90 protein-coding genes, 3 tRNA genes and 1 pseudogene (2 of these 94 running past the window's edge) are annotated in these 115,343 nt (G+C 35.9%); 71 read left to right on the forward strand and 23 right to left on the reverse strand.

The features are described from left to right. The 3 genes from NG809_RS15265 to NG809_RS15275 all read left to right on the forward strand — a co-directional run. Positions 1-1,940: the 3' portion of a gliding motility-associated C-terminal domain-containing protein gene (locus tag NG809_RS15265; protein ID WP_262152080.1), read on the forward strand. It extends 403 nt beyond the left edge of the window; 1,940 of the gene's 2,343 nt are visible here — the last part of the coding sequence; its start codon lies off the left edge, out of view; the stop codon is at positions 1,938-1,940. Between the two features lie 157 nt (positions 1,941-2,097). Beyond that, complete coding sequence (locus tag NG809_RS15270; protein WP_262152083.1) at positions 2,098-5,682, forward strand: choice-of-anchor L domain-containing protein; 3,585 nt, start codon at positions 2,098-2,100, stop codon at positions 5,680-5,682. A gap of 106 nt (positions 5,683-5,788) precedes the next feature. Beyond that, entirely contained in the window at positions 5,789-8,146 is a 2,358-nt protein-coding gene (locus tag NG809_RS15275) for a choice-of-anchor L domain-containing protein (protein WP_262152085.1), read from the forward strand. A 68-nt stretch (positions 8,147-8,214) separates the two neighbouring features. On the opposite strand, the gene rsmA is transcribed toward NG809_RS15275, so the two are convergent. After that, positions 8,215-8,985 carry a 16S rRNA (adenine(1518)-N(6)/adenine(1519)-N(6))-dimethyltransferase RsmA gene (gene rsmA, locus NG809_RS15280; protein WP_262152087.1) on the reverse strand — a complete coding sequence of 257 codons (771 nt, stop codon included), beginning with the start codon at positions 8,983-8,985 and terminating at the stop codon, positions 8,215-8,217. 90 nt (positions 8,986-9,075) lie between these two features. On the opposite strand from rsmA, the gene NG809_RS15285 reads away from it, so the two are divergent. From NG809_RS15285 to NG809_RS15345, 13 genes are all read left to right on the forward strand, one after another. Continuing rightward, positions 9,076-9,975: a cell division protein FtsX gene (locus NG809_RS15285; RefSeq protein ID WP_262152089.1), complete on the forward strand. Its 900-nt coding sequence runs from the start codon at positions 9,076-9,078 to the stop codon at positions 9,973-9,975. Between the two features lie 4 nt (positions 9,976-9,979). Then, the gene (locus NG809_RS15290; protein ID WP_262152091.1) at positions 9,980-10,279 is read left to right on the forward strand and encodes a DUF3098 domain-containing protein; all 300 of its coding nucleotides are present in this window, start codon (positions 9,980-9,982) and stop codon (positions 10,277-10,279) included. A 144-nt stretch (positions 10,280-10,423) separates the two neighbouring features. Next, the gene (locus NG809_RS15295) at positions 10,424-11,242 is read left to right on the forward strand and encodes an undecaprenyl-diphosphate phosphatase (RefSeq protein WP_262152093.1); all 819 of its coding nucleotides are present in this window, start codon (positions 10,424-10,426) and stop codon (positions 11,240-11,242) included. A gap of 261 nt (positions 11,243-11,503) precedes the next feature. Then, positions 11,504-12,205, forward strand: a complete 702-nt coding sequence (gene truB / locus NG809_RS15300) for a tRNA pseudouridine(55) synthase TruB (protein WP_262152095.1) — start codon at positions 11,504-11,506, stop codon at positions 12,203-12,205. Further along, entirely contained in the window at positions 12,198-12,758 is a 561-nt protein-coding gene (locus tag NG809_RS15305; protein ID WP_262152097.1) for a hypothetical protein, read from the forward strand. The genes truB and NG809_RS15305 overlap by 8 nt, the downstream gene beginning before the upstream one ends. Positions 12,759-12,762: 4 nt before the next feature. Beyond that, positions 12,763-13,485 carry a 23S rRNA pseudouridine(2604) synthase RluF gene (gene rluF, locus NG809_RS15310; protein WP_262152098.1) on the forward strand — a complete coding sequence of 241 codons (723 nt, stop codon included), beginning with the start codon at positions 12,763-12,765 and terminating at the stop codon, positions 13,483-13,485. A gap of 151 nt (positions 13,486-13,636) precedes the next feature. Further along, the gene (locus NG809_RS15315; protein ID WP_262152100.1) at positions 13,637-14,446 is read left to right on the forward strand and encodes a hypothetical protein; all 810 of its coding nucleotides are present in this window, start codon (positions 13,637-13,639) and stop codon (positions 14,444-14,446) included. A 10-nt stretch (positions 14,447-14,456) separates the two neighbouring features. After that, positions 14,457-15,287: a hypothetical protein gene (locus NG809_RS15320; protein ID WP_262152102.1), complete on the forward strand. Its 831-nt coding sequence runs from the start codon at positions 14,457-14,459 to the stop codon at positions 15,285-15,287. Positions 15,288-15,293: 6 nt separating this feature from the next. Next, positions 15,294-16,130 (forward strand): hypothetical protein, encoded by an 837-nt coding sequence (locus NG809_RS15325; protein ID WP_262152104.1) that lies wholly within the window; start codon positions 15,294-15,296, stop codon positions 16,128-16,130. A 262-nt stretch (positions 16,131-16,392) separates the two neighbouring features. Next, positions 16,393-18,198, forward strand: a complete 1,806-nt coding sequence (rpsA, locus tag NG809_RS15330) for a 30S ribosomal protein S1 (RefSeq protein ID WP_262152106.1) — start codon at positions 16,393-16,395, stop codon at positions 18,196-18,198. A 202-nt stretch (positions 18,199-18,400) separates the two neighbouring features. Continuing rightward, the gene (locus NG809_RS15335) at positions 18,401-20,998 is read left to right on the forward strand and encodes a T9SS-dependent M36 family metallopeptidase (RefSeq protein WP_262152108.1); all 2,598 of its coding nucleotides are present in this window, start codon (positions 18,401-18,403) and stop codon (positions 20,996-20,998) included. Between the two features lie 119 nt (positions 20,999-21,117). Beyond that, positions 21,118-22,101, forward strand: a complete 984-nt coding sequence (locus NG809_RS15340; protein WP_262152110.1) for an EamA family transporter — start codon at positions 21,118-21,120, stop codon at positions 22,099-22,101. A gap of 226 nt (positions 22,102-22,327) precedes the next feature. Next, positions 22,328-23,323 (forward strand): alpha/beta fold hydrolase, encoded by a 996-nt coding sequence (locus NG809_RS15345; RefSeq protein WP_262152111.1) that lies wholly within the window; start codon positions 22,328-22,330, stop codon positions 23,321-23,323. Between the two features lie 302 nt (positions 23,324-23,625). Here the strand turns inward: NG809_RS15345 and rplS are convergent, their stop codons facing one another. After that, positions 23,626-23,982, reverse strand: coding sequence for a 50S ribosomal protein L19 (rplS, locus tag NG809_RS15350; protein ID WP_191736700.1), 357 nt, complete (start codon positions 23,980-23,982; stop codon positions 23,626-23,628). 813 nt (positions 23,983-24,795) lie between these two features. On the opposite strand from rplS, the gene NG809_RS15355 reads away from it, so the two are divergent. Then, complete coding sequence (locus NG809_RS15355) at positions 24,796-25,497, forward strand: CoA transferase subunit A (protein ID WP_056032999.1); 702 nt, start codon at positions 24,796-24,798, stop codon at positions 25,495-25,497. A 72-nt stretch (positions 25,498-25,569) separates the two neighbouring features. Here NG809_RS15355 and NG809_RS15360 read toward each other — a convergent pair whose 3' ends face one another. From NG809_RS15360 to NG809_RS15375, 4 genes are all read right to left on the reverse strand, one after another. Next, on the reverse strand, positions 25,570-25,983 hold the full coding sequence (locus tag NG809_RS15360) for a hypothetical protein (protein WP_262152118.1): 414 nt from the start codon (positions 25,981-25,983) through the stop codon (positions 25,570-25,572). Between the two features lie 97 nt (positions 25,984-26,080). After that, positions 26,081-26,287 carry a hypothetical protein gene (locus NG809_RS15365; protein ID WP_262152119.1) on the reverse strand — a complete coding sequence of 69 codons (207 nt, stop codon included), beginning with the start codon at positions 26,285-26,287 and terminating at the stop codon, positions 26,081-26,083. A gap of 37 nt (positions 26,288-26,324) precedes the next feature. Next, a complete protein-coding gene (locus NG809_RS15370; protein WP_262152121.1) occupies positions 26,325-27,005 on the reverse strand; it encodes a DUF3575 domain-containing protein in 681 nt (226 codons plus the stop codon). A 199-nt stretch (positions 27,006-27,204) separates the two neighbouring features. Further along, entirely contained in the window at positions 27,205-29,004 is a 1,800-nt protein-coding gene (locus NG809_RS15375; RefSeq protein ID WP_262152123.1) for an ABC transporter ATP-binding protein, read from the reverse strand. A gap of 121 nt (positions 29,005-29,125) precedes the next feature. On the opposite strand from NG809_RS15375, the gene NG809_RS15380 reads away from it, so the two are divergent. Further along, positions 29,126-29,779, forward strand: a complete 654-nt coding sequence (locus tag NG809_RS15380) for a CoA transferase subunit B (protein WP_262152125.1) — start codon at positions 29,126-29,128, stop codon at positions 29,777-29,779. A 187-nt stretch (positions 29,780-29,966) separates the two neighbouring features. On the opposite strand, the gene NG809_RS15385 is transcribed toward NG809_RS15380, so the two are convergent. Next, a complete protein-coding gene (locus NG809_RS15385; protein ID WP_262152127.1) occupies positions 29,967-30,794 on the reverse strand; it encodes a DUF4197 domain-containing protein in 828 nt (275 codons plus the stop codon). A 106-nt stretch (positions 30,795-30,900) separates the two neighbouring features. On the opposite strand from NG809_RS15385, the gene NG809_RS15390 reads away from it, so the two are divergent. The 29 genes and pseudogenes from NG809_RS15390 to NG809_RS15530 all read left to right on the forward strand — a co-directional run bounded on the left by NG809_RS15390 (position 30,901) and on the right by NG809_RS15530 (position 62,347). Continuing rightward, positions 30,901-33,141 carry a glycoside hydrolase family 20 protein gene (locus NG809_RS15390; protein ID WP_262152129.1) on the forward strand — a complete coding sequence of 747 codons (2,241 nt, stop codon included), beginning with the start codon at positions 30,901-30,903 and terminating at the stop codon, positions 33,139-33,141. Between the two features lie 120 nt (positions 33,142-33,261). Continuing rightward, positions 33,262-34,257 (forward strand): isoaspartyl peptidase/L-asparaginase family protein, encoded by a 996-nt coding sequence (locus NG809_RS15395; RefSeq protein WP_262152131.1) that lies wholly within the window; start codon positions 33,262-33,264, stop codon positions 34,255-34,257. A gap of 174 nt (positions 34,258-34,431) precedes the next feature. Further along, positions 34,432-35,094: a copper homeostasis protein CutC gene (locus NG809_RS15400; protein WP_262152133.1), complete on the forward strand. Its 663-nt coding sequence runs from the start codon at positions 34,432-34,434 to the stop codon at positions 35,092-35,094. Between the two features lie 274 nt (positions 35,095-35,368). Then, positions 35,369-35,746, forward strand: a complete 378-nt coding sequence (locus NG809_RS15405; RefSeq protein WP_262152135.1) for a GxxExxY protein — start codon at positions 35,369-35,371, stop codon at positions 35,744-35,746. Next, a complete protein-coding gene (locus NG809_RS15410; protein ID WP_262152137.1) occupies positions 35,747-38,230 on the forward strand; it encodes a beta-mannosidase in 2,484 nt (827 codons plus the stop codon). A 215-nt stretch (positions 38,231-38,445) separates the two neighbouring features. After that, positions 38,446-40,893, forward strand: a complete 2,448-nt coding sequence (priA, locus tag NG809_RS15415; protein ID WP_262152138.1) for a replication restart helicase PriA — start codon at positions 38,446-38,448, stop codon at positions 40,891-40,893. A 161-nt stretch (positions 40,894-41,054) separates the two neighbouring features. After that, a complete protein-coding gene (dacB, locus tag NG809_RS15420) occupies positions 41,055-42,521 on the forward strand; it encodes a D-alanyl-D-alanine carboxypeptidase/D-alanyl-D-alanine endopeptidase (protein ID WP_262152140.1) in 1,467 nt (488 codons plus the stop codon). An 87-nt stretch (positions 42,522-42,608) separates the two neighbouring features. Then, positions 42,609-44,531 (forward strand): M1 family aminopeptidase, encoded by a 1,923-nt coding sequence (locus NG809_RS15425; RefSeq protein ID WP_262152142.1) that lies wholly within the window; start codon positions 42,609-42,611, stop codon positions 44,529-44,531. 93 nt (positions 44,532-44,624) lie between these two features. Then, positions 44,625-46,191 (forward strand): annotated as a pseudogene (locus tag NG809_RS15430) (IS1182 family transposase). 273 nt (positions 46,192-46,464) lie between these two features. After that, complete coding sequence (locus NG809_RS15435) at positions 46,465-47,310, forward strand: energy transducer TonB (RefSeq protein WP_262152144.1); 846 nt, start codon at positions 46,465-46,467, stop codon at positions 47,308-47,310. Between the two features lie 165 nt (positions 47,311-47,475). Continuing rightward, the gene (locus NG809_RS15440; protein WP_262152146.1) at positions 47,476-48,249 is read left to right on the forward strand and encodes a ParA family protein; all 774 of its coding nucleotides are present in this window, start codon (positions 47,476-47,478) and stop codon (positions 48,247-48,249) included. 58 nt (positions 48,250-48,307) lie between these two features. Continuing rightward, positions 48,308-49,198: a ParB/RepB/Spo0J family partition protein gene (locus NG809_RS15445; protein WP_262152148.1), complete on the forward strand. Its 891-nt coding sequence runs from the start codon at positions 48,308-48,310 to the stop codon at positions 49,196-49,198. Continuing rightward, positions 49,199-49,840 (forward strand): DUF5683 domain-containing protein, encoded by a 642-nt coding sequence (locus NG809_RS15450; protein ID WP_262152150.1) that lies wholly within the window; start codon positions 49,199-49,201, stop codon positions 49,838-49,840. 60 nt (positions 49,841-49,900) lie between these two features. Then, a complete protein-coding gene (gene dapB, locus NG809_RS15455; protein ID WP_262152152.1) occupies positions 49,901-50,602 on the forward strand; it encodes a 4-hydroxy-tetrahydrodipicolinate reductase in 702 nt (233 codons plus the stop codon). Between the two features lie 109 nt (positions 50,603-50,711). Beyond that, positions 50,712-52,370, forward strand: a complete 1,659-nt coding sequence (gene lepB / locus NG809_RS15460; RefSeq protein ID WP_262152154.1) for a signal peptidase I — start codon at positions 50,712-50,714, stop codon at positions 52,368-52,370. A 63-nt stretch (positions 52,371-52,433) separates the two neighbouring features. Continuing rightward, positions 52,434-53,045, forward strand: coding sequence for a WbqC family protein (locus NG809_RS15465; RefSeq protein ID WP_262152155.1), 612 nt, complete (start codon positions 52,434-52,436; stop codon positions 53,043-53,045). Positions 53,046-53,134: 89 nt separating this feature from the next. Further along, on the forward strand, positions 53,135-54,814 hold the full coding sequence (locus tag NG809_RS15470) for a S8 family serine peptidase (RefSeq protein WP_262152157.1): 1,680 nt from the start codon (positions 53,135-53,137) through the stop codon (positions 54,812-54,814). A gap of 119 nt (positions 54,815-54,933) precedes the next feature. Next, positions 54,934-55,428 (forward strand): hypothetical protein, encoded by a 495-nt coding sequence (locus tag NG809_RS15475; RefSeq protein WP_262152159.1) that lies wholly within the window; start codon positions 54,934-54,936, stop codon positions 55,426-55,428. Positions 55,429-55,452: 24 nt separating this feature from the next. Beyond that, positions 55,453-56,142, forward strand: a complete 690-nt coding sequence (locus tag NG809_RS15480; protein WP_056077246.1) for an OmpA family protein — start codon at positions 55,453-55,455, stop codon at positions 56,140-56,142. A gap of 88 nt (positions 56,143-56,230) precedes the next feature. After that, complete coding sequence (locus NG809_RS15485; protein ID WP_262152163.1) at positions 56,231-57,118, forward strand: decaprenyl-phosphate phosphoribosyltransferase; 888 nt, start codon at positions 56,231-56,233, stop codon at positions 57,116-57,118. Beyond that, the gene (locus NG809_RS15490; protein WP_262152165.1) at positions 57,115-58,437 is read left to right on the forward strand and encodes an FAD-binding oxidoreductase; all 1,323 of its coding nucleotides are present in this window, start codon (positions 57,115-57,117) and stop codon (positions 58,435-58,437) included. The genes NG809_RS15485 and NG809_RS15490 overlap by 4 nt, the downstream gene beginning before the upstream one ends. Next, complete coding sequence (locus NG809_RS15495; RefSeq protein WP_262152167.1) at positions 58,434-59,159, forward strand: SDR family NAD(P)-dependent oxidoreductase; 726 nt, start codon at positions 58,434-58,436, stop codon at positions 59,157-59,159. Before NG809_RS15490 ends, NG809_RS15495 begins: the two co-directional genes overlap by 4 nt. A gap of 125 nt (positions 59,160-59,284) precedes the next feature. Beyond that, a complete protein-coding gene (locus NG809_RS15500) occupies positions 59,285-59,872 on the forward strand; it encodes an HAD family hydrolase (protein WP_262152168.1) in 588 nt (195 codons plus the stop codon). Between the two features lie 24 nt (positions 59,873-59,896). Beyond that, entirely contained in the window at positions 59,897-60,352 is a 456-nt protein-coding gene (locus NG809_RS15505) for a hypothetical protein (protein WP_262152170.1), read from the forward strand. After that, the gene (locus tag NG809_RS15510; protein WP_262152172.1) at positions 60,352-61,530 is read left to right on the forward strand and encodes a cysteine desulfurase family protein; all 1,179 of its coding nucleotides are present in this window, start codon (positions 60,352-60,354) and stop codon (positions 61,528-61,530) included. Before NG809_RS15505 ends, NG809_RS15510 begins: the two co-directional genes overlap by 1 nt. A 75-nt stretch (positions 61,531-61,605) precedes the next feature. Beyond that, a complete protein-coding gene (trxA, locus tag NG809_RS15515; RefSeq protein WP_262152174.1) occupies positions 61,606-61,920 on the forward strand; it encodes a thioredoxin in 315 nt (104 codons plus the stop codon). Positions 61,921-62,052: 132 nt separating this feature from the next. Further along, positions 62,053-62,126 (forward strand) — tRNA-Asp (locus NG809_RS15520). 36 nt (positions 62,127-62,162) lie between these two features. Next, positions 62,163-62,236 (forward strand) — tRNA-Asp (locus NG809_RS15525). 37 nt (positions 62,237-62,273) lie between these two features. Next, positions 62,274-62,347 (forward strand) — tRNA-Asp (locus NG809_RS15530). A 208-nt stretch (positions 62,348-62,555) separates the two neighbouring features. Here NG809_RS15530 and NG809_RS15535 read toward each other — a convergent pair. Then, the gene (locus tag NG809_RS15535) at positions 62,556-63,257 is read right to left on the reverse strand and encodes a hypothetical protein (protein WP_262152176.1); all 702 of its coding nucleotides are present in this window, start codon (positions 63,255-63,257) and stop codon (positions 62,556-62,558) included. Positions 63,258-63,309: 52 nt separating this feature from the next. Then, the gene (locus NG809_RS15540; RefSeq protein WP_262152179.1) at positions 63,310-64,071 is read right to left on the reverse strand and encodes a DUF4272 domain-containing protein; all 762 of its coding nucleotides are present in this window, start codon (positions 64,069-64,071) and stop codon (positions 63,310-63,312) included. 287 nt (positions 64,072-64,358) lie between these two features. Here NG809_RS15540 and NG809_RS15545 point away from each other — a divergent pair, with 287 nt between their 5' ends. Next, positions 64,359-65,390, forward strand: a complete 1,032-nt coding sequence (locus NG809_RS15545) for a L,D-transpeptidase (RefSeq protein ID WP_262152181.1) — start codon at positions 64,359-64,361, stop codon at positions 65,388-65,390. On the opposite strand, the gene NG809_RS15550 is transcribed toward NG809_RS15545, so the two are convergent. The 3 genes from NG809_RS15550 to NG809_RS15560 form a co-directional block, all read right to left on the reverse strand. Next, positions 65,363-65,911 carry a hypothetical protein gene (locus NG809_RS15550; RefSeq protein WP_262152183.1) on the reverse strand — a complete coding sequence of 183 codons (549 nt, stop codon included), beginning with the start codon at positions 65,909-65,911 and terminating at the stop codon, positions 65,363-65,365. The two genes, NG809_RS15545 and NG809_RS15550, sit on opposite strands and share 28 nt — an antisense overlap. Before the next feature lies 1 nt (position 65,912). Continuing rightward, on the reverse strand, positions 65,913-67,166 hold the full coding sequence (locus tag NG809_RS15555) for a PDZ domain-containing protein (protein WP_262152185.1): 1,254 nt from the start codon (positions 67,164-67,166) through the stop codon (positions 65,913-65,915). A 164-nt stretch (positions 67,167-67,330) separates the two neighbouring features. After that, positions 67,331-67,969 (reverse strand): alpha/beta hydrolase, encoded by a 639-nt coding sequence (locus tag NG809_RS15560; protein ID WP_262152187.1) that lies wholly within the window; start codon positions 67,967-67,969, stop codon positions 67,331-67,333. Between the two features lie 186 nt (positions 67,970-68,155). Here NG809_RS15560 and NG809_RS15565 point away from each other — a divergent pair, with 186 nt between their 5' ends. Then, on the forward strand, positions 68,156-68,611 hold the full coding sequence (locus tag NG809_RS15565) for a hypothetical protein (RefSeq protein ID WP_262152189.1): 456 nt from the start codon (positions 68,156-68,158) through the stop codon (positions 68,609-68,611). 65 nt (positions 68,612-68,676) lie between these two features. Here the strand turns inward: NG809_RS15565 and tyrS are convergent, their stop codons facing one another. Then, a complete protein-coding gene (gene tyrS, locus NG809_RS15570; protein ID WP_262152190.1) occupies positions 68,677-69,972 on the reverse strand; it encodes a tyrosine--tRNA ligase in 1,296 nt (431 codons plus the stop codon). A gap of 113 nt (positions 69,973-70,085) precedes the next feature. Here tyrS and NG809_RS15575 point away from each other — a divergent pair, with 113 nt between their 5' ends. Genes NG809_RS15575 through NG809_RS15585 form a run of 3 tightly spaced genes read left to right on the forward strand, consistent with a single transcriptional unit; the run spans position 70,086 to position 71,965 of the window. Further along, the gene (locus tag NG809_RS15575) at positions 70,086-70,643 is read left to right on the forward strand and encodes an RNA polymerase sigma factor (RefSeq protein WP_262152191.1); all 558 of its coding nucleotides are present in this window, start codon (positions 70,086-70,088) and stop codon (positions 70,641-70,643) included. A 9-nt stretch (positions 70,644-70,652) separates the two neighbouring features. Beyond that, entirely contained in the window at positions 70,653-71,366 is a 714-nt protein-coding gene (locus NG809_RS15580) for a phytanoyl-CoA dioxygenase family protein (protein ID WP_262152192.1), read from the forward strand. An 11-nt stretch (positions 71,367-71,377) separates the two neighbouring features. Next, positions 71,378-71,965: a hypothetical protein gene (locus NG809_RS15585; protein ID WP_262152193.1), complete on the forward strand. Its 588-nt coding sequence runs from the start codon at positions 71,378-71,380 to the stop codon at positions 71,963-71,965. Positions 71,966-71,995: 30 nt separating this feature from the next. Here NG809_RS15585 and NG809_RS15590 read toward each other — a convergent pair whose 3' ends face one another. Both NG809_RS15590 and NG809_RS15595 read right to left on the reverse strand, forming a co-directional pair. Next, complete coding sequence (locus NG809_RS15590) at positions 71,996-72,901, reverse strand: IS1595 family transposase (protein WP_262147160.1); 906 nt, start codon at positions 72,899-72,901, stop codon at positions 71,996-71,998. A gap of 197 nt (positions 72,902-73,098) precedes the next feature. Continuing rightward, positions 73,099-75,900 (reverse strand): GH92 family glycosyl hydrolase, encoded by a 2,802-nt coding sequence (locus NG809_RS15595; protein WP_262152194.1) that lies wholly within the window; start codon positions 75,898-75,900, stop codon positions 73,099-73,101. A gap of 125 nt (positions 75,901-76,025) precedes the next feature. Between NG809_RS15595 and NG809_RS15600 the strand changes: the two genes are divergently transcribed. Together NG809_RS15600 and NG809_RS15605 are read left to right on the forward strand one after the other, a co-directional pair. Next, entirely contained in the window at positions 76,026-77,129 is a 1,104-nt protein-coding gene (locus NG809_RS15600) for an Mrp/NBP35 family ATP-binding protein (protein WP_262152195.1), read from the forward strand. Positions 77,130-77,170: 41 nt separating this feature from the next. Further along, complete coding sequence (locus NG809_RS15605) at positions 77,171-77,419, forward strand: NifU family protein (RefSeq protein WP_052188000.1); 249 nt, start codon at positions 77,171-77,173, stop codon at positions 77,417-77,419. 211 nt (positions 77,420-77,630) lie between these two features. On the opposite strand, the gene NG809_RS15610 is transcribed toward NG809_RS15605, so the two are convergent. From NG809_RS15610 to ppk1, 5 genes are all read right to left on the reverse strand, one after another. Continuing rightward, complete coding sequence (locus NG809_RS15610; RefSeq protein ID WP_262152196.1) at positions 77,631-78,164, reverse strand: YqiA/YcfP family alpha/beta fold hydrolase; 534 nt, start codon at positions 78,162-78,164, stop codon at positions 77,631-77,633. 620 nt (positions 78,165-78,784) lie between these two features. Further along, on the reverse strand, positions 78,785-81,853 hold the full coding sequence (locus tag NG809_RS15615) for a choice-of-anchor I family protein (protein WP_262152197.1): 3,069 nt from the start codon (positions 81,851-81,853) through the stop codon (positions 78,785-78,787). Positions 81,854-82,143: 290 nt separating this feature from the next. Next, entirely contained in the window at positions 82,144-82,956 is an 813-nt protein-coding gene (locus NG809_RS15620; protein ID WP_262152198.1) for a hypothetical protein, read from the reverse strand. Positions 82,957-83,101: 145 nt separating this feature from the next. Next, complete coding sequence (locus tag NG809_RS15625) at positions 83,102-83,986, reverse strand: Ppx/GppA phosphatase family protein (protein WP_262152199.1); 885 nt, start codon at positions 83,984-83,986, stop codon at positions 83,102-83,104. A 329-nt stretch (positions 83,987-84,315) separates the two neighbouring features. Next, complete coding sequence (gene ppk1 / locus NG809_RS15630) at positions 84,316-86,388, reverse strand: polyphosphate kinase 1 (protein ID WP_262152200.1); 2,073 nt, start codon at positions 86,386-86,388, stop codon at positions 84,316-84,318. 268 nt (positions 86,389-86,656) lie between these two features. Here ppk1 and NG809_RS15635 point away from each other — a divergent pair, with 268 nt between their 5' ends. From NG809_RS15635 to NG809_RS15675, 9 genes are all read left to right on the forward strand, one after another. Beyond that, on the forward strand, positions 86,657-87,562 hold the full coding sequence (locus NG809_RS15635) for an IS1595 family transposase (protein ID WP_262147160.1): 906 nt from the start codon (positions 86,657-86,659) through the stop codon (positions 87,560-87,562). An 872-nt stretch (positions 87,563-88,434) separates the two neighbouring features. Continuing rightward, a complete protein-coding gene (gene dnaK, locus NG809_RS15640) occupies positions 88,435-90,324 on the forward strand; it encodes a molecular chaperone DnaK (RefSeq protein ID WP_262152201.1) in 1,890 nt (629 codons plus the stop codon). A gap of 238 nt (positions 90,325-90,562) precedes the next feature. Then, positions 90,563-91,132 (forward strand): helix-turn-helix domain-containing protein, encoded by a 570-nt coding sequence (locus NG809_RS15645; protein ID WP_262152202.1) that lies wholly within the window; start codon positions 90,563-90,565, stop codon positions 91,130-91,132. Then, positions 91,129-92,370 (forward strand): site-specific integrase, encoded by a 1,242-nt coding sequence (locus NG809_RS15650; RefSeq protein ID WP_262152203.1) that lies wholly within the window; start codon positions 91,129-91,131, stop codon positions 92,368-92,370. The genes NG809_RS15645 and NG809_RS15650 overlap by 4 nt, the downstream gene beginning before the upstream one ends. A gap of 1 nt (position 92,371) precedes the next feature. Further along, complete coding sequence (locus NG809_RS15655; RefSeq protein ID WP_262152204.1) at positions 92,372-93,163, forward strand: DUF2214 family protein; 792 nt, start codon at positions 92,372-92,374, stop codon at positions 93,161-93,163. A 112-nt stretch (positions 93,164-93,275) separates the two neighbouring features. Beyond that, complete coding sequence (locus tag NG809_RS15660; RefSeq protein WP_262152205.1) at positions 93,276-93,653, forward strand: helix-turn-helix domain-containing protein; 378 nt, start codon at positions 93,276-93,278, stop codon at positions 93,651-93,653. Continuing rightward, entirely contained in the window at positions 93,650-94,879 is a 1,230-nt protein-coding gene (locus NG809_RS15665) for a primase-helicase family protein (protein ID WP_262152206.1), read from the forward strand. Before NG809_RS15660 ends, NG809_RS15665 begins: the two co-directional genes overlap by 4 nt. A gap of 161 nt (positions 94,880-95,040) precedes the next feature. Further along, positions 95,041-96,084, forward strand: a complete 1,044-nt coding sequence (locus NG809_RS15670) for a toprim domain-containing protein (protein WP_262152207.1) — start codon at positions 95,041-95,043, stop codon at positions 96,082-96,084. A gap of 286 nt (positions 96,085-96,370) precedes the next feature. Further along, positions 96,371-97,531 (forward strand): hypothetical protein, encoded by a 1,161-nt coding sequence (locus NG809_RS15675; RefSeq protein ID WP_262152208.1) that lies wholly within the window; start codon positions 96,371-96,373, stop codon positions 97,529-97,531. Positions 97,532-97,831: 300 nt separating this feature from the next. Here the strand turns inward: NG809_RS15675 and NG809_RS15680 are convergent, their stop codons facing one another. Together NG809_RS15680 and NG809_RS15685 are read right to left on the reverse strand one after the other, a co-directional pair. Beyond that, positions 97,832-98,926, reverse strand: a complete 1,095-nt coding sequence (locus tag NG809_RS15680; RefSeq protein ID WP_262152209.1) for a hypothetical protein — start codon at positions 98,924-98,926, stop codon at positions 97,832-97,834. Between the two features lies 1 nt (position 98,927). After that, a complete protein-coding gene (locus NG809_RS15685; protein ID WP_262152210.1) occupies positions 98,928-99,743 on the reverse strand; it encodes an RNA polymerase sigma factor in 816 nt (271 codons plus the stop codon). Positions 99,744-100,137: 394 nt separating this feature from the next. Here NG809_RS15685 and NG809_RS15690 point away from each other — a divergent pair, with 394 nt between their 5' ends. The 8 genes from NG809_RS15690 (at position 100,138) to NG809_RS15725 (ending at position 113,819) form a co-directional block, all read left to right on the forward strand. After that, complete coding sequence (locus NG809_RS15690; RefSeq protein WP_262152211.1) at positions 100,138-100,362, forward strand: helix-turn-helix domain-containing protein; 225 nt, start codon at positions 100,138-100,140, stop codon at positions 100,360-100,362. 537 nt (positions 100,363-100,899) lie between these two features. After that, positions 100,900-101,220 carry a DUF3892 domain-containing protein gene (locus NG809_RS15695; RefSeq protein WP_262152212.1) on the forward strand — a complete coding sequence of 107 codons (321 nt, stop codon included), beginning with the start codon at positions 100,900-100,902 and terminating at the stop codon, positions 101,218-101,220. Between the two features lie 260 nt (positions 101,221-101,480). Next, entirely contained in the window at positions 101,481-103,088 is a 1,608-nt protein-coding gene (locus NG809_RS15700; protein ID WP_262152213.1) for an SIR2 family NAD-dependent protein deacylase, read from the forward strand. A gap of 277 nt (positions 103,089-103,365) precedes the next feature. Next, positions 103,366-104,964 carry a type I restriction-modification system subunit M gene (locus NG809_RS15705; protein WP_262152214.1) on the forward strand — a complete coding sequence of 533 codons (1,599 nt, stop codon included), beginning with the start codon at positions 103,366-103,368 and terminating at the stop codon, positions 104,962-104,964. Further along, complete coding sequence (locus NG809_RS15710; protein ID WP_262152215.1) at positions 104,961-106,835, forward strand: restriction endonuclease subunit S; 1,875 nt, start codon at positions 104,961-104,963, stop codon at positions 106,833-106,835. Before NG809_RS15705 ends, NG809_RS15710 begins: the two co-directional genes overlap by 4 nt. Then, on the forward strand, positions 106,816-108,579 hold the full coding sequence (locus NG809_RS15715) for a DUF262 domain-containing protein (protein ID WP_262152216.1): 1,764 nt from the start codon (positions 106,816-106,818) through the stop codon (positions 108,577-108,579). The genes NG809_RS15710 and NG809_RS15715 overlap by 20 nt, the downstream gene beginning before the upstream one ends. Beyond that, positions 108,566-110,641, forward strand: a complete 2,076-nt coding sequence (locus NG809_RS15720; protein ID WP_262152217.1) for a DUF262 domain-containing protein — start codon at positions 108,566-108,568, stop codon at positions 110,639-110,641. The genes NG809_RS15715 and NG809_RS15720 overlap by 14 nt, the downstream gene beginning before the upstream one ends. A gap of 1 nt (position 110,642) precedes the next feature. Then, positions 110,643-113,819 (forward strand): type I restriction endonuclease subunit R, encoded by a 3,177-nt coding sequence (locus tag NG809_RS15725; RefSeq protein ID WP_262152218.1) that lies wholly within the window; start codon positions 110,643-110,645, stop codon positions 113,817-113,819. 853 nt (positions 113,820-114,672) lie between these two features. Here the strand turns inward: NG809_RS15725 and NG809_RS15730 are convergent. After that, a protein-coding gene (locus NG809_RS15730; RefSeq protein ID WP_262152219.1) for a hypothetical protein crosses the window boundary here: on the reverse strand, positions 114,673-115,343 show its 3' portion. 190 nt of this gene lie beyond the right edge of the window; the window shows 671 of its 861 coding nt (coding positions 191-861); its start codon lies off the right edge, out of view; it ends in the stop codon at positions 114,673-114,675.

Raw genomic sequence — 115,343 nt, forward strand, 5'->3', positions numbered from 1 at the left:
ACAACCAGGGAGGTGGTGATGCTGATTTAAGTGCTGCCATCGGCGTTGCAGGTCTTAATAATGCTTCGGTTCTGGAGTTTGATTTTGTACCTACAAGCAGTCAGATGAAGTTTAATTATATCTTCGCGTCTCATGAATATGACTCAGATTATCCTTGCCCGCCATTTCAGTTTGACGATGCATTTGCATTGTTGCTGAAACCTAATACACCGGGATCTACCTATACAAATTTAGCAGTTCTCCCAGGTGGAGCAGGTTTGGTCGCTGTAACCAATATTGTTCCTGACAGTTTTTCCTGTGGACCTTTAAATGCTCAGTTTTTTGGCTCTATGCTGCCAAACGGAACCAATTATAACGGACGAACAATCCCTCTTACAGCGGAAGCCACAGTAATCCCTGGTCAGTCTTATCATATTAAAATGGTAATTGCCGATGCACGTGATACGATCTATGATTCGGCCGTATTTTTGGAAGCGGGATCATTTAATATTGGGGTAAGTATTGTGGATCCGGCCGGAAATCCTGTGCCTGAAACACTTTATGTGTGTGATAATACACCACAGATTCTGAAGGCGTTGGTAACCACAACTCCTGGGATGACCTTTCAGTGGTTTAAAGATGGTGTAGCTATTCCGGGTGCCACAAACGTGACGTACACAGCTGTTGGGCCAGGTGTTTATACTGTAAAAATTATTATACAGGGGCAAAACTGTCCTGCTGAAGCGAAAGTTACAATCGTTGGCGGTACAAGCCCAATCATACAGAATGCAACTTTAAAACTTTGTGCAACGCCAAGTAATTCTACATTTAATTTAGATTCTGCAAAACCATCAATCAGTACAACGCCAGGAGCTGTATTTAAATTTTATCTTCAGCAGGCAGATGCAGTTTTAGGAAATAACAGTAATATTACTGGCACAACAGCTTTCAACGGAACAGACGGACAGGTGATTTATGTGAATGTTTCCAACGGTGCTTTCTGTTCGAGAGTGGCCATGCTTACATTAAGAAGAGAAGAAACTCCTGTTGCGACATTAACTGCACCAAAAATAAAAATCTGTAATGGCGAGTCTGTAGTATTAACAGCAGCAGGTGGTGTAACATATCAATGGGGAGACAATTCTGCTTCAGGAGCAATACGTACTGTAAGTCCCACTGCAACAACTACTTACACTGTCTATGCGATCGGAGCACAAGGTTGTAAATCTCTTACTCCGGCGAGCATCACCATTGAAGTTGTTCCTGCAATCACTTCAACCTTAACTGGAGGATGGATTTGTAATGGAGACACCATTACGCTTGATGCAGGTGCAGGCCCTAATTACGCTTATCAGTGGAGTAACGGTGCTACTACACAGACAATCACTGTTGGTGTAGGCGGTACTTATGGAGTTACAATCTCAAATGGTGTATGTACGAAACTTTTCACTACTGAAGTGAAAATAGCTGTACCCCCAACCATTACCAACATTAATTATGCTAACGATAATATCACCATTTCAGTGAGCAATCCAAGCAATGGTGCTTTGGAGTACTCGTTAGACAATGGACTGACATGGCAGAATTCAAATGTCTTTACCAATGTTCCTAAAAACAAATTGGTTTTCATTCAGGTAAGGGTAAAAACTACAAGTTGTGTGGGTTATCTTGAGTATTACACTTTCAACATGCAGAATGTGATTACGCCAAACGGTGACAATGTAAATGACATTATTGATTTCAGAGGTGTAGCTGGTAATAAAAACTTTACAGCTCAGGTTTCAGACCGATATGGAAGAGTAGTTTACAGATATGAGAAAATAAGACCTTATTGGGACGGTTTCTTCCAGGGCAAGAAATTGTCTACTTCATCTTATTGGTATCAGATCACTTTTGAAGATCCTGCAAGTAAACAGACAACGGTAAAAACAGGTTGGATTTTACTGAAAAATATAGAATAAAATTTAATTTAGATAAGATTAAAGCCGGCAGAATTGCTGGCTTTTTTGTTTTATGACAGTAAAAGTTTAGTTTTCAATATTTTGTAAAATAAAACTTATAGCAATAATCATTAAATGACTTGAAAAAAAATGCTATTTTTGTTGAAAATAATGTAAAATGAACATTAGAAGTACAAGAAATTTATTTTTGACTTTGCTTGCGATATTATCTTCAACTGTATTGTTTTCACAAGATAGGAGTAAACAGGTTCTGAAACAGCCTACGTCTCAGACGATGAAGGCAGGAGCTTTTATTGATATTAATACACCAAATTATCCACAGTCATCTTTTAATATAACCCAGTTAGTTACCAATGTTCTAATTGCTGGTAATACTAATTGCACTACACCAAATGTTAGTAATGTAATTGTATCGCCCAACTTGATTGAGAGTGATCCTACAAGAAGTTGGGGTTATTTTAATAGAGGTACAACTAATTTTCCTTTCAGTAATGGAATTATTCTGACTACTGGTCATGCTGCGAGAGCTGGAAATACTTTTCAATCTGGTCAGTTGAGTAATACACTTCCTTCACAGGGAGATGCTGATCTTGCTGCAGCATTGGGTTTACCTGCAGCAGCTTTAAAAGACGCGTCTTACATTGAATTCGATTTTGTTCCTACAGCGAATCAGGTTTCTTTCAGATATTTATTTGCCTCAGAAGAATACGAAGGAAATTTCCCATGTACAATTACAGATGGTTTTGCACTTTTGCTAAGACCTGTTTCAGGCGGAGCTTATACAAATCTTGCGGTGTTACCAGGAGGAGCAGGTCCCGTAAGTGTGACCAATATTATACCTTCTACCTACAGTTGCGGTCCTAAAAATGCACAGTATTTTGGAGGTCAGAATACTGCTAATATAGAAACAAATTTCAGTGGAAGAACTGTTCCCTTGACGGCAACTGCAACAGTAATACCTGGTCAGGCTTATCATTTTAAAATGGTTTTGGCGGATTATCAGGATTCTGCCTACGATTCAGGCGTGTTTTTGGAGGCAGGATCTTTCGATATTGGTGTGCAGATTTTGGGCTCAAATGGAGTTCAGTTACCGGCATCCATAAATGTTTGTGATAATGCACCGCAGACTTTCACAGCTTCTGTACAGAATCCTAATGCAACTTACCAGTGGTTTTTAAACAATGTTGCAATTCCAGGTGCTGTGAACGCAACTTTTACAGCTTCACAGCCAGGTGTTTACAAGGTTGAAGTTTTATTTCCAGGTAGTACTTGCCCAGGCACAGCTACAGTAACGATAGTTGGCGGAACTTCACCAACAACGCAGAATACAACACTCACGGCCTGCTATGCTCAGGGAAATGCAGTATTTAATTTGACAAATGCAAATTCTGCTATCAGTACTACTTCTGGAGCTACGTTTTCATACTATCTAAATCAAAATGACGCTAATGCTGGAAATGCAAATACAATTCAGACTCCGACAGCATTTCCGAGCCCCGGTAATCAGACTGTTTATGTTTTAGTTAAAAATGGTTTCTGTTCAAAAGTTGCGCAGCTACAGCTGGTAAAAGCACCGGAAATAACAGCAAATATCGCACAGCCTTCTGTGCTTACCTGCACAAATTCACAGATTACATTAAATGGCTCAAATTCCGTCTATCCAACAGGTTCAACATTTGCATGGACAACTACCGGAGGTAATATCGTTTCGGGAGCAAATACTTTAAATCCTGTTATAAATGCTGCAGGAACTTATACTTTAACGATTTCAAATACTTACCAACCAGGAAATCTTACATGTACGGCTGTTTCAAACGTAACAGTTACAGGTGACAGTGCTCCGCCATCACCTACCTTAACAGCATCTAAAATTCAGATCTGCTCTGGTGAGTCTGTAATTCTTACTGCTGGTGGAGGAGTTACCTATACCTGGAACGCACTCCCGGGAACTGGAAATACGCAGACTGTAAGCCCTACAACAACTACTACCTATTCAGTGACTGCAGTGGGAGCGAACGGCTGTCCTTCTGCAAATCCTGCAACAATTACAATTGAAGTTTCTCAGCCAATAACTGTTCAGAATGCCTCTTTATTAAAATGTTATTCTCCGAATGGAATTGTGTATGATTTAACGGAAGCTCAGCCACAGATTACTTCTGCCGGAAGTGCAACATTTGCATATTACCTTCTTCAGTCAGACGCAAATCAGGGAAATAACAATACCATAAATGCACCTACAAATTTCACAAGTCCGGGAAATCAGACGATTTATGTTTTGGTTAAAAACGGAGCCTGCTCATACGTGGTAACGCTTCAGTTACAGACCACAGCCGTCACTACAGTTACTATTGCCGCGCCTGCAACGATTACATGTACAACACCTCAGATCACTTTAAATGCTTCCGGTTCAACAATTCCTGCGGGCTCAACGATAGTATGGACGGCTACTGGTGGTGGAAATATTGTTTCAGGAGGAACAACTTTAAATCCTGTTGTAAACGCAGGAGGAACATATACTTTAACAGTTTCAAATACAACTCAACCAGGAAATCTTACCTGTACATTTACTTCAAATGTTAATGTAGTGCAGGATACAGTGGCACCAAATACTCTTGTTACAGCCACTGCACCTCAGATATGTCCGGGAGAATCTGTTACACTTACAGCATCGGGCGGTTCAACTTATATTTGGACGGGTTTGACTGGAACCGGAAATACTCAGACAGTTTCACCTGCCGTTACAACTTCTTACACTGTAACTGCAGTAGGAGCGAATGGATGCTTGTCAGCACAACCTGCGACGATAACAATAATAGTTGGTCCGCCAACGCCATTCTTAACTGCATCTAAAACTAAAATCTGTGCAGGAGAATCTGTTACGCTTACGGCAACCGGAGGAGTTACCTACAATTGGGGAACTTTACCAGGAAACGGAAGTACTCAGGTGGTGAGTCCTGCAACTACAACTACCTATCAGGTGATTGCTTTGGGAGGAAACGGATGTACTACAAATATTCCTGCCACTATTACTATTGAAGTGGTACCGGCAATTGTATCTAATCTTCAGGACGTATTTGTCTGCGCAGGTGATAACGGAACTCTGGACGCAGGTGCCGGCCCTAACTATACTTATATCTGGAGCAATGGTGCAACAACACAGACTATTTCTACAAATGTTCCGGGAACGTATTCGGTTACAATCAGTAATGGAACATGTTCAAAAGTTTTCACTGCACAGCTTCTTAATCCTCAGTTGCCACAGTTTACCAACATCACTTATGCTGATCATATTTTAACTGTTACGGCCACAAATCCTAATAATGCTGTTTTAGAGTATTCGATAGACAATGGTGTGACATGGCAAACCTCAAATATTTTCTACAATGTAGATAATAATATGAGTTATAATGTAAGAATCCGAAATAAGGATGCAGACTGTAGCAATTTTATCGAGTTCTATACTTTTGTAGTGATCAATGCTATTACACCAAACCGTGACGGTATTAATGAAGGTGTTGACTTCAGCGGTATCAGTAAGTATAATAATTTTGCAGCTTCTGTATTTGACCGTTATGGTGCTGAGATTTACAAAGCCTCAAAATCCGGACTTACATGGGATGGTACTTTAAGAGGTATGAACATCCCTACGGGAACTTATTGGTACAAAGTACAGTGGGAAAATCCGGCAAGTAAGAAAATGGAGATGAGAAACGGATGGATCTTAGTAAAAAACAGAAACTAAATAATTAATAACCTTTCACCCGAAAGGTTATTTTTTTTGATAAAATAGTTAAATATTAATGTGTTTTAGATAAAAAGTAATTAAATTTGTTGAAATGAAAAAATGTATGAAGCGATATCTACTACTCGTATTTTTTAGTTTAATAGGTGTGAATCTTACTGCACAGAAAGTTTCACCAAGAAAACCTCCAAAAAAAGAATTTTCTGAAACTTCCAAAAAAGCAGGTGCATTCATAGATGTTAATGTACCTACATATCCGGAATCCGCGTACACACCTTTACAGTTAATAAGAGATGTTCTTATATCATCAGGACCTGGATCTTGTTTTGTTCCAAATATCTCAAATGTTACCGTAACTCCTAATACTACAGCTACCCAAGCAGACAGAGCCTGGGGTTATTTTCACAAAGGAACTACAAATTTTCCTTTTAAAGACGGAATTGTTTTGTCTACAGGATTTGCAAGAAGAGCAGGTAATCAGTTTGAAGATTACCTAGGTGATAATAATCAGGGAGGTAGTGATCCTGATTTAGCAACAGCGCTTGGTGTAGCAGGTACGCTCACCAATGCAGCAATTTTAGAATTTGATTTTGTTCCTACAACTTCCCAGATTAAATTTAATTATTTATTGGCCTCGGAAGAATATAATGGAACTTTTCCCTGTAATTATGCTGATGCCTTTGCATTACTATTAAGACCTGTAGGTAGTACTGCACCTTATCAGAATATGGCAATTTTGCCTGGTGGAGCAGGTCCTGTGAGCGTAACTAATATTCGTCCAAATATACCAAACGGTTGTGGAGCTGTTAATCCTACTTATTTTGCAGGATACAATACTGCAGGTATCGAGACCAATTTTTACGGAAGAACAATTCCTCTAGAGGCTACAGCCAATGTAACCGCTGGAATTCCATATCATTTTAAAATGGTGATTGCAGATTTTGGCCCATTTGGAGCAGATACCGGTTATGATTCTGCAGTATTCTTGGAAGGAGGCTCTTTCAATATTGGGGTAGAACTTCAGGATCCGAGTGGTGCTGTAATTCCTAATGAGATCAACGTCTGTGACTTGGTTCCAACAGTAATTAATGCTTCTGTAAACAGCCCTAATTTAACGTATCAATGGTTCTACAACGGAAATGCAATCCCAGGTGCAACTTCTACATCGATTACAGCAATTAATCCGGGAACTTATACTATTGAAGTTACGCTTCCTGGAAATCCATGTCCCGGAACGGCGTCAGTTAAAATTAATGGCGGATCTACGCCACTCGCTCAGGACGCTACATTATTACTTTGTACAACACCTGATATTACAACCTTTGATTTAACGAATTCGAAAGCGCTGATCAGTCCTACTGCAGGAGCTAACTTCAGGTGGTACGTAAACCAGAATGATGCATTAGCATTTAATAATAATTTCATTCAGACTCCATTAAATTATAATGGAAATGATGGTCAGGTTCTGTATGCTGTGGTTTACGGAGCAGAATACTGCAGAAAAATGGTAGAGCTTACATTAGCTAAAGAAACAAGACCGATAGGGCAGATTACAACGCCAAAAATAAGAGTCTGTGCAGGTGAAACTGTTACGCTTACTGCATCAGGTGGTACTTCTTACAATTGGGTAAACTTCCCTGGAAACGGCAACACTCAGTCAGCAACCATCTTCCAGACTACCACTTTCGAAGTGTATGCAGTGGGAGCATTAGGATGTCAGTCATCACTACCAGCAAAAGTGACCGTGGAAGTGGTTCCTCAGCCTACAACACCTCTTCTTGATGTTGAAATGTGTATTGGCGATACGATAGAGTTGGATGCGGGTGCAGGATCTGGATACAGTTACCTTTGGAATACAGGCGCAGAAACTCAAAAAATTACTGTTGATCAATTGGGAATTTATACCGTAACCATCAATAATGGAATCTGTGCAAAAACTTTCGAAGTAAAAGTGATTGCGGCTGCAACTCCTTTCTTCTCACAGTTAAGCTACGAAAATAATACAATTACTGCGATAGCCACAATTCCGAATATCAACAATATTCCGAGAGCGGCAGAATATTCTTTAGACGGAATTTCGTGGCAGGATTCTAATGTATTTCCTAATCTTTTAGACAATACAAATTACACACTTTATGTAAGAACAAAAGGAACCACTTGCGTTGGTACTGTAGAATTCTTTACTCTCCATATCAATAACGTGATTACACCAAACGAGGATGGAGTAAATGATGTAATTGATCTTTCATCTTTGGGTAATTTCAAAAACTTTAAAGGTTCTATCTACGATAGATACGGAAGTGAAATGTTCAGATTCACTAAAGAAAATCCTATCTGGAACGGAACGATTGGCGGAAAAAGATTGCCTACCGGAACGTATTGGTATAAATTCAATTTTGAATACAATAAAACCAAAACTCAGATGAACACCTCAGGTTGGATCATGCTGAAAAACAGAGAATAAGTCTCTGATCAATCATACAAAAAATGCCTTCAGATTTTTCTGAAGGCATTTTTATTTTAATAAAAAAATTATTGATTATCTTTCCATAGTTTGGTGAACGAAATAAAATCTGCAACACTCAGTTCTTCTGCTCTTTTATCCATAAACTCATGCGTTTTCAAAACCTCCGGAATCTCAAGAATTTTCAGGGCATTTGAAAGCTTTTTTCTTCTTTGATTAAACCCAGCTTTTACAATCTGTTTAAATAGAATTTCATTTCCTGCCAGACCTTCTTTCGGATTTCTCGTCAATTTTATTACACCGGATTTTACCTTTGGTGGAGGATTAAAAACATTCTCATGCACCGTAAACAGATAGCTCACATCATAATAAGCCTGTATCAAAACAGATAGAATTCCATAGTCTTTGGTACGCGGAACAGCTGCAGTTCTTTCTGCAACTTCTTTCTGAAACATTCCCACCATCTCGGGAATTATTTCATAATAATCAATAATCTTAAAAAGAATCTGAGAAGAAATATTATACGGGAAATTTCCTATGATTGCGATTTCTTCCTTGTTCAGGAAAGCAAAATCCTGCTTCAGAAAGTCACCAACAAAAGTTTCCTCATTCGTTTTGTCATAGTTTTTCTTCAGATATTCTATAGATTCCTGATCTATTTCAGCGAGATAGATATTTTGATTTTTTTCAAAAAGATATTTCGTCAAAACGCCCATTCCGGGGCCCACTTCCATGATGTTATTATAGTTTTCGAAACTTAATCCTTCAACTATATTTTTTGCGATGTTCTCGTCGGTCAGGAAATGTTGGCCGAGATGTTTTTTTGCTCTTACACTCAAAGTATTTATGATTTTGTTAACAATGAAAATATGTTTTTCGGGTCAAATTTCGGTAGAATTTTTCTATTTTAGCCAAAAATTTTATTCTTAATGGCAAGATCTGTAGACGAATTTAATAAAAAGAGGCTTAGGTCTAGTAATATCACCGTGGTAATCAGCATCGCATTGGTATTATTTTTAATGGGATTGATGGGATTAATACTTATTAACGCCCAAAAATATTCTGACTATATCAAAGAACAGTTGGTAGTTAATGCTTACTACGATCAGAATTATGATGCTAAAGATTCTCTGAAAATTGCAAAATCAGAAGAAGAAGCCTTTAAAAAAATTCAGGCTTTGGCTCCTGTAAAAAAAGCAGTCTACATTACAAGAGAGAAAGCGGCTGAGGAAGCTAAAAAAAGTATGGGAATAGACAGCGATGCACTTTTTGAAGAGAATATTTTTCCATCATCAGTAGAAATCTCGTTGAAACCGGAATACGTAGATCCCTTAAAAATTGAAGAAGCCATTAAAATCATCAAAACAGTTCCCGGAGTTTCAGAAGTAAAAAACGACAGCACCTTGATGGTAGATGTTTACAATAACCTTAGCCGAATTTTAAAGTGGATCTTAGGATTTTCGGTGTTGTTTTTAATTTTGGCAATTGTTTTAATTAACAATTCAATCAGACTTAAAATTTTCTCCAAAAGATTTATCATTAAAACCATGCAGTTGGTGGGGGCAAAAAGACGATTTATCTTAAAGCCATTCGTTATCGAAGCTTTAATTTTAGGAGCAATTGGTTCAGTACTTGGTTTGCTTGCACTATTCGGGGTTTGGTATTATTTTACAGACACGATCGGGCAGTCATTCACTCAGGATACAAGTCATTATTTCTCTTTGGTGCTGCTTGTCTTGGGAATTGGTATTTTTATTACCGTTATCAGCACAATCATTGCCACCTGGAGATTCTTAAGATCAAACGTAGACGATTTATATTATTCATAAGATAATGAGCAAAAAAACAACAAAGTTTTCCGCTTCCGATTTTGGAAAAGAAAACAAGACAGCCGAAGAAAACACCTTTTATTTCGGTAAAGAAAATTACAAATGGATGCTCATCGGGCTTGCGTTCATCGTCGTTGGATTTCTTCTGATGATGGGTGCAGATGCCAACACCGTAGACGGAAAACTTGATCCTAATGCATGGAATGACGATATTTTTTCCATCCGCAGAATCAGAATTGCTCCATTATTTATTGTTATTGGTTTCGCTATAGAAGTCTATGCAATTCTTAAGAGGAAAAATTAATCGATCAGGTTAAAAGATAAAGAATCAACATCTTGATTCAAACAAATAAAAGTCGGTTGCCCAGCAATTGACTTTTTGTATAATAAACTTTTGGCAAAAAGTCACTCAAATTACACATTACTTATTACCCATTACTCATAAAACATGGATTTACTCAAAGCAATCATCATTGCCATCATCGAAGGACTTACAGAATATCTACCCATCTCATCCACCGCACACATGGGATTTACCGCCAGTTTAATGGGTATGGAAGAGTCAGAATTTCTAAAAATGTTTCAGGTTTCCATCCAGTTTGGAGCGATTTTATCGGTTGTCGTAGCATATTGGAAAAAGTTTTTTGATCTGAAAAACCTACAGCTTTACTATAAACTTGCATTTGCAGTTATCCCTGCCTTGGTTTTAGGCTACATTTTCGACGATATGATAGAGTCTGTTCTTGGAAATCAGATTGCTATCTCAGCCGTATTGGTCTTAGGCGGAATTGTTTTGCTTTTTGCTGATCAGTGGTTCAAAAATCCGGTCATTCACGACGAAAAAGAAATTTCAATTAAAAAAGCAGTAACCATCGGCTTCTGGCAATGTTTAGCCATGATGCCGGGAACGAGTAGAAGTGCCGCTTCCATCATCGGAGGAATGACGCAGGGCTTATCCCGAAAAGCAGCAGCAGAATTTTCATTCTTTCTGGCAGTTCCTACCATGTTGGCGGTGACAGTATATTCAGTCTTTGTGAAAACATGGGGTAAAGGAACGCCAACAGCTGCAAAAGGTTACGAAATGATTTTAGAATCTCAGGATCACATCACCATTTTCATCATCGGAAATATCGTAGCGTTCATCACTGCATTGATCGCAATCAAAGCATTCATCGGAGTTTTAAACAAATATGGTTTCAAACCCTGGGGCTGGTACCGTATTTTCGTGGGAATTGCGTTGTTGATTTATTTTTATTGGTTCAAATAATATTTTTCAATTACGCTTTACCAATTTCTCATTACTCATAATAATTTGGGCAGCTATTCCGCCTTCCACTTCCGCTTTTTTGCTCGTCGTACCTCCTCACAAAAAGAGCTCCGTTCAAGTCGGGCTGCGCGGGATTCACCGTAAAAAATATTGTAGTAATTTTGAGTATCAAAAAAAATAAGAAAACCCTTCCGATATTAACCATAACTGATTGCTCATTACCTATTACTCATTACTAATCACTCATTGCTCATAAAAAAAATGACCGCCGAACAACTACAATCAGGACATATCTTCCTCCTCGACAAACCACTCGACTGGACTTCCTTTCAGGCTGTAAATAAGTTAAAATATAAGCTTAAACGTGAATTTGATCTCCCGAAAAAATTCAAAATCGGTCATGCCGGAACATTAGATCCAAGAGCAACAGGTTTACTGATCGTTTGCACAGGGAAATTCACCAAAAAAATCCCTGAAATTCAGGATGCACCGAAAGAATACTGGACAGAAATCAAAATCGGCGTTCAGACAGAATCCTACGACACAGAAAAACCGGAAATTCTTCATCAGGATTTTTCAAAGGTAACTGAAGAAGATGTCAGTACAGCTTTAGACAAATTTTTAGGAGAAATCGATCAGAAACCACCCGTTTTTTCGGCAATCAAAATCGATGGAGCAAGAGCTTACAACCTCGCAAGAGCAGGTGCTGAAGTAGAAATGAAATCAAGAAAAACAACAATTCATTACATCAAAGATGTTGAAATTAATTTTCCGCTCATCAGTTTTATTGTAGGATGTTCAAAAGGAACTTATATCAGAAGTTTAGCCCACGATATTGGTCAGAAATTGGGAGTAGGAGCTTACCTTACCCAACTCAGACGAACAAAAATCGGAGAGTACAGTGTTGAAGACGCAACCACAGAATTTTTGAATAACGAATACAGATTTGAGACGAATGAATAAATATTTATGGTCAATTTTCTTTGTCATTTTATCGCTGAAAACATTTTCTCAGGAAAAATCAAATAAATTGGGATTGTTTGGAGTGGTGCAAGCGAATGTTGGTTTTGATGTTGCTGCCATGATTAAAGAAAACCAGGCGACAAATGAATATGATAGGCAAAGACTAGATCCCGGAAAGTTTAATTACGGTTTTGCTGCACAGTTGGGATATCAACCTTTGAATTGGTTTGCATTGGGAACCGGTGTGAGATACAGTTACGTAGATCCGAATTTTCATGTAATGTACTGGACGGTACAGCCATTTTTTATCGTCAGTAATCCGAGAGATGAAGAATTTACCTATGTTTCTGCAAATTTTGGAACTCAAATCAATCAGACAGCATCTAAAAATGCAAAACTTGCAGGAATTTCTGTTGGATTCTTCGAACCGATAACAAAGAATCTTGGAAACAAATTTCAAATCAATCTGGAGGTTCAGAATTTCGACGGAAACAGTACATTTTTTGTAGGATTTTCTTACGGAATCACAATCTTCTCAAACAAGAAACTTTAGAATCATGGAAAAAACACGCATCAATAAATATCTTTCTGAAGTGGGCTACTGCTCAAGAAGAGCTGCAGACAAACTTTTGGAAGAAGGCAGAATTAAAATTAACGGTCAGATTCCTGAGTTGGGGACTAAGGTTTCAGATGAAGACCAGATTGAAGTTGACGGAAAACCTATTCGCGAATCTGAGGAGAAACCGGTATATCTTGCTTTTAATAAACCGAGAGGTATTGTCTGTACAACAGATTCAGTGCGTGAAAAAAATAATATTATTGATTTTATAAATTATCCTAAAAGAATTTTCCCCATCGGTAGATTGGATAAAGCCAGTGAAGGTCTTATCTTTTTGACCAATGACGGTGATATTGTGAATAAAATTCTCCGATCAAAAAACAATCATGAAAAAGAATATATCGTGAGAGTTGATAAACCCATTAATCCAAAGTTTTTAGATAAAATGAGAAATGGCGTGCCTATTTTAGATACTGTAACAAAGAAATGTGAAGTGGAAAAAATTGACGACATGCATTTCAGAATTATCCTTACGCAGGGATTAAACAGGCAGATCAGAAGAATGTGTGAGTACCTTGGCTACGAAGTAAAAAAACTGAAGAGAATCAGAATTATGAATATTTTACTTGACGTTCCCGCAGGCAAGTGGAGAGATTTTACAGACGCAGAATTATTCGAAATCAATTCTCTAATCAAGGACTCTGAGAAAACCCATGAGTGAAAAAAATTCACTACAATTTAATTTGGACTTGATTTAAGTATCCTATTTTCATGGTTTTTAATAGAAATTTTCTATAAAATACATCTTGTTATGTATTAAGTGATTATATTTGCAGCACACAACAAATCAATCACCTCTTAAAAATACCAAGATGAAAAAAATGCTCTACTATGTAGTGCTGGGTTGTTTTGTTGTGCCCAGTCAGACGCTATTCTCACAAGTGGGGATAGGGACAACGTCAGTAGAAAGTAACCTTCTGCTGAAAGTTCATTCCACCAACAAAGGAGTTCTCCTACCTAATCTTAACATTACCAATCTTGCGCTTGCCTCGCCAGTTACAACGCCTGCCTATGGTCTTTTGGCTTATAACAAAGCTGTTGGGAAACAAGGCTTCACCTTTTGGGACGGTACAAAATGGAATGAGCTTGTAGATACCCGTAATGTTTATTCGGTGTTAGGTCTTACGATTTCTTACAGTACTTCAAACTCTGCCCCGCTTAATATTACTACTCCGCAGGGTGCTATGCTTTATCCTCAGGATTCTGCGCCAGGAACTATCTGGTCAGAAGTGCCTGGGTTGTCTAAAGATATTACCGTTACTCAAACCAACAACAGTATTGTAGTCATTACAGAGGGTATGGTGCAGGCTAACAATAATACAGCCAGTTCATCAAATACCTTTACCTACGCTGTCGGAATTTTTGTGGATGGGAAATTAGCAGGTGTAAGAAACTATTCTACAAGATATTCTACTGTTAATCAATACGATTACTTTTCTATCAACTCAGTTTTAAAGAATTTAAGTCTTGGTAATCACACCATTAAAACTTACGTAAGTGTAAGGGTAAATGATTATTCTTCCGCTTCGCAATGGAGATTTGGCGGTCCGGTAGGGACGGCATCTCTGAATGCTGATATGACGAAGATCAACATGTATATCAAACTCACCGAAAAATCATAAAATACAAAAGATGAAAACATTTTTTCTAAGATTCCTTTTTGTAATACTGGGAATCAATTATTACGCTCAGTCCGGTTCTGTAGGAATCGGTACCGAAACACCAAATTCTTCTGCAATTTTAGATTTGGTTGCAACTAATAAAGGTATAATGCTGCCGCAGATTGCACTTAATGCCTCTAATGTTTCTGATGCAAGTTTTATGGCTACGACGCCTACCACTTCACTTTTAGTTTACAATACCAATGCGTCATTTCCGGGAGGTAGAGGATTGTACTATTGGGATGGTGGTAAATGGGTTTTCTATTTTAACTCAGCAAACCTTAATCTTTTGCTGGGAATTACTAAATATTACTCAAAAATTTACCCCGGAGGAACTTATACATTTAGCTACCCCGGCGAATCACCATACGTTAACGGAAGTTCTTTGGCGTTACCGTGGGTGAAGGTTCCGGAAACTACAGATTTTGATATCGTAATAGACCGTCCTGAGAACAATACAGTAATTACTTTTACAGGAATGGTTCAGGTAGGTACAGCATCAACGAGTGCAAATGTAAACTACGGGTTGGGTATTTTTGTTGATAATAAGCTGATTACCTCAAAAGCAGTTTCCTTAAACGGAGATATTGCATGTCCTTTTCAGGAGTTCACTATTACAGGTGTTTTGGATGATTTGTCTGTTGGTACTCATAAAATCACGCTGGGTGTTGCCAACCGAACAGGAAACGTAGGGAGTGAGCTGACCTATTATGGCAGGAAAGCTGGTGGATGTCTTAATCTCACAAATGATGAAGCACAGATCAGTGCTGTAGTTTTAATTAATCAACCTTTACCTTATTAAAACATCATGAAAAAAATTATATATACTTTAGTACTGTCTGCAATACCTTCAATGTTTTTTTCTCAGGTTGTAATGACAGATAAGGCTACTCCTGCAATTGACAACAGTGCTGTTTTGAAATTAGATTCAGACAACAAAGGTGTTCTGTATCCGAGAATTCCTCTGGATTCAAATCTGGACGTGACAAATGTTCCGGCACCATTAGATGGAACTGTGGTGTTCAATACAAAATCGACTGTGTCACTTCCTCAAACCGTTGCTTACTACGATACAGGAAAATGGAATGCGTTGCTGACAAAAGATCAATTGGCTGCTAAACTTGATTTGGTGAATGTAAGTTCTATAACATCTCCGGGGAATATTGCAATTACAGGGTATTCTCCCGGGAACTTCAGTATTGGAGATAATGTTTCTGCAAGCTGGGTTCCTCTTCAGATTGAAGACAGTAAAACATTTACAAGAAGTACAAACTCTTTTGCTTTTACTCTAGAAGGTATGGCTCAGCTCGACAAAGCATCCAACAGTTATTTTGAATATGCTATCGGAATCTTTGTTGATAATAAATTGGCAGTCGTTCGGAAATATCACAAGCATAATGAAAACTTCACATGTTCGTGGCATAAATTTGTTCTCAATGGTGTGGTTAATAATTTATCTGTCGGAACTCATACAATCAGTGTCAGAGCTAGAAACATAGCATCCTCGTCATCATCTTCTGCTCAAAAAATCATTTATGGTGGCGTGGCTCAGAATTCAAACGCTGGAAATCCGCCATGTGACAACATGAGTAATTTTATGTCTAAAATTTCTTTAAGCACCACAATTGTGGAATCTATAAACTAATTTTTTTTTTTTTTTTTTTTTTCACTATTACCTCAAATGGGACTGTTTAAAGCGGTTCCATTTTTTGTTTTTCATCATATACATGATTTTAAAATTGTTTTAAAATGATTAACAAAGTAATTGATATTTTTTGTATTTTTGCAGTCACTTTTTGTGGACAGGTCTTTAAAGGTAAATTATTATAAATTAATTACTTCCGTATTTTTTAAAACCACATTTATTAAGACCATTAAAAAAGAAGGAATACAAATTTTATTAGAAAATGTCAAAAGAGACAAATTCAGCAGAGGTTATTCTTAACCAAAACGTAGCACCGGAACAATTTGACTGGGATTCATTCGAATCTGGTCTTGATGCAGATGCGAGAAAAGAAAAAAGCGATCTTGAGGAAATCTACAACGGATCTCTTAACAGCCTGAACGATAACGACGTTTTAGTTGGTAGAGTAGTAAGATTAACTGACAAAGAAGCTATCGTAGACATCAACTTCAAATCTGAAGGTGTTATTTCTCTTAACGAATTCCGTTACAACCAAGGCCTAAGCGTAGGTGACGAGGTTGAGGTAATGGTAGACAGAAGAGAAGACAAAACAGGTCAGTTACAGTTATCTCACAAAAAAGCTAGAACGCTTAAAGCTTGGGATAGAGTAAACGAACTTCACGAAACTGGAGAAATCGTTAACGGTTTTGTTAAGTCTAGAACTAAAGGAGGTATGATCGTTGACGTACACGGTATCGAAGCATTCTTACCAGGTTCTCAAATCGACGTTAAGCCAATTAAAGATTACGATCAGTTCGTAGGTAAAACTATGGAGTTCAAAGTTGTGAAAATCAACCCTGAGTTCAAAAACGTAGTTGTATCTCACAAAGCATTGATCGAAGCAGATATCGAAGGTCAGAAAAAAGAAATCATCGCGCAGCTTGAAAAAGGTCAGGTTCTTGAAGGTACTGTTAAGAATATTACTTCTTACGGTGTATTCGTAGATCTTGGTGGTGTTGACGGATTGATCCACATTACAGACCTTTCTTGGTCTAGAGTGAACCATCCGTCTGAAATCTTAGAAGACGGACAGACTGTGAAAGTGGTTATCCTTGACTTTGATGACGAGAAAACAAGAATCCAGTTGGGTATGAAGCAGTTAGAAGCTCATCCTTGGGATGCACTTTCTGCTGACATGAAAGTTGGTGATAAAGTAAAAGGAAAAGTAGTGGTTCTTGCTGACTATGGTGCATTCGTAGAAATCGCTCCAGGTGTAGAAGGATTAATTCACGTTTCTGAAATGTCTTGGTCTACTCACTTGAGAAGCGCAGGAGATTTCGTAAAAGTAGGTGACGAAGTGGAAGCTGAAGTACTTACTTTAGACAGAGAAGACAGAAAAATCTCTTTAGGTATGAAACAGTTATCTAAAGATCCATGGGAAAATATCGAAGCTAAATATCCGGTAGGTTCTGAGCACGTTGGAACTGTAAGAAACTTTACAAACTTCGGTGTATTCGTAGAACTGGAAGAAGGTATCGACGGATTAATCTATATCTCTGATCTTTCTTGGACTAAGAAAATCAAGCATCCATCAGAATTCTGTGCAGTAGGTGATAAATTGAATGTTGTAGTTCTTGAACTGGACATCCAGGCTAGAAGATTATCTCTAGGTCACAAGCAATTGACAGAAAACCCATGGGATAAATTTGAAACTAAATATGCTGAAGGAACTGTACACACAGGATCTGCTGTAGAAGTTCACGACAAAGGAGCTTCCGTACAATTCGAAGATGCTGAAGTAGAAGCATTCTGCCCATCAAGATTATTAGAGAAGGAAGACGGATCTAAAATCAAGAAAGGTGAAACTGCTCAGTTCAAAGTAATTGAATTCAACAAAGAATTCAAAAGAGTAGTTGTTTCTCACACAGGAATCTTCAGAGACGAAGAGAAAAAGAATGCAAGAGAAGCATCAAACAACAGATCTAATAACAACAATAGCATGTCTTCTTCAAACATTGAAGAAAGATCAACATTAGGTGATATTGATGTATTAGCTGAATTGAAAAAGAAAATGGAAGGAGGTAAATAATCTCTGATCACATTCTTATAAACTAACCACTCATTTTTATGAGTGGTTTTTTTATTCAATTACAAAATGTTTAATATTAATTTCATTATTAATTCCCTTATTGATTACTTAATAATGTATATTCAAAAAAATATATTAAAAATTAAATAAAAATAATAATAGATTGATTATTATTTGTAAATTTGGCGCTTTAATAATCAATATGAAAAAGCTAACTCTACCTCTTTTGTTTGCAATATTTGCAATTTTTCCGTCATCCAAACTCAAGGCTCAAGATAGTCAAAGATTAATTAATAACTATATTCAAACCAATCATTTAAGAGATTATAAGAAGTCTGATTTAACGAATTTTACCATTGATAATACTGATTCATCAAAATCTTTGAATGCAGAGGTCGTGAAATTTCAGCAAACTTATAAAGGGTTCCCTATTTATAATGCTGTGGGTACTGCTCTTATTAAAGACAGTAAAATTACATATTATATTGACGATTTTGTAAAGGACTATCTGGCAGTTAATGACAATATGCCTTCCGTGACTAAATCAGCTGCGCTTTCAAAGATCGCTTCAGATTTAGGAGATGATGAACTAAATTCTTATATGATTTTGAATTTTTCAGATGTGGAATCAACAGATGGGAGATCATTAAAACAAAGGTTGGTATATGTGAATGATAAATCATCTTTAAAATTGGCGTATGAATACAACGTTCAGGAGCCAAAATCTCCAAACTTTTGGAACTATCTAATTGACGCTCATACTGGCGATGTACTGAAGAAAGTAAATTTGAACTTGTCATGCAATTTTGCTGATGGTGCTTATTCTCATGATCATACTAATTATAGAGAAAATTCATCCATTGGTCCTCAATACCAGGAGCAAACTAACAATTTTTCCTTGTTAGTTCCGGACAACGCATCTTATAATGTTTTTCCTTTGCCAATTGAAGCTCCTTCTTTCGGATCTAGAAGTATTGTAAATAATCCATGGATTCTAGCTTCTTCACCTGAAGGATGGCATTATGACGGAGTAACGCACTTCACCATTACCAAGGGAAATAATGTCTACGCTTACGAAGATAGAGATTTTAATAATGTTGCCGGAGCATCTCCGGATGGTGGAGTGACAAGAAATTTTAATTTTCCTTATGATGGAACACAAACGCCATTTAATAGTCTTAATGCGTCTACCACTAATTTATTCTATATAAGTAATAGAGTTCACGATATATTTCACAAATTTGGTTTTAATGAAGCTGCTAGAAATTTTCAGCAAAATAATTTTGGGAATGGAGGGTTAGGAAACGATGCCTTAAATGCCGAATCACAAGATAGAAGTTCTTACAATAATGCAAATTTTTCTACTCCACCTGATGGATCTAAGCCACGGATGCAAATGTATCTGTGGGAAGCATCCAGTAGACGTTTTTTTTACAATGCACCTACAGATGCAGTTTCTAGAACACCTGTTGCCGGAACGGCTGATTTTGGCACTCCATTAGATGACGTAGGGGTAACGGGCAATGTCAAGCTATCAACAATTCTGGATGGTTGCAGTGCTTTACCTGCGGGATCTATGAGCAATATGATTGCGCTTGTTGAGAGAGGGACCTGTGCTTTTACGGTAAAAGTTAAAAATGCACAGACTGCTGGTGCAGTAGGTGTTATTGTTTATAACAATGCAGGTGGCGCTGCTGTAGGAGGAATGACTGGTGTAGATCCTACAATTACAGTACCTTCTGTTATTATAGATAATCCTGAAGGAGAATTTATTAAAACTAAAATAGCAGCCAATACAGTAGTTAATGTCACTTTAAAAAGAGATGTGAGATATGATGGAAGCTTTGATAATGGTATTGTAACTCACGAATATGGACACGGTATATCAAATAGAAATACGGGAAATGGCTATACTTGTTTAGTTACATCTAATAGTAGTGAGCAGATGGGAGAAGGATGGTCAGATTTCTTTGCCATGATGCTTACAAATAAACCTGGCGATAATGCAACTGTCGCAAGAGGTATAGGAACTTATGCTATAGGTCAGCCAATTACAGGCGCTGGAATAAGACCTGCAAAATATTCCACAAATTTTGCAGTCAATAATTATACTTACAGTGATACTAATGGTATGGAATATGACCCTGATGGGCAAGGGCTATTTTTAGTCCCAGATGTGCATTCCATTGGTTTTGTCTGGGCGACAATGCTTTGGGATCTTCACTGGAAATATGTTGAAAAATATGGTTATTCATCAGATGTCACAGCAAATACAACTAACGGAAGTTCAAGAGTACTGCAGTTAGTAACTGATGCATTAAAATTACAACCATGTAATCCTAATTTTATTAGTGGAAGGAATGCAATTCTTGCAGCAGAGATGGCAACAACTCAAGGCGCCGATAAATGTATGGTGTGGAGAGCATTTGCAGCTAGAGGTTTAGGGTTATACGCAAATGCGGGAAGTGCGACGGATATAAATGACCAAATTGAAGACTTTACCTTACCTGCCGAATGTGTATTATCTACAGACGAAGTAAAAGATGTAAAAGCAAACGCGATCTCAATTTATCCCAACCCTGCTAAAAATGAATTTTTCGTCAACTTCCCTAAAAATACTATGGGTAAAGTAAATGTTGAAATCTTCGATATGAGCGGTAAATTGGTAGCTTCAGAATACAAAGTTTCTGCTGATGAGAAAAAAGCAATCAATACTTCATCTTTAATTAACGGAACTTACATCGTTAAAGTAAAAGGTTTAGGAATCGATACTTCTTCTAAACTTTTGATTAAAAAATAATTATAAAATTTTTATTTTTAAATACATCACCTTGGGATTTTCCTGAGGTGATTTTTGTTATTAGTGTTTGCAGAATTTTTGAAATTTTATATCGTACCTTTGGCGGCTGAAAAAAGGTTATGAAGAAGAAAAATATTTTAAAAGGGGTCTTATTTGTCGGTTTTGGAGCAAGCATTTACGGAATGCTGGCAACCTTCGTAAAAATGTCTTACAAAGAAGGTTTTACAACCTCTGAAGTGACCACTGCTCAGTTTGCATTGGGTCTGGTCGGACTCTTAATTCTGAATTTTATTCAAACGATTAGTTCAAAAAAGAAATTACCGTCCCCAAGCCGCAAAGAAGTTAAAATGCTTCTGATGGCCGGAACTTCATTGGGTTGTACAAGTCTGTTTTATTACATTTCAGTACAGTATATCGCGGTCTCCATTGCAATTGTATTGTTGATGCAATCCGTATGGTTCAGTGTTGTCGTCGAGAGTTTCATTACTAAAAAATTTCCGAATACTAAGAAAGTTGTTGCGACAGTAATTGTATTACTCGGGACAGTTTTAGCCACCAATCTCATCAATCTGGAAGTGAAATTAGATGGGCACGGAATCTTTTGGGGATTGTTAGCTGCGGCATCATTCACAATGACGATGTTTACATCCAATACTCTGGCAACGCATCTGCCTGTATTAAGGAAAAGCATCATTATGTTGACCGGTGGCTCGGTCATTGTAGCAACATTTTTATTTTTTGCACAAATCGGACCTTTATATTCTGAAAATTTAAAATCATTTTATCTGAATTTTACCGAAAATACCGAACACATCAGACCATTTAATTATTCTATTTTCTGGACGTACGGCTTTATTTTGGCGCTTTTTGGAACTATTATTCCACCGGTTTTGTTCAATTTAGGATTTCCAAATACAGGTTTAGGTTTGGGGAGTATTATTTCATCTTTAGAGCTTCCGGTTTCTGTAACGATGGCTTTTGTTTTATTAAACGAAAAAGTAATCCTCATTCAATGGATTGGAATTATATTAATTTTAATGGCAATTGTCCTGATGAATTTGCCATCCAGGAAAGAAAAACTTATTTCCGAAACCATTTTATAAACCAATACCACAGTTTAGTTATTTCGAAAATTTCATTAAAAAATCTACACTTAGCTGAGTGAAACGCATTTGCTAACTAAAAAATATTCAGAATCATTTTAATAAAACCTTCGCGAACTCTGCGTTAAGAATCAACACTAAGTAATCATAATTAAATTATAAATAACACCCAAAACCGTTTCCTTTGAAGCGGTTTTTTTAAATTTATATCTAAATTCAATTGTTCATGACCCAATTCAAAAATATTCTCACCGCAATTTCACTTACAGCGACATCAACCTTAGCGTTTTCGCAGATAAAACCTCTAGACGCGATGCTTACCAATTACCAGTATCCTTTCGAAGTACATTTCAAAGATTTAAATTCTCAAAAACAAAATCTGAAAATGGCTTACATGGATGTACAACCTAAAAAAGCCAACGGGAAAACCGTCATGCTTCTTCATGGCAAAAACTTTAACGGTGCGTATTGGGAGAAAACGGCAAAAGATTTATCAGCTCAAGGTTTCAGAGTCATAATTCCGGATCAGATTGGTTTCGGCAAATCTTCAAAACCTCAGAGCTATCAGTTTTCATTCGCTCAATTGGCGAGCAATACCAAAGCGGTTTTAGACGATTTAAAAATTCAAAAAATCATCGTTCTCGGTCATTCAATGGGCGGAATGGTTGCCACAAGATTTACGCTGATGTATCCAGAAACAATAGAAAAATTAATCCTTGAAAATCCCATCGGGCTGGAAGATTATAAAACTTTGGCCAAATATCAGACTGTCGACGAAGCGTATCAGTCCGAATTAAAAAACACCGCAGAATCCTACAAAAATTACCAGCTCAAATTCTACTACGACAACAAATGGAAGTCGGAATATCAGCCATGGCTCGACCTCATTGCAGGCTGGACTTTACACAAAGACTACCCGCAAGTCGCATGGAATGCCGCTTTAACGAGTGACATCATTTTCAGTCAACCCGTCGTTTACGAATTTAAAAACATCAAAACACCCACCTTACTCATCATCGGAACCCGCGACCGCACAGCCATCGGAAAAGACCGTGCCCCAAAGGAAATTCAGCCTTTAATGGGACAATATCAGGAATTAGGAAAGAAAACACAGCAGCAAATCGCCGGCTCAAAGCTGGTAGAGCTGGAAAATGTAGGTCACCTTCCGCACATTGAAGTTTATGATCAATTCTGGAAAGCTCTGTATGATTTTGTAAAGTAGGGAAGAGGGGAGAAGGAAGTAGGAAGAAGGAAGTAGGAAGAAGGAAGAAGGAAGATGGAAGTTCGAAGAGGGTTTGAGGGGCTTTAAAAAAAATTACCTACAAGAAATAACATTCTTCTCCACTGGAAGGGTATCCATTAAAAAAGATCAACCAAAAAATGTTTAGATTCTCATTTAGTCTCATCGGGACGACCTACCAAAGGATAGGATGGAATCTTATCAAAACACAAGCACATCATTCCCAAAATAAAAAGAGACCGCTAAAAAATAGCAGTCTCTTTTCGTATGTGTTGTTGTCTGAATTACTTCTTTTTGTAAGCAGCGTCTTTAATTCTCGCTTTTTTACCTCTAAGGTCTCTGAAGTAGTAGATTCTTGATCTTCTAACTTTACCTCTTCTGTCAACTTCAATCTTCTGTAAAGCTGGCATGTTGATAGGGAAAACTCTCTCTACACCTACATCACCAGACATTTTTCTGATAGTGAAAGTTTTAGTAGCTCCGGTTCCTCTCAACTGAATTACAGTTCCTTTAAAGAACTGAGTTCTTGTTTTCTGACCTTCCTTAATTTCGTAATACACTGTAATTGTGTCTCCTGCGCTAAATTCAGGGAAATCTTTTTTTGTAATGTACTGGTCTTGTACGTACTTTAATAAATCCATTATTAATAATAAAAATTGTTTAAGCTAAGCAACTTACACGTCCATCGCTAGAGGTTGAATAACAGACTGCAAAAATAAAACAAATTTTTCTGTCCACCAACACTTTATAAAAAATATTTCCCAAAAAATCGCACCCAAAAACACCCGCTACCCATCAATCATCATACATCAATCATCATACATCAATCATTACTCATCACCCATTACCAATTACTCATTACCCATCACCCATTACTCATAACTTGGGCGTGCCCCTCCCTCCCTCATTCCACTTCGTTGCATTCCCTCGCTCGGGTCGGGCTGTCCGCTATATCTTTTTTTGGTTGCCACTGCTTTTCCCTTCGCAACCAAAAAAAGGATGCCGCTTCCATCCCTCACGCAAAATAAAAGTGGTTTTTCTTTTCAATATTCATATTTTAAAAACAACTAGTCGGATTTTCCAAATGAAACTATAATGAGATGCTTTTACTTTGTCGAATCCAAAGGCTTCAGCATGAAAAAAGAACATTATGCTTATGATGAAAAGTAAAATCAGTTTATGACATTAATCGACCTAGGAAACGGAGGCGTTAAGAAAATTGAAAGTAAATCCGTTAAAAAATCCCAACTGTTTGAGTGCGGCAATAATTAGCTTAAGCAAATTAATTTTGAATCCGCACGAGTTTTGGGATTTTAGGATTTGCTTTAAATTTTTAGCCGGAGTTTCCAGTCTTGAATTTTTGGTTCTTTTGTTTCAAGACAAAAGAACAGAATATATATTTCCAGTTTCACAGAAAAACACTAATTTAAGACCTCCAAAATTTAATTCAAAAAATGATCGATAAAAGAGTAAAAAATGCACAGGAAGCCATTGCAGGAATTCAGGACGGAATGACTTTAATGTTAGGCGGTTTCGGCCTTTGTGGAATTCCTGAAAACTCCATCAACGCATTGGTAGAAAGCGATGTAAAAGATTTAACCTGCATTTCAAACAATGCCGGAGTAGACGATTTCGGATTGGGATTGCTGCTTCACAAGAGACAAATTAAAAAAATGATTTCATCTTACGTAGGTGAAAATGCAGAATTCGAAAGACAGATGCTTTCAGGCGAACTGGAAGTTGAACTGACTCCTCAGGGAACTTTGGCAGAAAAATGCAGAGCCGCACAGGCAGGAATTCCTGCTTTCTACACACCTGCAGGTTTCGGAACTGAAGTAGCAGAAGGCAAAGAAGTAAAAGATTTCAACGGAAAACCTCACATTTTAGAGCACGCTTACGACGCCGATTACTCCATCGTAAAAGCATGGAAAGGCGACCATGCAGGAAACCTGATTTTTAAAGGTTCAGCCCGAAATTTCAATCATCCCATGGCCGGTGCCGGTAAAATTACCATCGCTGAAGTCGAAGAACTGGTAGAACCAGGCGAACTGGATCCAAACCAAATTCACATTCCTGGAATTATGATCCAGAGAATTTTTCAAGGTGAAAAATTTGAAAAAAGAATTGAACAGAGAACGGTTAGAAAGAAAGATTAATTTTTAGCCAACTTTTATAAAAAATACTCCGAAAATCAACTTTTGGGGTATTTTTTTTGATCTTTATTCAGTTCATAAATGTATCGAAGAATCTATATCCGGCATGATATAAACTTCCCGCACCCATCTTCCATCTTCCCTCTTCCTACAATCTGTAACCAATTCTGAAACCCCAACAAAATTGGTGAAATTACCGGTATTGCTTTCCAATCTGGAGTTTATAAGACTTAATCCGTCAATTTCAATGACGTGTTTTGTCTCATCATATTCCAAATCAATATTTCGGGTTTTGATATTAAGTGAACCAATACCGATAAAAGGTTCCAAAACAAGTTTTTTTGATACTGAAATTTGATTTCCTATGATAATATTGAAGCCATGTGCTGTCTTCTTTACTCCAAAATCATCACTGTATGAAGTGTTGATATCAGCGGAGGTAAATTTTAAATTATAGGTATCCTGGTTTTTCCGATGGTAAACCTGCAATCCGACATATAATTCGCTTTTTTTAGATTGAGTTCTTGATTTAAGTAATTTAAATAAGTACAGACGGCCTTCAAGATTTACTTTGAAACCACGTGTTTTAAGAACTACCGTATCCGCTCTGGATCCGTAGAGCTGATATCCGGCTTCCGCATTTTCTTTCAGCAGAAACCATTACTGTCGGAAAAGAAAACAAATCCAATAACTGCACAGTATTGAATTTAACAACCCAATCTTTTTCTTTTTCTTCCTGAGCAAAAAGTAAAGTTGAAACGAATAGTATAAGAACAGACAGAAGTTTTTTCATTCAAATAATCTTTATTTTTATGTTTACAAGTCAATTTTTATAATCTGTAACCCACTCTCAAACCAAAACAAAAGTTAAATACATTCCCTGAACTTTCTTCCAGATTTAACCTTTTGACAAGTGGTTCAATATCAGTTCCTACTACTTCATGTTTAGTTTTATCATATTCAAGATCGGTATTCTCTATTTTCCGTCTCATCGATCCAAATCCAACAAAGGGTTCGAGTACAAATTTTTTAGATACCGAAATTTGATTTCCCAAAGTGACGTTAAAGCCAGTTGCCTTTCTTTTTGTCCCAAAGTTTTCGGTAGCTCCCACAGTGGAATCATCTATCAGAGAATAGCTTACAATATTTGTATTTTGGTTTTCACGATGAAATAATTGTAGGCCTACATAAATTTCATTACGCTTAGATTCAGTTCTTGTGTTCAATAATTTTAATAAGTAAAGACGACCTTCGATATTAGTTTTAAAACCTCTTGTTTTAAGTAGTATCGTATCTGCTTTGCTCAAATCGTATAACTGATATCCGATTTCGGCGTTAATACTGAAATAAGGATTTATTTTTCTTTCAGCCGAAATTTGTAGCGTTGGATAAGAAAACATATCTAACAACTGCACAGCATTCACTTTTAAAACCCACTTGCTTTCTTTTGCTTCCTGCGCAAAAATCAAAGTTGAAACGAATAGTATAAGAACGGATAGAATTTTTTTCATGTAAATCAGTTTTAGGTTTAAAACGATTTAAAAATACTGAAAAAATCACTACGTTATGAAAATAAAAAATATCTAATTCGAAATAATTTAAAAGACTTAATCGAAGAAAATATTTGATTTTCAAACTAATGTGCTCTAAAATATTCTCAATACAATAAACTTAAAACTAATGTGACTCATGTGTCAAAAACTTCCCTGTTTAAATCTGAGTCGCAGTCTTCCGTTCACCAATCTGCTGTCTCCACATTGCATAGTACAGACCTTTTTCTTCAATCAAATGTAGATGAGAACCTGTTTCAATAACCTGTCCGCGCTCCAGAACAAAAATTCTGTCCGCATGCATAATCGTACTCAATCTGTGTGCGATCAAAACCGTAATCTGTTCTTTATCTTTTGAAATTTCTTTGATTGTCGTTGTGATTTCCTCTTCCGTGATGCTGTCTAAAGCAGAAGTAGCTTCATCAAAAATCAGCAAATGAGGTTTTCTCAGCAAAGCTCTGGCAATGGCAATTCGCTGCTTTTCGCCACCACTTAATTTTAATCCACCTTCACCGATTACCGTTTCAATTCCTTTTTCAGCACGATCCAAAAGACCCGTACAGCTTGATTTCTTTAAAGCCAACTGTAAATCTTCTTCAGTTGCAGAAGGATTCACAAACAATAGATTTTCTCTGATCGTTCCCGAAAAAAGCTGCGTATCCTGCGTCACAAAGCCAATCTGATTTCTCAGTTCATCAAAATCAAATTCTTTTCCGTCGATATTATTGTAAAAAATAGTTCCTTCTTTGGGTCTGTACAGTCCAACAAGCAATTTCACCAAAGTACTCTTCCCTGAACCACTTGGCCCCACGAAAGCGATTGTTTCTCCATTTTTCACATCAAATGAAATGGAATTTAAAGCTTTATAATGAGCCGACTGATGTTGGAAAGAAACTTTATCGAATTTTAAATCTTCAATCGCACCTATTTTTTTCGGATGTAGAGGTTTTGGCTCAACCTCTTTTTTCATCACTCTGTCAAAGTTTTGAAGTGACGCTTCGGCTTCACGATAAGAAATAATGATGTTCCCGATTTCCTGCATCGGTCCGAAAATGAAAAATCCGTAAAATACGAGCGATAAATACTGTCCGGGTGTTACAATATTTTTAAAAATCAGTAAAAGCAAAGTGAACGTGATGACCTGCTGTAAAAAATTCACCAAAGTTCCCTGTACAAAGCTCAGCGAGCGGATGCTTTTTACTTTTCTTAATTCAAGATTCAGAATTTTGTAGGTGTTGTTGTTTAAACGTTCAACCTCCTGATTGGTTAAACCTAAACTCTTTACAATTTCAATGTTTCTGAGGCTTTCGGTGGTGCTTCCAGCTAACGTTGTTGTTTCTGAAACGATATTTTTCTGGATGTTTTTAATTCTTTTGCTTAAAAGATTGGTTATTACTGCAATAAAAATAATTCCCAAAACGTACACCGGCATAATCGACCAGTGCAGACGGATGGCATATATCGAAACGAAAATAATACTCACCAGAATTCCGAAAAAGATGTTAATGAAATTATTGATGAATTTTACAGAATCCTCACGCACTTTGGTTAAAATAGAAAGTGTTTCACCGCTTCTTTGGTCTTCAAATTCCTGAAAAGGCAGTCTCATAGAATGCTGCAAGCCATCAGTGAAAATTTTAGCCCCAAATTTCTGAATAATAACACTCACAACGTAATCCTGAAACGCCTTTGCGATACGGCTGATCATTGCAGTTCCGATTAACAGTCCTAAAAAGTAGAAAACACCGTGGTAAATATCGGTTCCGTAAAGATATTCGTTGAGATTTCTCGGGATTAATTTTTCCTTATCAAAGTGATTCGGTTGGGTGACCAGTTTATCCAGAATATTTCCCGTAATTGCAGGAGCAAAAAGAGAAAATACCTGATTGATCGAGGCTAACAGCAATGAAGCGATGATGAGCCATTTATATGGTTTTAAATAATTTAATAGAATTTTCATTAGTAAAATTAAAAGCCCACAAATTTACGACAATTTAAGCGTCAAAATTTATCATAGGATAAGAAAGAAAAAATTTCGTAATTCTGAAAAAATAGCTAATTTGGCAGGATAAGATTATGCTATGCTAACGAAAGAACAAATTGCACAAAGAATTTCAAAAGAAGTAAAAGACGGTTATTATGTAAATTTAGGAATCGGAATTCCAACATTGGTGGCGAATTACGTTCCCGATAATCTTTCGGTTGAATTCCAGAGTGAAAACGGGGTTTTGGGAATGGGACCTTTTCCTTTTGAAGGTGAAGAAGATGCAGACATCATCAACGCCGGAAAGCAGACCATCACGATTTTGGAAGGTGGTTCATTTTTCGATTCTGCGTTCAGTTTTGGGATGATCAGAAGCCAGAAAGTAGATTTAACAATTCTCGGTGCCATGGAAGTTTCAGAAAACGGCGACATCGCCAACTGGAAAATCCCAGGAAAAATGGTAAAAGGAATGGGTGGTGCGATGGATTTGGTAGCTTCTGCCGAAAACATAATCGTTGCGATGATGCACGTGAACAAAGCCGGAGAAAGCAAAATTCTGAAAAAATGTTCACTTCCTTTAACCGGAATTAACTGTGTGAAAAAAGTGGTTACCGAACTGGCCGTTTTAGACGTTACGCCTGCCGGATTCAAGTTGGTTGAAAGAGCTCCAGGAGTTTCTGTAGAACATATCATTAAATCTACTGAAGCTAATCTAATCATTGATGGTGAAATTCCTGAAATGCAGTTTTAAGTTGCTTTTGGCAAATGGCTTATTGCTATTGGCTTAAATGATTAAGTTATATAAAAAACCTTGTCAGAGCGACAAGGTTTTTTTGTGTTTGATAATCTTTTCAGATAATAATTTACTAAAATATCTCTGATGTTTCTTAATCCATCTTAACACTTTTAAAATCTTAATGTTTTAAAAAAAATGTTTATTATTTTTGATCCTGTGCTCCAAAAACCTTCTGTAAAATACCCGTCGTTCTCATCACAGAATTATTTCTGATTCCACTTTCTTTCTCTGCCACCATTTTGAAAACACCGTTGATGGTTTCGTTGGTCACATATTCATTTAAATCTGTAGAAACGGCTTGTCCGGTCAGTGTATTGTATTTTGAAATTAAATTATTCCATACTTTATCGGCACCTACTTTTCCTAATGAAGCCTTTACTTTTGGCTGAAATGCAGTGAACAGTTGAGCTTGAGTTTTGCTCTGTAAATAATTCGTAGCTGAATTATCGCCACCCAGCAAAATGTTTTTCGCATCAGTAATTGTCATCGAAGTAATAGCTTTTGTAAAAATCGGAGCAGATTCTGTCACCGCATCTTCTGCTGCTCTGTTGAGCAATTTCACGCCCTGATCCGCGAGACTTCCCAATCCGAAAGCCCGCAATTTGGTATCAATTACCCTAAGTTTTTCGGGCATTAAAATTTTTACCGCTTCATTTTTAAGGAAACCGTCGGTTACACCGAGTTTTTTCACACCTTCAGTAACGCCCAGATTCAAAGCTTCCTTCAAGCCTGATGAGATTTGAGTTGAAGTAAGACTTCCAAGATTTACTGATGACGTACTTTTCGTTGGAGTTTGCGAACTTGCTGTGCCGGTTTGCGGCTTAGTTGTGGTGGTTGACGGAGTTGTTTTAGGATTGTTTAAATCTACACCTGTCTGATTTTTCACCGTAGATTTGATAATATCTAAAATCTGTGCCTGTGCAGAAACCGAAAATAATAATCCCGCTGCTAGGATAAAAGTTTTTTTCATCATTTAATTTTATACAAAATTAGATGTTTCGGAGCTGAAATAGTTAAATGATAGACCGAATTTTTCAGAAAAGAATTATATTCGCTAAAATCTAATTCCACCAAAAATGAAGCGTTTTTTTCTGGCTTTTTCTTTACTCATTTCGGGTTTCTTTTTTTCTCAGAATCAACTGAATTTAATTCCTTATCCGCAGAAGGTTGAGTTTCAGAAAGGAGAATTTATTATTCCTGAATCAATGAATTTGGCAGATAATCTCCCCAAAAAAGAAACTGAATTTTTAAAGAAAAGATTAAATATAGAGTTTACAAATAGCAAGAATCAAGATGCCAACCTTTTGTATTCTAAATTAATTAAGAAAGTAAATGTCAATAAAGATTATTATGCAATCGAGATTTCGCAAAAACAGATTCATATAAAATCGTACACAGATCAAGGATATTTTTTAGCTATTCAAACTTTAATTCAATTGTTTGAAACTCATAAAAACGGAAGAATTCCCATATTAAAAATCGAAGACGAGCCCAAATTCGCTTGGCGCGGAATGCACCTCGACGTCTGCCGCCACTTTTTCACAGTTGAAGAAGTAAAGCAATACATCGATTATCTGGCAATGTACAAACTCAATACTTTTCACTGGCACTTAACTGACGATCAGGGTTGGAGAATCGAGATTAAAAAATATCCAAAGCTTACTCAAATCGGTTCAAAACGCAAAGAATCCATGATTGGAGCGTACGTTGACAATACTTTTGACGGAAAACCGTACGGGCCTTATTTTTATACTCAGGAACAGATAAAAGAGGTTGTTAAATATGCAACTGAAAGACACATTACCGTCGTTCCTGAGATTGAAATGCCGGGTCACGCTTTGGCAGCTTTATCGGCTTACCCTGAATTGGCGTGTACCAAAGGACCTTTCGAAGCAGCAACAAAATGGGGCGTTTTTGATGATGTTTTCTGTCCCAAGGAAGAAACTTTTACTTTTTTACAAAATGTTTTGGATGAGGTTATTCAGCTTTTCCCTTCTCAATACATTCACATCGGAGGCGACGAATGCCCGAAAACAAGATGGAAAGAATGTGCACACTGTCAGGCTTTAATCAAAAAACACAATCTGAAAGACGAGCATGGTCTACAAAGTTACTTCATCCAGAGAATTGAAAAATATGTCAACTCAAAAGGCCGCAAAATCATCGGCTGGGACGAGATTCTGGAAGGTGGATTGGCACCCAATGCCGCAGTAATGAGCTGGACAGGCATCAAAGGTGGAATTGAAGCCGCAAAAACCAATCATTTCGCCGTGATGACGCCTGGAGCTTACTGTTATTTTGATCATTATCAGGGTGATCCGCAGACTGAACCCAATGCGTTCGGAGGTTTTACGCCCTTGGATAAGGTCTATTCGTATAATCCGATTCCTGCTGAATTGAATGCAGAGCAGTCGAAATACATTATGGGAGTTCAGGCAAATTTATGGACGGAATATATTCTGGATTTTAAACAGGTTCAATACATGATTTTCCCTAGGTTATTCGCGCTTTCCGAAGTAGGTTGGGGAACTTCAAAACCCGAAAATTATAAAGGATTTGAAAACAGAGTAGTGGAGCATTTTAAAATTTTAGATAAAATGAACATTAATTATGCTAAAAGTATCTACAATATCGCGGGAAAAGTAATTCCAAATAAAAACGGTGTTTCCTACGAACTTTCAACTTCACAAAATCCAAACGGAATTAAATTTACAACTGATGGTAGCGAGCCAAAAGCCAGTTCTACAACCTATCAGAATGCGATTCCGGTTTCCAAAGTGATGACCATAAAATCAGCTTATTTTGAAAATGAAGAATTGAAATCTGCAGTTTCTTCTCAGAATTTTTCCACCTCAAAAACGACTGGTAAAAAAATTACTTTGGAAAATCAGCCCAGCGAAAATTATTCTTTTGGCGGAGCTTTCACTTTAGTTGACGGAATTACCGGTAACGTGAAACAATTGGGAAAAACATGGCTTGGTTTTCAGGGAAAAGATGTTGTTGCGACAATTGATTTAGGCGAAAAAACAAGTTTCTCAGAAGTTTATTTCAATACATTAGACAACAAGGGTAGCTGGATTCATCTGGCAAAATCTGCCACGGTTTCAATTTCTGATGACGGCAAAAATTTTAAAACCATTAAAGAAATTGGGAAAGAGGAAATTCTTTCAGCAAAAGGAAAGATCAATCTTAAAGTAGGAGATCAGAATGCTAAATTCATTAAAATTAAAATAGAAAACGCAGGAATTATTCCCGCAGGAAATCCAGGCGCAGACTCCAAAGCGTGGCTTTTTGTAGATGAAATTGGAGCGCGGTAAGTTTAATGTCTAATGTCTAATGTTTAATGTTTTATGCTGCGACAGACATTAAATTTTAGCTAGAAAGAATACTTAATTGAAGAAACCTTAAACACAAAACACCAAACCTTAAACTAAAGAATGAATTCAAGAAGAAAATTTTTAAAAACCACAGGGATTTTATCATCGGCTTTATTACTGAATCCATTGGATTTAATTGCTAAAGAAGTTCCTGAAAATGAAAATACTTTGATCAATAAACCGATCGTTCTTTCGACATGGGATTTTGGTTTAAAAGCCAATGAAGAAGCATGGAAAATTTTAGGAAAAGGCGGAAGAGCTTTGGATGCAGTTGAAAAAGGCGTCCGTCTGGTCGAAAATGACCCGAATGAAAGAAGCGTCGGCTACGGAGGTCGCCCCGACAGAGACGGAAGGGTGACGCTGGATGCCTGTATTATGGATGAAAATTACAACATTGGCTCTGTGGCGTGTCTTGAAAATATTAAAAACCCGATTTCTGTAGCAAGAATGGTGATGGAAAAGACGCCTCACGTAATGCTGGTGGGCAACGGAGCGTTTCAGTTTGCCGTTTCCCAAGGTTTTAAAAAAGAAAATATTCTCACTGCAGAATCCGAAAAAGAGTGGAAGGAATGGCTGAAAGACAGCAAATATAAACCCATCGTAAACATAGAAAATCATGACACGATTGGAATGATTGCCCTGGACGCTCAGGGAAATCTTTCCGGAGCCTGTACGACCAGCGGAATGGCTTTCAAAATGCACGGCAGAGTAGGAGATTCGCCGATTATTGGTGCGGGTTTGTTCGTTGATAATGAAGTGGGTGCAGCCACGGCGACAGGACATGGCGAAGAAGTCATCAGAACAGTTGGAACTCATCTCGTAGTTGAGCTTATGCGACAGGGAAGAAATCCGCAGCAGGCCTGTAAAGAAGCGGTTGAGAGAATCGTAAAAATTACTCAGCGAAGAAATAAAAATTTAAAAGATATTCAGGTAGGATTTATCGCCATCAATAAAAAAGGAGAATACGGCTCCTACTGCATTCAGGACGGGTTTAATTTTGCGGTTTACGATCAAAAAGGAAACCGTCTGGAGAAGCCTGAATTTGCTTTAAAGTAAGGGAAAGAGCCAAGGAAAAAGTAAAAAGAGTCAGGTAAAAGGAGCCAAGAAAAAAGTAAAAAGAGCCAAGTGCAGGATTTTAGTCATAAATCCCTAACCTCGAACCTCAAACCTCGAATCCCGAACCCCGAAACTCAAATTTCAAACCTCAAATTTCAAATCTCAAATCAACCTATGTTTTTAGAAATAGCCACTTTCGATATCACTTCCGCTGAAATAGCCTTGAATTCCGTTGCCGACAGAATTGAATTCTGCGCAGACATCAATTCTGGTGGAATTACGCCTGATCTTGAAGAGTTAAGATATTTAAAAGATAAATATTCAAAACCTATTCATGTGATGATTCGCCCTGTTGGCGGAGGTTTTATGTACAGCGATTCAGAATTTATGCGGATGCAAAGAGATATTATTGAATTTTCTAAAGCCAAAGCTGATGGTTTTGTCTTCGGAATTTTAGATGAAAATCAGGAAATTGATTATGAGAAAAACAGACTTTTGGTTGATCTGGCCAACGGTAAACCATGCGTTTTTCATCGTGCAATCGACAGGACAAAAAATATTTTTGAATCGGCAAAAACACTGATCGAATTGGGTTTTAGGGAAATTCTCACTTCCGGTGGAGAAAATTCTGCGATGGAAGGAAAAGAAAACTTAAAAAAACTCATTGAAAATTGTGGCGATGATATTAAAATTTTAATCGGCGGCGGTGTGCGTTCGAATAATATTTCAGAATTGAAAAATGTGACGGGTGGGAAATATTTTCACTCTTCGGCGGTGTTGTCTTATGAATCGTTTGCCAATGCTGAGGAGATTAAAAAATTGAAGGTTAATTTGTAGATTTTAAATCATAATTAAACGCAAAGTTTATTTTTAAATCTGCATATTTAAGGAGCAAAGAATGACGAACGAGTCGTCTAAGCGTGAAAATATAGTTATGTGTGAAAATATCATCAATTTAGGAAGCAAAAAAAAGAATAAATAAACAATTTTGTAAAGCGCATGTGTTTTCAAGCTTAAGCAACTTGTTTGCTACACTTTGCCTCTTTAAATATAAATAAAGAAAGATAATCTTTGCGTTTAATAACAAACACAAAATAAAACACAAACACGAATGACAGAAAACGAATTATCCTATAAAATAATAGGTGCGGCTTTAGAAGTACACAAAACTTTAGGAGTTGGTTTGCTGGAAAGCGCTTACGAAGCAGCTCTGACCTATGAGTTGAGAGAACTTGGTTTTAAGGTTAAAAGTCAAGTGGTACTTCCTTTAAAATATAAATGTGAAATAATAGAAAATGCCTACAGAATTGATTTAATTGTTGAGAACAAGGTAATTATTGAGGTGAAATCTGTTTTAGAAATTCATCCTATTTTTTATTCGCAGGTTTTGACTTATTTAAAATTGACCAATATTAAACTAGGTCTATTGATTAATTTTAATACACCATTAATCAAAGACGGAATTCACAGAATTGTAAATAAATTGTAAATGAACAAAACCATCCTTTTTGCTTTATTTTTCATTCAAACATTAATCAGTGCACAGTTTTCCGAGCGGAATCTGTCAACAGAAAAATGGCAGTTCAAAAACACCAAAGAAAAAAACTGGCTGACCGCAGCGGTCCCTTCGACGGTTCATTTGGATTTAATGGATCATCAGCTCATCCCCGATCCATACAAAGATGAAAACGAGAAAAAAGTACAGTGGGTTGAAAATGAAGACTGGGATTATCAGACAATTTTTAAAATTTCCGCAAAAGAATTACAAAATCAAAATGCTGAACTGGTTTTTTATGGATTGGATACCTATTCAGAGATTTATTTAAACGGAAAACTGCTGAAGAAAACAGACAACATGTTCAGAACATGGAAAATTCCGGTGAAAAGTGATTTGAAAGTTGGAGATAATGTTTTACAAGTAAAATTTAAATCATCAGTCAATATCGGGAAAGATTTAGCTAAAAAAGTTCCGTTTACGATGCCGGAATCTCCGAGAAGTTTTGTGAGAAAAGCCCAATACCAGTTTGGTTGGGATTGGGGACCCAGATTAGTCACTGTAGGAATCTGGAAGGATGTAAAATTGAATTTTTGGAATCATGCTAAATTTGAAAATATAAAAATCGAACAGAAAAAAGTAACTAAAGAAGTTGCAAATCTCGTTTTTCATACCGAAATTTTTGTTGAACGAGATGGTAATTATAGCGTGCTCGTAAATAGTTCATCAAAAAATTTCAGTTTAAAAAAAGGACGAAATTTAATTGAATTTCCATTCGATATTAAAAATCCGAAATTGTGGCAGCCGAATGGTTTTGGAACGGCTTATTCATATCAGTTTGCGATATCGATTTTTAAGGAAAATACTATTCTTGATCAAAAATTGGTTGATACGGGAATTCGAACCATCGAGTTAATCCAGGATAAAGACGAAAAAGGCAAAACTTTCTACTTTAAAGTCAACGGAAATCCGATGTATGCGAAAGGAACCAACTGGATACCTTCCGACAGTTTCACACCGAGAATTACAAAAGAAAAATACCGAAAACTCATCAGAGACTGCAAAGATGCGAACATGAACATGATCCGCGTCTGGGGCGGCGGAATTTACGAAGATGACGAATTCTACAAAGCCTGCGACGAAAACGGAATTCTTATCTGGCAGGATTTTATGTTTGCCGGAAGTTTTTATCCGTCAGACGAAGAGTTTTTAAATAATGTAAAAGAGGAAGTCAAAGATCAGGTCAACAGACTTCAAAATCATCCGTCAATCGCCTTGTGGTGCGGAAATAACGAAATTGATGAAGCCATCGTCAATTGGGGTTATCAGAAGCAGTTCAAATATTCAAAAGAAGATTCTCTTCAGGTCTGGAAAGATTACAAAAAGGTTTTCCACGAAGTTATTCCAAATGCTTTGAAAGAAAATTTAACTTCAGAAAAAAACATCTATTGGCCGACGTCACCGTCGATCGGTTGGGGGCACAAAGAAAGCTTAACCGAAGGCGATTCTCATTATTGGGGCGTTTGGTGGGGCGAATTTCCGTTTGAAATTTACAATGAAAAAGTTCCGAGATTTGCTTCTGAATATGGTTTTCAGGGAATGCCAAGTCTGGAAGCGGTAAAATCAATGTTTTCAGGACTATCAGATTTGAGTTTAGAAAATCCAACGATTAAAGCACACGAAAAAAACGCAAGAGGATTCGAAATTATTCAGAAATACATGGAACGTGATTATGTGGTTCCAAAGGATTTTGTGAAATACAATTACGTTTCCCAACTGCTTCAGGCTCGTGGAATGCAGATTGCAATTGAAGCTCATCGTAGAGCAAAACCTTACAACATGGGAACTTTGTATTGGCAGTTGAACGATTGCTGGCCTGTCATTTCATGGTCATCGATTGATTATTTGGGTAACTGGAAAGCGCTACATTATCAGGTGAAAAGAAGTTTTGAAAATCAGGTGATTTTAACGGAAGAAAAGGATGGAGTTTTAAATTTCTACGGAGTTAATGATGGGGTAAATAAATTTCAAGATGTTTACATTGAAATTCAGGCTTTAAAGCTGACTGGTGAAATCGTTGGAGAAGTCATTAATGTTCCAGACGGAAAAATTTTGAATGGTATTTTTAAATTTGATCCTACTGAAATCGAAAATTTAATTCCGGACACAGATAAAAATGAAGTCTTTGTAAAACTAACTTTAAAAGATGCAAATCAGAAAATCATTGCTGAAAACACTCATTTCTTCGCAAAACCAAAAGATTTAAAACTCACTAAGCCCAACATAAAAATCAGGAAAATATCTTCCACAGAAATTGAAATCTCTACCGATGTTCTGGCGAAAGATGTCTATTTAATGGGCGATAGTCATTTTTCTGACAACTTTTTTGATTTGCTTCCCAAAACTTCAAAAAGAATCAAGCTTTCGAAACCTTTGGAAAAAATCGAGGTGATGACTTTGTTGGATACAATGAATTAGCGCACTAAACCTTCAAGGTTTCCGAAACCTTGAAGGTTTTTTTCAACAATAAACCCTGCCAGCGTTTCAAACGCTGGCAGGGTTGCAAGTGGATATTCTATTTTCGAGCATAAGCTGAACCTTAGCCTTAAACTTAACCTCAACCTAATCCCCAACCTAAAAAAAATTGCACTTCTCTTCAGAAACAATTAATTTTACACTTTTAAATTTCTCTTTTGCACTACGCCCAGATTATTTTACCGCTCAACCTCAAAGGATCTTTCACCTACAAAGTTCCGGAAGAAATTATTGAACAGATTCAAAGCGGAATGCGTGTGCTCGTCCCTTTTGGAGGAAAAAAAATCTATACAGGAATTGTTTTTGAACTTCATGATCAGGCTCCGGAAAATTTTGTGGCCAAGGAAGTCATCAGTATTTTAGACAGCAAACCTATTGTTCCTGAAGAGCAGATCAAGTTCTGGAACTGGCTTTCTGACTATTATCTGTGCAGTTTGGGCGAGATCTACCGTTTTGCATTTCCATCTTCTTTAAAACTGGAAAGTGAAACTTATTTAAAATTAAAACCCAACGCAGTCATTAATTTTGAGATTCTAGATGTCAACGAAATGTATCTTATTCAGGCGCTTGAGGTTCGTCAGTTGATTAATCTGACTGATATTGAAGCGTTTATTCCTAAAAAGGATATTATCAAAACCATTAATTCATTGATTGATCTTCAATATATTGAAATTGATGAAAAAGTTGCTGAAAAATACAAAGCCAAAGAAGTCGCTTACGTAAAAATCAACGATGAGGTTTTGAAAAATGAAAGTTTTACCGGAATTCTTTTAGGCCTGACAAAAGCAAGAAAACAGAAAGAATTATTTCTTCACATCCTCGAAAAACAGACTGAAAATCCAAATCAGCCTTTAAAAAAATCAGAGCTTTTTGAAGACGGCTATTTTTCATCTTCTCATTTTAAAGCTTTGGCAGATAAAGGTTTTATCGAAGAATATTATAGGCAAAAAGACAGAATCGAAAGTTACAGCGGGGAAATTGAAGAGATTGAAGAACTTTCGGATATTCAAAAGGCTGCAAAAGAAGAAATCGACGCTGCTTTTGAAGAAGGCAAAAACGTTTTACTTCACGGAGTAACTTCTTCAGGGAAAACCCATATTTATTTAGAAAAAATTGAAGAATGCATCGCTGAGGGCAAAAATGTACTTTTTCTGTTGCCAGAAATTTCTTTAACCAAACAGATTACGCAGCGTTTAGAAAAAAAATACGGCAGCCAGATCGGATTTTACCATCAAAAACTGACCGATTTTGAAAGGGTAGAGGTCTGGAAGAGAATCAGCCGAAATAATATTAAAATCCTGATTGGAACCAGAAACGCGTTATTTCTCCCTTATGAAAATTTAGGATTAATCATTGTCGACGAAGAGCACGATTCTGCTTATCGACAGAAAGATGTTTCGCCTTATTTCAATGCGCGAGATGTAGCTTTGGTTCTTGGAAATCTCTATGACGCCAACGTAATTTTAGGTTCGGCAACCCCGTCGGTAGAATCTTATTATTTAGGTCAGAAAGACCGTTTGAGATATGTTTTTTTAGATAAAAGATTTGGCGAAGTTGAGTTACCTGTTTTTGAACTGATTAATTTTAAGGAAGCTCAGGATTCCAAACACGTTAATGGAAATTTTTCTTTCAGAATGTTGGAGGAGCTAAAAAAAACTGTAGACGAAAATAATCAGGGCATTATTCTTCACAACCGCCGTGGTTACGCCAATGTTGTTGAATGTGAATCGTGCGGTTACGTCAATTACTGTTCAAACTGTGACGTTGTGATGACGTATCACAAATCTGCCAACGAGATGAAATGTCATTACTGCGGACAGCGGGCTTCAAAACCAAAGGCCTGCCCGAAATGTTTTTCAGAAAACCTTAACGAAAGAGGCGTTGGTGTAGAACAGATCCACGAGGAAGTTTCAAAATTATTTCCGGACAACGAAGTTGACAGAATGGATGTGGATTCGATGCGTAAAAAATTTGCCTACGAAAAACTCTACGAAAAAATTGAAGAAGGAGAAACCGATATAGTAGTTGGAACGCAGATGATTTCCAAAGGTTTGGACTTTGATCATATCGAATTGGTGGCAATTCCAAAAGCAGATTCTATGCTGTACGTGCAGGATTTCAGAGCAGAAGAGCGTGCTTATCAGTTAATTACTCAGGTTTCAGGCAGGGCTGGCCGTGTGTCTGGACAGGGAAAAATTTTAATTCAAACCTATAATCCTGATCATTCTGTCTTCCAGTTAATTAAAATGAATGATGCTGCAAAAACGTATGATTATTTTTTACAGGAAAGGAAGAAATTTCACTATCCGCCGTACACAAAGATGATCATGCTTCAGCTGAGTCATAGGAAAGAAGACAAAATTACGCGGGCATCGCAGTTTATGGGTTCTGTTCTGCGGAAGTATTTACCGGAAGAATGTGTTTTAGGTCCTGAAAAATCTCCTGTTTTTAAGATAAATAATATGTTTCAGTTCCAGATTTTAATTAAACTTCCCAGAGGAAACAAGTATGCTTCGTTTAAAAAATTAGTTTTAAAAAGCATCGAAGAGTTTGATGAGATCACAGCTTACCAGAGCGTCAAAAAACACGTATTAATAGACTTTTAACAAAGTTTAACATATTTTAATTGCTTTTATCAGTCTCTAATGTGCTGATTTCTAACAATATTTTCTACTTTTGATCGTTGGTTATATGTTTGGCTGCAAACAATTGGTTTAACTTCCTGCTTGCAATTCAATCATAAATACAGACAAAAAAGAAAAAATTGATGGTAAATTTCAAAAAATACATTTCAGGTATTGCGGTATTGGCATCTGGTTTATTCCTTGCTCAGAATACCGTTTCTACAGTTCTTTTTAATCCCAGTTCAGACAGTCAGAAATCTTTTAACCTTCCGTCGCCGGTTGCGATGATTGAGAAGACAATCCTGTCTCCTAAAGAGCTTGTAGATATCAATGTAAACACAATGATGGCCGATCCCGTGCTGAAAAACGCAACGTGGGGATTTGTAATCTATGATCCGAAAACAAAAAAGATAATTTCATCTTATAATGAAAATACACCTTTGGTACCGGCGTCCACAACAAAATTGCTCACTACGGAAACAGCTTTGAGTCTTTTGGGTGAAAACTACCGTTGGATGACGCAACTTGAATATTCAGGAACAGTTGACGAGAACGGAGTTTTGAACGGTAATCTTTACATTATCGGAAGTGGTGACCCGTCTTTGGGAACCAACAAAGCCGGTGCATGGTCTTATAAGGAAATTATTACAGATTTCACAGATGGACTTTCAAGAGAAGGTATAAAAAAGGTAAACGGTGATATTGTCATTCAGACAGCGCTTTTCAAAGGTAACATTACGAGACTTCCGGAAAATGTTGTGTGGTTGGAAAACAATAATTACTATTTGCCGGCAGGTACTACTCAGGAAATCAATCCGATGAATGAGAAACTGATTGTTAAGAAAAATGCTACGCTCAGTAATGATAAAAAATATTTCTACGTTTCGCCATACACCAATCAGATGGTCTATGCTGAAAAGTATGATGGGGCTGGAATTTTAACAACAAAATTACCTGATGCACCAGCTTATCTTGCCAATACTTTCAGAGCAAGTTTGATCAAAAACGGTTTAAGTGTGACTGGAAAGGTGCAGACAAAAACTACAGACGGTCAGCCTGAATCCAGAAAAACATTAAGCGTTTACAAATCTCCTACTTTAGCCGATATTGTTTATTACACCAACCAGAGAAGTGACAATTCACTTGCTGAAGCTTTGCTGAAAACAGTTGGTTACTTTAAAAAGGGAAATCAGACTACAGAAGCTGGCAGAGAAGTGGTGACAGACCATTTAAAAGATGCAGCTTTTGACCTTGAAGGCCTTACTTACATGGATGGAAGTGGTCTTTCAAGAAGCAACAAAGTAACGCCGATTTCTCAGGTGAAATATCTTACTTCATTGATGGGAACGAAATATTATCAGACTTATTTTAATTCTCTTCCGATTGGTGGACAATCCGGAACCTTAAAAAGAATGTTTTTGGAGACCGGAAACGGACAGGTTTTTGCCAAAACAGGAACTTTAAATAAGGTAAAAGCGCTTGCAGGTTACATTAAAACCAATTCCGGAAAAACTTTGGTATTCTCTTTATTGGTTAATAATTACGCCGGTTCGGTGGATATGGTAAAGAAGAGAATGGAGCAGTTGATCGAGCCAACTTTAGATTTGTAAAAATTTAATTTTAAATAAACTTTAAAACCTTTTAATCTGTGATTGAGAGGTTTTTTTTATCTTTGATGTAATATTAATAATGATTTAATGAAAAAAATATATATTCTTTTTCTCGTGAGTTTTATACTTCACATATTCTCAGCTCAAGACATGAATATCGATATGAAAGGCTTGAGAAGCAAGGAAATGAAATCTTTCGCAGCCAAAATGAATGCGGGAAATACGAATCCTAACACACTTAACTACGATTTGCAGTATCAGAGAATGGATTTATCTTTAAATCCTGCGAATTACAACGTATCAGGCTCTGTAACATCGCATTTCAAACCGAATCAGGCGATGACCAGCATTTATTTTGATCTTTCAAACACGCTTACTGTTTCTTCGGTTCAATATCACGGTGTCAATCTTAGTTTTCAGCAGCTTGCAACAAAAGAAGTGAAAATCGACTTTCAAAACCCGATTTCTGCAAATGTTTTAGATTCACTTACAATCAATTACAGCGGTGCTCCGTCAACAGCACTCAATGCATTTTCAACAGGCACACAGGCAGGAACTCCGGTAATGGCCACTCTCAGTGAGCCTTATGGAGCTCAGGACTGGTTTCCAACAAAACAAAGTCTGAATGATAAAATTGAAAGGTTTGATATTAAAATAACAGCACCTTCGCAATACAACGTTGCCTCAAACGGAACACTGATGTCTGAAACCACGCTTCCGGGAAGTTTAAAAAGAACTTTCTGGCGTACTCAATATCCAACCGCAGCATATCTCATTGCGATTTCAATTACAAATTTTACAAAGCTTACAGATGTAATTGGGACACCGCCGTTTCCGTACATCAATTATGTATATCCTTCCACAGCAGCTGATCCGTCAAGTATGTCAAATATTGAATGGACAAAGCAGGTAATGATAACTTTTGAGACTTATTTCGGACCTTACCCTTTCAGAAACGAAAAGTATGGTCACATGCAGTTTATGTATGGCGGTGGAATGGAGCACCAAACGATGTCGTCAATGGGAGGTTGGGATCGAGGCTTGATTGCCCACGAGCTTGCTCACCAGTGGTTTGGCGACAAGGTAACCTGCGGAGCATGGAATGACATATGGCTGAATGAAGGTTTTGCTACTTTCGGTCAGCATGTTGCCTATGAAAAACTAATAATGACCAATACACAATTTATGAACTATCTCATCGGCGAGCGGGATTACATCACAAGTCAGCCTGGCGGAAGCGTGTACGTGGCTGATGCCAATCTGGGAAGTGTGGGAACAATTTTCAGCGGAAGACTGTCTTATTCTAAAGGTGCTTATGTTCTCAGAATGATGAAGTGGATTTTAGGCGAAACTGCTTTTTACAATATGTTAAAAGACTATCATGCAAGACCAAATCTTGCTTATAACTACGCAGTGACAAATGATTTTAAAGGTTCTGTTTTAACATCTACCGGTAAAGATTTTACAGAATTTTTTAATGACTGGATTTATGGGCAGGGTTATCCAACCTACGACATTCGCTGGAAGCAAACGGGAAATACTTTAACTTTTAGAGCGGCGCAAACTCAAAGTCATACTTCTGTAAATTTCTTCGACATGCCTTTGCCTATTAAAGTAAACGGAACCGGAGGTCAGGTAGCTTACTTTGCTTTGAATAATACTGTTAATAATCAGTATTTTACAGAAACAGTGAGTTTCCCTGTTGCGAGTGTTGAATTTAATTATGAATATCAGATTTTAGAAAAAAACTCTACTGTTATACAAGATTCATCTTTAGGAATTGAAGAAATCGACCTTGGAAATTTTGGATTATATCCAAATCCTGCTAAGAGTGAAATTTATTTGAGAGGTGTGAAAAAGTCAGCAGATTTTAAAATCTTTTCTGCTGATGCCCGTTTGGTGAAAAGCGGAGTTTATCATCCGACAAAACCTATCAATATTTCAAATCTTTCCCCCGGAATTTATTTATTCCAGATCCGTGATAAGAATTTAAAATTTGTAAAAGAATAATATTGAAGAATCCGTCTCACAACTGAGGCGGTTTTTTTTTGGTAATTATTGCAGGATTTCGTATATTTATATCTGATAATCAGATAGTTGTTTATGAATTTTAAGCATTATAATCAAAATCAGTTGGTTTTGTTTCCTTATAGTTTTGAGGATTTGATTCCCGAAAATCATCCTGTTCGGATCGTTAATGATATTTTGGAGAAGGTAAACATTGACCCGCTCCTGAAAGCTTACAGTAAAGAAGGAAATCCCAGTTATCACCCTGTGATGATGCTCAAGGTGATGGTTTTTGCGTATATGAACAATATTTATTCATCGCGGAAAATCGAAAAAGCGCTTCGTGAAAACATCAACTTCATGTGGCTCTCCAACATGAGTATTGTAGATCACAATACCGTGAACCGTTTTCGAACCCATAAACTTGAAGCCGCCTTCAAAAATATTTTCTCCCAGGTGGTTTTGCTTTTGGCAGAAGAAGGTTTGGTGAGCCTGAAACAGGTGTTTGTAGACGGAACCAAAATTGAAGCACAGGCGGGTCGCTACACTTTTGTCTGGGCAAATTCCATCAAAACCAACAAAGAAAAAATGCTTCGTCAACTGGAAGAGCTCTGGAAATACGCTCAAAGTGTGGCAAAGGAAGAAGATAAAGACCCTGAACCGCCGGAGTTCAAAGAGATCAGCAAAGAAAAAATCCGGCAAACGGCAGAAAATATCAATGCCAAATTAAAAGGCAGCGGGGGTAAAACCGATTCCGACAAAAAAGCCAAAGCCAAACTGAATTACATTAAAAACAATTTTGAGAAAAACCTCGATAAATACGAAGCTCAGGAAGCTATTTTAGCAGAGCGGAATTCCTACAGCAAGACCGATGAAGATGCTACTTTCATGAGAATGAAGGACGATCACATGATGAATGGACAGCTCAAACCGGCTTATAATGCACAGATTTCCACAGAAATCGAAGATTCGACGAAGTCAAAATCAAATCATCGTCAATTATACCATCCATCAGCAAACCAATGATATCAATACTTTGGAGCGTCATTTGGAAAATTTTGAGAAATTGTTTGGTAAAAAAAGAATGGAAGAGTTGGAAGAACTCACTGCCGATGCGGGGTACGGAAGCGAGCAGAACTACGAATTATTGGAACAGAACAATATTACACCATTTGTAAAATACAATACTTTCGACAAAGAGCAGAATGCCCATTATCAGGCGAAACACAAGACTTTCAGCAAAGAAAATCTGCATTACAACGGGGAAGGCGATTTTTATATCTGTCCGATGGGACAAAAGATGGAAAAAACGCACGAAAGCACGCGCAAAACCAAGACCGGTTATCCTCAAAAGCTCTCCCATTATCAGGCTAAAAACTGCTATGGATGCCCAATTAGAGGCGTTTGCCACAGTTCCAAAGAAAACCGAAGCATCGAACGGAACCATCATTTGGAAGATTACAAAGAGAAAATACGAAAGCTTTTAAACAGTGAAAAAGGCATTAAAAAAAGAAAACAACGCTCGGTTGAAGTAGAACCTGTGTTTGCACATCTCAAACATTGCAATAATTTTAAGCGGTTTACCCTCAAAGGTCTGAAAAAAGTAGAATTGGAGTTCGGTTTACACGCTTTAGCACACAATCTAAGAAAGAAAGTTGCCTAAAGAGGACAACTTTTTCTATTTTCCAAAATAATATACATTTTACTGAAATAAAAAATCCGCCTCAAATTTTGTTGTGAGACGGATTCTTTTTGTTAAAAATCATCTCTAATTGATCTTTTTTATTTTAAACAGTTGAAATTTTAATTTTATCAATGTTTTGCATATTAGTTTGTGAAATTATCAATTATTTGGCAAAAATTTTGATACGTTTTTTCATTATCAGATGATACTCTGAAAATTAATTATTTTAAAAATCCTTTAATGCATTACATTATGAAACATTTATTCTCAGACCCAGAATTAAGTTTTAATCAAATCGTTTTCGAGCACCGCAACAAAGAGTACGGAGCTTATGATTTAAGAACAGAATCAAACAGAATTTTAGCCAAATCATTATTCTTAAGTCTAGTCGTTATTGCCGGAGTTTCATTAACGGCTTTTGTTTTTTCACCAAAAGGAGAAGTGATTGTAGATGAGTCACCTCCATTTATTGAACTTGACAGAATCTATGAAGTTCCAGATAAAAAACCGGAGCCAGAAGTTGTAAAGCCGGAGACTCAAGCTGCAAAGCCCGCAGCTCAGAACATTAAAACTTTCGACAACCGTGAGCTTAATCCTACAAGAAATGCAGATGATTCAAAAATTTCAACTAAAAAACCAGACGATGCTGTTGCCGGAACTGTAGATAATCCTGATGGTGCAGTGACTACCCAAAATCAGCCGACAACCATCACACCTCAACAGGGTACAAGCGAAGTACCTGTGAAAGACCCTGTGATTATTAAACCCGCTGGTGACGGAGTTGTAGGCACTAATGAATTATCAGTAGCAGCTAATTTTATAGGTGGTATTGATGCCTTCAGAAATAAAGTAATTGATAAATTTGATACTGCAGATTTTGAAAATGAAGGTGTAATTTCTACCACAGTAACATTTATTGTAGAGAAAGACGGGACTATTTCAGGTTTAAAAGCTGATGGTAAAAATGCAGATTTCAACAAGGAAGCTATCCGTACAATCATGAGTATAAAAGGAAAATGGACTCCAGGAAAAGATAAATTCGGTCAGGCAGTAAGAAGTTATTTCAAATTTCCTGTTAAAATGAAATTCGACCAGTAAATTTCAGGTCATTAATTTATAAAACTTATCCACAAAGAATTTTTTTTGTGGATAATTTTTTTTTAGCTTAAACCGTTTGTTAACAATACTTTAACTCATTTTTGATTTTATCTGTTCGTACAAAGCAGAGAAAAATGTGTATTTTTGAGCCTTAAAGTTCTAATAATGGGTAAAATCATAGGAATCGCTAACCAAAAGGGAGGCGTTGGTAAAACAACCACTGCTGTAAATCTTGCAGCTGCACTGGGTGTTTTGGAAAAGAAAATTTTAATTATCGATGCTGATCCTCAGGCTAATGCAACTTCAGGATTGGGTGTTGATGATGTGCAGTATTCTACCTATAATCTATTGGAACACAGTGTGGATACCAGAAACTGTATAAAACAGACTTCCACGCCCAATCTTGATATTGTACCTTCTCATATTGATCTTGTTGCAGCCGAAATTGAGCTCGTAGACAAGGTTAACAGAGAATACATGATGAAAAAAGCGTTGCAGAGCGTAAAAGACGATTACGATTACATCATTATCGACTGCGCACCAAGTTTAGGTTTAATTACTGTAAATGCACTTACTGCAGCAGATTCAGTTATCATTCCGATTCAGTGCGAGTATTTTGCATTGGAAGGTTTGGGGAAACTTTTGAATACCATTAAAAACGTTCAGAAAATTCACAACAAAGATCTTGATATTGAAGGTTTGCTTCTGACGATGTACGACAGCCGTCTGAGACTTTCTAATCAGGTAGTGGAAGAGGTAAATTCCCATTTCCCTGAAATGGTTTTTGAAACCATCATCAGCAGAAACGTAAGACTGAGTGAAGCACCAAGCTTCGGGGAAAGTATTTTGAATTACGATGCAGAGAGTAAAGGTGCAATTCAATACATCCAGCTGGCTGAAGAAGTATTATTGAAAAACGAAAAATTAGTAAAAAATTAAAATAATAGTATAGCTTTTAAGTTATCATTTATCATACATCAATCATCATTTATAAAGAATGAAAGACAGAAAAAGAGCAATGGGTAGAGGGTTAGGCGCTATTTTAAGTGCAGAATCCAAAGCAACAATCAATTCTGCTACCGATGAAGGTGCAGATAAATTTGTGGGAAATATCGTAGAGGTTGCCCTTGAAGATATTTATCCGAATCCGACCCAGCCAAGAACTTATTTTGACGAAAAAGCATTAAACGAACTTGCGCAATCTATCACAAATTTAGGGGTTATTCAGCCCATTACTTTGAGAAAAGACGGTGAAAAGTTTGAAATTATTTCGGGAGAAAGACGTTTCCGTGCCAGTAAAATTGCGGGTCTTACTTCAATTCCTGCTTATATCCGATTGGTAAACGATCAGGAGCTTCTGGAGATGGCTCTTGTTGAAAATATTCAAAGAGAAGATCTTGATGCCATTGAAATTGCTTTGACCTACGAAAGACTGATGGATGAAATCGGTCTTACGCAGGAAAATTTAAGCCAGAGAGTTGGGAAAGACAGAAGTACAATTACCAATTCGATCAGGCTTTTAAGATTGAGTCCGGATATTCAGAACGCCATCAGAAGTGGTGAAATCTCTGCAGGCCACGGCCGCGCCATCATCAGTCTTGAAACTGAAGAACATCAGCAGATTTTATTTGATTTAATTATCAAGGAAAAACTGAATGTAAGACAGGCAGAACAAGCTGCAACAGCAATCAAAAATCCAAAATCTCCTGCTGCAAAAAGAGCAAAAGCCGAGCTTTCAAATAATTTTAAAAGAGCTCAGAAAACCATTTCTGATATTTTGGATGTTAAAGTTGAAATCAAAACTACTGGGACGGGAAAGAAAGGTAAATTAATTCTCGATTTTAAAAACGAAGATGAACTTGAGTATATTTTGTCTCATATCAAGTAAATGAAAAAATTACTCGTCACTTTTTTAGTAACTATTTTCAGTTTGAGTTTTGCTCAGATTGGAACTCCCACTGATTCTCTTCGTCTGGATCATTATGCAAAAGACAGTATTCCTGCTGCGAAGCCTAAAAATGATGCCAATATTGTAGCGGAAATTGAAAAGGCTAATGCGCCTTCAAAGGTTAAAGTAACCAAACTGAATCCTACCAAAGCCGGTCTGTACTCAGCGGTTTTACCGGGATTGGGGCAGGTTTATAATAAAAAATACTGGAAAGTTCCCATTGTTTTGGGAGCAGTTGGTGCCGGTGCCGGTATAGCCATTTGGAATCAAAATCAATATTTGAAATACCGTGAATATTACATCGCAAAACTGAACGGTACTCCTAATGAATTTGTGGATGCCAGACCACATTTAGATAAAATTGCTTTGGGAAATGCACAGGACAGGGTAAAAAGGCAACGAGATTATGCCATTGCGATTACAGGATTAATCTATATTTTAAATATTGTAGATGCTGTAGTTGATGCACATCTTTACGAAGGCAGAAAAGATCCCGATCTTACTTTTGCGCCCGCTGTTATTTACGATAACTTCAGAACTGAACCTCCAAAAACAGGTTTGGCTTTAAATTTTAGATTTTAAATTAAGAAAAATTCAACCGTAATCATCGTACATTACGGTTTTATACATTAAATAGTACACATGAAAATAGCATTAGTTGGATACGGAAAGATGGGAAAAATAATTGAAGAGATTGCTCAAAAGAGAGGTCATGAGATTGTTGCCCGTTTAAAAGAAACACCAACCGCTGAAAATCTTAACAATCCGGATGTTGTGATTGAATTTTCTGTTCCTGAAGCGGCATTCAGCAATATCAAAGCATGTCTTGAAAATAAAATTCCGGTAATTTCGGGAACCACTGGATGGCTCGAAAAAAGAGCGGAAATCGACAGCATTGCTTTAGAAAACGGAACTGCATTTTTGTACGGCTCCAATTTCAGTTTAGGGGTAAACCTTTTCTTTGCTTTAAATGAAAAGCTGGCTGATTTGATGAAAAATGTTGATGAATACAACTGTCAGCTGGAAGAAATTCATCACATTCACAAAAAAGATGCACCGAGCGGAACGGCTATTTCGATTGCCGAAGGAATTTTCAAACATAATCCAAAATTTGATGCCTGGAAATTAGAGGAAACCAAAGATAACCAATTGGGGATTTTTGCAATCCGTGAAGATGAAGTTCCGGGAACGCACAGCGTTTATTACAGAAGTGAAGTGGATGAAATTGAAATTAAACATACAGCATTCAACAGAAACGGTTTTGCACTCGGTGCTGTAGTCGCTGCAGAATTTATAAAAGACAAAAAAGGAATTTTTACGATGAATGACGTTTTAGGACTTTAATTCTGTAACAAAAATCGGGTATTAATTACTAATAACAGAGAATTGTGTAAACCCAAATTACTTATTACACATTCTCATTAATCATATTTAAAGATCAGGCACAAAGTTTATGAATTACTTTTTAACCTACGCAGTTTACGTTCTCATTTTATCTGTATTGATGGGACTTTCAACGTGGAAACTGTTCAAAAAAATGGGATATAATCCTGCTTTTGCGTTTATACCTTTTTACAATTACTTTATTATTTTAAAGGAAACAAAACATCCTAAATGGTGGGCAATTCTGTCTTACCTTCCGATTGTAGGGCCAATTATGATGTCGGTTTTTCATATTTATTTAATGAAAAAATTCGGGAAGACTTTGGTTCAGCATCAGATTCTTACCGTGATTTTGCCATTTATTTACATGGCGTCAGTAAACTATTCGAAAGATGCAGAGATTGAAGATGAGGAGGCAAAAAACATGTTCTTAACTGACGAAGAAAAAGCTGCGAAAAAGAAAGATTCATTTATGGGATCTATTACTTTTGCGGTGGTTTTCGCAACCATCATTCACGTTTTTGTAACGCAGCCATTCGGAATTCCAACAGGATCGATGGAAAGAACTTTGCTTGTTGGTGATTTCCTTTTTGTGAACAAATGGAGCTACGGTTACAGAATGCCGATGCGTCCTTTGGCAATACCTTTCTTACAGGGAACTATTTATGATTTTCAAAAAGACGGAAATCCTAAAAATGACGGAAAATCTTATGTTGACGGTGTAAAATTACCTTACGAGAGAATTTTTCAGTTTAATAAACCTCAGAGAAACGATATTGTAGTTTTCAATTACCCTCAGGATTCAGTTCATACAGCAATCGACAGAAAAGATCCTTACGTGAAAAGATGTGTGGCTGTTGCGGGTGAAACTTTTGAAATGCGTGGAGGAAGACTGTTTGTTAACGGCAAACCAGAGACTGTTCTTGGTGATCAGGAAAGACAGCACAGATTTATAGTGAAAACGGGAAGTCAGTTAGATATTCCAGGATTATATGATATTTACGGATTTTTGCCTGTACAGGAAATTCCGGACGGTAATGGATTTATCTATGCTTTTCAGGGTCTCACAGATAAAACTGCAGCTGAAATTAAAAAACTTCCTCAGGTAACTGAAATGAAGGAGGATATTATGCAAAAAGGTCAAGCAGCAATTGCATACAAAGACGAGAATAAAACAAAAATTGATACAACGCAGTCAATTTTCCCTGTCAACAAAGCATGGAATCAGGATTGGTACGGTCCGGTACGAATTCCTAAAAAAGGAGACGTGGTTGCCATCAATAAAGAAACTTTACCAATGTACCGCTGGATAATTTCTGAATACGAGCATAACAGCGTTTCAGAAAATAACGGTCAGATTTTAATTAACAACCAACCTGCCACAAATTACACCATCAAACAAGATTACTATATGATGGTAGGAGACAACAGAGACGCTTCATTGGATGCAAGATTCTTTGGTTTTGTACCTGAAGAAAACATTGTAGGTAAACCATTATTTACGTGGATGAGTTTAGAAGGAGCGTTCACAGATAATGGCTCTAGCTATCAGGCAAATAAAGGTGGTTTTTTTGGAATGAAAGTTCGTTGGGACAGAATGTTCAAAGCTACCAACACAGGAGAAGCGAATAAAACTTCGTATTGGTGGATTGCAGCGATGATTTTAATTCTTTTCTTTGGCTGGGAGTATTTTGTGAAGCTGTTTAAGAAGAATAAAACGGAAGAATAATAAAAATTTTAATCAATATAAGATGAAGTATTTGAAAAAGTACTTCATTTTTTCAATATAACAATGCAGAATATACTACTACCGGTATTTTATTTACCACCGATTTCATGGTTTTCAGAATTTTTGAATGATGAAAATGAAATCATCTTCGAGCAGTTTGAGAACTTTCCAAAACAAACTTACAGAAACCGTTGCAACATCTACGGAGCCAACGGCAGGCTTTCGCTCATTATTCCAATCAATCACAACGGCGTGAGAGTTTATAAAGATGTTGAAATGTCTTATCGTGAAAACTGGCAGCATCTTCATTGGAAATCTATAAAAACAGCGTACCAGAGTTCACCTTATTTTGAATACTACGAAGATAAGCTGGTAAAGATGTTTGAGACAAAAGAAAAATTTCTTTTGGATTTTAATTTAAAAAGTCTTGAAATCATTCAGCAGATTCTGAAATCACAAAAGGCATATTCTTTGAATACAGAATACATCAAAAATCCGGAAGTATTGAATTTCAGAGAGAAATTTTCAGCAAAAAACGAGTCTGAATATGAGATGGAAGAGTATTATCAGACATTTTCAGATAAGCTTGGTTTTATCAAAGATTTATCCATAATTGATCTTCTTTGTAACAAAGGTCCGGAATCAGCTACTTATATTAAAAATGTAAAAAAATAATTCCTGGATGAAGATGTATTTCTTAAGATTTAAAATTTATTTTAAGATAATCAACTTTCATCTGATTTAAAAAATGTAATTATCAGCTTATGAAAAAATTATTCTTAGCAGCGGTTTTTCTTACAGGTTTCACCATGTCTTATGCACAGGAAACTTCTGCAAAAGCGACAGATCCGAAATCGGATAAAGATCTGATGACCTGGTATCACAAAGATTTTGCTACCACAAAAGTATACGGAGTAAACACGGAGAACGCTTATAAATTTTTAGAATCTAAAGGTTTAAAGCCAAAAACAGTTATTGTTGGTGTTTTAGACAGTGGTGTACAGGTAGATCATCCGGGATTGGCAAAAAATATGTGGTCAAATCCAAATGAAGTTCCAAACAATGGTAAAGATGATGATAACAACGGTTACATCGATGATATCCACGGATGGAGTTTTATTGGAGGAAAAAATGGCGACATCGATGTAGACAATATGGAAGTAACACGTGTTGTTGCGAAATACAAACCGATTTTTGAAGGTGATGACTCCACTAGGAATAAAGCTAATCAGGCAAAAATGCCGGAAGAATTTGCAATGTACATGAAGTCAAAAGAAATGTACGGCAAAAAAAGTGTTGAAGGACAACAGAGCGTGAAATTATATACTATGATTCAGGAATCAATTCCTACCATGGTAAAAATGCTGAATGGAAAGCCTTTCACTGCTGAAACGGTAAAAGCCATCAAACCGGCTGATCAAAATGAAGCCAGAGCTTTACAGGTAATGACTCAGGTGGTGAATAATCCTGAATTTGCCGGAAAATCTGCAACAGATTTCGAAAAGACAATGAAAGAGCAGATGAAAGAAGCGCTAGACCATTTTACACCAATGGCGCAGCAGTACGATATTAATTTCGATCCAAGAAAAGAAATTGTAGGAGACAACTATGACGATTATTCTGAGAAAAAATATGGTAATAACCATTATGAAGGTCCTGATGCGACACACGGGACTCACGTTGCCGGCATTATCGCAGGTCTTCCTCAGGGAAAAGAAGTTCAGTACGGTGTGGCTTCGAAAGTAGCAAAAATTATGTCTGTACGTACAGTGCCAAACGGTGATGAAAGAGATAAGGATGTTGCCAATGCAATCAGATACGCAGTAGACAATGGAGCGAAAGTTCTGAATATGTCTTTCGGAAAGCCGGTTTCTCCAGGTAAGAATGTAGTTTGGGATGCTTTTAAATATGCTGAGGATAAAGGTGTTCTTTTGGTAAAAGCTGCAGGAAACGAAAATCAGGATGTTGCTGAGCACACAGCATACCCTACCAACTTTAAAAATGCTACAGACGCAGCGCCTTTCGTAAGCAATGTTTTGGTAGTGGGAGCTAGTACAAATGACAGTGCATCTCTAAGAGCTGGTTTCTCTAACTATAACAAAAAAATGGTCAACGTTTTTGCTCCGGGTCAGGAAATTTATTCTACAACTCCAAAAAATGAGTACCAGTATTTACAGGGAACTTCAATGGCTTCTCCGGTAGTTGCGGGAGCTGCAGCAGTACTTCTGGCTTACATGCCAAATCTTACACCAGCTCAGATCATTGAGTCTTTAACAAAGTCAAGCAACCTGAGTACAGTAGGTACTTTCGCAGATTATTCTCAGGCCGGAGGTGTTATCGATCTTAAAAAAGCCGCAGAATATGCATTCGCAAATTATTATAAAGGAAATACAGGTAAAGCAAGTAAGCCTGCCAAAGCTGCAAAAAAGGCAGTGAGAAAATAAACTTTAGCATTATACAACTTGAAAAGTCCGCAATTTTTTGCGGACTTTTTTCATTTTTGTGGCATCTTGGCACACTTTTTTATGTCTTTAAATTTTTATTAAATAATTAAACAGAAATTATGAAAAAGCTAGTATTAACGGGTTTTGTAGGCATTTCGCTTCTAAACCTTTCCTGCTCAGGAGTGAAGAATGCAGGAAACGCACAGCAAAACAGATCCGAATTTCTTAAAATGAAAGGTGATTATGATATTGTGAGTATAGATTATGACAAGAAATTCAAAATAAAACCTTTCGATGATGGTATTGATGCACAGTGCTTTGTAGGAAGTCACTGGAGGTTGATCCCAAATAATTATACCGGAGCTTATACCATCAATGGTGGCGGAAACTGTGGCGGTGGATTCACACAGCCTATTAAAATTGATGTAGTGAACGGATCTACTTTTAATTTCAAAAAGATCGCAGACGGTACCAAAGCTAAACAAAATACGGCTGGTTATACTTTAACGCTCGTAAAACAGGCTACAGACCAGTTTTCTTTAGAACAAAATATTCCTTTCGACGGTGAAAACGTAAGAGTTGTTTACAACTTCGAGAGAACAGGAATGAAATAATCAATTTTTTAAAACTTATTTGAAATGAAATTTACAAAAACATATATCGCAGGCTTCTTTTTATCATCAGCATTATTGCTTACAAGTTGTGAAGCTGTACAGAATTCTAACCACCAGCAAAGAGGTACCGCAGTAGGTGCTGCGTCTGGTGCCGTAATCGGTGGTATCTTAGGAAACAATGTAGGGAAGGGTAAAAACGCCGCTCTCGGTGCTGTTTTAGGCGGTGTGATTGGTGGTGTTGCCGGTAACGTTATCGGTAATAAAATGGATAAGCAGGCTAAAGAAATTAAAGATACTTTACCTGGTGCGGAAGTAGAAAGAGTAGGAGACGGTATTAAAATTACCCTTAATGAGAGCATTGTAACTTTCGCTTTTAACTCTTCAGATTTAACTTCAACTGCTAAAACAAACTTAGATAAACTGGTAACGGTTCTGAAAAACAATCCAGATACAAACATCAATATTTACGGTCACACAGACAGCGTAGGTTCGGATGATTACAACCAGAAATTATCAGAAAGACGTGCCAATTCCGTGAAAGCTTATCTAAATGGAAAAGGTATCGCAACTGCAAGGCTATTTGCATTGGGTGAAGGTGAATCCAACCCTGTAGCAACCAATGATACAGATGCAGGCAGAGCACAAAACCGTAGAGTTGAATTTGCAATTACTGCAAACGAAAAAATGATCAACGATGCAGCACAGGGTCAGTAATTTATTATTGATTTATTAAAATATCCAAACCGCTTTTATAGCGGTTTTTTTGTGCAAAATCATTATTTTTGCAGCTGATTACACATAAATGAAACAATATTTAAAACTGCTTCGGGTAGAACAATGGGTTAAAAACCTATTTGTTTTTGTTCCACTCTTTTTTGCGGGTAAAGTTACCCAGACAGATCTTCTCCTCAAAAGTATTGTTGCTTTCATAGTTTTTTCGTTAGCTGCCAGTGTCGTTTACATCTTAAATGATTACAACGATATCGAAGCCGACAGAAAACATCCTGAAAAACGCAGAAGACCCCTGGCAAGCGGAGCTATTTCAAAGAAGCGGGCTTTGGTGATTTTAGCTGTTTTGGTTCTCATTAATGTGAGCTTTACTTTGGGCTCACAAATGTACTTTCAGGATAGCATGTGGAAATTCGCTGCCATTATTATGATTTATTTTCTGATGAATCTGGCTTATACTTTCAAATTGAAACATGTTCCCATCATCGATATTTTTATCATTGCAACAGGATTTGTTTTAAGAGTTCAGGCAGGCGGTTCCATCACAGGAATTAATATTTCGCAGTGGGCAGTGCTTCTTACATTTGTTCTCGCACTGGTTCTTGCCATCGGGAAAAGACGTGGAGAATTGATTAACGCTCAGGTTTCAGGGAAAACCAGAAAAGCTTTAGACGGCTACAATGTGCAGTTTGCAGATATTGCATTGTCAATTTCAGTAACTTTGGCAATCATTTGTTATCTGATGTTTACTCTTTCACCGGAAGTGCAGCAGAGATTTCACCCAAGGGTTTTTTATACCGTAATTTTTGTAGTTTTTGCTTTCTTAAGGTATCTTCAGCAGACATTGGTGTACAACCGTACAGAATCACCGACCAAAATTGTGTACCGTGACAGATATATCCAGGCAACGCTTTTATTGTGGGTCATTGCATTTTCAATCCAAATTTATTTTAAAGAATGAAACCGAATTTTGTTAAAAAAGTAACCAACTGGGGAAATTTTCCCGTGGTGGAAAAAGAAATGCGTTCGGAAGATCAGTATTCTAAAATAAAGGATTTTGTTTTAAATCACAATGAGATTATTGCCAGAGGAAATGGTCGTTGCTACGGCGATTCTTCATTGGCGGAAAGTATTTTTTCCACTAAAAAATTAAATAAATTCATCAGTTTCGACCGTTTAAACGGAATCATCGAATGTGAATCAGGCGTTCTTCTTTCTGACGTTCTGGAAATCTCTGTTCCGCAGGGGTATTTTCTTTACGTAACACCAGGAACCAAATTTATCTCTGTTGGAGGTGCTTTGGCGAGTGATGTTCATGGTAAAAATCATCATGCTGAAGGCTGTTTTTCTGAGTATGTCATCGATTTTAAACTGATGAATGAAAAAGGTGAAATCATCACCTGCTCACGGGAAGAAAATTCGGATAAATTCTGGGCAACGATCGGCGGTATGGGCCTCACCGGAATTATTCTTTCCGTTAAATTTAAATTAAAAAATATTGAGTCCGCCTACATTCGTCAGGAAAGCATTAAAGCTGAAAATCTTGACGAAATTTTCCGTCTTTTCGAAGAAAGCGAAAGCTGGACGTACACCGTCGCGTGGATAGATTGTCTGCAAAAGGGAAAAGATCTTGGAAGAAGTATTATGATGCGCGGCGAACACGCTTTTCCTCATGAACTTCCTGAAAAACTGAAGAACAATCCTTTGCGGTTGAAAAAGAAATTTTCGCCAACTGTCCCTTTTTACTTTCCGGGATTTGCGCTGAATTCTTTGACAGTAAAAATTTTTAATTATCTCTACTATAAAAAACAGGCAAAAAAGGAAGTCAAAAATTTTACAGATTACGATACATTTTTCTATCCGCTTGATTTTGTAAATGACTGGAATAAGATTTACGGAAAAAAAGGTTTCATCCAATACCAAATGATGATTCCCAAAGATAAAGGCAGAGAGGGGATGCAGAGAATTCTGGAGACGATTGCAAATTCGGGTAGCGGTTCTTTTTTAGCCGTTTTAAAACTTTACGGAAAAGAAAACCCTGAAGCTTACAACTCGTTTCCTTTCGAAGGATATTCTTTGGCTTTGGATTTTAAAGTTGATAAAAATTTAAAAAAACTTATCGGTCAGCTGGATTCAATTGTTGAAGAATATAATGGTAAAATTTATCTTACCAAAGACAGCATGAGCCGTTCTTCACTGACCAATTATCTTAAAAATGTTGAAAATCCGAAGTTCATTTCGCTTCAGCACAAAAGAATTTTAAACAATAATACAATATGATCGTTCTCGGAAGTACTTCAGAAGTAGCACAGGCATTTGTGGAAAAAGCACTTCAGGAAGGTGAAAAATTTGAAAAAATCTATCTTTTAACTTCGAGCCGGGAAGCTTCAGAAAGGTTTGCAAAGCATATTGACGTGAAATTTTTTCAGCAATCTGAAATTATTGAAATTGATCTTACAAAAGAAATAAATTATACAAAACTGGAGCAAATCAGTTCAAATCTATTATTTTGTGCAACAGGTTTTCTGGGCGAGGGTTCTGAGGAAGGACTTTATGACGATAAAAATACAGCAAGAATTATTGAAATCAATTATTCTAAACTGGTTCCGCTGATCAACTTTTTTGCACAGAAATTTGAAAGTAAAAGATCAGGAACAATCATCGGTCTGTCGTCTGTGGCAGGCGATCGCGGCAGACAAAGTAATTTTATCTACGGAAGTGCCAAAGCTGCTTTTACAGCCTATCTGAGCGGCCTTAGAAATTATCTTTTCGAAAAGAAAGTTCATGTGATGACAGTAAAACCTGGTTTTATGGATACAAAGATGACAGAAGGTTTACCGCTGAATCCTGCACTGACAGCTACGCCAAAACAAGCAGCAGATTGTATTTATAAAGCATTTAAAAAGCAAAAAAATTCTATTTATGTTTTGCCAATTTGGAGTGTTATCATGTTGATTATCAGAAATATTCCTGAATTTATATTTAAAAAACTGAAGTTGTAAAATTTTCTTACTTTGTCAAAGCTTTACAACGCAATAATTTTGCTTTGACAAAGTTTTAAATAATAAGTATTATATAACATCAGACATTAGACATCCATCATCCATCATCCAACATCCAGCTACAAATGAAAAAACTGTATTGTTTCGATTTCGACGGTACCATTACGTATAAAGATACCATGTTTATGTATCTTAAATTCTATGATTCTGCTAAATTTCGCATACAGTTTTTAAGACATATTCCGCTTTTTGTTTTGCTTAAACTGAAACTTGCTGAAACCGAAAAGGTGAAAAAAAGTTTCATCGGATCGATTTTAAAAGGTCAGGATGAAACCAAAATAAAAGAAAAATCCAAACAGTTTTTTGAGGCTCACTACCCGAAAATCGTTAGGGAAAATGCATTGGATTTCATTAAAAATATCGACAAAGAAACCACTGAAAGTTTTTTGGTAACAGCTTCTCTCGATATTTGGGCACAGCCATTTGCCGAAGCTTTCAAAATGAAATTGATTTCTACAAAAGCAGAGTTTAAAGACGGTGTTTTTACAGGAAATTTTATCGGCAAAAACTGCAATAAAGCAGAAAAACTGGAACGAATAAAAAAAGAAATTTCAGACGAAAAGTTCGATAAAATCATAGCTTTCGGAGATACTTCAGGCGACCGTCCGATGTTGAACTGGGCAAATGAAGGTCATTACCGATTTTTTCATTAATTTTGAGTCATCAAAACCGAATCAATGAACAAGTTGCTTTTTTTGTGTCTGGCTTTCATTTTAAGCTGTAAAACAAATGTTTCAGATAAACCTTATCAGGATTTAAAACCTAATATTTTAATAACCTCTTCGCAGGGCGGTGCCGAATCTGAAGGGTTTGTTATCCTTAAAGACCAACAGCAATTGTTGGCCGAAGTCGCAAAAAGAAATACCGTCGAAGACGGCGACAAGCCTGGCTATCCCGCAATTTCAGATAAAAACAAAATCATTATTTACGATTTGGGAAGTTTCAGTTCCGGTGATCACAGAATTACAGAAATTAAAAAGGCCTCAGTCGAAAATAACGTTTTAACCCTTGAAGTTCCAGAATACAAATCCGGTGGAATGGAAATTATGATGATCTCGAATCCTTGGATGCTTGTTTCTGTGCCTTCAGATAAACCTTTTACCTCAGTTAAACTTACATATTCCAAATTATAATGAATAAAATATATTTAGATAATGCTGCCACCACACCGCTTACAGAAGAGGTGATAGACGCAATGGTAAGCACAATGAAAATCAATTTCGGAAATCCTTCATCCACACACAGTTTTGGTCAGGAAGCTAAAATTTTGATTGAAAATGTGAGAAGGCAGGTTGCAGATTATCTTCATGTAAGTCCGGCTGAGATTATTTTCACTTCCTGCGGTACAGAATCCAACAATATGATTATTAAATCTGCTGTTTCGCATTTGGGTGTTGAAAGAATTATCAGTTCCCCAATGGAGCACAAATGTGTTTCTGAAAGTATTTTGGATATGAAATCCCGAAAAGGAGTAGAGGTAAATTACATCCGTCCCAACGAAAAAGGCGATATCGATTTAGCCAAACTGGAAGAGCTTTTAAAAAATTCAGATAAAAAAACGTTGGTGAGCTTAATGCACGCCAACAACGAAATCGGAAATTTAATTGACATCAAAAAGGTGGCTGAACTTTGTAAAGAGAATAATGCACTTTTCCATTCAGATACGGTGCAGACGATGGCTCACATGCCTCTAGATTTTGAAGACATCAAAGTAGATTTTGCGTCATGCAGCGCACACAAGTTTCACGGTCCGAAAGGAGTTGGTTTTGCTTTCATAAGAAAGTCAAGCGGTTTAAAGGGAATCATAACAGGAGGTCCTCAGGAAAGAAGTTTAAGAGCGGGCACGGAAAATGTTGCTGGAATTGTCGGTTTAGGCAAAGCTTTGGAAATTTCATTAAATAAGATGGATGAATTTTCAGACCACATGCAGACTATTAAAGATTATACAAAAGAAAAACTTTCGGAAGCAATTCCAGGCATCAAATTCAATGGAAGAAGTGCTGAAAAAGAAAACAGTCTTTACACTGTTTTAAGTGCCTTATTGCCCTATAAAAACCCATTAATCGGTCTTCAGTTGGATATGAAAGGAATTGCCATTTCTCAGGGTAGTGCTTGTTCTTCCGGAGCGTCAAAACCTTCAATGGTGATGATGATGGTACTTTCAGAAGATGAAATGGATAACTGCACACCTTTACGCATCTCATTCAGCCACATGACAACCAAAGAAGATATTGATGCATTTGTCGCAGCACTTGCGGAGATTTCGGCAGATTTTTTGGTTATAGAAAAAACTAATGTTGAGCATAGATAGGCTTATCAGAGAAAAGAAGTAATTTTGATCTCAGAAATCAAAGGAAAATATATTAATTAAAATAAAAGAAACAAAATGGCTTTAGAAATTACAGACAGCTCGTTCCAGGAAGTACTTAAATCAGATAAACCGGTATTGGTTGATTTTTGGGCAGTGTGGTGCGGACCGTGCAGAACATTGGGACCAATTATCGAAGAGGTTGCTGCCGATTTCGACGGTAAAGCAATCGTTGGAAAAGTAGATGTAGACAACAACCAGGATATTTCTATGAAATATGGTATCAGAAATATTCCTACAGTTCTTATTTTTAAGAATGGTGAGGTAGTAGATAAATTGGTAGGAGTAGCTCCGAAAGAAGTAATCGCTGAAAAACTGAGCGCTCATTTATAAAAAAATAAGTTTGATAATGAATGCTTTCCGAATTGGAGAGCATTTTTTTTATCTAAATACTTGCAGGTTTGCAGAAATGTTGTATTTTTGCAACCACAATAACGAAAGGTATTAACCTTAGTTATGGCAAGAGATCCGGTAGTTCAGCTGGTTAGAATGCCGCCCTGTCACGGCGGAGGTCGCGGGTTCGAGTCCCGTCCGGATCGCAAAAGTTTTTACAATTTTAACTTTAAAAGAAAATTGATCCGGTAGTTCAGCTGGTTAGAATGCCGCCCTGTCACGGCGGAGGTCGCGGGTTCGAGTCCCGTCCGGATCGCTGAAAGTTTTTACAATTTTAACTTCAAAAGAAAATTGATCCGGTAGTTCAGCTGGTTAGAATGCCGCCCTGTCACGGCGGAGGTCGCGGGTTCGAGTCCCGTCCGGATCGCAAAACCTGTTTCATTTTGAGACAGGTTTTTTTTATGCAGTACCGGTTCGATTCCGATCCTGGGTACTACGGGATCAATGGGATCAATATTAAAACTTGGGGACTAAGCAAAAAGTTTTGACAGTCTGAAGAAATATTAAAACTTTATATAAAAGTTGAAAAACACAGTTGAAGATTGTCTAAGCCGTCTGTTATACTACAAAAATCTTTAATTCAATTTTGTTACCTTCTTAATGCTGAGGAAAATCATGATGAGCAAAAACGGGAAAAGAATGATCTTCAACATTCCATATATTATACTGAATCCAGAGGAATTTGAAAGTAAAAGAAAATTCAAAGGTATCAGCAGTCTGCTTTCATTTGTTTTTGGATTGTGAAATATCTTAAAGTTCCTGTCTTTTATATAATTTGTAACCTCTTGTCTTAGTTTTAAATTGGAATCTTTAATTTCGTTGTCAGAAGCCCAAAAAATCGAATGTGACCTTCTGTCGATTACACCAATCGCAGTCCGGCTAAATTTTTGACTGCCGGCAATGTAATGATAACTGATATCTGCTGTAGATTTTCTGCTTTTTCCTCCTTTCCAGCTTATGTTGAAGTCATACACCTGACCTTTCAATCGAGTCCAGTTAGGGTGTGTAAGTTCAAATTCGCAGCACTGAATTTTTGGGGAAATAGAATATGTAAACAAAATACCAAGATAAATGGGTGCTAAAACAAAAAGAAATTTTTTCCTGAAAATATTATTACGAAAAATCAGATAGTACACAATAAAACTAATTAAAAATGCAAAAATAAACAGTGAAATCGGATTGATAGCGATATAGACTAATCCCAGCAAGGGATAAATAATTTTAAATACAATAAAATCTGAAGTTTTATTTTTTGAATCGCTCTGCATTCTGTTCATTTTATAAATTTAGCGGGAAGCTAATGCCATTTGAAGCATAATGATGACGCACTTATGTACTCAAATCCGTATCATCCCAACTCTCACCTTTAGAAAGCATCCACGTTAAAGCATGTCTGCGCTCATGAATTACACCCCCGTTTGCAATGGTATCAAAACCTTCAGGAACCGTTTTGCCGCCCAATTGTGCGCTTCTTACTGCGTTATGGATGCAGTAAAATAAATCTTCCTTCTTCATCAGTTCATCTTCAGATATTAAATCTCTATTTTTCATCCAGTCTTCTACAATCTCATCGAGTGGACAGGCGTATTCATTCATTATTTCCTGCATCTGCCCGCCGGTCATCATCTCTCCTGTAAAGTCAGGTTCTTTGTAGCCGAAATACCACGCAAGTGGCCACGCATTTTCAAATTTCCAGCCGATTAAGTTTCTTGCTTCGTTATCATCCCGAGGTGATTCCAGAATCAGTTTTTCGTCATCAGCAATATAATTTTCAAGCTGGTTTCGTTCTACAAAATTCAGAATTATGTCACCGGGAAGATTTTCCTCCGGAACCATCAGCCAGAGAACAATAGCTTTGATCGCATGAAGCCTCTTGGCAATTTCAATGGCAGGACGGATTTCTGTTTCAAGCTCTGTGGGAAGAGAATTGGCAGGCCTAAAACCTGCGTACAGACAAACTGAGAGATTTTCAAGTCTGGTTGCTGTCATCCATGGTATTTTCCTGTATGAATCAATCAGATTTTCAATCTCAAAACTTTTTTCCTCTTTGTGATTTTCAGTGTGGCCTAAAATTTTTTTGAAAAAGCTCATAATCTTCAATTTTTCTTCAGAGAATATTATTCAAATATAAAAATTTTATCCCTTTCACGTGATGCGCTTAAGATTTGCCTGATCTTTTTTTTGCATAAAATTTAAAAATATTTCGTTCAAAAGTGATAAAAGTTCCTTGGAATTATATTAAAGTTATGTTTCTTACTGAATGAATAAGCCTTCTGAATCAGTATTGATGAGCAGTAGAAGTAATTTTGGAAAATATTTTTTGAGATATTTAAAATTAAGGTCTGAATTTTGTATTTTTAGTACAGAAATCAGTATGTATGAAAAAAATATTCAGTTCAAAATTTTTAATTTATTTTTCAGTATTCAGTATCGTTTTATATTCATGTAAAAAAGAAAAACAAGAAGTTTCAGACCCAAAAGATCAAAAAATTATTTCCAAAGAAATAGCCGAAGTTGCCAAAGATCCCGATTCTGCTGTTGTAAAACCCGTAAAGGAATCTGTAGCGCCGATGATTCAGGAAAATGGTTTTTACAGCGGAATTATTTTTCCAAAAGATAAAAAACTCAGAGATTCACTTTACGCAGACTTTGAGAAGAAATACAGTGCAAAAGACAGGTATACCATTTTGGCACTCAACAGATTGGATTCCAAATTCAAAAGAAGTGCAGATACTTTGGTGATTCCTGCAACGATAGATTCTACTTTGATGTCTTATTCGCCATTTCCTTTGCAGCTTGATTTACTTTCAAATGTGAAAAAATTTGTGATATTCTCATATCCGATTCAGGCTTACGGAGTTTATTCCAATGGAAATCTGGTGAAATGGGGACCAACGAGTATGGGAAAAAAATCGGCTCAGACAACGAGAGGATTAACCTTTGCCAACTGGAAGAAAAAACTGGCCATCTCCACAGTAGACAGCGAGTGGAAACTTCCTTATAATTTTAATATTCACAATTCCGGCGGTATCGGATGGCATCAGTATGAGCTTCCTGGCTATCCCGCTTCGCATTCGTGTTTAAGACTGCTGATGAAAGATGCTCAGTGGCTGTATTCCTATGCAGATACCTGGATTTTAAATCCTGGAGGAGCTACAACAAAAGCAAAAGGAACGCCTGTAATGGTGTATGGCGATTACAAATGGGGCGGACAAAAACCGTGGAGAAAACTTCTTACAGATCCCAATGCCAATAATATTTCCGTTCAACAGATGGAAGCTTTGCTGAGTCCTCATGTCGAAAAAATGGTGAAAGAGCAGGCCAACAGGGAAAAAGTAGCAGATTCTATCTCTCAGTCTAAAGCGATAGAGGCTCAGAAAATTCAGGAGTCTGGAGAAATTGGGAGCTGATCTTTATTTTCAAACGGAAGTGTAGATTCTTCAGCAAATTTTCTCAGTTTCAGCATTTCTTCCTTTCCCTTGAACTGCCCGAATCTCGCCGCAGTATAAGTTAAACCAATAAAAAATAACATAACAAAAGACAAAGTGAGTGCCCACGGGTACTCATTTGTTTTTATCTGCTGTTCTACGTAATACATCGTAAAAAACGTCATCCAGAAAATCGTAAAAAGAAAATACAGAAACATAAAGAAAGTCCAGACCGCAGAACTTGGCCCGAAAACTCCCCGTATAACGGTTTTTTCGTCTTCAGCTTCCACTCGCAGAGCCAGCTGTGGTTTCCAGTAATTGTCGTCTTCGGTTTTCACGCAGATCGTTGCTACCTCTTTGTTTACATTTCCCTCAAATTCTCCGGCATGGGAAGAGAGATATTCTTTAAGGTTGACCGCATAATCCTCCTTCGAAAGAAGCGTAAACATCTTAAATCTTGGTCTGTTTCTTATTTTGTCTAAGGTAGTTTCTTCTGTATTCATGCTATTCCTGATAAGGTATTGGGTCTTCTAAAATAAATTTGATTTTCATCGGTTTAAACTTTCTCTCAATATCCATTTCTATAGATTTTCCATCTTCAGATTTCATCAGATCTACAATTTTCTGCATCGTCATTTCAGAAGTTTTTTTTCCGTTGATTTTTAACAGAACATCGTCTTTCTGTAAGCCTGCAAGTGCTCCGGGAGAATCTTTTCTTACTCCGGCAATCGAGAAAATTGGTTTTAAAACAAATTTATACTGTAAAGTATTTGCTACCACCTCTGTGCTTTGAAGATCCAGACTTTTCTTAGTTTCTATACGCATCAAATCCTGTTCCCATTGCATTCCATCCTGCTTAAAATCTATGCCGCTCATGTTGAAATGAAAGGGGTCATCAAAATCACGGTTTTTTTTCAGATAAAGTTTTTCATCCTGATAATCAAAAGCCACAGTAAATCTTCTCAGGATTTCACTCCCTATCGAACCTTTTCGGTCTTTCACGAGATTTAAATTCTGAATGGAATACTCGTCTGGCATTGCAATCAAGGGTTTTTCAAATTTAAATTTCCCTAAATACAAATTGTGAATACGGCTTCGCTTGCCGAAAATATCTCCATTAAATCCACGTCCCAAATAATCATCAATATTCGGGCGGTTGTACACAAAATCCTTAATCAGTTTAGGAAAAAGCCATATCGCATCGGTGTTTCCCAAATCTATGAGCAACTTTGAACTTTTAGCTTCGTTGGTCATTTCAACATCTGCGAGCAGGTAGGGCTTTGCTTTTTCTATGGTGATGGGCAGTTCGCTGAATGTTTTGATTTTATTCCTAAAGCTTATTTCATCTGGATAAATTGTTAATTTTTTTGATTCATAATTAATTATGATTTTATGATTTTTAAAAAAATGATAGCCAATAATTCCGTTCACAGGAATTCCGATGTGTGAAGAAATATTAAAATCAGGATCTGAAATAATGTAAAAAGAAAAATCGTTGTTAACTAAATTTTTGCCGATTTTAGCAGTGTTCCCTTCAGAATTAAAGCCTTCAATACTTCCGCTGGCTCCCAATCCTGTGAAAATGGTCTTCTCCAGATTGCTCAGTTTAATTTCTTTGTTTTCAAGACTGAAAATTGTAGTCTCATTTACACCGGTATCCACTAAAAATGTAAGTTCCACACCATTGACCTCAATCGGAATAAAAATTAAATTATTAATCAGCTGAAAAGAAAGTACCACTTTTTTGGGCTCGCTCATCTCAAAAGTGTTTTGAGCATTAGAAAAAATGCTCATCAGCAGAAAGATAAATAGCCCGACCGATTTCATTTAATGAATTTAATAAATTAATCGTTCGATTACGTAAAAAAAACATCTTCTGGATATGAAAATGTTTTGGATGAGTGTAATTTGTTGCCTGTGAATTATTTAGCAAAGAAATCCATCAGATCAATATAATTTTTTTGATTGACACCATGACCGTTCATATATTCTCTGAAAGAAAAATAACAACTTAAGTCATACAGCATATCTGCTGCTTTTCTGCCCCATTCTAAAGGTATAATTGCGTCGTCTGTTCCGTGAGAAATAAAAAATCTCAGATTTTCAAGCTTCTTTTTGTCTTTTACAATGTCTGTAAGAAGTTTTTCTTCAGGATAGGTGCTCATTAGGGCTACTTTATTGAAAAGTTCGGGATGCCTCAGTGCCAAAGCATAAGCAAGAATTCCACCCTGACTAAAACCGCAGAGATGTGTTTTACTTTCTGTTAAACCATAATGATTTATGATTGTCATTATATTCTCAATAAGAACCTGAACCATATCATTAGCCTGATCAGTATCGATAAAGTTTTCAGGACTGTTAAAATTAATGTCAAACCATGAAAAACCTTCATATTCTGTGCTTCCCGGCGCTCTGAAACTTATTAAAATCCAGTCTTTAGGAAGATCTTCTCTGAAACTGAAAAGATCCTGCTCATTGCTGCCGTAACCATGTAACATAAACAGGACAGGGGTGGAAGGGGTGATCTGCTCGGGTTCTCTAACGATGTAATCTAAATTCATAAAGCAAAGATAATCAAATATTCATTTTTATGATGACAAGGAACGTTTGGGATGAAAGCAAATGAATAAATTTTAATTTTGACGAATTGATAGCTTTTAATGGGCATTCTTGGAAAATTTTCATAAAAGTTATTTTTATATTGATAAAAATCCTATATTTGAATCATTAAAAATTTATCTGGAGAAATGAAGCATTTTTACACATCAAAAAGTCTACTCAAATTTTCTTTTTTATTCTTATTTGTTTTATCTGTATTTTCATTAACAACATCTTGTAAAAATGATGACGATGATGAAGAATTCACAGATCACCTGGTACAGTTTCAGGTAAGAGGAGTAAAAGGAGGGGCACCTGCCGGAACAGAGAAAGTAGTTATTAAAACCATAGTTACCCAGGTTGGTACAGTTCAGGATACTAAATTTGATCCCGTTCAGCCGGGAGTTTTGAATTGGGCAAGCGAAGAGTTTTTTGTAAATTCAAGCCAGGCTCAGCTTAATCTTGATGCAAATGCTATTTTGCCAAACGGTGACTCAGAATTAATTGTGAGTATTATCGTAGATGGTGAAGTTGCGGTAACAAAAAAAGTAGTGGGATCGGGTAACCAAAACGTTTCTGTAGATTTCAGCTTTTTAGAACTGTAATTTAAAGTTTATTAAAATTTTCAAGCATAAAAAAAACCGCCGTCTGGCGGTTTTTTCGTTTTCATTTATATTGCTTTTACAATAAAATAATTTTTCTTTCCCTTTTGTAACAGAAGAAATTTTCCATCAATCAAATCCTTTTCAGAAGCTGTGTATTGATCATTAATCTTATCTTTATTTACTGAAATAGAATTTCCTTTGATTTCTCTTGTAGCTTCACTTTTAGATTTTAAAAAGCCGGATTTTTCTGAAAGTAGCTCAACAATATTTACACCGAGTACATCAGATTTAGCGATTTCTTTTTGTGGAACTCCGTCAAATACTTCCAGGAAAGTTTCCTCGTCAAGACTTACCAAATCTTCAGCTGTAGATCTTCCAAAAAGAATTTCAGATGCTTTTACAGCCTTCTCGAATTCTTCTTTTCCATGAACCCAAACCGTAACTTCTTCCGCCAGTTTTTTCTGGAGTTTTCTTTCGTGTGGAGCCGTTGCATGCTCTTGAATTAAATTTTCAATTTCTACTTTTGGTAAAAAAGTATAGAATTTAATAAATCTTTCAGCATCGGTATCCGTTGCATTCAGCCAAAACTGGTAGAATTTGTAAGGAGACGTTTTCTTTTTATCTAACCAATAGTTTTCGCCACTTTCAGACTTTCCAAACTTTGAGCCGTCAGCTTTTGTAATCAAAGGAACTGTCAAAGCGAATGCTGTTCCCTGCGCTTTTCTACGGATTAATTCAGTACCTGTTGTGATGTTTCCCCACTGGTCTGAACCGCCCATCTGAAGCTTTACCCCGTTGTTTTGGTATAAATGTAAAAAATCGTAACCTTGAATTAACTGGTAAGTAAATTCAGTGAAACTCATGCCATCCGCTCCGGCTTCTCCCGAAAATCTTTTCTTCACGGAATCTTTCGCCATCATATAGTTCACAGTAATATTTTTCCCCACATTTTTAGCAAAATCCAGGAAAGAAATATTCTTCATCCAGTCGTAATTGTTCACCAGTTCAGCTTTGTTGGCTTCGTTTCCATCAAAATTTAAAAATCTTGACAATTGGTTTTTCAGACAGTCAACATAATGAAGAAGCGTTTCTTCGTCCAATAGATTTCTCTCGGCAGATTTCCCTGATGGGTCACCAATCATACCTGTAGCACCGCCTACCAAAGCAATCGGCTTGTGACCGTGTTGCTGGAAGTGAGCCAAAATTTTAATCTGAATCAAACTTCCGATATGCAAAGAATCTGCGGTAGGATCGAAACCGATATAGGCAGTCGTCATTTCCTTATCAAGTTGTTCATCCGTTCCGGGCATCATGTCTGCAAAAAGACCGCGCCATTTCAGTTCTTCAATAAAAGAGTTCATTATTTTCGGGTTTAAAATTTAATTGGCAAAGATAGAAAAATTACAGTTTAAGGTTCAGAGTTTGATGTCTAAAGTTTTGAGTTTAAATTTAAAATCATTTATATTTGTTAGTAATGAACGACGAACAATTATTTCTGCTCATTTCCAAAGCCAACGATAAAGATCAGAAGGCTCAGACGAGGCTCATCAACATTTTTTGGGTTGATGTTTTTTCTTTTGTGATGAAAAAAGTGAGGGACGAAAACGATGCCGATGAAATCACAGTAAATGTTTTCTCTAAAGTTTTGTCGAAGCTGGATATGTACGATCCTCATTTTCAGTTTAAAACATGGATTTTGACGATTGCTCAAAACACCATTATCGATTTTTGGAGAAAGAAAGCCCGTGAGAACCAGGATCCTACGGAAAATTTAGATGAAGTGAAAAATCAGTTTGCAAAATCACCGGAAGAACTGATGATTTCTGATGAAGAGCAAAAGAAAATCATAAAAACAATAGAATCTCTCGACAAAAATTATCAGGATATTTTAAGGCTTAGATTTTTTGAAGAAAAAAGCATTAAGGAAATCGCTGATGAACTGGGAATTTCTGTTGCCAATACCAAAGTTCGTGTGATGAGAGCAAAAAAAGTTTTGGCAGAACTGCTTAAAAATAATGATTTTGAAGAATAATACTTTGTAATGAATTTAGAAAATAAAAAATCTGAAATTTCAGTTGAAGGATTCACAGTAATCAACAATGTTTTTTCAGATTCTGAAATAGAAAAAATAAGTGAAGTCATTCAAAGCATTGACACTTCTAAAGAAACGTTCAGAAAATCGGAAGATCTTTTTGCCATCCGTCAGTTTTTGAAGGAGATTCCGGAAGTGAAAGATTTAATTTTTAATGATAATTTAAAAACGATTATTAAAGAAATTTTCGGTGAAAACTATTTTGTGGTGAAAAGCATTTATTTCGATAAACCTGAAAAATCGAATTGGTACGTTGCATACCATCAGGATTTGACAATTTCTGTTAACAAGAAAATTCAACTGGAAAATTTCGGACCGTGGACAACGAAACAAAATCAGTTTGCCGTTCAGCCGCCTTTAGATATTCTTGAAAATATTTTTACGATAAGAATTCATTTGGATGACACTGACGAAAATAATGGTGCTTTAAAAGTTGTTCCAAAATCCCACGCGAAAGGAATTTACAGACCCGAAACTATCGACTGGAAAGTGGAAACAGAAAATATCTGCAGCGTGGAAAGAGGCGGAGTGATGATTATGAAACCATTGCTTCTCCACGGTTCAAACCGGACGATCAACGGGAAGAAAAGGAGAGTGATTCATATTGAATTTTCTGACATGATATTGCCTGAAGAGTTGCAGTGGTCGGAGAAGATGGTTTAAAAAAAATACAAATGATAAAAAGAAATTGGCTTATAGTTCCATTAGTGATTATTGGCTTTTATTATAATTTTTGGAGAATTAAAAATGCAGATACGGAAATGATTTTTCAGGAAATATTTTTCGGATTTCTTCTTTTCTTATTTTTGATTTTTCTTGGTTTTAGTCTCAATAAAGATTTTAAAAAATTTAAAATTTCCAAATCATGGAAAAGCTATTTTCCTTCCTTGATTGGACTTTTAATTTTGGTTTCTTTTGGTGTTACTTCTTTAGTTTTGGATATGAGAGATAATTCTCCAACGATAATTCATGCAGGTTACGATGGGGATTTCAATGGTGCCTGGTTTGAATTCAGGGAAGACGGAACTTACAAATTTGTTGACCATGCAGGAATAGGAGCCGATATTACAAGAGGAAATTATCAGATGAAAGATTCAATAATTATTCTTGACAAAAGCACTATTGGAAATGTAATCGTTTCAAACAAACTGGCTATCAGGATAGATTCAACAGGTGAAAAAAAAATGTTTCAAATAGATGAAAAGCATTCTGTTGTAAATGATAAATTTAAATTAATAATCAATGACAATATTGAAAATTGATGTTTGAAATTAATGTATATCCGTTTTTAATCATACCGCTGTAATATTAGCAATAATGAGCCTTTCGAAGAGTTGGTCGCCGAAATATCTCCGATTTAGTTTGTAGATAAATTCATTTAAATACAGTTGAAGGTATTTTCTTTTGATTTTATGATAATTTCCCAATAAATTCCGTTTTGCATTACTAATGGTAATATGAACCCATTTTAAGGTTTCATTTGTGGTTTCTTTATCCGATTTCTCTGTGATATGAAGCTCTACAAAATCAGAGATATCAACGTACGAGGTACTTTTATCAGTGAAAACAATACTTTGATTATCGATCGATTCCTTAATGGTTTCGTTGATTTCAAGGGAAAGATGCGTTTCTAAAACTTTAGCTTTAAAGTATCTGCAGGATTTTGATTTTTCACCAGTCTCTATATTTTCCAAAGGCGTAGATTCGGCCATTACAGCAACATTTTGTTTGCCCGCTGCACCTCTGCCGCGGACTCCTTTTTCCTGCTCAATCTCACTGGATTCTACTGTAAAATAGCCTTCATCAAATTCAATCATTCCTTCTAAAGTATATTTTTCGTCCCGTGTTCCCATTGCTTTTCTTAGCTTATGAACCATTGCCCAAACAGGCTCATAGCGTTTCAATCCCAATTGCTTCTGAATTTCTTTAGACGAAAATCCTTTTTTTGTAACGCTCATTAAGAACATTGTCTTATACCAAATTAAAAATGAAAGATTAGAGTTCTGCATAATGGTGCCGCTTTTCAAAGAAGTCCTTTTACGGCATTTTTTGCATTCGTAGCTCCAAATGCTCTTAATCCAGAAATGTTCTTTATGACCACATTTGCATGCCACGCCAATCTTATCTCTCTGTTTCTTAAAATGAATTCTGCAATCTTCCTCTGTCCCAAAATGAGCGGTAAAGCTAAATATATCCATCTAATTATTTAAATTACAGATAAATATACGAAATTATTACGAATTACGGATATACATTTTGAAATTTAACTTATGAATATGTAGCAAATTAAGCAGAGATAAAAAATCAGCTTAATCCGTAAAATCAGCGTGATTTGAATTAAAACAAAAACCTCTTCCAAATCGAAAGAGGTTTCATTATTTTAAGTTTAAAATTCTTACTTCACGGAAATCTCATCCACAAAAATATAAGCTTCACCACCTGCACCCTGATGCCATTGCGGAAGTTTTCCAAAATGATAAGCTTTTACTTTCAGATAACGGGCTTCGGTAGGAAGAATTTCAGTTGAAAAATCTTTTACCTGAATGGTCTCGTCTCTGGCGTCGATGTTATTTTCCAGTGTTTTCAATAAAATGAAAGTTTTCCCATCCATTGAAGCGTAATATTCTACTTTTTTTGGCATTAAAATCCACGCACGGCTGTCCTGAAGGTAGGTTGAAGAGATCTGTCTCATCTGCTGCGGAGATTTAAAATCAATAATTGCTTCCACGGTTTGTCCCTGATAGCCTTGCCATTCGCCTTTTCTCCAGTTCACATCACCGTTGATTCCATCGATGATTGCCAGTTTCCCACCTGCTGTGTATTGCGGATTTGCCGTTGCATTAATCGTCACATCCCAATGATTTGGTCTTTTATTGAATTGAGCAGTTGTAATTCCGCTTTTTTCACCGTTTCTCTCGCAGTAAGCTGAAACCTGCGTTGTTTTGTTAATCGTTAACGGACCTTTGTAAACTTTAAATGATTTTTTTGCGTTTTTGTCGTCTTCATCCAAAGTCATGTAGTATACTTTATCCTTTTCGTTAAGTGCGGTAATTTCTACCTTCGAAGTAACATCAAAAAGCCTGTCTGCAGCGATAACAGGAGAAGCAGTTTGTTCTTTATATTTTAATTCCTTAGCAACCTGTACATTTTCAAAACCAAGTTTTTTAAGTTCACTTTTAGGAGTGTTTTTGGTAATGATTTTCGTCGTTCCGTCTTCCAGATGAAGTTTAATTTCATCAAAATATGGCGTTACCGTTTCCCATTCAGGTTTTCCCGGAGTAACAGAATAAATTCCCATTGAACTTAAAATATACCACGCACTCATCTGTCCGCAATCTTCGTTTCCAATCAAGCCATCCGGAGCATTTTTATAGAAATTATCGAGAATATATTTGATCTTTTCTTCCGTTTTTTGAGGTTTGTCAACTAAATTATAGAGATAAGCAATGTGATGACTCGGCTCATTTCCCTGAGCGTATTGTCCCATCAAACCTGTTATATCCACCTGTTCTCTTCCCGTTGTTTTGTCTGGAGCTGAGAAAATAGCGTCGATGAACTGTTCAAATTTTTCTTTTCCGCCATGCGCCTGAATTAATCCCGGAATGTCTTGTGGCACAAAGTAGGAATAATGCCATGAATTTCCTTCTGTATAATTATTATTAACTTCTCTCGGATCGAACGGCTCATACCAGTTTCCGTTCTTTCTCGCCTGCATAAAACCGTTCTTTGGATTGTAAAGGTTTTTCCAGTTTTGAGAACGTTTCATAAAGTAGGCGTAATCTTCTTTTTTATTTAAAATTTTCGCCATTTGAGCGATACACCAGTCGTCATAAGCGTATTCGAGAGTTTTTGAAACACTTTCGTGCTCATCATCAATACTGATGTAATTTTTGTTCTTGTAAGCATCAAGCCCGAAAATATCAAGCATTGCAGAATTTTTGGAAGCCTCGTAGGCTTTTTCATAGTCAAAACCGGTAATTCCTTTTGCCATCGCATCAGCGATTACAGAAACTCCGTGATAACCGATCATGCATTCTGTTTCATTGGAAGCCAGTTCCCATACAGGAATTTTTCCACCCTGTTCACGCTGTTTGATGAAAGTATTCACGAAATCTGCCGTTCTTTTTCTGTCGATAAGAGTCATCAAAGGATGTGCTCCTCTGAAAGTATCCCAAAGTGAAAAGACGGTGTAGAAATCAAAATCTTTGGCATAATAAAACTTATTGTCTCTGCCACGGTATATTCCGTCAACATCCATATTGATATTGGGCTGTGTGAAAACGTGATACATTGCGGTGTAGAAAACGGTGAGTTTATTTTTATCGTCAGATTTTACTTCAATTTTCGAAAGTTCTTTGTTCCATGCAGTTTCCGCTTCTTTTTTTACGTCATCGAAATTATCAGACTTGCCTTCGGTTAGGAAATTTTTGGCAGCTCCGTCGTAATCTGTTGGTGAAAGTGCAACTTTTACATTAATTTTTTCTCCCTTTTTCACATTAGTACTAAACGCTAAAGCGAGCTGAGTTCCTGAATACAAATTGCTTTCCTGAGTTCCGTTAGCGAGGGTTTTTGAAATCTTCATCGGTTTTGAAAACTCAATTCTGGCGTACACAAACTGATTGGTCGCCCAGGCTTCACTTCTTCTTAAAACTTCGATGGTTTTAGCATCAATAATTCTTACTTCGCCCTGTAAAAGTTTGTCGCGATGGTTTAAATCTAAAACTATATTTGCAACTCCGGCATTATTGAATTTATATTCATGATAACCGACTCTTTTTGTTGTCGTTAAACGAACGTCGATGTTGTGTTTGTCTAATTTAACGGAATAAAAACCTGCTGTCGCCTTTTCGTTTTTATGAGAAAATTTGGAAGAATATTCCTTAGAGCTGAAACTGGCTTTTCCCATCGTCGGCATCAGCATAATATCTCCGTAATCTGAAACTCCTGTTCCGTTCAAATGCGTATGTGAAAATCCGTAAATCACTGAATCTGAATAATGATATCCGCTGCAGCCGTCCCAGCTTCCGTCAATTCTGGTGTCCGGAGAAAGCTGAACCATCCCGAAAGGTACAGTGGCGCCGGGAAATGTGTGTCCGTGACCTCCCGTTCCGATGAAAGGATTAACGTATTGAGAATAGTTTTGAGAAAATAAATTATGACTAATCAATCCGATAAGGATAAAGATTATTTTTTTCATGGTGTTAAATTTAAATCGCCCTAAAATACACAAATTTTAGGTTCGCAAAAGAATTTATCTATGAGTCTGTTTATTGATTCTAAATAGCTAAAATTTCCGTAAATTTGTGCTCAATTTATATTTTTATGTTGACGAAAGAAAAGATTCAGGATTTCCTTAAAGAAATAGAAGTAGACGATTTGGTTTCCAACTTCCAATTGATGGGGAATGATGTATATATCGATATGACGGCGCACTCGCCGGCAATGCACGAAAAGAAAAAGCTTGAAGCAGCAATGAAACAAGCTTTCGCAAGTGAATTTGGAGAAGAAATTAATTTAAAACTAAAAATAGTTTCTCCCGAGCCTAGTGAAGTTCAGCTGAGTCAGATCAAAGGAAAACAAATCCCTGGAATTCAAAATATTATTGCCATCGCATCCGGAAAAGGAGGTGTTGGTAAGTCTACCGTTGCTGCGAATCTTGCAGTAACTTTAGCAAAAATGGGTTTTAAAGTTGGAATCCTGGATGCCGATATTTACGGGCCGTCTGTTCCTACAATGTTTGACACAGAAGGCCAAAAGCCAGTTTCTGTTGATGTCAACGGGAAAAGCTTAATGAAACCTATCGAAAATTACGGTGTGAAAATGCTTTCCATCGGATATTTTTCAGGAGCCAATCAGGCAGTGGTTTGGAGAGGGCCGATGGCTTCAAAAGCTTTGAACCAAATGATCAGAGATGCAGCCTGGGGTGAACTGGATTTCCTTTTAATCGATCTTCCTCCTGGAACGGGTGATATTCATTTATCTATTATTCAGGAAGTTCCGGTAACGGGAGCGGTGATTGTAAGTACGCCTCAACACGTTGCTTTAGCGGATGTGAGAAAAGGAATTGCCATGTTCAATATGGAAAGTATCAACATTCCTGTGCTTGGACTGATAGAAAATATGGCTTATTTTACGCCGGAAGAATTACCTGACAATAAATATTATATCTTTGGAAACCAGGGAGCACAATATCTGGCAGATGATTTAAATATTCCTGTGTTGGGAGAAATTCCTTTAATTCAGAGCATCAGAGAGGCGGGAGATGTGGGAAGACCTGCAGCACTTCAGGAAGACTCAAAGATTGCTGAGATTTATACGGAAACGGCAAGAAAAATGGTAGAGAGTCTGGTAGAAAGAAACAAATTTTTACCGCCTACAGAAGCCGTGAAAATCACGACAATGGCAGGTTGCTCACCCAAAAAATAAATAATGATTTCAAATTAAATTTTGAAAAACCAAATTCAAATATGGAGACAAATATAGCACACGAACAAACTGTAACCAAGGTAATGGAAGCTCTTGAAAGCATTCGTCCGTTTCTGAACAAAGATGGCGGCGATATCGAGCTTTTGGATGTGAAAGACAATACTGTTTTTGTAAAACTTTTAGGAAACTGTTCAGGTTGCTCTCTTAATTTCTCAACATTGAAGTTAGGGGTAGAAAATACCATCAAACAGCACGCTCCCGAAATTGAAAAGGTAGTAAATGTAGAGTAAAAAATACGACGATATATTTTTTGAAGACAGACTTTTTGGGTCTGTCTTTTTTTGCTTTAAATATGTAGGATAGGAAACCTTGACAAGGATAATCTTCATGCAGCTGATAAGGTTGACAAGGTTTTTCAGAATAGAATTGCTTCAAATATCAATAGGAACGGGCTTTAGCCCGTTTTTCTAAGTTGTAGATTTAAATGGCTTTAGCCAAAATTTATTTTTTAGAAATAATGTATAATTCAATATCAGAAAGATTTTCATGAAATTTTTCAAGCCGGTGATTGTCATCCACTTCTATTAATTTCACATTATTCAGAGGCTTTTTAAATAGCCAGTTCTGATTTAAAATCGCATCCTTTTTAGTCGCAATGATCAAAGCATTTTCCGGATCATCAAATTTTTGTAATTGTGGAATCAATGTTTCAGGAAATTCAAAATCTGCAATTCGTTCATCAATATTCAAAAGCGGACTGCTTAAAATTAAAATTGAATTTTTACCTTTCTGGGATCTTCTTTCACGAAGTTGATAGGCAAAGTTGGCTCCGGTAGAATCTCCCACCAAAACTGGATTTTCAATATCTTCCAGTTTCAATTCTGCCTGATCGAGAAGTTCGGAAATAATGCTGTCGTTTTTCCATTCAACAAAATCGTAATTGAATTGGTCTTTGAAATAATCTTTTAAATTGATAAATTTTCTGGAGTGCTGGTCTGAGCCGAGACCGTGGATGTAGAGGAGGGTGGGTTTCACTGGATGTTATTATTTTAATTTAGATTTATTATTTATTTAATCTATTACAAAAATCAGCATTCACTTTGTCATTCCGTAGGAATCTAAACTGCTTCATTTTTACTGTGTTGAGATTCCTACGGAATGACAAACGAACTTTTAAAATTTAATTGTAGCCTATTATTTACATTTATAATTAGGTGTAAAGTACAATTTTTAGTTTTAAAACGAAAAAAAACAAATATTTAATTTTAAAATTTTACTTAAAGATAATTTGCGCCAAAAACTTTGTCAAGATTTTTCTTTTTTGCTTACTTTTCACTTTCACCTGATAAATTTTCGGTTTTTCTCACCTGCTTTTCCAGGATCTATTTCAATCTCAAAAATGATCCTGATAATTTTTTCGGCTAAGAAAAAATGGAGTGTTTAATTTTTTATAATAGAATTTTACTTTTTTATGAGCATAAAGCGATCATAAAGCGATCATAGAGCGATGATAGAGACGTAAATGGGGTAAAATCTTTTAAAATTTGAGAACTGTTTAATTTATTTTGAGAGCTAAAATGATTTTATTTTTTTAAACCAAACAAGAAGCCCCGAGAAAATCCCGAGGCTTCAAAAGTAAATTATTTAGTAAAAAATTATTTCACGATGAATCTCTTCACTTCGCCTTCTGAAGTTTTAAGTAAGTAAACTCCGGTGTTGAGCCTTGAAGTGTCGATGGTTAAGGCAGATTTTTCTTTTCCAAGAAGTTTTCCGCTCATGTCGTACAATTCGTAACCCTGAGCTCTGTTGAAGTATAAGGTATTTCCTTTGTTCACAGGGTTCGGGAAGATGTTGAATGTTGCTTTTTCAGTTTTTACTTCGCCTGTAGATAGAGTAGGATAAAGGTTAACTTCATACATCGACAGTGTTCCGCTGATCTCGTTGGCAACGATGACGTAAGCCTTTCCGTTGTTCATATTGGCAGCAGGAATGAAAGTAATTCCTTCCGGACCGTTGTCACCACCAAATGCAGACGTTGATCTTGAATGTTTGTAATCTGTAAATGTTACATTGTTTGGATCTGTTACATTATAAACCATCACACCTCCGGTTCTTTCCAAAGTGATGAATGCGAAAGTCTGACCGTTGATGGTTCCCAATGTTACGCCTTCCGGTTCAGGACCTTTTGCACGGCTACGGGTTTTTGCTCCGTTGGCTTCATTATCAGCATTGAAAATCAATGGGTGATTGGCTGCAACGTGTCTTTCAAACTGATCTCCGCTGTCGAAAACCAATTGCTTTGTATCTGCATTGAAAATTGAGAATGATCTCGCTCCCAAAGCATGGATTTCTTCAAAATCTGCGTCTCCATCAGTATTTCCGTTCACATTGGTCACTCTGAATCTTCCTAAATTATGAGAAGCCTTTAAAATAGAAGCATTCGGGAAAATAGTTGAATCTAAAGTATAACCGTTAGCTCCAACTGTTGTTCTTTCGCTGAAACCTCCCAAATCTTTTTCGTCACCTTCATTGGCTGTAACCAGATAATTCGTGTTTCCGATTTTATATGAAGCCATTGCATCTGGGTTGTAGTAAGCTTTTACAGGCCAGTTGGCAATTAAAACTTCTCCGTTATTGTCTGATGCGTCGAAGCCGTTTCCTGGAAGACTCATGTCTTTTTTACCTAATCCCCAAATTCCGGTTAAAGCTTTTGTCATTAAATTAACTTCAATAATCGCATTGTTTTCCTGACACGATACCCAAGCTTTCTGGCTATCCGGACTGATTGCAATATATTCAGGTTCTAAATCCTGAGCTAAAGTGCTGGTAGATTTTACTTTTCGTCCTCCGGTTGCTGCTAAAGTAGCTTCCTGTCCGTTAAACTGGGTAAATCCAAGAGTCGTTACGTTAGCTTGCGTTAAAGCCTGAATTCCTGCAACTGTTAAAGTCGGAACATCAATAATACTGATCGAACCTTCAGGATCTACCGTGTATGCATCATTCGGTTCGCCTTCGTTTGCGGTCATCACTTTTGTTCCGTCTGGGGTGAACGTGATCATATCGGGTAAAACTCCAACGTTAAGCTGTTTCAAAAAGACACCATTGATGTCGAAAAATACAACCGAACCATTTCCCTGAGGATTTGTTCCGTTGGGAGAGGCAACTGCAATAATTCCGTTCTTTACAGCGATGCTGGTAATTCCACCGTAAGGAGCCATGTTGACAGTCTGGATAACCGTTGGCGTGGTCGGATTTGAAAAATTAATGATGTCAAAAACATCCGTTAAAGAACTGATGGTAAACAGCCTTTGTGTCGCCGCGTCGTGAACTACGATTTCTGTCGAACTTGTACTGTTTCCTGATGGATCAAAACTTCCGATATAATTTAACTGAATTTGGTTCGATGCCACCGGCGCCGCTTTGTCATTGTCGATAATATAAACAGTAGAATTGGCATCTCCAGTAATCGTTGCACCGACAGGATTTTCAAGTCCGACAACAAAATATTCTGCCTGCTGTTCTTCCAAAGTATCATCGATGATCGGAATGTTTACCGTAACGCTCGTCGTAGAAGGCGTAATGTTAATCGTTTGATTCGCCAAAGTAAAATCACTGCTGTTTGCGGTGTTGAAAGATGCTGGTTTTACCACCAAATTTACAGTCGCATTGGAAGGATTGGTAACATTGATTTTAAATGCTAAAGTTCCTGCATTTTCATTGACCTTAATTAAGTTTTTCTCCAAAGCAATGCTTGTTCCAGCAGTTGTGAAAGTACTTGAAGTACTCGCAGTTACTGCGTTGTCACTTGTATCTTCAACTAAGTTTGGTTTTAAAGCCAAATAATAAGCCTGATTCGGAACCAAACCAGCGGTTGGAATTACCGTGATTGTATTGTTCGCAAACGTTGTAGTAAAAGGAACCACGGTTCCGGTTGCGTTATTTAATCTCAATTCAACCAAATTCTGAGCACTGGCAGCAGTAATTGCAGAATTGTCGATTAATCTTACGTTTTCGTTGAACGTGATTGTAGGATTTACCGTTGTGGAAGCGTTATTTACATTGTTTGCAGGCAAATAAGCAACGGTTGGTGGAGTAGTATCAACACCTCCGGCTGGAGTTGCATCTACCGTGAAATTATCAAATCTGTTGTTTCCAACAGCACCTCCGCCACCTTGTGCGAATTCTACTTTTAGTTTGAAATTAGGATTATTTGCAACTCCCGCAACTGCAGAAAAATCAAATGTGATCAACTGCGGATTGGCATCCTGTGAAGTGACCGTCTGATAAGGAACAAAAGTAGTTCCGTCTAAAGAGTAAAACCAGTTCTGATTTCCTGCTCCCGATCCCGAACGTCTTGTTGTAAATTTTACGACAACATTGTTATAACCTGTTGTAGGCAAAAGAAACTGTACATTTCCGTTGATTGGATAATTATATCTTAAATGTGTTCCGGAAGCGTCTCCGTTTCTGGCGTTTAAATTCTCAATATTGAAATTTTGGTTGACACCATTTGCAAAATCAATAAAAGTATCTGTGCTTCCTGTTCCTGTAGAAACTGCTGTAATGGAGCCATTCAGTAGCGTTGTAGTGGGAGTGGTGAGTGCTGCAACGGATGTACTGTTATTAAAATTCCAGTAGTGAACCAGAGTGCTCTGTCCTGAAACTGAACCGTAAAATAATGTGGCAATCGGCAGTAAGCCTCTCAAAAGGTATTTGTTCTTCATTTTTACAATTTATTATTTGTGCAAAAATGAACGTTGTAGGTTGTGAGGGTTTTACGAGAAGGTTATGGAATGGTTAAATGTTTGTGTTAAAAAGTAGGTAGTTTTAAATTATTGTTAAAGTTTGCAGCAATATTTGGGGAGTTTTTGTGCTTTATGAAGTGCTGTCAAAATAGGACTGTAAATTTTAAAAAATCCTTTTAAAAAAAAAGTTTTTTTAAGTCGAAATGCAAATAAGGCTATCTATTGTAGTTTCAACCCGACATCTAAGAAGTGCATTGCTCTGCGGTTTTTTATTTAAATCCAAACAAGGCTGTTTCCTTAAAATTTATAATATTTTTCTTTCGTAAGATTTCTGTGTATGCGTCAATTCTTGTTGCTATAAGCATATTTCGATTTGATTTTGACCACTCATTCATTATTCCAATTAATTTTGGGTTGTTATCTAAATTAAATGGGTCAACGTACCAGAGTCCACATCCACTAATTCCAAATAAATCAGGACCGTAACTTAATGATTCTGATTTCAGATTTGGAGTATTTTTCCTGTCGTATTCAACAATTAAGTTCAAGTATTCGTTCCTATTGTGTTTTTTGTATTCATTTTTCGTAGCACATTTAGTAAAATTGAAAAATGGTGTGGAATGAAATGAATTTTTACTCATTGATTTTTTTGACCAAGAAGTTGGATATCCAAAAATAATATATGTAAGTAAATTTATTGGAGGATGATTTAATTCAATATCATCACATTCTAAAAATGTATACTCATTTTGCAGCTCTTTCACTGAAATTTCATCTAAAATGAGAATTCCTAAGTCTAATTCATCAAATTCTCTTAAACCTTTAGGACTATTTCTAATAATTTCTCCACCTGGCTTAAACAATATATTACCTTCTTTTAGAGGAATAAATAAGTCGTTAAAATCGTCAAGCACATGAGCAGCAGAAAATAAAAAATATTTAGATTCTATTTTTACAAAAACTCCTGTACCATGTTGTTTATAATTACTTAAGTTTTTTAATAATGTGCAAGTATATTTATCAATTTCTCGAATTGAATTAATTTGTTTTTGAACAATTTTTCTTATACTTATGTTTGTCATAATTTACATATAACATTTAAAGTTACGCATTGTCGAAATGTCAATCATATCTACGGCTTAAATCTAATTTGAAAATTACTTTAAGTGTTTGATTTTAAATGAATTTAAATTGACGGGATTAATTGTTGTTAATTTTTAAAAAAAATTATTCCTCCCCAGAAACCCTCTCATAAATATTATGAATCAACCCATCCGCAACAGAAATTTTCGGAACAAAAATCTTGTTGATATCTGCCCAGTGCATTACGAAATTGTAGATTTTCAGGGCGTGAACCAAAACGTCAGCTCTGTCCTGTCTGAAACCGTATTTGGTCATTCTTTCCTCAACCGTTAAGTCGTTGAATTCTTTGTAAGCCTTCTTCAGATAAGCGATGGACATCGGTTTGCCGTCTTTGGTTTTGCTCATCGAGAACACTTTGTTGATGTTTCCGCCTGAACCGATGGCTACAATTTGCATTTTGCTGTTGATGTTGGTTTTTATTTCTTCTTTCATTTCCTTCCAGTTGTCTTCTGTCACGAGATTGTTGAGAAGACGGATGGTTCCGATATTAAACGATTTTTCGTAGACCATTTTGTCATTTTCGTAGAAAGTCAGTTCGGTAGAACCACCGCCAACGTCTACATAAAGATAGGCGAAATCTTTGTCAAGACCTTCTGCAACGTGGTTTTCATACACCAATGTTGCTTCTTCGTCTCCGGAGATAATTTCGATGGAAAGATCGGCGTGGTTTTTTACTTTTTCAATAATTTCCTTTCCGTTTTCAGCATCACGCATCGCACTGGTGGCGCAGGCTCTGTAGTGTTCAACTTTATAAACTTTCATCAGATCACTGAAAATTTTCATTGAATCCAACACCATTTTTTCACGCTCTTCACCGATTTTTCCAAGCGTGAAAACATCCATTCCCAATCGCAACGGAATTCGCAGGAGATTTAATTTAATAAATTCCGGTTTTCCGTTTTGAATTTTCACCTCGTTGATTAAAAGTCGGGCTGCATTACTTCCTATATCTATCGCTGCAATGATCATTTTTAGATTGTATTTTATTGAATTACAGTTGTTTAATTTAAAATATAAAAATTTTAAGATCCGAATTTACAAAAATTAATTCTTAATCGCTGATTTGACGCATTTAATAGCAATTTTACCTTTGATTTCAAAAGATAAGTTTAATTCAAAATGGGGCTTCTACAAGCTCAGCCTGACACTGTTTATCTCAGTTTTGTCACGCTGAGCCTGTCGAAGCGTTGTGAGAGTTATATTGATTTTATCGTTGAGCTTAATGAGTTTACTCTGTAAACCTTAAAAATCTAAAGCCTTTTTGTCCTTAAAAATTTAATAAACTTAATGTTTCAAAATTACTTCACACCCGTTTTCGCTTTCAGATATTTATACGTTTCAATCTGCGAGCGGCAATCTTTTTCATCATTGCTGATGTATTCATTGCTGAGTTTTTTGTCTAAAATTCTCGCTTTTACATTATCTCTCAATTGAATATCCAGAATATCCTTCAGCTCTTTTTTCAGATTTTTATCGGTGATTTTTGCGGCGGCTTCAATTCTGTAATCCAGATTTCGGTTCATCCAGTCGGCAGACGAAATGTAGATGTCTTCTGCGCCTTTATTGTAAAAATACATCACTCTGGCATGCTCAAGATACTCATCTACAATGCTGATAGCCTTTATTTTTTCTTTAAATTCTTTCTGATTAATTGCACAGTAAATTCCTCTCACAATAATTTTAATAACCACTCCGGCACCTGCAGCCTCGTACAGTTTGGTAATCAGGGCACGGTCACTTACCGAGTTGGCTTTGATGATCATCTGGGCTTTTCTTCCGGCTTTGGCTTCCTCAATTTCCTTATCGATATGATGCACAATTTTTTCACGCATAAACTGCGGACAAACCATTAGATTTTTGCATGTTTTCAGCACAGAAAGATAGTCTTCCTTTGGTTTTTTAAGAACGGTGAAAACTTTATTGATATCTGCCATAATGCCTCGGTCTGAGGTCATAATCAAATGATCGCCGTAGATTTTAGCCGTCTTTTCATTGAAATTTCCTGTGCTTACGAAGCCGTACTGAAGAGTTTTGTTGTGAACTCTTTTTTTGATAACGCAAAGTTTAGCATGAACTTTTTTGTCAGGAATTCCTATTAAAACAGTGATTCCTTCAGGTTCAAACATTTCTTTCCATTTTAAATTGGATTCTTCATCAAATCTCGCCTGAAGTTCGAGCATCACCGTCACATCTTTCCCGTTTCTCGCAGCATAAATAAGAGCGTTGCTTATTTTTGAATTGCTTGCCAAACGGTAAGCCGTAATCTGAATTGATTTCACATCCGGATCCATCGCCGCTTCACGCAAAAGGTCAATCACCGGTGTGTAAGTATGATAAGGGAAACTCAAAAGCACATCCTGCTTCAGAATAACATCAGTCACTCTTTCGCCGTGTTCAAAAGCCTGATGGGTAAATGAAGTACGCTCAACCGGTTTTTTATAATATTCAAAAACGTCAGGAAAATCCATAAAATGTTTAAAATTATGAATCTTTCCGCCAGGAATAATGCTGTCTTTTTTGCTTAGATTTAATTTTCGGATCAGCAGTTCGAGCATTGCTTTGTCCATATCTTTATCAAAAACAAAACGGGTTGGCTTCCCTTTTCGTCTGTTTTTCAGGCCTTTCTCTATTTTTTCGGCAAAATTGGTTTTGATGTCATTGTCGATATCCATTTCTGCGTCTTTAGTGACTTTGAATGAGTGTGAGGCAAATTCATCATATCCAAAATAGGAAAAAATATGCGGCAGATTGAATGTAATCACGTCTTCAAGAAGCATTACATTTTTTTCTTCTAAATCTTCTGTCGGTAAAAGCACAAACCTTCCCACAAAACGCGACGGAATCTCAATAATTGCGTAGTTGCTGTGGTAATTCCAGTCTTTTTTTCTCATCGCAACGCCCAGATAAAGACTTTTATCTCTGAGATAAGGCATTGGCGTGTTTTCATGCAGAAGAATCGGGATCACGTTTGATTCTACCACTTCATCAAAATACTGTCTCACAAAATTTTTCTGGATGGCTGTCAGATTTTTTGAAGTTTTAATGAAAACTTTTTGTTCTGCCATTTCAACCTGAATTTTCTTCCACGTTTTATCAAAATCGGCCTGTTGGGTAATCACAATTTCATTAATTCTCTGAAGAATTTTTGAAGGTGGCTGATAAAATGATTCGGCGATTACTTTTTCCTTAAAATCCATGGCACGTTTCAAACCGGCAACACGCACTCTGAAAAACTCATCCAGATTATTTGAAAAAATCCCTAAAAAACGAATTCTGAGGTGCAGAGGTACGTTTTCGTCCATTGCTTCCTGTAAAACTCTTTCGTTAAATGCTAACCATGTAACATCTCTGGGATTAAAATGTAAAGACATATTTGTGTATAAAATTTCTCAAAAATACTAATAAAACCAGTCTTTTTTTTGATTCTTACGTTAATTCTTAATTAAATTTTTAGTTGAAGGAAAATGTGGTTTAAACAGGAATTTGTTTTAATTAAACTTAGAAACATTTTTGTTATTGAATACGTCGAATCTTCGATTTCTGAAAAAAATATACGCATTTAAATATCACAAGAATGTTTTAATGTATATCCGTAATTCGTAATAATTTCGTATATTTATCTGTAATTTAAATAATTAGATGGATATATTTAGCTTTACCGCTCATTTTGGGACAGAGGAAGATTGCAGAATTCATTTTAAGAAACAGAGAGATAAGATTGGCGTGGCATGCAAATGTGGTCATAAAGAACATTTCTGGATTAAGAGCATTTGGAGCTACGAATGCAAAAAATGCCGTAAAAGGACTTCTTTGAAAAGCGGCACCATTATGCAGAACTCTAATCTTTCATTTTTAATTTGGTATAAGACAATGTTCTTAATGAGCGTTACAAAAAAAGGATTTTCGTCTAAAGAAATTCAGAAGCAATTGGGATTGAAACGCTATGAGCCTGTTTGGGCAATGGTTCATAAGCTAAGAAAAGCAATGGGAACACGGGACGAAAAATATACTTTAGAAGGAATGATTGAATTTGATGAAGGCTATTTTACAGTAGAATCCAGTGAGATTGAGCAGGAAAAAGGAGTCCGCGGCAGAGGTGCAGCGGGCAAACAAAATGTTGCTGTAATGGCCGAATCTACGCCTTTGGAAAATATAGAGACTGGTGAAAAATCAAAATCCTGCAGATACTTTAAAGCTAAAGTTTTAGAAACGCATCTTTCCCTTGAAATCAACGAAACCATTAAGGAATCGATCGATAATCAAAGTATTGTTTTCACTGATAAAAGTACCTCGTACGTTGATATCTCTGATTTTGTAGAGCTTCATATCACAGAGAAATCGGATAAAGAAACCACAAATGAAACCTTAAAATGGGTTCATATTACCATTAGTAATGCAAAACGGAATTTATTGGGAAATTATCATAAAATCAAAAGAAAATACCTTCAACTGTATTTAAATGAATTTATCTACAAACTAAATCGGAGATATTTCGGCGACCAACTCTTCGAAAGGCTCATTATTGCTAATATTACAGCGGTATGATTAAAAACGGATATACATTAATGTTTTAAACACATCAGTCACATTAGTTTTAAAGTTAAAATGTTTGAAAACAATAGAACACATCAGTTTTGAAAATCAAAGATTTTCTGTGAGAAAATTTATGCAAATTTTAAATATTTTTAAAAATTCAAAAACCTGTTTTTTCAGAGAGAATTTCAGCAGTAAAACTTTAAATTTCTAAAGAAGGAAAAGTCTTCGACAAGCTCAGCCTGACACTTGAAAACTTTGTAATATTTATTCATATCTTAATTAAACTGAAAATTTCTTTTACATATTAATCCAATACCATTTAGTATTAGCGATGTCACGCTGAGCCTGTCGAAGCGTTTTTCAATAAACAATAATTAGAATTAAATTCGAAAACACCAAAAGTTTAGTTTCATTACTTTACAAACTCTAAATTTCTCAAAAAAGAAGAGGCTTCGACAAGCTCAGCCTGACACGTTTTAACTTTTAGATCTGTATTTGCATTTTAATATTTTTTAACGGGAATCTTTTTTAAACTAATCAGATAGCAGTCAGCATCAGCGATGTCACGCTGAGCCCGCCGAAGCGTTTTTCAATAATCAATGATTGACTTTAAAATTCAAATATTTCTAAGCGCAAAAGTTTAAGTCAAACATTTAAAGAACTTTTGAACAACTAAAAATCAAATCAAAATCTTTTTGTCTCTTTTGCGGTTTTAAAACAGCGTCATCACTGTCATTTTAAATCAAATCCATTTAAAATTTGTCTCAATTTAAATTTAAAAAATTCAAAACTGTCAATTTGTCATAAAAATTCCCTTGGTACAGATATTGAGAAAGTGAGAGTGTTATTACAATTTAAAAATTAGAAAAAATATAAATATTATGAGTAAAATAATCGGAATCGATTTAGGTACAACAAACTCTTGTGTTGCCGTAATGGAAGGTAAAGATGCTGTTGTAATCCCTAACGCAGAAGGTAAAAGAACGACGCCGTCTATCGTGGCTTTCACAGAAGACGGAGAAAGAAAAGTAGGTGATCCTGCAAAAAGACAGGCCGTAACCAATCCTAAGAAAACGGTTTATTCTATCAAGAGATTTATCGGTACCCACTTCAAGGAAGATGCGAAAGAAATTTCAAGAGTTCCTTATGAAGTGGTAGCAGGACCAAACGATACTGTAAAAGTAAAAATCGACGACAGAGAATATACACCTCAGGAAATTTCTGCAATGACGCTTCAGAAAATGAAGAAAACTGCTGAAGATTACCTTGGTCAGGAAGTAACAAGAGCGGTAATCACTGTTCCGGCTTACTTTAATGATGCTCAGAGACAGGCTACAAAAGAAGCTGGTGAAATTGCCGGTCTTACTGTAGAAAGAATTATCAACGAGCCTACAGCAGCTGCTTTGGCTTATGGTATGGACAAGTCTCACAAAGATCAGAAAATTGCTGTTTACGATTTAGGTGGTGGTACTTTCGATATCTCTATCCTTGATTTGGGAGACGGTGTATTCGAAGTATTGTCTACAAACGGAGATACGCACTTAGGTGGTGATGACTTTGATGATGTAATTATCAATTGGATGGCAGACGAGTTCAAAGCTGAAGAAGGTGTTGAACTGAAATCTGACGCAATCGCACTTCAGAGATTAAAAGAAGCTGCTGAAAAAGCAAAAATCGAATTATCTGCTTCTCCTCAGACAGAAATCAATCTTCCTTATATTACAGCTACAGCTACAGGTCCTAAGCACTTGGTGAAGACTTTAACCAAAGCTAAATTTGAGCAGTTATCTGCAGATTTGGTAAGAAGATCTATGGAGCCTGTTGCAAAAGCATTGAAAGATGCAGGTTTATCTACTTCAGATATCGACGAGGTAATCTTGGTAGGTGGTTCTACAAGAATCCCTGTAATTCAGGAAGAAGTTGAGAAATTCTTCGGTAAAAAACCATCAAAAGGTGTGAATCCGGATGAAGTTGTTGCCATCGGTGCAGCTATTCAGGGTGGAGTTTTAACAGGAGATGTGAAAGACGTACTTTTGTTAGATGTTACACCACTTTCTTTAGGTATCGAAACAATGGGTTCTGTTTTCACAAAATTAATTGATGCGAACACAACAATCCCAACTAAAAAATCTGAGGTATTTTCTACAGCGTCTGACAACCAGCCTGCAGTAAGCATCAGAGTAGGACAGGGAGAAAGACCAATGTTCAACGACAACAAAGAAATCGGTAGATTTGATTTAACAGATATTCCACCGGCACAAAGAGGAGTTCCGCAAATCGAAGTAACTTTCGACATTGATGCGAATGGTATCTTAAGTGTTTCTGCTAAAGATAAAGGTACAGGTAAAGAGCAGTCTATCAAAATTCAGGCTTCTTCTGGTCTTTCTGACGAGGAAATCGAAAGAATGAAAAAAGAAGCTCAGGAAAACTCTGCAGCAGACAACAAGAGAAAAGAAGAAGTTGAAATCTTCAACAAAGCCGACGGATTGATCTTCCAGACTGAAAAGCAATTGAAAGAATTCGGTGATAAATTATCTGCAGACAAAAAAGCAGCTATCGAAACTGCTCACGCAGAATTGAAAACCGCTTTCGAAGCTAAAAACGGAGACGATGTAAAAGCAAAAACTGAAGCTTTGGATGCAGCGTGGATGGCAGCTTCAGAGGAAATGTATGCTCAGGGTCAGGGTGCTGATGCAGGAGCTCAGCAGACTCAAGGTAATGCAGGTGGTGCAGAAGATGTACAGGATGCAGATTTTGAAGAAGTCAAGTAAGTAGCAATTATCATCGATTAATATCGATTGAAATAAATTAGTAAATCGCTGTAAATGTAATGTTTACAGCGATTTTTTTTGTTTTTGTATTTTTTATTAATTGTTGATTTTAATCGATTTTTGTTGTAATTTTGTATCGTACTTGTACCGCGTGTTATTTGGGTAGTATGTGCGTCTTATGCGCCTTAAATATAAAAAAAACTCAAAAAACGGAAAATGTTCAGGATGTTATTTCAGAATGGGATTTAGTAAATTGAAAATACCTAGGGTGTGTGAGCAGTGTTCCAAACCCTTTGAAGCAAAAACAGTTATGACTCGTTTTTGCTCTTTATCTTGTAATAATAAAGCATTAAAAGAGAAGAAAAAACTTGAAAAAGAAAAAGTAGAAAGAGACACTCTTTTACAAAAATATAAAAACAAGATTGCCGAAGTTCAGAATCGGGAATTTATTTCAGTTGCAGAAGCGACTGTTATGTTTGGACTTTCCAAAGATACTGTGCACAGATGTATAAAACGAGGAATCATTACTGGAATTAATCTAGGCTCAAGATTGACTCGTGTGAAGCGATCAGATCTGGAAAATTTATTTTCAGCAGTTGAAATACAGGAAGAAAAGGAAGTAATAATTGAGAAACCCAATTTTGAAGTTGGTAATTGTTACACAATTTCCGAAATTAGTTCGAAATTCCACGCTGATCCAGGAACTGTAACAAACCTAATTAAAAGAAACAAAATTCCGACAAAGAAAGTTGGAAGTTTCGTGTATGTTCCTAAAAATTTAATTGATAAAATTTTTGACGGAAAATGAAAGAGTTATTAAAAACCAAAGTTACCGTACGATTGCGAAAATCCGAATTCCGAAAAGAATGGTTTATTTATTTGGAAAGTTATCCTGTGATGATTCCTGGTAAAGATAAAGTTCAGAGAATCCGGGAATATTTGAACCGAAGCGTCACAACCGTAGATTTTGATAAGAAAAGACCTGCAAGAACAACCCAAGAATCCGTTTCATTTAAACCTAAAAGAGATGACAATGGTATTATCGTTTGCAAAAGCGAAAATGATCGGGAAACAATGTTCTATGCAGATTCTATGCGTAAATTACGTCAGAGAGAATATGATAATATTGAACTTTACAGCGAACTCGATAAAATTCAAGTAGAACAAAAAGAAAAATCGCAGGAAAATTTTGTGAGATATTTTGATTTGTTGGTTAATAAACGACATAAGAATAATTCCGAATCTATTCAAATAAATTGGTATCGCTCAATAGAATTTCTAAAAGATTTTGGAGGCGAAAAAATTATGTTTTCGCAGATCACCACAAAATTCTGTGAAAACTTCAAATCATATTTGTTGACTGCAAAAAGTGGTAGCAATAAGAAGGAAATTATTTCTCAAAATACGGCTTCAACTTATTTTTCTGTATTCAAAGCTGCATTAAAACAATCTTTTATTGACGGATATTTTACGACTGACATTTCTGCTAAAATTAAAGCGATTCCGCACGAGGAATCAAGACGAGAATATTTAACACTTGATGAACTTAATACTTTAGTTAAAACGCCTTGCGAACTTGAAGTTCTTAAACGTGCAGCACTTTTTTCAGCTTTAACAGGTCTGCGACATTCCGATATTCAGAAACTAACGTGGAACGAGATAAGTATTGAAAACGATCAGGCAAAAATAAATTTCACACAAAAAAAGACAAAAGGTGTAGAATATATGCCTGTGTCTAAACAAGCATTACAACTTTGTGGTGAAGTAGGTCTTCCAACTGATTTAATTTTTAAAAATCTGACTGATCCTGCTTGGATTTCCCGACCACTCAAGAAGTGGATTGAAAGTGCTGGAATTACTAAAAAAATAACTTTTCATAATTTCAGACACACTTTTGCAACACTTCAACTTTCGAGTGGAACTGATATTTACACAGTTAGTAAAATGCTTGGTCATACGAACGTAAAAACTACGCAGGTTTATGCAAAGGTTGTTGATGAAAAGAAAAATAAAGCTTCTACAGCTATTCAATTAAAAAACTTATAAAATGCACTTTAAATATTTCGAATATATTGTCATCTACCTTTCCGTTTTAGTAGTATGTGTAATAGGGGGAGCATTAGCAAGAATTTCTTTTCTTGGAAAAGGTGGTGACGAATATACCGCAAATATTGTATTTTGGTCAATCACAGCATTAAGTATATTATTTTATGCACTTATCATTTTATTTCTCGATGGTATAATTGTCTTATTCAGAAAGATTTTCCCTAAAAAAGGCAGTTCCGAAAATTCTACTGAAGATTTGATCCCATCTGAAAATCCTGAGAATGTAGGGGAGAAGCAAAAACAAATAATTGATGAAAATACGCCAATCTATTTAGTCGAAAATTCGGAGGAAAGTATTGTGAATCAAACTACAGAATCCGTAAATCTGGAATCTATAAGAAAAACTCAACTCCAGCAAAAGCAACAGAATGAAAGTGTAAAACTACAAATCGCTCTGGATTATACTCGGAATCAATTTGCATTATATGTAACAGATGAAGATCTAGATGCACTTTGTAATGCCGTAAGTTTTTACTCAAAAAAAGAAGAGATTCCTAACGGTATTTCTGTCCATACCAAAGAATTATCTAATCTAAACCTTTATCATTTTGGATGGAATATTTGGAATTATTTTAGACCAATAAAACAGGAAGAAATTTCAAAATTATTAAAAACTGTATTTGTTTCGCTTGATGATGTTGATTTAGATAGTATCAAGTCACATTTGAAAGATGAACCTCAAAAAGGTAATATTAAAATTCAAGAAAACTTGGCAGACTACCAAAAAACATAAAAAATCACAAAATCAAGTGTATGTTTAGTGATTCCTCTGTGATTGCGTGTTTATAGCGATCACAGACGAATCACTTTTTTTCTTTGCACCATAACAATCAAAAACAATAGTTATGGATAGCAATGACATTTCATTTGAAAATCTTCCAAGAGCAGTTGCGCACCTGGTTAGCGAAATAGCCGAAATTAAATTTCTGGTAGAAAGGAAAGAACCTCCGATAATTCCCGTAAAGAGAATTCCGATTGATATTATAGAAGCTTGCCAAATTATAGGTAAGGCAAAACCTACTGTATATACTCTTGTGCGGAAAAGATTGATTCCTTGTTACAAAAATGGTAAGAAACTCTACTTTTTTGAAGATGAATTATTGGATTGGATTTCTAAAGGAAAGAAGAAAACCTTACAGGAAATTCAATGTGAAGCGGAAGCCAGTTTCAGAAAAAATTCAAGGAAGGCAAATGTGGATTCTAACCAAAATCTACAAAGATGAGCCAAAAAATCCCCTACATCCGAGTTGGAACCACCTATTATAAAGTGATAGAAAAGCCATTAATTTCTGGCGATAAAACTTCAGTTTTGGTTCGCTGGAATCGAGAAACAATTGTGAGCGATCACGGAAAAAGTTATGTTTCAAATGTTCCAAAATTTGACGGTTTCTGTTGTATTCCGGAGCATTTAAATTATCAACAAATCGTTCAGGGTTTCTATAATATTTACAATGAAATTCCCTTTGCTCCTTCATCTGAATCGGAAGATTTAAAAACTAAAATTCAATTTTCTTTGAATTTTGTAGCGCACATTTTCGGTGAACAACTGGAAATGGGTTTGGATTATTTAAAAATTCTCTTACAATTTCCTACGCAAATTCTACCGATTTTATGTTTGGTGTCCAAAGAACGGGCTACCGGAAAATCAACATTTATCAAATGGCTGAGAGAGATTTTCGGATTGAATATGACTTACATCAAAGGCGATTCTTTCGGAAGTCAATTCAACAGCGATTGGGCAGCAATGTTGTTGGTAGCAATCGATGAAGTTTTTTTTGATAAAAAAGAAATTACAGAAAGACTCAAATATCTATCTACGACCAATAAAGATAAGTTGGAAGCCAAAGGTAAAGACAGAGAAGAAATCGATTTTTTCGCCAAGTTTATTCTTTGTTCCAATAACGAAGAGAATTTTATTCAAATCGATGAAAATGAAATTCGATTTTGGATTCTGAAAATCAATCCAATCAAAACGGAAAACACTGAATTTTTGAATAACCTGATTTACGAAATCCCTTATTTTCTTCGGTTTTTAATCGAAAGACCATTTTCAACGGAGAAGAAAACAAGAATGTGGTTTTCCGCCGATGAGATCAGAACAAAGGCACTTCAGAAATTAGTTTTCAAAAACAACAATAAACTCGAATCTAAAATAATAGAATTGCTTTATGAGTTTTTTGAAAGCAACAATGATGAAGAAATTAATGTCGTTCCGCAAGACTTGCTGAATATGATAAATAGGATGTTTCGCCCAACTTATTGGACAAGAAATGATATCCGAAATCTTTTAAAGGAAACTTGGAAATTGAATCCACAAAATAATGGTTTGACCTACATCAGATACGACCTTGATTTTGCAGGAATTTTCTATCAAAACAATTCGGTGGGTCGCTATTTCACCATAAAAAAGGATTTTATTCTTAATAAACGTGTTGAAATGTTGAATTGAATGATAATGAATAGAAAATCAAACACTTTAAACTCAACAAAATCCTCAACAAACTTTTAAACCCAACTTTTTGTTGAATGTTTGTTGAGCGGAAAAACTCTAGTTTGTTGAATTGTTGAGCTTTTGTTGAGGAATTAAAATCTTATTAATCAATAAGGTATATGCTTTTCTCAACAATTCAACAAAATATATCTCACCCAAAACACGGAAAATTTACAGCTATGAATTGCAAACAATTTAATACAATCCCGTTGGAAGAAGTCCTCCTTTCTCTCGGACACCTTCCAACGAAACAAAATGAAAAAGAAGCTTGGTATCTCAACCCTTTTGCCAGCGAATCCCGAGCCTCTTTCAAATTGGATAAAAGAATTAATGCCTGGTATCTTCATTCAGAAGGTGTCGGTGGGAATAACACCGACTTTATGAAGAAGTATTTAAATACCTCGGTCAATGAAGTTCTGGATTGGGCGGAAAAACAAAATTTTTCTTCTTTTCATCAGCAACGACAGATTAAAAAGTCGGAACCAAATTATGCAATTGATGAAATACTGGATCTCCAGAATCCAAATCTGAAACAATATTTACGGGGACGTGGATTAAGTCCTAAAGTCTATGATTATATAAGAGAGGTACGATTTACCATCGGAAACAAGAAACTTTACGCCATTGGTTTTGAGAACTTATCTGGCGGTTTTGAATTGCGTAATGCTTTTTATAAAGGTTCATTGTTGAAAAAGGATGTTTCCATAATTGATCTCAGCTGCAATGGTCAGAGTAAATCAAATATTCAAGATAGATATGTCAGAGGTGTAGCAGTTTTTGAAGGTTTTATGGATGCGCTGTCTTTTATCGAATTGCAAAAGTCTTTTGCAGGAGATATCCTTGTGATGAATTCCATTGCTCTTTTAAATAAATCGATAGAACACTTAAAAAACTATTCTGATGTCAATCTTTTTCTGGACAACGATAATGCAGGAATTAAATGTAAGTCTGAGATTATAAAATCTTTTCCGGAAGCAAAAGATCATTCCGGAATATATTCCGACCATAAAGATCTCAACGAATTTTTGATACACATAATCAAGAATGATGTAGCAAATAAGTCAGGAAAGCACTCTGAAAAATCTCTAGAGTCGAATAAACTACATGCAAGAAATCAGGAACAGGAAATCAAAAATACAAATGTTTTTAAAAGGAAACGCTGATAATGCGTGCTGTATGTTTTTACCAACTACCTGCAGAAGTTAGGAGCGCATTCGCAACTTTGAAGGTCGTGCCTCCCAACAAAGTTTCTAATACGCTCTGCGAGGCTTTTAACCTGAGTAAAATAATATATGGTTGGTTTTATTGACCTGTGTAAAAAAACTCAGGTCATTTTTATCGAAGGTGTGTAAAATAAACACAGGTAAAATGTAAAGCTGAAAAATATGACTTCATCAAATTTAAAAGCATAAAACTATAAAAGTATAAAACCTTAAAGATGTAAAAGCAATGAAGACCTCTATTAATTTCAAAGCAGTTAAATCCGATTCTGAAACTCATAATTTCAGGAAGAAAACTTTCGATTACATCCGCAAAGATCTGACGCCAAAGAATGAATATTGGATGGAACAGAAGATAGCTGACAGAATTCAAAAAATTGAAGCGTACTGCAAAGAAAAATCCGGAAGAAAATTACAGAAGAATGCAATGCCTGTTCGGGAAGCTGTTGTTGTTATCAAAGAAAACACAACGATGCTGGAACTTCAAAACTTAGCCGAGAGACTAGAAGAAGAATTGAACATCCGTGTTTTTCAGATCGCTATTCATAAAGACGAAGGGCATAACGATAAAGACACTAAAGAATGGAAACCAAATTACCACGCTCATTTGGTAGCTGACTGGCAGGATCTGAAAACAGGGAAAACACTTAAACACCAATCCTTCCATTATTCAAAAATGCAAGATCTGACAGCAGAATGCCTGAATATGGAAAGAGGGATTTCCGGCTCCAGAGGGAGATTGGAAGCCATTGAGTTTAAGATCCAGCAGAAAGAAGAAGATCTTAAAGTTTTGGAAGAAAGGTATGACACAATGAAATCTGAAATGAGTTCGACAAAATCGGAGGAGCTGGTTGTAAAGGAAAATGATTTTCTAGGTTTTAAAAAAATTAAGACTGACAAGACCATTGAGAATTATGAAAAAGCATTTCGGACTTACAAAAGCACAATTCTAAAAAATAAAACCGAACTAGAATCCAAATCAAAACAAATTACTGAGCTCAATACAAAGGTTATTGATTTACAAAAGCAAGTACTTCTATTCAAAAACAAAAACGCTGTTCTATTGTCCAACCCAACAGTTTTTGCTTCTGAAAAGAAAAAATATCTCGATTCGGTTATTAATGTTGTTGAGAGGGAAATCAAATTTTCAAGATTCAGAAATCCACACTTAGATAGGACAGATAAGCAAAAGCTCATATCGGAAATGGAAAAAATAGCACAGAAAATTTCGCAAGAAAATAAGGTTCCATTTTCAGCCTTCAATGAGATTTTTAAAGATAATGAGATAACAAATCAGCTTTTCTCTCTGTTACAATTAGGTAATAACACTACAAATTATGAGGCTGAGGATATTCCAATTCAAAATAAAAGAAAGAGAAAAAGACTCTAATAACCGCAACGTATTGCAGAGTATTTTCTTTCGATTGATAGCAATTAAGGAAACAAGAATTCAAGAAAGCAAGGAAGCAACCAATCAAGCGAGCAATCTCGCTAGATTGATTGGTGAAACCTTTTATGGTTTAGGATTCTCCTATTTGCAATACTTTGCTTTTTTGATTATGCTTTCTTCATTTTTGAAAAAAAAGAAACCCACGCCGTTGTATATACCAGAAAAAGTATTCAGTTTCCAGTATTTAGTGAGTGTTCAAAACCTCACCCTACGGGTTTACAAGCACCCTCATTTTTTTAGCTATCCGATGATCAATTCGATACCGGCTTTTTCTGCTTTGTATTTTATTTTGGTCTGCAATTCATAATAGCTCCAGTTGCGAAGTACAAATTCCTGTTCTTTTGCAATCCCTATTTTGTCTTCCTGATTTTTCAAAATAAGAGTGCCCGCCTGTTGTTGAATGCAGAAATCAATCAGCTTCCGACTGTAAAGATGAAGATGATGACTGACAAAACGGTTTTCCAGATTCTCTGTTTTGTGCAGTGCCTTCTGTTTCCGTTTAGATCCTTGTCCTGAACGGGAATACGCGACTCCGGCTCGAATCCTTTTATTACTGGCCTGAATCGCCAGCCTGCGGTAGAGGAATTCCTCTTTCGAACCAATATTCATTCGCACATTGTTGGCTTTTACCACGATCGGATGTTCCAGAGACAAAGAAGCTTCTGCAATGATTTCGGGTTTTAAACCGTGGTTTTCCTTTTCAAATTCAAAGACGGCCAGCCAAAAGATCTTACCGTCTTTCAGTTGGACCTGTGAGTTGCACAGCTTGATCTCTTCTCGTAAGAGGCGTCCCAGGACCAAATGTTTATCAGAGAAATCTCTGCCTAAGTAAGTTTTGACCGGAATCGCAAACATATTGAAGCTGAACGCTTTTTTTTCAGGATCGTACTTCATTTTGCTGATACATTTGACCGGAAGCGGAATGGGAATGTCTTTTTTAAAGTTCATTAAGGATTTTGATCCCTGCCAATATTCGGCTTTGTTTTTGGAAAAGGTGGACTGAATTGTATTGTTTAGGCATCCCAGAATGTCGGTGGGGATTTCTCCCTTGAAACGGTCAAAGACCAGGCGTGCCGTGGTGTTTGTTTTAGAACGGTTGAATATTCCCATTTGATCTTTTTTTTCATCAGCCAGCTTGTATTGGATTTCTTCGGTGAGATAAAAGAAATCCTTGATCATCTCTTGTACATAAAGATGGGAAACAATCAAATTAGCCGCTCTGAAACAGCGGTTCTGATACCGATAGAGTTTTTCCCACATCAGGCTTTTATCATCGGATGGAACATCAATCACCAGCTGAATTTTTCGGGTCAGGGTTATCGTAGACTTTTCCATATCAAACCGGTATTTTAGAGGTGTTTTGATTTTGCAGATGCTGATAGGCGTACAGAAATTCCCGATGGACTTCCTTTTCAGGTAGTTTGAGTTCTTTTGCAATTACCGCAAATGAAGATTTCTGTTCAAACCGTCTTTTGATAATCTCGAGCTGCTGACTGCTGAGTTTTTCTGACTGCTCTTCTTTATCAACATTTTTTTCGTGTGGTTTCTCAAAAGTTGTCACCTTAAGAATATTCCTAAGCTCATCTATGGCTTTACTCACCTCCGTGCTAATGCCTGTCACACTGCTTCCCATAGCTTCTGCGATGGGTTTATACTGAAAGCCATATTCCAGGCAGAGTTCTATCAGGTGTTTTCTTTTGGGGTTTAAAACGGGTAAGACCTTTGTGATTTCATCGAATTTTTTTTGATCGGATTCTTGGCTATGTAAATAATCTTTATCTTTCAAAGGATCGTAACCTGCAAGATAATCTTGATAGTTCTCAAAACTGTCAAGAGAAGCCATTAAGCGGCTGAATTTATTCCGGGGAGCAGTAACATACGCTATACAATCCCTTTTCATCACAAACCGTAAAAAGCCTGTAACATGATCAGGTGTCTCAATGGTGTCGCGGTGCAGCCACAATTTTAGGAAGGTATCCTGAACAATAGTGTTCACTACAAAATCATCCTTAAGCACCTGCCATCCAACCCAAAAAAGAAGTCTTTTGTAACGCAGATGAATATGTTCCAGAGCGGTCGGATTACCTTTTTTCAGTAGTTCGTATAACTGAAGATTGCTCAATTTCCGAGGCAAAGAGTCTGTTCTTTTCATAAGCAGCGTATTTAGCTAAATTATTGCTGGAAGGAACTGCTTAGATAAATAAGATGAATCTCTGCCTCAAAATGCTAACTCACTACATATATTACCCAAATGAAAAAGCGTGGAACTCAACTTATTGACTAGAGGTACTGGTATACCCGTGTACGATAAGAGAGCCCACGCCGCGGTCGTGAGCTAATTTACTTATCTTCTCGTACACATAAAAATTACCAGTTTTCTAGTCGAGAATCTAAGCAATAGCTTCGATTATTATTTTTGAAGTATTGCAAAGTTACCTTTATTATAACTTATTTAGCAAATATAAAACATTTTTCTTTATGTAGGTTAATTCGACTACAAAAATTTATTGAAATCTTATCACTTTGTCTATTCAAAGTTAACCACAATGGATAAAATAGAATTTAGAATAGCATTTGGTAAAAGAATTGAGATGTTCAGAAAAAAACTGAATTTGAGTTATAGAGAGTTGGCTCAAAAATGCGATGTAGATCATAGTAATATTAGTAAAATAGAAAAAGGGGAAGTTGATCTTAGAATCTCTACTATTCAAGAATTAGCAAAAGGACTAGATGTGCATCCATTGGAACTATTTGATTTCAAATTAAAGTAAAAAAGATTACTCTTAACAATTTTAAGCTCAGAAGTGAATATAATACCGACGACAGTTGGTATTTTTTATTTGTGAAAATGATGACATTATTTGGGATAGAATATTTTAATTAGTTTGGTTGAATGATTTAAGATATTTTTAAAGTATTTGATAATACTAATATCAGGAATAGGCTAATATTTTTGATTGAACTTAGGAATAAACTAGTAACAAGAAACGATTAGTTGTAGTGCTCTTAATAAAATGGCAATTGAGATAGAGGGTAGTTTTAAAAAATATTCTTCATCTGTAGCCTCTTAAGCAGGACATTAAAATTATAGAATCAGTCTATATATATTCAGTATAAATACGGATTGCCATAACATCAAATATTCTTATTATTACATTTATGAATTGATAAAGAAGTCACAAGAATACACTGTAAATATTATATGGTATGCCAAGTAATATTGATACCACTCATTTATTAAATGAACAATTACAGTTTTTGAAAATCTTTCAGATAATTAGTAAAGCAGTACAATAATTTATAATATAATGGCACAAATAAGAATTTCGGGAGTTTGGAAAGATGGAAATGGTATAATTACTCATTATGCTTTTCATACTCACATTAAAAATACAACTTGGTCAAGAGTGGTTAAAACATCAAAAGCGGATGCAATCAAGCAAATTGAGAATACAGGAAATAGAGCCGTAACATGGGTCTGGAACTATACAACTTCCGCATTTGATGTTCAAGAAGAAGTGACAGTCGTCAATGGTTCTAGTGGAAAGTATTTAAGATCGAATCCTGATCGAAAAGTAACCGACAATTTGGCTCATCTAATTAATTATGATTGGATAGTAGCACGATAAAACAAAGTCTATCAGCTTCAAGCATATTTAGGGCTCCATTAAAGTTAATTAGGGGATTAACTGTTAGGCTATTCCCTTCTTAGTACAGATTTTACCGCAGGTTGTTGCGGTTTTATTTATTACATTTAAAATAATTTTATTATAAATTGATGATCGAAATTCTACCAAGATAATTTTCTTGGAGTCATGTCAATTTTTCATTCAAATAATTTAAATCTTAAAAAAGGATAGTCATTATTGTAAATTACAGACAACGTAAAATGAAGAAATATAAATACATTGAATATTTTCCAAAACCCTTCTTAAAAGATTTAGTAAGCAATCGGTGTTTACCTATCATAGGTGCTGGTTTTTCAAAAAATGCTGAAATTCCAAAGAACAAAAAAATGCTTGATTGGGATGAGCTAGGTAAAGCAATTGCTCAAGACATTCAAGACTATAAATATACCAATGCTATTGATGCAATTTCAGCCTACTGTCACGAGTATTCAAGAACCAATCTTGTTGAAAAACTAACAGAATTATTATTACTTAATTCTGTAAAACCTGGGAAGACACATAAAGCTTTTTGTGAGTTACAATTTGATATTGTTTGTACAACAAACTTTGAGTTCTTACTTGAACAAGGCTACGGATTAATTCCAAAATATTGCAGGCCAATTATTGACGAAGACCAACTTTCAATATCGAATTTAAGTGATGGAATTACAATTCTTAAACTTCATGGCGACTTACATCATCCGACAAAATTAGTTGTCACCGAAGAAGATTATGATAGTTTTTTATCTAAAAATCGTATGTTAGCAACTTATCTTGCTAATTTACTTATCACAAGAACACCTTTATTTATTGGCTATAGCTTAGATGATATTGATTTTAGACAAATTTGGCAAGTAATAAAGGATCGTTTAGGGAATCTTAGACGACAAGCTTATGTTTTGAAAATAGATTGTTCTCCTCACGAAAAAGCTAGGTTTGAACGAAGAGGCGTTAAAGTGATAAATATTAAAGGAAATCCATCTGACTATCCGAAAATTTTAGAAGATGTTTTCCTTGAGTTAAAAGACTATTGGAACGAGGAAGTTTTGAAATTGCCTACAGTAAGCGAAGAAGCCACGCTTGCAGAGTTAGCTCTTCCAGATGACACTAATAATAGGCTTTGCTTTTTCTCTATTCCAATAAAACTATTGCCCTTTTATAAGAAATATATTTTCCCAATTGCAGCTGCAAAAGGATTAGTTCCAATTAGTGCAGACGATGTTATTTCTATCGGGGATAATTGGATAGCAAAGGTTTCAGCACTAATAAATAAAGCAGAGTTTATTGTACTTGATCTAGCAACTCAAAATACAATGTTTGAACTTGGACTTGTATTAAGTCAAAGCAAGCATACAAATAGACTTTTATTAATTCGCTCTGAGAATTCTCCCATTCCAGCAGATATACAAAACCTACTTTACTTATCCAGACCTGAAAACCCATATGAGGCTATTGATGAGCTAAGTGAAAGAATTGAACATTGGTTTAGAGATGTAGTCGCACCATTAAAAACGACATATGATGAAGAACCAAATAGGCTATTAAAGAAGAAAGAATATCGAGCTGCTGTTATTTCTGCAATGACTTTGTTAGAAGTTTATATGAGACAACGAGTCGAATTAATTAAAAATATCCCTTCAAAAACATCAGCACCATATGCAATTTATATTGCAGCTAAAGAATTTAATATCATAACACAAGAGGAATTTATTAAAATCAAAATGTGGTCTGAGACAAGGAATAGACTCGTACATACAAAAGCAATTGTAAACGCAAATGACGCAAAGAGAATAGTAACTGGTGTATATGAACTTATTGAACAACAATAAAACAACACACAATTAACGTTGATTTGGTAATGTAGATAGCAAATATAGCTTTATGAAGGTTATAAAAATCATGCTTTGAGTATTGATGTGATGAATAAGGATGGATTTTTAGATTGATCAGGGAGTTTATGAATTGATAAAAAAAGTGGAAATTATTTTAAAAAAGGGTAAAGAATCATTTCTTAAGTCTTCTCAACTTGAATAAATTGATATATTTTTATAAATTCTAAGCAAAATTTCGCATAATGAATATTTGCTTGGTATTCAATAAATTAAAATGACTCAAAAAAGTATAAAACAACTCGAAATAGAACTGTGGGAAGCTGCGGACGAATTAAGAGCCAACTCAAAACTGACTGCTGCGGAATACAAAGATCCTTTATTGGGATTAATTTTACTCCGTTTTGCTGAAAATAAATATGAAGAAGCCAAAGAACATTTGGCGGAAAGTTTACCCATCAACCCCCGAACTCAACAAAGACGTGAAGCTACCAAAGATGACTTTGCGCAAGCTGGTGCAATGCAATTGCCCGAAAAAGCACAATACAGTTATTTGGCTAGTCTGCCTGAAAGCGAAGATTTAGCTGAGGCCATCAACACGGCGATGAAACTGATTGAAACTGAGTATGAAGATTTAGCGGGTATTTTACCTAAAAATTATCAGGAACTCACGCCCGAAGATGATTCTGATAATAACCTCTTAGCAAATTTGATTCGTATTTTCAACAGCGATTCGGTGCGCAATGCAAGAGGTGATGTGTTCGGTAGAGTGTACGAATATTTTCTGATGAAACTCTCGATGATGGGAGCTGGTGCGCAGGAAGGTGGCGAATTTTTTACACCGCCGTCTTTGGTACAACTAATTGTGAATTTTATTCAGCCAGATCACGGGATTATTCACGATCCTGCTTGTGGATCGGGCGGAATGTTCGTACAAACCGCACATTTTATTAAAGACACCCAAAACAAAAGTGTGAACCAAGCCGTAACGGTTTATGGTACCGAATACAAAAGCAACAACACGCGTTTGGCGAAAATGAACTTAGCTATTCACGGAATTGAAGGAAAGATTGCTAATAACAATTCCTTTTATTCCGATCCGCACGAGTTGATTGGGAAATGTGATTTCCTGATGGCGAATCCGCCGTTTAATGTAGATAAAGTAGATGCTAAAAATAAATTTTTGGCAGAAGATAAACGTTTGCCTTTTGGTGCGCCGCTGACCGGAAAAGGAACGATTGGAAATGCCAATTATCTCTGGATTCAGTATTTTATGTCTTACCTCAACCCGACGGGTCGCGCAGGATTTGTAATGGCTTCTTCTGCGACTGATGCAGGAAATGCAGAGAAAAGAATTCGCGAAGAACTGATAAAAACCGGCAATGTAGATTGTATTGTTTCGGTGAGCAATAATTTTTTCTATACCAGAAGTCTGCCTTGTCATCTTTGGTTTTTTGATAAAGGAAAACCGAAAGCGAACAAAGATAAAATCCTGATGATCGATGCCAGAAATGTGTATAGAAAAGTAAGCACCACCATCAATGATTTTTCTGAGGAACAGTTGGAAGGCTTAACTGCAATAATGGCGCTTTACCGTGGCGAAAAACCTAAAGTTGCTAAAGACAATGCTTGGTTTAATGAATATTTCCCTGATGGAACGTATCGTGATGTAGAAGGTTTGTGTAAAGTGGTAGACTTGGAAGAAGTGGCAGAACAAGATTACAGCCTTACACCGGGACGATATGTTGGGGTAAATATCGACATTGATATGGATTTTGATTATAAAACCCGAATGCAGGAATTGCACAGCGAATTAGCTGAGCTGAATACTGAAGCCAACCAATTGATGAATCAAATTCAAACTTTTAAGTTATGATGGAAGGTTGGAAAGAGGTAAAACTTGGAGAAATTTGTAATGTAATTAATGGGTTTGCTTTTAAGTCTAAAGATTTTGTTAGAGAAGGCATACCTCTTGTAAAAATCAAGGAACTAAAAGATAAAAGAATTAATATAAATCATTGTGATTATTTACCTACAGATTTCATCGTTAATGAAAAATTTAAAGTTAATAAAGGAGATGTTTTAATTGCTTTAACAGGCTCTCATATAACATTACCCTCATCTGCTGTAGGAAGAGTTTGTAAAAGTTTAATAGACAAAACGCTATTTTTAAATCAACGAGTAGGCAGATTTGTTGCATTTGAAGATAAATGTGATTTAAATTTTTTGTATTTCTTTTTAACTTCAGAAGATTTTTTTAATAATGTAGGATTGTTAGCAACGGGAGCTGCTAATCAAGCTAATATTAGTGGTGAAGATGTAAAAACTATTTCTATTAATCTTCCACCACTTGAAACCCAGCGCAAAATTGCTAACATTTTATCAGGTTATGATGATTTGATAGAGAACAACCAAAAGCGTATAAAAATTTTGGAAGAAATGGCACAACAAACCTACGAAGAATGGTTTGTGCGGATGCGTTTTCCGGGTTATGAAACTGCGATTTTTGATGAGAATGGTTTGCCGAAGGATTGGAAGACAATGAAGTTAGGGGAATTTTTGGATTTTAAAAAAGGGAAAAAAATTGAAGAGTTTTTGGAAGTAAACGAACAAGGAACTGAAAAGGTTCTATTGTTAGATTCAATAGAATCAGGAAATTTCAAATACACAAAAATTGGAAAGCACGAATTAGTCAAGAGAGGCGACATTTTAATGTTAATGGACGGCGCTAGAAGCTCATATGTATTTCAAGCTGATAATGGAATTATAGGATCCACATTAGCAAAAATAGAAACTAAAAAAATTCCTGCTAGTTTTATGTTCTTTTATTTTCAAAATAATTTAGAATGGCTGCAAATCAATAACACGGGAGCTGCTATTCCTCACGCTAATCCGAAGTTTATAAAATCTATAAATTTTAAATTACCCAATGAAAAACTATTTGTTGATTGGCAATCTTTCACTGAACCTATTTTAAATAATATTTGGAATTTAAAAGATCAAAACCAAAGCTTACGTGAGGCACGAGATATTTTGTTGCCAAGGTTGATGATGGGGATGATTGATGTTTCGGAAAGCTCGGAACAAGTGGGAAGTGTAGAATCAAAACCATCTGATGCTAAAGTAATTCCTTTAGAACAACCTAAAAAAGAAGCTTCCAAAGAATTTAAAGAAGCAGTTCTAATTGCTTGTTTAACTGAAAGATTTGGAAGTGAAAAATTTCCTTTAGGCAGAAAAAGATATACCAAGCTTTCTTATCTCTTTCACAGATATTCAGACAATAAAATTCAGGATTATCTGAGAAAAGCTGCAGGACCTTACAATCCAAAAACAAAATACGGCGGTCCTGAAAAAATTGCTCTAAACAATAAATACATTCAAAATTGGAAAAGCAATAATAAAATGACTGGTTTTGTATCTGCCGAAAAAATAGAAGATGCTAAAACATATTTTTCCAACTATTGGCAAATCTCAGATTTAGATTGGCTGACTAAAGAGTTCAAATTCAAATCTAATGATGAATTGGAACTTTTGGCAACAGTTGATAATAGTTTGGTGGAGCTTTCTAAGAAGAATCTTGAGTTTACATCAGCTAATGTTTTGGATATTATAAAATCTGAAAAAGAATGGGAAGCAAAGTTGGAACGAACGATTTTTAGTGATTCGAATGTGGAGAGGGCGATTGGGTTTTTGAGGGGAGTTTTGGAGTATAATCAAAGTTTAGAAAATGGCAGAATTAATATATAATGTAAAGAATTTATTTTCAAATGGCATAGATGGATGTCTATTAGATTATGAAGCAGAGTTTTATCATATTGCTTCTTACCAGCGTGGTTATAAATGGGGGTTTGATGAAAATGGAGCTGTAAGTATTTTATTGAGCGATTTGAAAAGTGCTTTCGTTAAATCTTTAGACAGCAATAAACCTATTGATTATTATCTACAATATATCACGTTAAAGAAAATTGATGGTACTAACTATTTAGAAGTCATTGATGGGCAACAACGTTTAACTACACTTTCCATAATGTTGTCTGTTCTTTCTTATTTAACAGATGTAGAAAACATAGCTAAAGACCGTTTAGATTATGCCGTTCGTTCTAATTTTTTTAAGAATTATATCTATCAAAATGATAAAATAGAACTTTTGTTGGCTTGCGAATGGGATAGAAATACGGGATTGACTATTGATGACGAGTATTTTAATAATCAGGACACATATTACATATTCGGAGCTTTAAAAAAATGCCATTCCTTTTTTAGTGAATTTGATGAGGACGAACAAAAGAGGTTTTATAGTTTCCTACTAAATCAAGTCCAAATAATTGTAAATGTGGTAGAACACGTAAGTAGTGAAAAAGTATTTTCAAATCTGAACAGTAATAAAATACCACTTACCGAAGCAGAACTAATCAAAGCCTTGTTCATAACAAAACAAGCTCGTACTACAACTGATTTGCAAAAAAAATCATTTCGAGAAATTCAAGAACAGCGCTTGATTTTAGGCAGACGTTGGGATGAGATTGAGAATTGGGTAAATGACAAAATGATTAGGAGTTTTTATTTCGGTTCGTTTAATGATCCTATGTTTGGTTTTCTTTCATTGGTTGCCAAAAACATTGAAGATATTACTTTTAAAGAACAAACAAGTCACCACGAATTGTTCAATTTCTTTAATCATCAAAATATTGCTATTATACAAAAAGAATTATATAATACCTTTTGGATTTTAAAAGATTGGATTAAAGATCCAATAATCCATAACAGATTGGGCTATTTGTTTTTTTACAAAGGTTCTAAAATCAGTATTTTAGATTTTGTCAAATATTTTAAATATAAATCTAAGGATAGCTTCTACAATAAATTACTGCAAAAAGTATTAGCAAATATTCCTATTGGATTAGATATCAATTACGAAGATAATCCAAGTGAAATACATAAAATTCTTTTAGCCTTAAATATATTTTCAACAAATGTAAAATTTGATTTTTACAGCTATATTAAAGAAAAATGGACGTTAGAACATATTTTCCCGCAGACACCAGAAGGTAAAAAAAATATTCTCACGGTTTCTGATAAAGAGAATATTATTGAAATGGTAAATGAAGATGATAAGGAAAAGGTGAAACGTATACTAAAGAAAAAAGAAAGGAATTCTGAGGAAAAAGAGATTTATACAGACGCTTTAAAAAGATCAGGATACATTCACCATTTAGGAAATATGTGTTTGCTTTCTAACGTAGATAATATTCTGAATGGATGCGGTTTTTATGATGAAAAAAGAACGAAAATATTAAAACGAATTAAAAATGGTGGATTTATACCATCGCATACGATTGAAATATTTACGAAATCTATTTTTGATGAAAATCCAGATGATTTTACCAGATGGAACAAAACAAACATCGATAGTCACGCACAAATTATTCAAGATAAAATTTCAGATTTAACAAATTTATTAAAAGAAGAAGCTCAACATGAAAGCAGGTAAATATAATATTAAAGAGCTGTTCTCTAATAAAAATATTGAGTCTGTTATTATTCCAGAAATCCAGAGAGATTATGTGTGGGGTACTGACCAGGTTAATGGGTTGTTACAATCAATATTTGATGATTTTCTAAATTTTTTAGAAACGAAAGCCCAAATAAACATCACTATAAATGATGACAAATCTTTAGAAAAAACATTAAGTGAATATTATAAAACAATAAAATACAATACGAGTATTGGGTTTATTTATGCTTACAGTGATTTTGAATATCCTGATAAATATTTTCTAATAGATGGACAACAACGTTTAACTACTATATACTTGCTCCTTGTTGCAATTGCGTCAGAGGATGAACAATTTAGAAGTCAATTTTCCAAATTATATTTTAAAAACGGAAAATCTTTTATCGAGTATCGTGTTCGTGAAGCAAGTTTGTTGTTTTTAAATCAGTCGATTACGCATACTATTGAAGAAAAAAAAACCTCATTAGAAGAGCAATATTGGTACTACAACTTTTATAAAAACGATAAGACTATACAATCCATTATTAACAACTTAAAAACGATTAAAGATTTTTTGAGTGAAAATATTAGTGATATAAATAGTTTTAAAGACTATGTGCTGAACCACGTACAATTTTGGTATTTTGATACCAACATAAGCGAGCAAGGTGAGGAACTTTATATTTATATGAACGCCAGAGGAGAGCGAATGCAATCCAATGAGAATTTAAAAGCAGAATTACTTGCGAAGATTTCATATTTAGAGAAAAAAAATGAATGGGGTAGTAAATGGGAAGAATGGCAAAACTATTTTTGGATTATAAGAGGAAAACACGAAAATGCTGATAACGTATTTAATGAGTTTGTCTATTGTGTTGCAGGTTTAGAAAATCAAAAAAATAATGTTGGTATCATTATTAAAAACATCGATAAAGTATTTTTAACTCCGACCAATAATCAGATTTTACGATGTTTTAATGATATTGCAGTAATAAAAAAACATATTGATTCTTTAAAAACTATATTAGGTAGCGAAATTTTAGAGTTTTGTAAAAGTAATAATATATCTCACAATTGGATTATTAAAACAAGAAATGAGATTCGCAGATTACTAAATAATAATCAAACTAACTATTTTATAAAAATTGATGACACCAATAGAGGTACGGAACAAAATAGAATGGTACTTCTCTGGTCTATTTTGGAATTGTTTTTAGATATAAAAATTGTAGATCTAAATTTAATTATATCCTTAAGAATAATTTATAATCGTTACTATAATTACAATAGAGCTGTCCTGACAAATTTGAATGATATTGAAAAATTCAAAAATAAAGGATTTGAGAGTGTGGTAAGAGAAAACAATAATGATGAAGAAAGCTTGAAATATAAATTTTTATCTGCTCGAAAAGATAAAGGTTATTTTAATAAGATGCTTTCCCTAATTTGGGAGATTGAAGATCATCCTATTAATTTGGATGGAAGTTTTGCACAAAATATTAATAGTGCACATCTATTAAATTATTCAAAAAACATTTCAATTGAGGAACTAAGACAAGTTAAAGACAAATTTTACGAGTTATTTCCTGTAAAACAAGATAAAAACGTTGATTGGACAAATTATTCTAAAGTATTACGTTGTCTAATATCATATGGAAAATGTTGGAATGAGAAGGTAACAAATGGCTATGATAATTTGGATTTTGATAGTAAAAAAAGAATTTTACGAGATTTAGATTCAGAAGATGAAAGATGTTTTTCACGTTTTTTTAATGATTATTTAGTTGCTGATAATCTATCTCAGTTAGAAAGTGAAATCGTTGTAGAGCCACGATATAATGAGCAAACAGAAGATTGGCTTGAGGCAATACAATGGTATAACTATCATTTGAAAGAGAAAATGTGGTCTGAAGGTTTTTTTATCGCTGTTGGAGGATGGAATTTTAGAAAAAAAGACAGATATTTTCCCAATAGATTTCAGCTAGTAAATACAAAAGGGAATTTTCAAGGGGGAAATCCTATTGTACTCTCAAAAAAGGTTAAAGTCAAAAAAAATTAATATGTCCTACGAATACTCAGAAGATCAACTCATAGAGCAAGCAACCGAAGACGTTCTCAAAGAATTGGGCTGGACTGTAATAACGGCGTGGCAAAATGAGACTTTTGGGGAAAATGGTTTGTTGGGACGAGATAATAAAACCGAAGTTGTTTTAGAACGAGCTTTGCGAAAAGCGTTGCAAAAATACAATCCGGAATTGCCGGAGTTGGCTTACACGCGTGCGGTTGAAAAAATTGTACAGCGAGAAGCTGGCAAAACCATTGCACAAGAAAACAAAGCCAAATATCTGTTGCTGAAAAACGGTGTTGAGGTTGCTTTTACCAATGAAGAAGGCAAAACGATAAAGAAATCCTTGAAAATCTTTGATTATCAAGATTACGTTAATAATGATTTTTTGGCGGTAAGACAATTGGAAGTCACAGGGGAATTGCACAACCGCAGACCTGATGTAATTGGATTTGTTAACGGAATTCCTTTGGTATTTTTTGAACTGAAAGCACACGCCAATGATTTGAGATCGGCGTATGATGATAATTTGAAAGATTATAAAGATACTATTCCACCTCTTTTTCATCACAATGCATTTGTCATTCTATCCAATGGTACTGATGCCAAGGTAGGAACAGTGACAAGCCCCTACAAATACTTTTTAGACTGGAAAAGAATTACAGAGGATGCTGAAGGAGTTGTAAGTTTAGATACAATGCTTCGTGGTGTTTGTTCGCCTCACAACTTAATGGATATTTTTGAAAACTTTTTGCTGTTTGACGAGAGCAGCGGAATTATCGTAAAGTTGATGGCTAAAAACCACCAATTCATCGGTGTCAACAGAGTTTTGGACAATGTTGAAAATATAGAAGACCTTGAGGGAAAACTAGGGGTTTACTGGCATACACAAGGTTCCGGCAAAACCTATTCTATGGTTTTTCTCTGTGAGAAGATTCACCGTAAATTCGGTGGCTCGTACACATTTCTTATTGTTGTGGATCGGACAGAGTTAGAAAATCAGGCTTATGATACTTTTTCGGGAGTAGGAATTGTAAAGAATAAAAATGTAATTGCAGGAAAAAAGAAAGGCATTTCAGGAAGAGAACATTTGAGGGAATTGCTGAGTGAAAATCACAGATATGTTTTTTCATTAATTCACAAGTTCTCCATCGATCCTAATCTGGAAACAGAATATCCTTTAATTACCGATAGAAAGAACATCATAGTTATTTCCGACGAAGCACACCGTACCCAAGGTGGAAAATATGCCAGAAATATGCGTTTCTTTGGTTTACCCAACGCTTCTTATTTAGGATTTACAGGAACACCAATCATCAAAGATGAAGAAGAGGTTACCAAGAATATTTTTGGTGAATATGTTTCCGTTTATGATTTTAAAAGAGCTATTGAAGATGAGGCAACATTGCCGCTAAAATACCTTAACCGTGGCGAACGTTTGAATATTGAAAATCCTGCGTTAGATGAGCAAATGGCTGAAATTCTGGAGGAAGAAGATTTAGACGAAGATCAAAAAAAGAAACTGGCTTATCTGTTTAAAAAGGAATATCCAATCCTCACTTCAGAACATCGTTTGCGTGCCATTGCCAAAGATTTGGTTTGGCATTTTAATGAGCGAGGCTATCAGGGAAAAGCGATGTTTGTAGCTTTAGACAAACCGACTGCGGTTAGAATGTATGATTACGTAATGGAATATTTGCCGGAATATTTAATTGACTTAAAAAATCAAATTAAAAAATCGAAAGATATTCAGGAAGAACAGGAACTGCAAAGAAAATACAATTTGGTTTCCTCCACTGAAGTTTGCGTCGTGATAAGTTCAGAACAAAATGAAATGGATAAGTTCAGAAAAATGAACTTAAATATAGAGCCACATCGCAGAAGAATGGTGAGTAGTAATCTGGAAAAAGAATTCAAAGATGAAGATAATCCTTTTCGTTTGGCAATCGTCTGTGCAATGTGGATTACAGGTTTTGACGCACCCTCAGTTTCCACTGTTTATTTAGACAAACCTATTAAAGGTCATACTTTGATGCAAACCATTGCCCGTGCAAACAGGGTTTATGATGATGAAAAGGAAAATGGGCTGATTGTAGATTATGGAAATGTATATCAGCAATTAGAAAAAGCATATTCCGTTTATGGTGAAGCTTCCAAGGGCGCAGGTGCAGGAAACGATAAAGATGATAAAAAACCTTTCGAGCAATTGGAGTCAATGGCAACCGAAATCAAAGAAGCCATCGATGAGGTTATTTTAATGTTGAAAGATTTGGATTTTGATATACTGACATTAATTGATGCTGTTCCGATGGGAAAAATTGCTGCTGTAAACAACGGAGCCAATGCTGTTTGTAGAAATGATGAAACTCGCGCGAAATTTGAAATTGCAGCTCGAAATGTGTTTCGCAAATACAAAGCTTTATTTCCTGAGAAGCAAGCAAAGAAATTTACTAAGCAATACAATGCTATTGACGCCATTTATAATAAGCTTAATCAGAAAATAAAATCTGCCGATGTAACGGAAATTATCTCCAAATTACAAAGTGTAGTTAACAATTCTATAGTAATTGACAATGTAACTGCTGAACCAAAAAATATCGAAATCGATTTATCAAAATTAAATTTTGAGGAACTAAGAAAAGCTTTTGAGAAAGTTCAACGTAAAAACGAATTAGTGTATGATTTAAATAAAGCGGTTGAGCAAAAATTAGAGCAGATGCTAAAAGAAAATCCTTTGCGTTTAGATTTTTATGAGCGATACCAAGAAATAGTAGAGGCTTATAATAATGGTAAAAGTGAAGTAGAATTGAAGCGGAGCTTCGATAATCTAACAGCGTTTATAGCGACTTTATCACAAGAAGAAAAAAGAGCTTACACTGAAAATTTAGATCAACCAACCTTATCAATTTTTGATTTGCTTATTCAAAATAAAGATTTAACAAAATCAGAAAGAGAAGAAGTGAAAAATGTAGCTCAAAAAACTTTAGAAACTCTTCAAAAAGAAAAACTAAATATTCCTAATTGGAAAGAAAGCCGCGAATTAAAAGCTGGAGTAAAAACTGCTATTTACGATCAGTTGTTATGGTTACCAGAACAAAAATATACTGACGAGGAAGTGAGTTTGAAAAGTATTGCGGTTTATCAGCATGTATATTCATATACATTTTTGTAGTGGATTTGAAAAAAAATTAATTAAATTATATGTTGGATATCGTTGAAGTTCATGAAAAATTATATTTATTTCTGATTGAGCAAAGAAAATATAATTCTGAACTAAACTTTACTTTTAGAAAAAGCAATATTGCACATAGACGAGAGGAAGTGTATTGGTTCTACGTAATGAAAAATTATTTAGCAATATCATTTTGGCACTGAATGGATTGGAAAAATAGAAGTCCGAATATTTGTTTTATAATTGATAGCTTAGGAAAATGTATGTTGGAAATAAATATATCAGATTCTAGTTTAAAAAGAAAACAAAACAAATAGCATAGTTTAGAATTATGGATAATCAAGGTGTTAGATGGAGAAACAACCAATCATTAAAGGGATTTGACGGGAATAAAAAAGTAAAGGGAATTAAACGACACATAATGGTCGATAAAACTGATTTCTATTGGCAATCATGGTGACAGTAACAATATTCATGATAGTAAAGCCACAGAGTTGTTAATTAGAACTTTAGTTTATTTTTTAAGTCATGTGAAAATTATTCTTGCCGATGGCGGATACAGAGGAGAGATCATAGAACATGTGAAAAAAAAGTTTGGATATTTAATCAATATTGTAATGAGAACTGATTATAAGAAAACAGATTTTATACCAGGCTCAAAAGATGGGTGATAGAGAGAACTTTCCTGGTTTGATAATGACAGAAGATTATGTAGGAATTATGAACTCCTAATGGAAAATTCTGAAATTATGGTCAAATTATCCACCATAAAAATTTTAATGAATAAAATTCAAACAGGCTATAAGATTAAAAGAAAAAGGTCACTTTATTAAAAAGTTACCTTTATAAAAATCTAATGAAGAAATTTTTTGTCTAAAAATTCGACAGCCTCTCCCTTGGTTTCGAATAAATTGCGAAACATTTTGTTTTCTAACATGTATCTATAAAATGGTTCAAAGTATCCATTTATAGATTCAATGTTATTTTCTTCTAAGAACTTATTAGTATATGCTTCTAAGAACGCAGTCTGATTAGCTTCTCGAAGTGCCGCCCTAGCAGTATCAGACATTCCAGATGTATGTTGGGGTAATACTTGCCTTTTCAAAAGATTAATTTGACTTTTTATTTCTTCTAGGCTTTTTACTAAATATTCATCTTTAGAAACTGAAACTTCGTCCAATGTAGCGACTTTAAAAGTGCCAAAATTGTGTAGGAACATAGAGTAATTTTCTGCCAAAGATTTTTTGTAAGTTGATTCAAGTTTTTTGGCTAAATCTTCTTTAAATCTTAACATTTTACCCAACCTAAGGTCTCGTGGATATTCCAGATGTTCCAAAATACCTGTATCAAACGAATATCCCGTTACATCGTCTTTAATAATGACTGTTGCTTTATCAAATGCTAATCGCATTCCTAACTCAAACATTACATTCGGATTTTTGCAGCTAACGTCACAAATAATCACATCACTCTTAAAGACGTTTTGAACAATTGTTCTTTGGATTACATTAGTTTCGTCAGCTT

The organism is Chryseobacterium foetidum, from assembly GCF_025457425.1.
Lineage (GTDB): Bacteria > Bacteroidota > Bacteroidia > Flavobacteriales > Weeksellaceae > Chryseobacterium > Chryseobacterium foetidum.

Excerpts from the sequence above, each read along its gene's own strand:
- NG809_RS15450 (WP_262152150.1), top strand. The coding sequence starts at position 49,199 with ATGAAAAAATTACTCGTCACTTTTTTAGTAACTATTTTCAGTTTGAGT.
- NG809_RS15295 (WP_262152093.1), top strand. The coding sequence starts at position 10,424 with ATGGATTTACTCAAAGCAATCATCATTGCCATCATCGAAGGACTTACA.
- NG809_RS15435 (WP_262152144.1), top strand. The coding sequence starts at position 46,465 with ATGAAACATTTATTCTCAGACCCAGAATTAAGTTTTAATCAAATCGTT.
- NG809_RS15645 (WP_262152202.1), top strand. The coding sequence starts at position 90,563 with ATGGGATTTAGTAAATTGAAAATACCTAGGGTGTGTGAGCAGTGTTCC.
- NG809_RS15685 (WP_262152210.1), bottom strand. The coding sequence starts at position 99,743 with ATGAAAAGAACAGACTCTTTGCCTCGGAAATTGAGCAATCTTCAGTTA.
- NG809_RS15625 (WP_262152199.1), bottom strand. The coding sequence starts at position 83,986 with ATGATCATTGCAGCGATAGATATAGGAAGTAATGCAGCCCGACTTTTA.
- NG809_RS15320 (WP_262152102.1), top strand. The coding sequence starts at position 14,457 with ATGAAAACATTTTTTCTAAGATTCCTTTTTGTAATACTGGGAATCAAT.
- trxA (WP_262152174.1), top strand. The coding sequence starts at position 61,606 with ATGGCTTTAGAAATTACAGACAGCTCGTTCCAGGAAGTACTTAAATCA.
- NG809_RS15705 (WP_262152214.1), top strand. The coding sequence starts at position 103,366 with ATGACTCAAAAAAGTATAAAACAACTCGAAATAGAACTGTGGGAAGCT.
- dapB (WP_262152152.1), top strand. The coding sequence starts at position 49,901 with ATGAAAATAGCATTAGTTGGATACGGAAAGATGGGAAAAATAATTGAA.
- NG809_RS15660 (WP_262152205.1), top strand. The coding sequence starts at position 93,276 with ATGGATAGCAATGACATTTCATTTGAAAATCTTCCAAGAGCAGTTGCG.
- NG809_RS15390 (WP_262152129.1), top strand. The coding sequence starts at position 30,901 with ATGAAGCGTTTTTTTCTGGCTTTTTCTTTACTCATTTCGGGTTTCTTT.
- NG809_RS15445 (WP_262152148.1), top strand. The coding sequence starts at position 48,308 with ATGAAAGACAGAAAAAGAGCAATGGGTAGAGGGTTAGGCGCTATTTTA.
- NG809_RS15475 (WP_262152159.1), top strand. The coding sequence starts at position 54,934 with ATGAAAAAGCTAGTATTAACGGGTTTTGTAGGCATTTCGCTTCTAAAC.
- NG809_RS15560 (WP_262152187.1), bottom strand. The coding sequence starts at position 67,969 with ATGAATTTAGATTACATCGTTAGAGAACCCGAGCAGATCACCCCTTCC.
- NG809_RS15425 (WP_262152142.1), top strand. The coding sequence starts at position 42,609 with ATGAAAAAAATATATATTCTTTTTCTCGTGAGTTTTATACTTCACATA.
- NG809_RS15380 (WP_262152125.1), top strand. The coding sequence starts at position 29,126 with ATGCTAACGAAAGAACAAATTGCACAAAGAATTTCAAAAGAAGTAAAA.
- NG809_RS15680 (WP_262152209.1), bottom strand. The coding sequence starts at position 98,926 with ATGGAAAAGTCTACGATAACCCTGACCCGAAAAATTCAGCTGGTGATT.
- NG809_RS15585 (WP_262152193.1), top strand. The coding sequence starts at position 71,378 with ATGATAAAAAGAAATTGGCTTATAGTTCCATTAGTGATTATTGGCTTT.
- NG809_RS15550 (WP_262152183.1), bottom strand. The coding sequence starts at position 65,911 with ATGAATACAGAAGAAACTACCTTAGACAAAATAAGAAACAGACCAAGA.
- NG809_RS15440 (WP_262152146.1), top strand. The coding sequence starts at position 47,476 with ATGGGTAAAATCATAGGAATCGCTAACCAAAAGGGAGGCGTTGGTAAA.
- NG809_RS15590 (WP_262147160.1), bottom strand. The coding sequence starts at position 72,901 with ATGGATATATTTAGCTTTACCGCTCATTTTGGGACAGAGGAAGATTGC.
- NG809_RS15600 (WP_262152195.1), top strand. The coding sequence starts at position 76,026 with ATGTTGACGAAAGAAAAGATTCAGGATTTCCTTAAAGAAATAGAAGTA.
- NG809_RS15485 (WP_262152163.1), top strand. The coding sequence starts at position 56,231 with ATGAAACAATATTTAAAACTGCTTCGGGTAGAACAATGGGTTAAAAAC.
- NG809_RS15555 (WP_262152185.1), bottom strand. The coding sequence starts at position 67,166 with ATGAGCGAGCCCAAAAAAGTGGTACTTTCTTTTCAGCTGATTAATAAT.
- NG809_RS15535 (WP_262152176.1), bottom strand. The coding sequence starts at position 63,257 with ATGAACAGAATGCAGAGCGATTCAAAAAATAAAACTTCAGATTTTATT.
- NG809_RS15690 (WP_262152211.1), top strand. The coding sequence starts at position 100,138 with ATGGATAAAATAGAATTTAGAATAGCATTTGGTAAAAGAATTGAGATG.
- NG809_RS15275 (WP_262152085.1), top strand. The coding sequence starts at position 5,789 with ATGAAGCGATATCTACTACTCGTATTTTTTAGTTTAATAGGTGTGAAT.
- NG809_RS15355 (WP_056032999.1), top strand. The coding sequence starts at position 24,796 with ATGATCGATAAAAGAGTAAAAAATGCACAGGAAGCCATTGCAGGAATT.
- NG809_RS15335 (WP_262152108.1), top strand. The coding sequence starts at position 18,401 with ATGAAAAAGCTAACTCTACCTCTTTTGTTTGCAATATTTGCAATTTTT.
- NG809_RS15720 (WP_262152217.1), top strand. The coding sequence starts at position 108,566 with ATGAAAGCAGGTAAATATAATATTAAAGAGCTGTTCTCTAATAAAAAT.
- NG809_RS15675 (WP_262152208.1), top strand. The coding sequence starts at position 96,371 with ATGAAGACCTCTATTAATTTCAAAGCAGTTAAATCCGATTCTGAAACT.
- NG809_RS15545 (WP_262152181.1), top strand. The coding sequence starts at position 64,359 with ATGAAAAAAATATTCAGTTCAAAATTTTTAATTTATTTTTCAGTATTC.
- NG809_RS15595 (WP_262152194.1), bottom strand. The coding sequence starts at position 75,900 with ATGAAAAAAATAATCTTTATCCTTATCGGATTGATTAGTCATAATTTA.
- NG809_RS15635 (WP_262147160.1), top strand. The coding sequence starts at position 86,657 with ATGGATATATTTAGCTTTACCGCTCATTTTGGGACAGAGGAAGATTGC.
- NG809_RS15620 (WP_262152198.1), bottom strand. The coding sequence starts at position 82,956 with ATGACAAACATAAGTATAAGAAAAATTGTTCAAAAACAAATTAATTCA.
- NG809_RS15710 (WP_262152215.1), top strand. The coding sequence starts at position 104,961 with ATGATGGAAGGTTGGAAAGAGGTAAAACTTGGAGAAATTTGTAATGTA.
- NG809_RS15575 (WP_262152191.1), top strand. The coding sequence starts at position 70,086 with ATGAACGACGAACAATTATTTCTGCTCATTTCCAAAGCCAACGATAAA.
- NG809_RS15470 (WP_262152157.1), top strand. The coding sequence starts at position 53,135 with ATGAAAAAATTATTCTTAGCAGCGGTTTTTCTTACAGGTTTCACCATG.
- tyrS (WP_262152190.1), bottom strand. The coding sequence starts at position 69,972 with ATGAACTCTTTTATTGAAGAACTGAAATGGCGCGGTCTTTTTGCAGAC.
- NG809_RS15325 (WP_262152104.1), top strand. The coding sequence starts at position 15,294 with ATGAAAAAAATTATATATACTTTAGTACTGTCTGCAATACCTTCAATG.
- ppk1 (WP_262152200.1), bottom strand. The coding sequence starts at position 86,388 with ATGTCTTTACATTTTAATCCCAGAGATGTTACATGGTTAGCATTTAAC.
- dnaK (WP_262152201.1), top strand. The coding sequence starts at position 88,435 with ATGAGTAAAATAATCGGAATCGATTTAGGTACAACAAACTCTTGTGTT.
- lepB (WP_262152154.1), top strand. The coding sequence starts at position 50,712 with ATGAATTACTTTTTAACCTACGCAGTTTACGTTCTCATTTTATCTGTA.
- NG809_RS15505 (WP_262152170.1), top strand. The coding sequence starts at position 59,897 with ATGAACAAGTTGCTTTTTTTGTGTCTGGCTTTCATTTTAAGCTGTAAA.
- NG809_RS15500 (WP_262152168.1), top strand. The coding sequence starts at position 59,285 with ATGAAAAAACTGTATTGTTTCGATTTCGACGGTACCATTACGTATAAA.
- NG809_RS15580 (WP_262152192.1), top strand. The coding sequence starts at position 70,653 with ATGAATTTAGAAAATAAAAAATCTGAAATTTCAGTTGAAGGATTCACA.
- NG809_RS15565 (WP_262152189.1), top strand. The coding sequence starts at position 68,156 with ATGAAGCATTTTTACACATCAAAAAGTCTACTCAAATTTTCTTTTTTA.
- NG809_RS15715 (WP_262152216.1), top strand. The coding sequence starts at position 106,816 with ATGGCAGAATTAATATATAATGTAAAGAATTTATTTTCAAATGGCATA.
- NG809_RS15285 (WP_262152089.1), top strand. The coding sequence starts at position 9,076 with ATGGCAAGATCTGTAGACGAATTTAATAAAAAGAGGCTTAGGTCTAGT.
- NG809_RS15490 (WP_262152165.1), top strand. The coding sequence starts at position 57,115 with ATGAAACCGAATTTTGTTAAAAAAGTAACCAACTGGGGAAATTTTCCC.
- NG809_RS15290 (WP_262152091.1), top strand. The coding sequence starts at position 9,980 with ATGAGCAAAAAAACAACAAAGTTTTCCGCTTCCGATTTTGGAAAAGAA.
- NG809_RS15605 (WP_052188000.1), top strand. The coding sequence starts at position 77,171 with ATGGAGACAAATATAGCACACGAACAAACTGTAACCAAGGTAATGGAA.
- NG809_RS15405 (WP_262152135.1), top strand. The coding sequence starts at position 35,369 with ATGACAGAAAACGAATTATCCTATAAAATAATAGGTGCGGCTTTAGAA.
- NG809_RS15670 (WP_262152207.1), top strand. The coding sequence starts at position 95,041 with ATGCTTTTCTCAACAATTCAACAAAATATATCTCACCCAAAACACGGA.
- dacB (WP_262152140.1), top strand. The coding sequence starts at position 41,055 with ATGGTAAATTTCAAAAAATACATTTCAGGTATTGCGGTATTGGCATCT.
- rluF (WP_262152098.1), top strand. The coding sequence starts at position 12,763 with ATGGAAAAAACACGCATCAATAAATATCTTTCTGAAGTGGGCTACTGC.
- truB (WP_262152095.1), top strand. The coding sequence starts at position 11,504 with ATGACCGCCGAACAACTACAATCAGGACATATCTTCCTCCTCGACAAA.
- NG809_RS15375 (WP_262152123.1), bottom strand. The coding sequence starts at position 29,004 with ATGAAAATTCTATTAAATTATTTAAAACCATATAAATGGCTCATCATC.
- NG809_RS15395 (WP_262152131.1), top strand. The coding sequence starts at position 33,262 with ATGAATTCAAGAAGAAAATTTTTAAAAACCACAGGGATTTTATCATCG.
- NG809_RS15365 (WP_262152119.1), bottom strand. The coding sequence starts at position 26,287 with ATGAAAAAACTTCTGTCTGTTCTTATACTATTCGTTTCAACTTTACTT.
- NG809_RS15340 (WP_262152110.1), top strand. The coding sequence starts at position 21,118 with ATGAAGAAGAAAAATATTTTAAAAGGGGTCTTATTTGTCGGTTTTGGA.
- NG809_RS15650 (WP_262152203.1), top strand. The coding sequence starts at position 91,129 with ATGAAAGAGTTATTAAAAACCAAAGTTACCGTACGATTGCGAAAATCC.
- NG809_RS15345 (WP_262152111.1), top strand. The coding sequence starts at position 22,328 with ATGACCCAATTCAAAAATATTCTCACCGCAATTTCACTTACAGCGACA.
- NG809_RS15480 (WP_056077246.1), top strand. The coding sequence starts at position 55,453 with ATGAAATTTACAAAAACATATATCGCAGGCTTCTTTTTATCATCAGCA.
- NG809_RS15410 (WP_262152137.1), top strand. The coding sequence starts at position 35,747 with ATGAACAAAACCATCCTTTTTGCTTTATTTTTCATTCAAACATTAATC.
- NG809_RS15305 (WP_262152097.1), top strand. The coding sequence starts at position 12,198 with ATGAATAAATATTTATGGTCAATTTTCTTTGTCATTTTATCGCTGAAA.
- NG809_RS15540 (WP_262152179.1), bottom strand. The coding sequence starts at position 64,071 with ATGAGCTTTTTCAAAAAAATTTTAGGCCACACTGAAAATCACAAAGAG.
- NG809_RS15665 (WP_262152206.1), top strand. The coding sequence starts at position 93,650 with ATGAGCCAAAAAATCCCCTACATCCGAGTTGGAACCACCTATTATAAA.
- NG809_RS15655 (WP_262152204.1), top strand. The coding sequence starts at position 92,372 with ATGCACTTTAAATATTTCGAATATATTGTCATCTACCTTTCCGTTTTA.
- NG809_RS15270 (WP_262152083.1), top strand. The coding sequence starts at position 2,098 with ATGAACATTAGAAGTACAAGAAATTTATTTTTGACTTTGCTTGCGATA.
- NG809_RS15615 (WP_262152197.1), bottom strand. The coding sequence starts at position 81,853 with ATGAAGAACAAATACCTTTTGAGAGGCTTACTGCCGATTGCCACATTA.
- NG809_RS15700 (WP_262152213.1), top strand. The coding sequence starts at position 101,481 with ATGAAGAAATATAAATACATTGAATATTTTCCAAAACCCTTCTTAAAA.
- NG809_RS15315 (WP_262152100.1), top strand. The coding sequence starts at position 13,637 with ATGAAAAAAATGCTCTACTATGTAGTGCTGGGTTGTTTTGTTGTGCCC.
- NG809_RS15495 (WP_262152167.1), top strand. The coding sequence starts at position 58,434 with ATGATCGTTCTCGGAAGTACTTCAGAAGTAGCACAGGCATTTGTGGAA.
- NG809_RS15465 (WP_262152155.1), top strand. The coding sequence starts at position 52,434 with ATGCAGAATATACTACTACCGGTATTTTATTTACCACCGATTTCATGG.
- NG809_RS15510 (WP_262152172.1), top strand. The coding sequence starts at position 60,352 with ATGAATAAAATATATTTAGATAATGCTGCCACCACACCGCTTACAGAA.
- NG809_RS15400 (WP_262152133.1), top strand. The coding sequence starts at position 34,432 with ATGTTTTTAGAAATAGCCACTTTCGATATCACTTCCGCTGAAATAGCC.
- rpsA (WP_262152106.1), top strand. The coding sequence starts at position 16,393 with ATGTCAAAAGAGACAAATTCAGCAGAGGTTATTCTTAACCAAAACGTA.
- NG809_RS15385 (WP_262152127.1), bottom strand. The coding sequence starts at position 30,794 with ATGAAAAAAACTTTTATCCTAGCAGCGGGATTATTATTTTCGGTTTCT.
- NG809_RS15370 (WP_262152121.1), bottom strand. The coding sequence starts at position 27,005 with ATGAAAAAAATTCTATCCGTTCTTATACTATTCGTTTCAACTTTGATT.
- NG809_RS15695 (WP_262152212.1), top strand. The coding sequence starts at position 100,900 with ATGGCACAAATAAGAATTTCGGGAGTTTGGAAAGATGGAAATGGTATA.
- NG809_RS15725 (WP_262152218.1), top strand. The coding sequence starts at position 110,643 with ATGTCCTACGAATACTCAGAAGATCAACTCATAGAGCAAGCAACCGAA.
- rplS (WP_191736700.1), bottom strand. The coding sequence starts at position 23,982 with ATGGATTTATTAAAGTACGTACAAGACCAGTACATTACAAAAAAAGAT.